This is a genomic window from Mesorhizobium sp. M0778 (genome assembly GCF_040320105.1).
Taxonomy (GTDB): domain Bacteria; phylum Pseudomonadota; class Alphaproteobacteria; order Rhizobiales; family Rhizobiaceae; genus Mesorhizobium.
In genome coordinates, this window is sequence record NZ_JAMYPA010000015.1 from 57,672 (window position 1) to 149,311 (window position 91,640).

Sequence of the window (91,640 nt, forward strand, 5' to 3'; positions counted from 1 at the left end):
CTTTTTGAAGCGTCATCCGTGGCTGCAGCTGAACCTGCTGACGGCCTTCATGGCCGCTTTCGTGGTCAGTTCGTTCACAGGCACGATCGAGAAGATCGTCGCCCTGGCGGCATTCCTACCGGTCTTGGCCGGGCAGAGCGGAAACACCGGCTGCCAGGCACTGGCTATGACGCTGCGTGGCCTTGCCCTGGGCGATGTAGACAAACGGCCGAAGCTGCACCTGGTGATGAGGGAGGGCGCGCTCGGGATCGCCAACGGCGTGCTCGTCGGTCTTGTGGCGGCTGCGGCGATGTGGTTCTACGCCTCGCGGCAACCGGAGTCGGCGGCCCAGGCGCCCATGCTGGCACTTGTGATCCTGCTCGCCATGTCCGGATCGTGCCTCATGTCCGGAATCTCCGGCGTGCTGATCCCGCTGGGCCTGCGCCGGGTCGGCGCCGATCCGGCGGTCGCTTCGGCGATCTTCCTCACCACCGTGACCGATATCGTAGGCATGGGTCTGATGCTGGGGCTGGCCACCATGCTCGTTCTGTAGCAAGGCGCGTCCGGTGACGCGTCCCTGGGGAGATGGGGTCCTATAAGCTGACCTCGTCGGCGGTCAACGAAATTGCGAAGGCCAGGCCGCAATCGCGCACACGTCGTGAGAAGCACCTTCCGGCAGCTCTCCGACCCCTTGCGCAACGCGACGGAAGACCTTTGGATGTGGGTGACCTTGAAACCTCATTCGGTGACCAGATACGCGCAGAATCGCGCAAACAATATTAATCTTGTCGGCTGTGCGATCCGCCATTGATGATGATTTGAGTTAGTTGCCGCTGGTGCCGAATACTTCAATTGTTACAGCAACGCTGAGAAGATATTTTGACAACCAGCGCAGCCGAAATACGAATAAACCCGATGGTTTGTTGCGCAGCTGCAACAGCTGCTGAGAGTCGCATGGTCTGGTGACCGTTCAGTCGCCTTTTTCTTGTAGTCGTGCTAAGTCCTTCGCACTAGTCGGGTTTGGGGTGGGTTCTCGGCATGCAATTCTCGTTTCGAACGATCGTCGGCTGCGCCGCAGCGCTGCTTTGTACCGGCGTATTGCCGGCCGGCGCGCAGGGTCTTTTTTCGGCCTATGACGATGCTTTTTCAGCCCGCATCGCCAGTCCGGCCGATAACGGAACGCTTGCCCAGTTCGTCACGGTTGCCGTCAACGCCGGGCAGTACGATCAGGCGATCTCGTCAATCGAGCAGTATCTGATCAAATATCCCCGCGATGCGCGCGCCCGGCTGGCGGCCAGCCGGTTGTACTATCATGTCGGCTCCTATGAATTGGCCCGGCGGCAGGTGCAGTACGGCATCGAAGTCGGCGGCCTGACCGCAAGTGAGCAGCAGGAAGCCGTTCGCCTGCTCGCCCGCATCGAGCGCGCGTTGCGTGGCGTCACCTGGGAACTCGCCCTGACCGGCGGCGTGTTCAGCGCATTTACCGATTTTGAGCCGGGCGGGGCACAGGACGACGACAGCTTCGTCTCGCCCTATGGGCGGGCGGAAGGCTTTGTCCGGTGGGACCTCGGCACGCCAAGTGCCGACGCTCTCGTCCTTTCGGGGTCCTTGACGGCGACACAGCGCTTTTTCACGCCAGACCTGTCGGTTCCGGGTGGCAAGGAGACCTTCATCCATGGCAACGCCGCGATCACCTGGGACAAGGGATTACCCAACAGTGGGATCGATTCGCTGCGCCTGCTGCTTTCCGCCTTCACAGTTACGGATCGCTTCGACCGCGATATCCAGGAAACCGGCATCGGCGTCAGTGGGCGCTTTCTTGTGCGCCCGACGGTCGAGACGACGCTCTTCGCCGGTGGCGGCTACATCGATCTAGGCGCCTCGCAAGGCATTTTCGCCGATAGCAGGGTTTTCTATGAGGCAGGCGGCAGCTACCGCTTCCGCAATGGCCAGGCGCTCGGACTGCGCTTTGTCGGCTCGAATGACTTCGCCTCCGGATCTGGCGAAATCGGCCGCAGCTACATGGGCGAGGTCCGCTATGGCGGCATGTTGATGAACGTACCGGATCTTTTCGCATGGTCGCACCAGATCGCCTTTTCGGCCGGCCACAGCAACGCTCCCGATCTGTCCGTCGGCATCGGCACAAATATCAAGAGCGACTTCTGGCGCATTGCCTCGGAAAGCGATTTTCAGCTGACGGAGGCGCAGAAGATCAGCGTCGATCTCGCCTATCGCGAAACCAACTTCGACATCGCCAGCCGCGACCGAAAATCGTTCGAAATGCTCATGAGCTACACGTTGACGCTCAATTGAAAGAGGCCGCGATGAGGACCCCGTACCGTCAGATCGCCATTTTTGTCGCCTGCCTTGCCTTCGCGGCACCATCCGCCGCTGAGACGGTCGGGTCGATGACGGCCTACCAGACCAACATCGTCCGCAACAACGGCGGGACTATGAACGTCGGCGCGGGCGTCGAACTCGGCGACCAGCTGCGCAGCAATCCCACTGGTCTTGGAATGCTGGTGTTCCGGGACGAATCGAGCGCCAAGATTGGTCCGAACACCAGCCTGACGATCGATGAATTCGTCTACAATCCGGGCTCCGGATCGGGAAAGATCGACATCGGGATGAACAGCGGCCTGGCCCGGTTCTATGGCGGCCAGGTTTCAAAAGGCGGCGTCATGCAGGTTGCGACGCCGCATATGGTGCTCGGAGCCAGAGGCGGCATCATCGAAGTGCTGGTGGCAGCCGGCCAGACCGTCGGCATTCTGCGCGCCGGCCGCATGACCTGCACGATCAATGGGAAACGGCTGGTCATCACAAACCCGGGCTACGCCTGCACATCGGAAGATGGCAAGCTGCTGACCGGCTACGGCGGAATCGACACCTTCCCGATATTGGACAGCATCGACCGGATAGCCGGCACCGGCCTGCCAGGCGCACCGGGTCCGGGATTGGACGTAAGCGCGATTTGTGCGTCGGCACTCGGCGGCTCGCTCAAAGTCTGCGACTCCACCGACGGCGCATTGCCAGGAGTGGTCATGGAGTTCCCCGACAGCCCAACGCCCCCTGTGGGCGGCGGCGTGGAGGATTATGGCGAGGGCGATGGCGAGGGCGACGGCTGCTCCTACTACTGCAATTAGGCCCGGCAGCGCGACATGAGCCTCTTGGCCGGTTGGCGCTGGGCTGATTGGCGGCAAGCTGCCAGGCGCAAAATATCCGGTCTTGCGGTCGTGCTCCTGCTGCTCGCTTGCCATTTGGCTTTTGACGGGCCGTTGTCGCGCCTGCGCGAACGCACGTACGACTTCTACCAGTTTCTCGCTCCGCGCCAGGCGACGAGCAATCCTGTCGTGATCGTCTCGATAGACGACGCCAGCCTCAAGGCACATGGGCGATGGCCCTGGAACCGTGGCCTCTTGGCCGATCTGGTCGATGGCATCACCAAGTCCGGCGCCGCGGTCATCGGGCTTGCGCTGGTACTGCCCGAGGCCGACACCTCGCCTGAGGGCATCGCCGGAGACAAGCGCCTGGCAGCGGCACTGGCGAAAAATCGAACGGCGCTTGCCGTCAGCCTGGGCAACGAGGCGACGGTTTCAGAAGCAGAGCCCAAAGCCGGCTGGTCGATCGTCGGGCAAGTACCCGACACACTTCCCGGCTTCACCGGCCTGACCGGCTCGCTTGCCGAATTCTCGAACGCCGCCGCGGGCCTCGGCGTAATTCGCACCTTGCCCGACCCCGACGGCGTACTGCGCCATGTGCCGCTGCTGTGGCTTCGCAACACCGCTCAAGGCGTGCAGCTGTGGCCGTCCTTCGCGCTCGAACTCCTGCGCCTTTATGCCGGACAGAACGGCTACATAGCCCGCCTGAATGCCGCGGGGTTTAATGCACTCAGGATGGCTGGCGCCATTGTGCCGCTCGAGCCCGAGGGGAGCATCCGGCTATGGGAAACCGCCACCGACACGCCGCGCCTATCTGCCGGCACTATCCTTTCGGGCCATGGCGATCCGCGGCTGCGGGACGCCATCGCCATTGTCGATTTGTCGGCCGTGGGACTGACGCAGTACCTGCCCACCCCGACGCGTCCAGCGCGACCAGGCGCGGACATCCACGCCGATGCAATCGGCCAGATGCTTGCCGGGCGCTATCTTGCAGAGCCAACGCACGCACGTACGCTCGAGCGGCTCTGGTTTGTCCTCAGTGCCGTCGTTTTCATCGGGCTTTCCGGAGTGCTCGCCGGGCGCGTCGTGCTTGGTGCCCTGGCTCTCGTGCTGCTGGCCGTCACGCCGTTCGTGTTCGGCGCTCTCGAATACAGCCTGCAGGGTGCACTCTATGACCCGCTGCAGCCGGCGCTTGCGACGATCCTGGTAGCCGGCTTCGAAGGCTATGTTCTCTACAGGCGCAGCGAGCAGCGCCGGTCCACCCTGGCACGGCAGTTCTCCCAGTATCTGTCGCCCTCCGTGGTGCAGCGCCTCGCAAGCTCGGACACCGAAGCGATCCTGTCCGGCGAGAAGCGCGAGATTACGATCCTGCTCAGCGACATACGCGGCTTCACGACGATGAGCGAACAACTCGATACCCAGGAAATCGCCAAGGTGGTCAATCACTTCCTCGGCATTGCGACCGATGAGATCCTCAAGCGCGACGGCACCATCGACAAGTTCATGGGCGATGCGGTGCTCGCCTTCTGGAACGCGCCGCTTGATCAGCCGGACCATCGCGAGCGCGCGCTCGACGCGGGCCTTGCCCTGATCGAACGGGTGAAGCGTGAAGACGCCGCCTTCACCGCGGACGGCCACCCCTCCATCGCAATCGGCGTCGCCATCGAGACCGGCATCTGCTCGGTAGGCAATTTCGGCTCCGAACGGCGCTTCGATTACACCGCGATCGGCTCCCCGGTGAACCGCACGGCACGGCTCGAGTCGACGACCAAGAAGCTGGGCATCCCCCTGGTGCTTGGTCCCGGCTTTGCGGCAGGAGCATCGATGCCGGTCGTCCAGGCAGGCGCCTTTGAGCTCCACGGTTTCAAGGGCGAGGTGCCGGTTTTCACCGTTCCGGAGATGCAAGCTGCTCACCAAGGTATGAGCCGCGAAGTAGAGAGCCAACGTGGTGAGCAATCTGGCGCCCCTGCCGTGGTGGTTGGTTCGCCGCCATCCGTGCAAATGGCACCGCCTGATCTTGCACCCCGAACCCGAAGCACACGCTGACCGGATCCAGCGGATGGCAGGGGTGCCGACCTGCTTTGTGAACTAATACTGCTGGGGAGGCCTAGGTGTCATCAAACGGCCCTTTAATTGCGGGTGGCTGTCAATCCGGATCAGCGCGACAGCCGATGAGACGCGGATAGACGGCGGATCCGTCGAGGTAACCCCGGCAATGATTGTCGAGGCCGCCGAATTTTCGAGCGAGAAGATAGGCCGTGTTATCCAGTTCACCACGAATGGCAGCACGGCTTCGTTGAGTTCGCCGGCGCCATCATGTGGAGGCAGCGCGTGGTTCAGATTGTTTATCCTCGCCGCCGGATCATGCGCTCGGGATGTTCCCAAGAGCATCCAGCCGTAGCACTCCCCGAGCTGCCCTAACGAGAGAGTTCGCTGGGCCGGGATTATGGCCGTTATGAACCTGACGCAATCGATGCAGCTGGCGCTGGCCTCGTCGGGCGCGTGGGCGGTCTATCGACATCAATCGGTCGCCGCGGATGTTGGGATGCGCAGGCGTCGGCGTACGTAGCGCCGATGCGCCTTGGGCATGTGGGCGTTGACAGTGACATGGCCGCAGCGACGTGTTTCAGACGCCGAGCAATTCCAAGGACTGAGCACCAGAACCGAACCTTCCGACGGATTTTCGCGAGCTGCATTCCTCCCTCCCCTCCTTATCAAAACCGCCGCTCGCGAATTCGCTGGCCAGTATATCTGCGATATGATATACATATATCACTCAGAGGATATACAAATGCCGCTCTTCATTCGCGATCCCGACGTCGATGCCATGGCCGTCGAGCTGCAGCAGATTACCAACGCGCGCAGCAAGACCGAGGCCGTCAGAACCGCCTTGCGCCATGAGATCGAGCGCAACCGCGGCAGCGTCCCGCTGCGCGAGAGACTTGCCAAAGTCAAGGAAATGGCGCGGCGGATCGGGCCGGCCAACCCTGATTTCGATATGAAGAAATTCACCGACCAAATGTGGAGCGACGACTGATGTTCGTCGATGCCTCGGTGATCGTTGCCATCCTGAACGAGGAACCTGGCGCGGAAGAACTGGAAAAGCGGCTCGCGGCCGCGACCAAGCCGCTGTATATCTCCCCGCTCGTCCGGTTCGAGGCAGTCCAGGGTCTCGCGCGAGCATCGGCCGAAGCCATCAAAAAGAACGCCAAGCCCACTGCCGACATGCTGGCGCAAGCCCGTGAGACCGTCGACGCCTTTTTGATCGAGATCGCCGGCAAGGAAATCATGATATCCGGCGACATCGGCGACCGGGCGATCGAAGCCAGCATGAAATACGGCAAAGCAGTCGGGCACAAAGCCGATCTCAATTTCGGCGATTGTTTTGCCTACGCTTGCGCGAAGGCTCACCGGCTTGCCCTGCTTTACAAGGGCAATGACTTTTCACAAACTGATCTGGCGTAAGGCTTTCCTGGCCTTGCATCGCGGCGCGAGAGCCGATGGGCCCTTTTGCATGCTTTGGGCGAATCGTCGTCTTTCATAGTTAAACGCAATATTACGAGGAACGTTCGCTGCAGCACTGGTTTTCTTCGGCACGATCACCGTCCAGGCACAGCGGGCAGACGGCATCTTCTGGGTGCTGCGATCGGGTGCGCCATGCCGCGATCTTCCAGGGGGCGATACGGCCCACGCACCACCTGCTACAATCGCTTCGTTCGATGGCGGAAAGCAGGTGTGTGGGACCGCCTCATGCATGGCATCACCAAAGCCCATGATGCAACGGTGCAGATGATCGATACCTCCATTGTTCGCGTCCATCAGCAAGGCGCGACAGCAAAAAGGGGGATCGAGATTATTGTCTCGGTCGTTCCCGATGCGGGCTGACGACCAAAATCCATGCTCTTGTCGACGCCGAAGGCAGGCCGATCAAGCTGACGCTCACGGCAGGTCAAATGAGTGACATTGCCTACGCAGCGGACTTGATCAAGGATTTGCCCGAGGGTGCCATGCTGCTCGCCGACAAGGGCTATGATGCCAACGCCTTGCGCAATGCCGTCACCGAGCAAAAGGCCTGGGCCAACATCCCGCCCAAGGCCAACCGCAAGGACCCGATCTGCTTCAGCCCCTTTCTCTACAAGGCCCGCAACCTCGTCGAACGTTCTTCAACAAGGCCAAGCAGTTCCGTCGCATCGCAACTCGATATGACAAGCTGGCAGAAAACTACCTTGCTGCCCTGAAACTCGTGTCAACTCGCATCTGGCTACGCGGTGATGAGTCTACGTCCTAGCGTTTTGCGTGCCCTGCCCGGTTGTCATTCGCCGCGCATGGTCGCCTGGAACGTCGGCAGGTGCTTCTTCTGCGCCTCGAGCATTTTCTCGCGATAGACGCCATAGATGACGTCGGTGTCGTGCAGTGTGACGCCGGCAATTGTCGGCGAGGCAAAAACCGGCAGTTCGATGCCGCGTTTCGAAAGCGCCTCGGCGGTGCGCGCGATCAGCTCATGCGCCAGGATCATGGCAAGCACGGTCGACGAACCGGAGACCGGCCGGCTCCAGCCCTCGACCGGCACGATGGCATCCTCGATGGGCGAGCAGGTGTCGATGACAAGGTCGGCGGCATCGGCAAGCCGTTTGCCGGAAGAGTGCGTCGCCGGCTTGTCGAGATTGTTCTTGCTAGTTATCGCAACGACAAAGATGCCGCGTTTTTTCGCATAAAGCGCGGTGTCGATGCCGGACGAATTGCGGCCGCTGTGGCCAAAGATGATGATCGAATCGCCTTTGTTCAGCGGCTGGTGGTCGAGGAATTTCTCGGCGTATTTCTCGGTCCGCTCCAGCCACAGAAGTTCGCGCACGCCGCCGGCGCCGAGCACGTTATGCCACATGACACGCGGGTCGGTCAGCGGATTGAAGCCGACATAGCTGCCGTAGCGCGGAAACACTTCCTGGACCGGCAACACCGAGTGGCCCGAGCCGTAAAGATGAACCAACCCGCCGCTCTCGAGCGTGTCGGCAAAGCGGCTGGCCGCTTCGCCAAAGGCTTCGGCATTGGCTTTCGAGGCCTGTTCGATGAGGGCGGCAAGGCGGGGTATGTAAAGATCGGACACGTCGGTACTCCTGTTATGGGTCGGCTTGGGTATGGCTCAGCTTCTTGCGGTTGGCGCGGCGCGACCGGCACGCAGCGTCGAGCGGATTTCGTAGCGGTCGCCACGCATCACCGAGACGGTGAATTCGAACGGGCCGCGCTCGTCGGTGGTGATGCGCTCGACCACGAAAGCGGGGCTCCCCGCAGGCAGATCGAGCAACTCGGCATCCGCCGCCCCGACGGCGCCGACACGGTAGTTTTCGCGCGCCGCGACCGGCACGATGCCGTAATGGCGTTCCAGCGCTTCGTAGAGCGAGCCTTGCAGCAGGCCGGCATCGAGAAAGCCCGGCACGCGCGCGGCCGAGAGTTGCGCAGTCTGAATACCGATCGGTTCGTTGTTGCCGAGCCTGAGCCGCCGGATGCGCACCACCGGGTCGCCCTCCTCGATCTCCAGCGCTCCGGCCGCGGCGGCATTGGCGGTGGTCAGGCTGCAGTCGAGCAAGCGCGAGCCGGCGACCACGCCCATATTGCCCATTTCCTGCGTGAAGCTGGTGAGTTCGCGGGTGCCGGCGACCAGCGTGGTGGAGCGCACGAAGGTGCCACGGCCATGTTCGCGCCTGAGCAGCCCGTGCTCCTCAAGATTGCGCAAGGCGTGTCGCAGCGTGATGCGGCTCACCCCGAACAAGGCGCACAGTCTGTCTTCGGCCGGAATCTGGTCGCCGGTCGCCCACTCGCCACTCTTGACGATGGCGCGGATGGCCTCTTCCACCTGATACCAGAGCGGCTCGGGCCTTCTGCGGTCGGGCAGATGGAAGCTCGCTTGACTCATCTTATCTGCCTCCACTGTGCTCCGGCGAGACCAGCCAGCGAGGCGCCGACGAGACCGGCGCGGGAGCCGAATTCGCCGGACCGCAGAACGACGTCGCGCAGATGCGGCGGCAACTGACGCCGCAATGCCGCAAGCAGCGGCGGCCCTACCACGTCCAGCGCATCGGCAAGCCCGCCGGAAATCAGGACCGCCTGCGGATCGAGCAGCGCGACCGCACCCGCAAGGACAGTGCCCAGCCGGCGCGCCGGCAGCTCCAAGGCGTCAAGTGCGGCCGTGTTGCCAGCCCGCGCGGCCTCGATCAGCCTGCCGCCATTGGCCAGCCCGATCTGGCGCGCCGCGGCGTCGAACGCCCGCCCGGAAGCGAAGCGCTCCAGCCAGCCGCTGCGGTCCTCGCCTTCATCCTCGATGTCGGCGCAGGCCCAGCCGAATGAGCAGGCGCCGCCACGTGCGCCTGCAACGATGCGGTTGTTGGCCAGAACGGCGGAGCCGATACCGGTGCCGATCGCCAGCAGGATGGCATCGGACAGGCCTTTTGCGGCACCTTCGACCGCTTCGGCCAGCATGGCGACCTGCGCGTCATTGCCAATGGCAACAGGCAGACGAGGAAACAAGGTCGCGATGTCGATGCCGTCGAGATAGGGCAGGTTCGGAATCCAGCGGCAGACCGAGCCCTCGACAAGTCCGGGCACCGCAAGCCCGAGGGCGTCGACCGGACCGGCCTCGGCGCGCAAGGCACCGATACGGGCGACGAAGGCATCCAGGCTTGTCGGCGCAGGCTCGCGGCTCAGCATCTCCAGCCAGCGAACATCGCCGCTATGGATTGCGGCGCGCAAATTGGTGCCGCCAAGATCGATAGCCAGAATGCGTGTCATCGAGAGCCGCTCCGATTGGCCGGCGCGAACAGGCCACTGCCGGCTTGCCAGGACTGCGAGGCCGCCGCAAAACCCTGCGCGTAGCGCGTGCCGCGCAGGCAGCCGCGAAGCCGATAAAGCGCACTGTAATAATCGACGTAGGGGAAACTGCTCAGGCCGCGTGCCAGTTCGTATTCCCGCACCGCCTCGCTCCAGGCCTCGAAGCCGTCGCTGACGTCGACGAGGTGTTCGGGGCGAAAGCCTTCGTCGTCCTCCCAGTTTTCGCCGAACAGCAGCAGTTGCGGTGTGTGTGCAGCATGGTCGCGCTTCAGCGTCGGCAATGCCGCAAAAAAAATACCGGTCTGTGTCAGTCGGGCCGCGGCGCGATGGTCCTTGTGCCAGCTGCCATGCCAGTGAGTGATGACGATTTGCGGCTTCAACTCGCGCACAACATCGCAAACCTTGAGCGCCGTCTCGTCGTCGCAGGGCAGGAAGGCGTCGTGCAGCCCGAGACTGCGCATGGCAACGCCGAGCCTGGCTGCGGCCTTTGCGGCCTCCTCCTGCTTCTGGACGCAATAGTACTCGGGGGCGAGGCTTGGATGGCCCTGCTCGCCCATGCTGAGATGCAGGAAGGTGACTTCGGCACCGCCTTGCACCGCCGCCGCCGCCAGTGGACCGGCAATCATCTCGGCATCGAAGGCATGCGCCCCGACGACCAGAATCGAGCGTGCGGCATAGACCTTGTCCTCGATCATTTCGCGCCTCCCCCGGAGCCGACGCCCTCGCGAATCTGGCGGGCAAGCAGACAGTACATGATCAGGATGGGCGCCATGGAGATGGCAAGCGAGGCGAACACGAGGCCCCAATCCGTGCGGAACTGGCCGACAAACACGCTGATCGCCAGCGGCACGGTCTTGTAGCGGTCGTCGAAGATGAAGATCAGCGGGAAGAAGAAGTCGTTCCACACGGCGATAGCGGTGAAGATGGCGACGATCGATACGGCTGGCTTCACCATTGGCAGCACGATCTGGAACAGAATGCGCGCCTCGCCGGCCCCATCCATGCGCGCAGCCTCGTCGAGCTCGGACGGCAGTACCCGCATGAAATTTGCGAAGATAAAGACGGCGAAGGGAATGCGGATGGCCGAATAGACGAGGATCAGGCCGATCAGCGAATCGAGCAAGCCAAGGTTGCGCATCAGCGTGAACAGCTCCACCGAGGCAAGCCGGATCGGCAGCATGATGCCGGACAGGAACAGGCCCAGCATGATACCGTTCCAGCCCAGCCGATAGCGGCTCAGCGGATAGGCGGCCATTGCCGACACGATAATCGTCAGGATCACCGCACCGCCGGTGACGATCAGGCTGTTGATGAAATTCTGGCCGAGATCGGCGCGCGTCCAGGCCGCAACGAAATTGTCGAAGGCAAAGCTTTGCGGCAGGCCGAGCCTGTTGTCGTAGATCTCCGCCGTGGTCTTGAAACAGGAGACGACGAGAATATAGAGCGGCAGCAGCACCGCTGCGGTCCACAGGACCAGCGCCGTCCAGCCGGGCAGCCGAACAAGCTGTCGAGGGATGGCGAGCATATTCACAGTTGCACCGTGCGGCGGTCGAAGAAGCGCAGCATCACAAGCGTGCCGATGCTGAGGATGAGAAACAGCAGCGTTCCCAGCGCAAGCGCCAGGCCTATATCGGTGATACCGACCGCGCCTTCGGCGCCGAAAGCGAGCCGGTAGAAATAGGTCACCAGCGTGTCTGTGGAATAGCTCGGATTGCCCTGCACGCCTTGCATGACATAGACGATGTCGAACTGGTTGAAGGTGTTGATGAACGACAGCGTCGTCAACGTGCCGACGGCCGGCATCAGCAAAGGCAGGGCAACCGAGACCAGCATGCGGCCGCTGCCGGCGCCATCCAGCCTGGCAGCCTCGAATATCTGGGACGAAATCTGCCTTAGGCCGGCGGTGTAGATCAGCACCGGCAGGCCCATCCAGTTCCAGGCGTCGACGGCGATCAGCATCACGAGTGCCGTGTGGCTGTTGCCGAGAACCGTCAGGCTGCCTTGATGCAGGCCAAGGCCGTTGAGCATCCATTCGATGGTGCCGCCGGGCGCCAGCAGCAGCCGCCACAGGGCGCCGACGATGACCGGGCTCAGCACTGCCGGGAAGAAGAAGACCGACTGGAAGAAGGCCGCCCCTTTGGCGCGCAGGAACAGCAGCCAGGCCAACAGCAGACCAAGGCCGTTCTGGAACAGCATGATGCCGAAGAACCAGGCGACGTTGTGCCAGAGCGCTCCGTAGAGCCGCCCACCGCTCGGGAAAACGAACAGGCGGGTAAAATTCGACAGGCCGGCGAACTCCAGCATGCGCAGGCCCCTCCAGACGAAGAAGCTGCCCCACAGCGACATCAGCAGCGGATAAAGGACAAACAGCGCATAAACGGCCAGTGCCGGCACGATGAACAGCACGGCCATGCGCTGCTGGGTGCGCTGAAGGCTGCTTTTGCGGCGACGGGCGATCATGTGCTGTTTCGCGCAGGGTGTGACGGCCTACTGCTTCGGCTTGAACCAGCTGCTGACGGCGGCCTGCATGTCCGCCGCCAGCTTCTGCGGCGTGATGTTGCCTTCGACCATGTCGATGATCTCGGACTGCAGGATCGAGGAGGCCGTAGGCGTCTGCCAGCGGAAGCCGACAAGCGTCAGATAGGGTGTGGAATTCTTCGACATCTCCATCATCGTGGCGAGTACCGGGTCCTTCACGGTGACGTCGGTACGGGCCGGCGGCCAACCCAACTCGTCGGCGAAGAGCTGCGCGAACTCGGCCGAAGCCATGAAGTTGAGCACCTTGATCGCTGCCTCCTTGTTGGTGCTTTCAGAGACCAGACCATAGGAGCCGTCTGAAAAGGCCGAGGTGTAGAGCTTGGTGGCAGGATCGTCGGCGGGGAACGGGAAGATCGAGAATTTCAGCTTCGGGTTCTGCGCCTTGAAGCTGCCGTTCTCGAACGAGCCGCCGAAGAACATGGCCGCCTTGCCGCCGATGAATTGCTGTGTCGAGGTGGTGTAATCGACCCCGGCAAAGCCGTCGGAGAAATATGGCTTCAAATCGGCATAGCGTTTCAGGGCAGCCACGTAGCGCGGATCCTCGAAGGTCGCCTTGCCGCTCATCATTTCGTCGTAGAAGCCCGGGCCATAGATGGTCGGCCCGACAACACCGACGCCGATCTCCAGCGCCCAGGCGGAGCCGTTGGCACCGCCGGCGGCTATTGGCGTCATCCCCGCCGCTTTCAGCTTCTCGCAGGCGGCGACGAAATCTTTGTAGGTCTTGGGAATGTCGATGCCCTGGGCGGCGAAGATATCTTGATTGTAGAAGACGCCCATCATCGGCACCGAATAGGGCACGCCATAGGTCTTGCCGTCGGCACGGCCACGAGCGCCGCCCAGCGCGCTATCGGGCATGTTCTTCAGCTCCGGCACGCTGTCGTCGAGCGCGTCGAGATACCCACCCTCGATGAATGGTTGCAGTTCGCCGTAAGCCTTGAGCTGAGCGATATCAGGCCCGCGGCCGCCACGCAGCGCCGTGCTCAGCCGGTTCTGGTAGTCGGCGTCGGGGGTGAACTGGATGTTGACCTTAATGCCGGGAGTCTTGGCCTCGAAGGCGTCGAAGATGCGGCGCATCGCAGCCTCGTCCTCGGTGCGCCAGCTCCACAGGGTCACGGTGTCGTCGGCCTTGGCCGGCAGTGCGGTGAAGACCCCAGTGCAGACTGCGGCAAAGCCGCCGATCAGGCCGAGTGCGGCGCGTCGATGAATTGAAAGCATGCTCAGTCTCCCATTCTTGTCGATATTGTCATCCCCCACGGCGGTTCAAAAGCCGCAAGGCAGTCATAGCTTTTCTCATGTCATTATAACGACATGACTTCGACCGCAAGTGCCTTGCAGTATGTTCGGGCATGGCCGGCAGCGGAGAATCATCTCGAACTGTATCAGATAATTTCTTGTTTTCACGATGTAATCTTGCATGCTTTGTTCACCGCAGTAAGAAAACGCCGCAACACCGGCAGGAGCTCTCCGACGAAGATAGCGCTTGCATCGTTGCTTCAACTTGTCATAACGTCATTGACATCGCTGTGCGGCTATGCGGAGGGTCCGGATGTTTTTGGCTTGGATTTCGAAACTGGCACTGGCTGCAGGGCTGCTGACGTCGCCCACTATTGGTTGGGCCCAATCGGTCAACATCTCCTATCTGACCCACTGGTCGCCCGAAACGGTCGCTTTGCTGGACGCCGCGGCCAAGGACTACGCCAAGATCAATCCGGATGTGACCGTCACCGTGCGCGCCGTCCCCTTCGGCGACCTCCTAACGACACTGCGTTCCCAGGGCGGCAGTTCCGATGGGCCGACGATCGGCGGCATCTACGATTTGTGGCTGCCCGAACTGGCGCGAGACAAACTGGTCGCGCCGGCCCCCGACACGGTTGCCGGCGAGGTCAGGAGTGCGTGGCCGGCCGGTGTCGTCAGCGCAGCCTCCGTTGGTGGCACGCTCTACGGCATTCCAAACGAGATCGACGTCTATGCGCTGAACTACAACAAGGAGCTGTTCAAGCAGGCAGGCATTACGGCCGCGCCGAAAACCTGGTCCGAATTGAAGGATGCGGCCCAGAAGCTGACCAGGAAAGATGCCGGCCAGCAAGGTTTCGGCATGATCAATTCCTGGGCGGCGGGCGTCGTCCATCCCTTCGCCTCGCTGCTGGCCTCCAATGGCGGCGAGCTGGTCAAGGACGGCAAACCGGTGCTCGACAGTCCTCAAGCCGGCGAGACTTTCCAGCTCTACGAGGACCTGATCAAGTCCGGTGCCAGCGATCCGGCGATGGCCACGGCCGACGCCAACACTACCGGCCCCTTCCTAGACAGTTTCGTCTCCGGCAAGACCGGCATGATCATCATGGCCAACTGGTGGGAAAGCGCATTGAAGAGCGGCATGGGCGACAAGTTCTCCAACATCGCCACCGCACCCATCCCGGTCGGTCCGAGCGGCGACAAGCCGCACTCGATCTCCTATTCGTGGATGGCCGTCGTCAACGCCAATGCCGGTGAGGCCGAGCAGAAAGCGGCATGGGATTTCCTGGTATGGCTGAACAGTCCGAAGTCCGGCAAGAACGGCGCATCGGCAATGTCGGATATTCTGATGTCGATGGGCATCCTGCCGACGCGGACCTCCGACATCGAAGCCCATAAGGACAAGCTCGGCTCCGAGTTCCTGTCCGGCTATGTCAGCGTCCTTGCCGACGCCAAGCCCTTCCCTGTCGTGCCGGGCGGCCAGGAGTTCAGCGAATCGCTGCAGCAGACGCTCGAGGCGTTGCAGTATGGTCAGCTCTCGGCCAAGGATGCGCAGGCGAACGCGCAGGCCGATGCCGTCTCGATCCTGGAGCGTGCCGCCAAATAGCGAAGGCGCTGTTTCGAGAGCCCGGCGCTTTGGAAGCAGAGCGATGATCAAGACCTATCGTGCCTCGGCGGGCATCATGCTGGCGCCTGCCGTGACATTGATCGGTGTTTTCATCCTGCTGCCGATGCTGCTCACCATCTGGCTGTCATTCCAGGACTGGTCGACGCAGACGCCTTTTTCCAATGCGAGCTTCATCGGCTTCGACAATTTTCGCGAAATATTCGGACCGACCTCGGTCGGGCGGGATTTCAAGCGAGCACTGCTCAACACCGCGATCTACACGGCATTGTCGGTGATGCTCATCCTGCCCCTTTCGGTCGCGTTCGGTTTGATGGTCTACCAGCGCGATGTCGCAGGCGGCACGGCGCTGCGGACCGTGTTGTTTTCCACCTACATGGTGCCGATGATCGCCGTGACGCTGGTCTGGTCGAAGCTCTATTCGCCGAGCGAAGGGCCGCTCAACCAGATGCTCGGCCTCGCCGGCATCGGCCCGCAACCCTGGCTGTCCTCGCCAAGATCGGCGTTGATCTCGATCGTCGTCCTCAATGTCTGGCAGCAGATCGGCTATTTTACCGTGCTGGCCGTTGCCGGGCTGACCCAGATCCCGGGCAGTCTTTACGAGGCGGCGACTCTGGACGGCGCCACCCGACGCGAACAGTTCCGCTTTATCACGTTGCCGCTGCTGCGGCGCACGCTTCTGTTCAGCGCCGTCATCGCCATCATAAACGCCGTGCAGGTGTTCGAGCCGGTGGCGCTGATCACCCAAGGCGGGCCGGTCGGCTCGACCAATGTGCTGACCTATCACATCCGCCGTGTCGGCATCGAGCGCGCGCAAGGCGGATTGGGCTCGGCCATGGCAGTGATGCTGATGTTGGCGCTGATCGTCGTTGTGTGCGCGCTGTTTGCATTTGCCAACCGGAAGGATGACGAATGAGCGCGCCGGGCCGATCAGCATCGAGCCGGTTGGCGCGCAAACGCCTGGCGGGCCGCAGAGCACTGCTCGCCACGCTGATGCTACTGGTTGCCGTGGCCTCCGCCTTTCCGCTGTTGTGGATGGTGCTCTCCAGCCTGAAGACGCCGGCCGAAACCATGCAGGTGCCGCCGGTGTGGATACCGCGCACGCCAAGCCTCGAAGCGTATGAGAAAGTGTCCGGCGTCATAAATGTCGGCCGCTCGATGTGGAATTCGCTCGTGATCGCCACGATCACCACCACCGGCATTCTGGTCACCAGCATGATGGCTGGCTACGCCTTCGCCAAGCATCACTTTCCCGGCCGCTCACTGCTGTTTTCGGTGCTGATCGCCACAATGTTCCTGCCGCCGATCGTGACTTTGGTCCCGCTGTACCGTCTCGTCGGATCGATCGGCCTGAATGCCAGCCTTGCCGGCATCATCGTGCCCAACCTCGCCAATGCCTTCGGCATCTTCCTGATGCGCCAGTTCATCGCCGGCGTGCCGGACGATTTGATCGACGCGGCACGGATGGATGGGGCGTCGGAACTTGTGATCCTGTTCAAGATCGTCGCGCCGAGCGTGGCGCCCGCGACCGCGGCATTGGCGCTGTTTGCCTTCGTCTATCATTGGAACAGCTATCTGTGGCCGCTTACCGTGCTGCAGGGCAATGCGGAAGATTATCCGATCGTCATTAGCCTCAGCCGCCTGCTCAGCTACAACAGAGGTGCGCTCAACACCGGACTGGTCATGGCGGGCGCCACTCTTGCCGTGCTGCCGCCACTGGTGCTGTTCGTTTTCCTGCAGCGCTTCTTCGTGGATTCGATCGTCGGCTCGGCGATCAAGGGATAGCGTCGGCGGCACTGCCGGCTTACGCCCGGCTGTCGTCGGAACGCGCCCTGAAAGCTACCAAGCCATCAGCGAACTTGGACGCCAAATGCAACAGCTTAGCTGCACCTGTGATACCGGTTGTTGTGCTACATATGTAACCATGCTCATCGCCCCAGGAGCGGGAGATCATGGCACTTACCCATGAGACTATTGAACTGTCGGGATTTGGCGTCCTCACCGGAAAGCCGAAGGAGGTTGGTGACCGACTTGATCGCCTAACTGCCGAGCTGGTCATAGCAGTAACGGTCGAGCATGGGAGTGAACCTGCTGTGCGCGGCCTCGCGGACACGCTCGTCAGCATTGCGCCTCTGGTGCGTACGATCCTGATGAGTCGCCAGCGCGAAGCCATAAGCACGATAATCGACGCCCTGGTCCCTGACGTGCCGCCTCCGCAACACATGCTCATAGAAGCGCGGATGGCGGCCGAGGCGAGAAGAGAAGTATTGGAAAGCGGCGATTGGCTGACCGCTCCTCAAGTCGCGACAATGGCAGGGTTCAGCACGAGCAACCCACGTGCGCAGCCAAACAAGTGGAAAAAACAAGGCCGCATCTTCGCAGTTCGGCATCGGGGCGTAGACTATTTTCCCGGCTACGCTCTGGATATTGCAGCTGGATATCGGCCCGCTAAACCGCTCGCTAAGGTTCTGAGTGTGTTTCGCGGGAAAAAGGATGCCTGGGGGCTCGCCTATTGGTTTGCATCGATCAATAGCTTCCTTGGCGGCAAACGTCCGCAAGATGTGCTCGCCTCGGACCCCGAACGCGTTCTTTCAGCTGCCGAGGATGAGTTAGCACGCGCACCACATGGCTAATCGACGCTGCTTGGCGCGCGAAGCTATGGTGAGCCGCATCCGATGGTGAGTCGCCCATGGCGCATGGTATCGGACGCATCCAGGCCGGCGCCTGTATGGCGGTCGAGACGAGTCTCTTTTTGTTACTCAGGGACAGTTGGCGCGACGCGATCTGAACGACATCGGCGGCCCGTGATGGCTCGAGATGCCGCAACGCCTGAACGACTGTTCCCGCACCACTCCCCGGTGCTATCAGGTGTTTGGGCGACGCATGGCGCAGGTCGATAACACGCCTTCCGAGCACCACGCGACGGGATGAGCCGTCCGTGAGATATGAGATTCGGGCGGGAACTTGGCTGGTCAGACCAAGCGCATTGGCCGCATGCGTCCCGGCGACCTGCACATGAGAGCCCGTCTCCCTGGCCAGACCTGGGCAACATCATCGGGCGACGGGGAAAGCGCCCAAGTTTTGGATGCAGTTTCGGGAAATCGTAAAGTCCGCGGGCGAGACGCCGCAACCTACCTCTTTGATGAGGCGCGAGAGCGCCTGATCGATCGCTGACCGTCCCGCCAGATCTTGCGGAAGGCTGCCCCGGAGGAGGACAGCGACTAAGCGACGGCACGATGCCGAGCTTCACGCAGCAAATCTCGGCTCCGGAACTCCCGTTACTCCGAGGCCGGTGATGGCAAAAAGGCTGCCGCGTAAAACTCCGTCGCCCGGAAAGCGCGGCAGCGGCGGCTTGGCCATCGACGTGACGTAGAGGGTGTCGAGCTTCGGCCCGCCGAACATGACGCTGGTGATCTTCTTGACGGGCATGTCAATGATGCGATCAACGCTGCCGTCGGGCGCGTAACGCACCAGCCTGCCGTCATAGACCAGCGCGTTCCAGAGGAATCCTTCCGAATCGACAGTTGAGCCGTCGGCCGCCCCTCCCCGGCTGGTATCGACGCGCGTGAAAGTGCGCCGGTTATTGGCGGCACCGGTTTCGATATCGTAGTCGTAGGCCCAGATCTCGCCGGTCCAGGTGTCGGCGAAATAGAAGGTGCGGTCGTCTGGACTCCAGCACGGGCCGTTCGAGCAGATGATGCCGGAATCTATCCTGGTCACGGAGAAATCGGGATCGAGCCGGTAGAGCCCTCCGGAGGGTCCCTCTTCCATCGTGTCCATTGAGCCCGCGAAGAAGCGGCCGCGCCGATCGACCTTGCCGTCATTGAGCCGGTTCATCGGCCGGTCCGGCTCCGGATCGTGGATCGGCGTCACCTCGCCGGTGGCGAAATCAAGCAGATGGAAGCCGCGCTGCAGCGACACCACCGCGCCACCGCCGTCCTTGCGCAACGCCATCGAGCCGATCTTCATCGGCACGTCCCAGCAACGGATCTCGCGGCCGTCGGCGGTCGCCCGAAACACGCGCCCATCGAAACTGTCGATCCAGTAGAGGCGCTCCTGTTCAACGTCCCACAGCGGTCCCTCGCCCAGCGTGGTTTTCACGTCCACCACGACCTCGATCTTCATGCCGTCCTCCTCTGTTCGAACCTTGCAGAAACCGGTCAGAACGCGACCTGGTCGCCGCCCTTCAATGACAGGATTTCGCGAGCCTCGTCGGGCGTCGCCACTTCCATGCCGAGGCCTTCGATAATCTTACGGGCAAGCACCACCTGCTCGGCGTTCGATTTGGCAAGCTTGCCCTTGCCGGCCCACAGACTGTCTTCGAGCCCAACGCGAATATTGCCGCCAAGCGCTGCCGATTGCGCGGCAATGCGCAGCTGGCTGGCGCCGGCACCCAGCACCGACCAGCGGTATTGATCGCCGAACAGGCGATCGGCGGTGCGCTTCATATGGGCGACGTCTTCCGGGTGCGTACCGATGCCGCCGAGCAGGCCGAACACGGACTGTACGAAGAACGGCGGTTTCACCAGCCCGCGATCGGCGAAATGCGAGAGGTTATAGAGATGGGCAATGTCGTAGCACTCGAACTCGAAGCGCGTGCCGTTGTCGTAACAGGTCTCCAGTATGTACTCGATGTCCTTGAACGAGTTGCGGAAGACCAGGTCACGCGTCGCTTCCAGGTGCGGCCTTTCCCAGTCGAACTTGAACGTTTCGTATTTGTCTACGAGGTGATAGAGCCCGAAATTGATCGACCCCATGTTGAGCGAGGCGACTTCCGGCTTGAACTGGGCGGCGGGCCGCACACGCTCCTCCACCTTCATGTAAGGACTGCCGCCGGTGGTGATGTTGATGGCGGCATTGGTGCCTTGCTTGACGCGCGGCAGGAAACGCGCGAACGCCTCCGGCGTCTGGTCGGGCTTGCCGGTCTCAGGGTCGCGGGCATGCAGATGCAGGATTGCCGCACCAGCCTCGGCCGCCGCAATCGCCTCCGAGGCGATCTGGTCTGGCGTGATCGGCAGATAAGGCGACATGGTCGGCGTATGGATTGCCCCCGTCACCGCACAGGTGATGATGACCTTGCCCTTGGCCTGCGGGGCGCCGGGCTTGCGGCTTGTTTCCATCATCGTCCAAACTCCTGATCCGATTTTTTCTTGTGCGCCGCCAGCGCCATCAGCCGACGGTCGCGCCAGACCTGCCGTTCGCCGAGTTCTTCCCGCGGCAGGCGCGTGCGGCGCTGGGCCTCGATCGTCTCCATGACCTCGCCGGCCCAGTCGACCCGACGCAGCATCTGCGGGAAGATGTTGGAATAGATCGTCTGGTAGCGCTCTACATAGTCGCGCACACCACCAGGCGCGTTGAGGTCGATCGTTTCGAAGGGACCCATGAACGACCAGCGCAGCGCCAGCCCCTCGCGCAGGCCCGTGTCGACGTCCTCGACACTGGCGTAGCCGTCGGCGACGAGCCGGAACGCCTCCTCCAACAGCGCGCCCTGCAAGCGATTCATGATGAAGCCGTCGAGTTCGCGCTTCATCACCAGCGGCGCGTGGCCCGCTTCGACAAGAAAGGCGCGGGTCCTTTCCACCGTTTCGGCGGAGGTCCATGGCGCCGGCACGACTTCCGCTGCCGGGATGAGATAGGGCGGATTGATTGGATGTACGACGAGGCAGCGATGCCGCCCCTCAAGATGATCGGTGAATTTCGACGGCAACAGCGCCGAGGTGGAACTGGCGATCACCGCCTGCGGACCGGCAAGGGCGTCGATCCGAGAGAATACGTCACGCTTCACCTCCAGGTTTTCCGGTGTGTTCTCCTGGACGTGGACGGCATCGGCCAAGGCTTCTCCAAGCTCCGCCACAATGGTGATGCGGCCAAGCACGGCATCCACCGCTTGTCCCCGCAGCAAATCGTTGGCGGCGAGGTCGCCGAGCACGCCGGCGATATAGTCGCGCGCGCCGCTGGTCGCGGCCGCCGCCTGGTCCCACATCCGCACATCATACCCCGCGCGAGCGAAGCTGATCGCCCACGCTCGCCCGATGAAACCGCTTCCGACAATTGCTACCTTCACCATGATCGCCCCTCAGAGTGTCTCGACATTGCCGTCGACGCCAAGCGATTGGCCGGAAATGTTGACGCCCGCATCGGAAAGCAGGAAGGCCACCATTGCCGCGACATCGTATGGGCTGGTCATGCGGCGCAGCGAGATGTTCTGCAGATAGCGTTGTGTCATCTCCTCGTTTGACACGCCGAGCTGCTTTGCCCGGTCGGCAATGACCTTGTCGATGCGCGGCCCTTCGATGAGACCGGGCAAGATGGCATTGACCCTGATCCCATGCGGTCCGAGTTCCTTGGCGAGGCTCTGGGTCAGGCCGACAACGCCGAACTTGGCAGCCGAATAGGGGGTGCGGAATGCGTAGCCATGGCGGCCGGCGGCCGAAGACATTGAGACGATCGAGCCGCCGCCCGCCGCCTTGATCAGCGGCACGGCACGCCGCGCGCACAGGAACTGGCCGGTCAGGCAGATATCTATGCAACGCCGCCAGTCTGCCGGATCGATCTCGTCGACGCCGCCGGTCGGCCCGGCAATGCCGGCATTGTTGATCAGGGCGTCGAGCCCGCCGAGCTTCTCCTTGACAGTCTCGAACAGCCGGTCGACATCATCGTCGCGTGAAACGTCGGCCTTGACTGCGGCGGCGAGCTTAATCCTCTCTGGAGCAGCGGCCAGCGCCTCGTTGGAAATATCGCAGATCGCGACGCGTGCGCCGAGCCGCGATAGCGTCTCTGCAATGGCAAAGCCAATGCCGCCAGCGCCCGCCGTGACCAGCACGCGCTGGCCTTTGAGCCCGGTCAGGAATTCGTCCGCCGATGCCGGTGCGCTTGAGCTCATTGTTCCATCCCTTTCACTGAATCCGCCTTTCGCGCAGCGCCATGACGGCACCGAGCACCACCAGCCCAAACAGGATTGCCCGCGTCGCGTAAGGCAGCGTCGTGCCGGCGAGCAGCATCTGCAACGCGGTCAGGAGCAGCACCCCACCCAGCATGCCGAGATAGTGGCCACGCCCGCCGGTAATCAGCGCACCGCCGACCACGACGACGGCGATGGAGGGCAGTAGATAATCGTCGCCCATGCCGAGGCTGGCCTGGCCGGAAAAGCCGGTCAGCATGATGCCGACGATCGCCGCGCAGACCGCCGACAGGACATAGACGAGGATGAGCGTGCGACCGACCGCGATGCCGGAGAGCTGGGCTGCGCGCAGGCTGTTGCCGATGCCATAGACGCGGCGGCCGAAAGCGGTGCGGCCGAGCAGCAGTACGGCAAATACGACGAAGGCGATCATGAACAGCACCACCGGCGTGATGGCGAATATTTTGCCGGTCATGAACCAGCGCAGCATCGGCGAGGAGAAGCCGGCCGGCGTGCCTTGCGAGTAGAGCAAAGCGAAACCTTGCAGAATGCCGTTGGTGGCCAGCGTCATTACAATTGGCGAAATGCCGAGGAAGACGATGCCGATGCCGTTGGCGAGACCGATCAGGCAAGCGATGAGCAGCACCGCCGGCAGCGCATAGGCAAGTGCAGCATCCGATCCGTTGACCATGCCAGCAAGCAGGATGCCCGAGAGGCCGATCGTCCACGGCAGCGACAGGTCGAGCCCACCGGTGAGGATTACGCTGCCCTGCCCAAGCGCCAGGATGGCAAGGAAGCTCGACAGCACGAACAGCGAGTTCCAGTAGGTGACGTTGACGATGGCGCGTCCAAGCCAGATCTGGGTGACGATCACGACGACGGCCAGGCAGACATAGGCCGGCAGCGCATAGCGCAGCGTCTCGGCATTACGGACATGGAAGGCAGGCCGCCGCGCCTGCTGCTCGCCGGCGCTGCCCCGCTTGATTCTCAGCCGCCGGTCGGTGCGATCGATCTGCGAGGGCAGCATTCCGGCGCGCCACGCGGCCAGGCGAGCACGCAGCGCACGCAGTTGGCGGGCAAGCACGGAGCCATGCGACAGCGAGCCGGCAAGCACGGCAAGGATCAGGATCGTGCCTTCGGCGATCGTCGAATAGTAGGCCGAGACGTTGAGCACGAGCAGGATGTTGACGACCATCATCAGGATGTAGGCGCCGAAGACGGTGCCGACTGGCCCGCCTTGACCGCCGCCCAGCCTTGTACCGCCGACCACGACCGCCGCGAACATCGACAGCAACAACGGGTTGCCGACCAGCGGATCGCCGCTGCCGGTCTGGGCGCTGATGAAAACGCCGGCAAGCCCATAGCAGCCGCCGGCAATGACATAGACCAGGAAGCGTACGAGAACGACGCGCACACCGACCGCGGCGGCGGCATCCGGGTCGCTGCCGACCGCATAAAGCGCCGTCCCGAAGCGTGTTCCTTTGAGCCAGAACCAGCCGAGCAGGACGACGCCGATGACCACCAGCGGCATCGGTATCCAGCCGGCAATGGCATCACCGAGATAGAAGGCGCCAAGATCGGGCGAGACGAAACCGCCCGGCTTGTCCATGACCAGCAGCGTTACCCCCTGCAGGATGAACATGGTCGACAGTGTGACGACGATTGGCTGCATGCGCAGGACGGCGATGAAGAAGCCGTTGAAGGCGCCGACCAGCATGCCGACACCAATTCCGGCCAAGGTCCACAGCGCGACACTCGTGCCGGTTGCCATCGGATCCATGCCTTTTGCCAGAACGACATTGACCAGCGAGATCACCGCGCCCGCGGACAGGTCGAAACCGCCGGACAGGATGACCAGGGTCTGGCCGATCGCCGCCAGTGCCGAGGTGGCGCCGCCGCTCGACAGGAACGAAATATCGAAATAAGTGAGCCGCCCGGCACTTACCAGATCAACGATTAGCAGGAGCACGGCAAAGACGATCGCCGCGATGATCGCGCCGCGATGCCGCGCGAGGAGCCGCGACACTGTTGCGGCCGGTACCGCGGGCGAACTCGTCACGCTCATTCCGCCGCCTCCCGGACCAACTCGCCATGGCCAAGCGCCGGCCGCATGATCGCGCCTTCCGTGATGTCGTTGCCGGCAAGCTCCGCCACCAGGTGACCGTCGTAGAGGACGAGCACCCGGTCGCATTGATGGACCAGCTCGGGAATTTCGGTTGAATGCAGAAGGATCGAGCCGCCGGCCGCCACATAGTCGCGCATCATCACATAGAGCTCGTGCTTGGTGCCGACGTCGATGCCGCGGGTCGGATCGAAAAGCAGCAGGATCCGGCTTTCGGCGACCAGCCATTTGGCAATCGCTATCTTCTGCTGGTTGCCGCCAGAGAACGCCCCTGCCCTCGTCCACAAGGCACTGCGGTCGACCTCCACGGTTGAGAAGGCGGACTGCACGGCCTTTGCCTCCTCGTCGTTTCTGATCAGGCCAAATCGGGTAAAGCGTTCGACCACAGGCAGCGATGCATTCTGCCGGCCCGAGAGCTTCAGGAACAGGCCTTCGGTCTTGCGGTCCTCCGGCACCAGCCCGATCGCCATGTTGGGCTTGAGCGCATCGGAGGGCGAGCCGAGCCAGACCTTGCGGCCGTCGACCAGGACATGGCCGCGCTCGATCTCGGCCATGCCGAAGCAGGCGAGGAACAAGTCGAGCTGCCCCATGCCCTGAAGCCCGGCAATGCCGAGAATCTCGCCCTTGCGCAGGTCGAAACCGACGCCGTCGAGCTTCCTCCCCGTCTTGAGATCGCGCACACCGAGCACCGGCGGACCGAAGGCGGCCTCACTTTGAGGTTTCGGCGGGAAGGTCTGGGCGATGCTGCGGCCGATGATCTTTTCGATCACCTCACCATCCGAAACATCGGCAACCGGCGCGGTCACGATGTGGTGGCCGTTCCTGAGAATGGTCAGCGTGTCGCAGAAAGCCCGCACCTCGCGCATGCGATGGGTGATGAACACGACCGTGGTACCGGCCGCTTTCAATTGCGCGATGATGGCGCCCAGCCACTCGACATCGCCACCTGACAGTGTCGAAGTCGGCTCGTCGAGCAGAAGGATGCGCGGCTTGCGATAGAGCGCGCGCGCGATTTCGATCTTCTGGCGGATGGCGAGATCGAGCGTCGCTACCTCGGCATCGAGATCGACCGTAAACCCCAGATCGGAGATGTGCTTGCGGACTGCCTTGCGCGCGCTCAACCGCCTGATCAGGCCGATCGAGCCAACGGGCGCGTAAGGCAGCAACATGTTATCGAGAACGCTGAGATCGCGTACCAGGGTCATTTCCTGGAAGGCTGTCTGCACGCCTTTGGCATGCGCGGCGCGCGGCGAACCGAGTGGCGCCGGTTCGCCTGACACGGTGATTTGCCCATCGTCGGGCCGTACCAGCCCCGACAGCAGCTTAACGAGCGTGGACTTGCCCGCACCGTTCTCGCCAAGCAAGGCATGCACGCTGCCGGAAGCGATCTCGAAGGAAACGCCATCGAGGGCAACTGTTGCGCCAAACGCCTTGCGGACGCCCTCTATGCCGACAGCTGTCGAATGCACTGACATCATGATCTCAGTCCCAGCCCGCATGAAAGCTGCGTGGAGCGCCTCGAAAGCACCCCACGCCCCACTTCGGAAGGCCTACTCCTCGGGCTGGCCTACAAGGGCGGCCGCGAGACCGATCTCAGGTGTCTGATCGGAGAAGATCGAGGCGAACCAGCCTGGGTTCGAGACCAGCGACGGTTTGAACGCATTGCAACCAGCCTTCATCTCCGCCCAGGTGCCCTCGTCGCAAAGCTTTATCGTCTCGTTGGTGACGACCGGCAGCGGCAGGATCGTCTTCTTGGCAACGTGCTTGCCTTCAAGCGCCTCGACGGCAAGCTTGAGAGCGAGCGCCCCGGAATAAGGCGGCGAGGCGTAGGAAATGCGCGGCGCGCCGAGCGGCGCATAGGGAGAGGTTGCGCCCTCGACCTCCGTGCCCTCCGGCAGCATCTGGATGCGCCCGCCATTGGAGCCCTCGCCGGCGCAAGGCAGGAGTTCGCTGACCTTCTTGCCGGCCTCGAGCTGCATGGAATTGGCAGTGAAGCAGCCTACCTGCATCCACAGCCCATTTATGTCATCCCAGCTGCGCGTCGCCAATATCTTGGACAGTTCGGTACGGGCCACCGCCTGGCTCCACATGCCGACAGCTTCGCCGACGATCTTGATGTCGGGATGCTTGGCAAACACCTCCTTCGCGGCCTTGGTGCGCAGGTCATCGACCGAGGTGCCGGGGACGCCGGTCACCGCGATGATGTTGCCCTTACCATTAAGTTTCTTGACCAGCCACTCCGCCGTCACGCGGCCAGCCTCCTCCTGGTCGATATGGACATTGTAGGCGCAGGGCTCGGTGATTTCGGCATCATAGGCAAACACCTTTACCCCCTTGTCGCAGGCGTTCTTCACCACCTGGTTGAGCGCTGTCGGCGAGATAGGGAAAATCACGATGGCTTCGGCGCCTGCCTGCACCATCGCGTTGATCTGCTGGATCTGGCGCTGTGCGTTCGGCCCCGCCACCTGAACCTGGAGGTCGACCTTGTCGGCCATGCTCTTGTGCGACGCCATCGCCTTGAGCATGTTGGCGGCCTCGGCCTGCCAATCATTGCCGATGAAGCTCATGCTGAGAAATATCTTGTGCTTTCCGGCCGCTTCGGCGGCGGACGTACCACAAACGCAAACAGCCATGCCGGCAAGCAGCGCAAGCCGCCGGGCTTTCGATCCGATACCCATTCGAAACTCCTCCCAGTTCAGACGACCGAATGCCTCCCAAGGGTACGAAACGTACTCCTTGTCATTCGATGCGGCTGACCGTATCATGATTTGATCAAAGATCAATGATGAAATGGCTAAGAGGGAAAAGTCGGAAACGCGGGCGCTTGACGCGGCAATCCGAACCTTGCATTCCGGACACAGGCGCCGGGTATGACAAGAGCGTCGCCCGAATGGGGGAAGGTTGACAGAAATGGCTGGGGCGGCATTCAGGAAGCCGGGCGTCGAGATCACCCCGCTGTCCAGGGAAACCCTGCAGGACAGGGTTTACCGGCACGTTACCGAGTTGATCCTCGACGGCAGCATCGTTCCAGGTGAAATGGTGACGGTGCAGAGCCTCGCAGACGCTTTCGGCGTCAGCCCGATGCCGGTTCGCGAGGCTCTGAGGCGTCTGAGCGCGGCCAACGCCTTGATGGTGGTTTCGGGCCGTTCGATCGGTATCCCGGCATTAAGTCGTGCGCGGCTTATCGATCTCAGGAACGTCAGGTTCGAAATCGAGGCGATCGCCGCCGCATGGGCCGCAGAACGCATTGACGATCACGGCGTGATGCTGCTGGGCCAGCATCTGGAGGCACTCGAGCAGGCCAATGCCGCTGGCGACGTCAAATCCTATCTCAGGGCCAATTACGCCTTTCACTTTTCCATCTACCGGGCCGCGGGCTCGGAAAACATGCTCAGCATCATCGAGAACCTGTGGCTGCAGATCAGCCCCTATTTCAACATGCTGCACGATTCCGGAAACTATTCGACCGCCAACCAGCACCATCAGGAGATGTTTGCAGCGCTGCGAAACCGCAACGCGGAGGCGGTCCGGGCTGCGGTTCGCGCTGACATCGACGCGGCTTTCACTGTCCTGATCAAACTGCTGAAATAGTCGCAGGTCGCCAAGCCCGACATGGCAGGACGGTGATGCTCACCACGAACCGAACCGCCGAGCATCAGCGGGCATTTCCGGCGCCTTGCTGCGGTGATTCATCCAGAGGGGACGATCCAGCGCTCACAGGGCCGAGTTGGTCAGGGGTAGCGCTTGCCAGAGCCTACAAGCTCATCCTTGAATGCTGGCGTTGCGGTGTGACCGTCGGCACGGGTGAAGGCATGCCCGAGCGGCTTGTCAACAAGAACGGGAGACGGCAGTGTTCTGACGTTATCAATGAGCCGCGTTTCGCCGAGCCAGGCCGCTGCAAACAGGCGTGCCGGCCGATCCAGGCTTGCTATCGGTTGCAGATCTGCCTCGCCACGGAGTTCCAGGTACTCGACCTCGCGATAGCCCGCGGACAGGATCGCTGCGCGCGCGTCGGCAAGCGTTGGCAGGACGGGAGAGCCGTTCGAGAGCCCCGCCGCCGTATCGAGTAGGACCGATGCTAGCCTTGGGGCGACGGCGCGCTCTGCCGGCGAGAGCCGGACATTGCGCGATGACAAAGCGAGACCATCGGCTTCCCGGACTGTCGGACAGGGGACGACGGTGATCGGAATATCCAGGTCCCGGACCATGCGCCTGATAAGTTGAAGCTGCTGGAAGTCCTTCTCTCCGAAAAAGGCGAAATCAGCGCCGGTCTGCAGGAAGAGTTTTGCAACGACGGTCGCCACCCCATCGAAATGGCCGGGCCGGAACGCACCGCAAAGGCTTTCACTGACGCCGGACACGGACACGGTCGTGGCGAAGCCGTCAGGATACATCTCAGTCGCATCCGGAACATAAAGCAGGTGGGCGCCCAGCCGCGTGAGCTTTGCAGCGTCTTCGTCTTCCGTGCGGGGATAGGCGGCAAGATCCGCCGCACTGTTGAACTGCTTGGGATTGACGAACAGCGTCACGATCACGCGATCGGCCTTTTGAAGCGCAGAACGCACGAGACTCAAATGCCCTTCATGCAAGGCTCCCATCGTAGGCACCACGGCGATATTGGCACCAGAACGGCGCCATCCCGCCACAACGGTACGAAGCCCGGCAATGGTGCGGACGATCGGCACGCTCACGCGGTTTCTCCGGCCTGCGGCGCGTCGGCGAAGAGATGTTCGGCCGCCGGAAAGCGCCCTCCCCGCACATCAGCCGCATAAGCCGCAATGGCAGCTTCGGCCTCTGAGCCCAGTTCGGCATAGCGCTTGACGAATTTCGGACGAAAACCGGTGAACATGCCCAGAATATCGTCGACGACCAGAACCTGGCCGTCGCAGGCGGCGGAGGCGCCGATCCCGATGGTTGGAATCGTAACCTCCTCGGTTATTCTTCGTGCGAGCGGCTCGGCCACCTTTTCCAGCACAACGGAGAATGAGCCGGATTCGGCAACAGCAACAGCGTCCCGCAAAATCCTGTCGCCGTCTCTGCCCCTGCCCTGGACCTTGTAGCCGCCAAGCACATTGATCGCTTGCGGTGTCAGCCCGACATGGCTCATGACGGGGATGCCGCGGGCAATGAGAAAGCGGATCGTGTCAGCCATGCTCTCGCCGCCCTCCAGCTTGACCGCAGCGCATCCGGTCTCCGCCATCAGCCGGGCGGCGTTGCGAAAGGCCTGTTCGCAGCCCTCCTCATAGGAGCCGAACGGCATGTCGACGACCATCAGCGCCCGTTCAAGACCGCGGCGCACGGCCTTGCCGTGCATGATCATCATCTCCAGCGTAACTCCGAGGGTTGACGTCAGGCCATGAAGCACCATGCCGACGCTGTCGCCGACCAGGACCACGTCGCAATGCCTATCGGCGAGGCGCGCAACGGGCGTTGTATACGCTGTTAAGCAGACAATCGGCATCTTGTGCTTTCGGGCCGCAATGTCCGGCGGCGTCAGCGCCTTTGTTTCGACCGCCACACTCATCAGCACATTCCCTTGGGTCAAGTTCCAGCGGTGACGGTTTTGCATAGTTCTGTGCAGGTGCGAAGGCCAAAACCGCACTGCATCAGAAAAGTTTGTGCGTCGCGAAGCAGGCTCTCCGCAAAGCAAAGACAGAGGGCCAGCGTTTCTCTGCTTCGGTGATCCTGCGCGACAACCGTGTTGCTGATCGGCTGAGCAATCGGGCTCCGGCCGTTTTCAACTCGAACAGTTTAACTGCCGCACGGCGGTTCACGCCAGAAGCGACCTTGGTTGCAAGCCTACCAGAAATGCGTTGTGACGGAAGCATGCGCCCGCACTCCAGACACTACGATTTGAATCAAAATCGCTGGTTCGAATCAGTTCCGAAACAAGGTGCACGCTGGCGGCGTTGGCATCTTCCGCATATTAGCAATCCCTTGACTACCGTCAAAGCCGCTCCAGAATCAGGGGCATGGCTTGGGAAATTGCGGACATCAATATCGGCGATGAGGTGGCGATCACCGTGACGGTGCTGAAGCTCCTGGACGACGGAAGAGCTAGCGTCAGCATCCCCTCCTATGGTTTTCCGCATTCGATCCCTGCTCCTAAAAAGTCCAAACCAGGTGACGAGCTCCAGCTCACTGGCGAGGTCACGCGGGTCGACGAGGAAAATCGAAAGGTGACCGTGAAAGCTGGCGGGCTAATCACCGTCGATGCTGATACGATCATCGACTGGACGCGTGTCCGCCGCAAAAAGATGTCGCTCAGAGATGAGGCGGATTAGCGAACGCAGATCAAACCATCGATGCCGAAGACAAGTCCGCAAGGCCTGGCCGCCCTTGCTCTGGTGCGCGTGGCATCGAGGAGACCTGCCCGGCCGGCGTGCTGCCGATCGAGGAGGCTGTCTTCCTGCTCTTATGGCCAAGAGCCCATGCATGAGGGTGAGGCGCTTGCCAAGGCTATCATTGAAACAGTTGAACGGCTAACTGCTTGCGGAAAGGCAATCGGCCCCAGGTGGCGCACTGTACGAAAATTACCAACTTCGTTAGCCGGGAACAAGCACTCTACATCAAACGTTTTTTTGCGCGAGAACTCTCCTCCGTTCTCCAGTCTGGCTGTAAAGGCCCGCTGCTCTGCACGGGCAGCGGGCCTGAGGGTTCGCACATGCCGCAGCGCCAGCGTACCAATCGCACCTGCCTTAGTCCTCATGATTTGGCTATTTGCCAGCGCGTTTTCGATCAGATTTGCGCAGACGAAGACCTCGACCCTTTAAGCCAACAGGGCAAAATCCTGGCGGAAACGGTAGTGGCGACTTTTCGAAATGCTCACACTGACGAGCGGGAACTGCTGAAGGCAGTCAGGTCTCATCGAGGAAATTGAGCGGCAAAATTTCACCCGACCGACAAGGTCGGGCTTGACCCATTCGGCCTTGTCCCCGGAGCAGGCCCGGGAGCTAACGAGGCCCTAACTGCCAACAAGATAGGCGTCACCGATTGCGGCGTCGCTGTGTTGACGGTCGTTTTGCGCCCTCATCATTCCGCTCTTGCATAGCAGTCCCAGTCTTCAGCCGCTGTTCCCGTAGTCTGGCCGTTTTTGCCTCCCGTGCCGTACGCTCAGTGCGGTCCTTGCTTTCCTGATGAGCAGCCATGCTTCACCTACGTTTTTTGCTGGTGCCCAAACCTTCGTCAAAACCCGCTGTTCCACTCCGGATCCTACCTCAGGGCTAACTACGCCTTTCATTTCTCCATCTATCGAGCCGCGGGCTCGGAAAACATGCTCAACATCATCGAGAACCTGTGGCTGCAGATCAGTCCCTATTTCAACATGCTGCACGATTCCGGAAACTATTCGACCGCCAACCAGCACCATCAGCAGATGTTTGCAGCGCTGCGAGACCGTAACGCGGAAGCGGTCCGCGCCGCGGTTCGCGCTGACATCGACGCGGCTTTCACAGTGCTGATCAAACTGCTGAAGTAACATTCAGGTCGCCGTAAGCGACATGCCGCCTCCATTGCTGATCAGACTTCCAGTTCTTTTTCCGCCCACTCCGCGAACTTTTCCAACTTGTCGAGCAAGCTCTCCGCTTCGGGTAATGATTTTGCCCTGATTCCGTATTGAGTTTCGTCCTTCTCATCGAGGATGCTCCGCAACCTGCTGGCCTGCGCTGCAGGAAGGCGATTTCCAAGCGCGTCGCGCATGGTTTTCACCACGGCCGCATGATCCGCGCGGTTGATCTTTCCTGCAAATCGGGCAGTGAGCGCATCGGCGTATGCTATTGCCGCATTCACGATCTGCGACATAGCCGGATTTCCGATGTCACCCGTTCCGGACATTGCCACCTCTAAACGGGCAGCCTTCAAATATGAGCGGGCGATGCGCAATCGCCCCTCGCCAAAGCCTGTCTCGACTGCTTTCGTCGCACCTCTTCTGGTCATGCCAACGCCTGCCGGCGAGTTTTTGTTGCGAGTTCGTCCGGGCGTGAACCCAAGACGAGCAGGGCATTGGCTTCGACCCCGCCCCACCACGGGTCTCGCGTGCTCGACAGCCTTGCCACATCCTCCGGAGTGAGTCCCACGACCGAGGGATTGAAGCCAAGCTTTTGACCTTGGGTCACCAGTGCCTCACGGATTTCTTGGAGCGCGCTATCTAGCTTTTCGGATGGCGTAACCACTGCGATGTCGAGATCGCTGTCTGGACGGTCCTCGCCCCTCGCTACGCTGCCGTAAATCCAGGCCGCGAGTACTTTCGGCCGAACTGCGGAGACCGCCTCAGTGATTACGGCGCGAATATTGGAATACCGAAGCGCCTCCTGCTCGAAGAGAGCTTCCAGTGATGTCGCCAGCGGATGGCGATCATTCAACCGGTAAAGACGAGCCCTGCCCGTTCCCTCCGAAGATACGATGCCAATCCCTTCCAAGGTTGCGAGAGCAGACCACACGCTTGCCCTTGCAAGCCCGCTACGAGTCGCAAGCAATGGAGAAGAAAGCAAGCCGCCGTGGCGCGACAATTCCCGGAGCAATCTTACGCTTGCTTCGGTGCCGAGCATAATGGTGAGTGGATAGCGCAAAGCGCTTTGAGCGGTCGAGCGTGCCATGCGCAAGTTCCTTCTGCTGTGGACTCATAGCACATCAAATCGTCGGATATCAAATCGGATGTTTTGTTTTCTATACGAACGTCCTGTTGTCTGAGTCCTGGGCGGTTGCTGCGCCACGTTTGCATCTGGACCTGATGCTGGCCGTCGGCCATCTGTTCAGAGGATATCGGCGGCTTGGGCAACCCGCTCCAAGTGTAGATAGTGTTCCGCGACCTGCACGGGCTCCTCAAAACGGTGGTCTTGCATGCGCACCTCCCGAGTCTCGAACACGACTCAATCCTCGGTCATGTGACAGGTTCCTGCCATGTCTGATCATATTCTGCCCGGTCAAAAGAAGCCCAAGCTAATCGTCGTAGTGGCGTTCGATCGTGGCGAGGACGGCGAACTGTTTCCCGCCTTTGGTCCCGCCGATCAGCAAAGCGAGGAACGCGCAATCCGCACCGGTCAGGCCCTCGCAGGGAAGCACGTTGGCGTAATCGCATGGAGCCGCGACGCCGACCCGGCTATTGGCGACTATGGCCCGCCGACCGTGCTATTCACCTGCGGTGACGTGCCGGATATGGAGTAAATTCAGCCCCGAGATTCCATTTCGCGGCGTTCGGAGAACTCCCCTTCACTGCCCTTCACTGGGTATTTTGTGAATCATTTATTGGGTAACGCCGCTCTTGGCGATGCGCTCTTCGAAACTCGGGGCCGGCCAGACGTGCTGAAGCACTGGCCAGCGTCCATCGCGGCGGCAGCTTCTGGGCTAAGCGGATGCCTTCTGTTACTTGCGGACGTTTGATGTGGCGCAAAGGATCAGCAGAAGCTAACATATCTTGTTCTTGGAGGCTGTCGTGCGTACGAAACGTTTCAGAAAGCCCGTCATCATTCAACCCGGCCGGATCGATCGCGACAGAGTTGTTGCGTCGGTATCCGACGCGGCCGAAGTTCTGCTGAAGGATTGGCCGAGGCCGCAGGGCAAGTCGCGGCGCGCCGCAATCGAAGCATGCCTTGCCGTAATCCGTGGAGAAAAACCACCAAGGATAGCACGCCAGGCGTTCATCGCTGCTGCCAAGGAGGCCAGGATATTGCTCGGGGAAGAAATTTAGGCTTACCCAGCACCCGTATGGCCATGCCCTTGAAGCACGGAGCGCTGCTGGATTCAGCGGCTTTGTTGCTTTGTGGCATCGAGCAGAGCTTGATGTAGCGATGTAGTGCGATTTTATCGACATGATTTGATTATCTGTCGAGGGCGACGATGTATCAGCTCGACTTGTCGATCGCACATTGATCGACCTCTCCTGCCCCCGCCAGGATACGAGGACGTGAAGACGCAAGCAGTGCTGAAGCTTGTGTTTGGCGTGAGCGGCGCTTACTGAACTGCGAAGCCAGGCAGCTCATTCCCAGCCACGCCACCTGGACCATCTAGACCTGATGGCATGGCCCGAATTCGTGCACTGTCAGGCTTTGGCCTTGCGCTTTGCTGGTGCTTTCTTTGGCGGCGTTTTGGCAACCGCCCTGCGGCCGAGACCGGCAGCTTTGGCCAGCGCAGACCGCTGAGCCGCATAGCTTGGCGCTACCATAGGATAGTCCCGCGCCAAACCCCACTTGGCTCTGTACTCATCAGGTGTCATGCCAAGCAAGCCCAGGTGGCGCTTCATCGACTTGAACTTGCGCCCGTTCTCAAGGCTTATAATGTATTCGGGAAAGATCGACTTCTTAGGATTTGCCGCGGGCGTAAGTATTGGCGATGGTGCAGCGACCGGCTCATCCAGGCCAGACAACGCAGAATTAACACTGGCGATCAAATTCGGCAGATCCGCCACGGGCGTTGCGTTGCTCTGGACATAGGCTGCGACGATATCTGCTGTCATCCCTAGCAGATCAGCCCTTCTCTGCCCAATTGCTTCATCCATCAAAATTGTTCCCTTGTTGATCTCCGGCGTTCCTATTTGGAAAATTCGGCCTGCGCAATTGCAAACAACGATTATTTGACGCTAGATTACTCCAAGGCCGACTTTGCTGGTCATCTTCTGCGACATGCGTGTTTGCGGCCGATTTCCCTTCAGGTGTAGCACCCTCATTCACCCGAATGCGATCAGCAGATCGTTGGCATTATCTGGTCGCCGGCCTTGATCTGGACTTCGGCGATGGTGCTGTCGCGCTCGGCATGCAGCGCCGTTCCATCTCACCGCTTCGATCGAAAGCAGCAGATCGCCGGCCTTCACCGCCTGGACGGCAGCGACCGAGAGCGCCGAGAGACGCCAGGCCTCGGCGCGCGGACACGCGAACACAGCCCAGGATGGCAACGTGCATTCGGGAGATGTCAGGCGTTCAAGATTTTCGCTTCCTTGGCGGCGCTGAGAAATGCCACGCGGGCAATCTCCGGGGCCCTATCCCAGCCGAGCATGCAGGCCATGGGTGCCTGGATGCGGCGCCCAGTTTCTCCAGTGGGCCAATCATAACGCATCAGGTCAGGCCGGCGTTTAAGCGTTCGACTCTACCTTCACCGCGAAAAAGTACCTGTCGATACAAGCGATCCAGCCGTCGTCTTGCGGTCATGGAGCAAAATTCAAAATGCACTGTTAGGTGTAAGATTAGGAGCGACCTATGCACCCCAGCTTCACCTGGAACGATATGGCTCGCGGCACTCCAACTACGCCGGGCGAGGAAGGGCTAGCTCCGGCGTTGGCCCGCAACATTGACGCTCTCGTCGAGCGTGGAAGGCGAGAGGCGAAAGCAGCTTCTCTTGAGGAAAGGCCGCCGCCGCAATGGCCGTAGGGGAGCGTCTGGGCATTTTAGGATCTGATGGGAAAGGTCATCGCAGCGGGTTGGAGCGTTGGAGCTCGCGAAGCGATAGAGCACCTCCCGGCTGATAAGCGGGCGAGGGACGAGAACGCCGCACTCGACGCATCTCTCGTGATTGCGCGAACTTTGGCCGCGAGGGCACCGCAATGAAGACTCCGAAGCCGCTGTTCGTCCTGACCGGGGTGGGTGCTGCCGCGGAGTTCTCGAAGGAAAATCGTCCCTCGATCGGCATTCTGACTTTGAATACCGACACGGAAGAGCTGAAGTTCGCTATGAACATCGAAGGAGCCGAGGCGATCATCAGATCATCAACGCTATGAACGCATTCCTTCAGGCAGCGGCCGAGCACGCCGTGAAACACTAGGAGGGCCACCGCCGGTCGGTGGCCACCACCCAGGGTGGTTTTGATCCCAACGAGACGAGGCGCTTTTTAAGACACTGCGGCTCTGTCTGGCGAGCGCCCACGAGGCTTTGAAGCGTGAGGTCGACCGACGGCATGGGGTGTATGAAGCACCCGACGCCTTCACCCCCTACCTCTGAAAATGCCCCAACTCGTTCTCATTCAGATAGTCCACCGTCATCACCCGCGCGCGAATGCCGCCGGGGGAACCGACGAACTTCACCGATGACAGCGAGCCGGTCGGCGCGTTCTCTCCGCGGGGCGTGAGGGCGTAGGTGTCGCCGTCCCAGTGCTCGAGCGTGAACTGCATGGGCTTGGGGCCGAGTTCGAGCATCAGCTTGTCGCCATCGGCCCGCACGGTGGCGGTGTCGAAATAGTTGCTCGTATATTGGCCCTCGTAGAAGGATGGACTGCGCGCCTTGGCGGGGTTCGTCGGCTTGACCTTGCCGGCGAGGTCGCCCACCGGCTTGTAGTAGCCCATGAACCGCGGCTTCATGTAGGGATACCAGTCGCGGGTGATCTGGCCATATTGCACGATGTCCATGAAGCTGGCGGCGACCGCCTCGGCGGCGCCGACGGGGGAGCCGTTGGTGAGCACGACGATGCCGACGTCGGCCGAGGGCAAGATCTGGAAGGTGGTGCCGGCGCCGAGCAGGAAGCCGCCGGAATGGCCCATGGTGGTGCGCCCATTGGCGTTCACCCCCACATTGAAGCCATAGCCATAGGAGCTGGCCCGCGTATCGGGCGTCTCGCCGCGGTAGGTCACGCTCTGCGGTGTGATGGCGGGCTGCAGGATCTTCGGGTCGATCATGGGCTGGCCGTTATAGGTGCCGTCGCCAAGCAGCAGGATCATCCACTTGGCAAGATCCTGGACGCTGGAGGAGACGCCGCCCGCCGGCGCCTGCTGGTCGGGATCGCGGTCATAGAGCGGCTCGAACACATTCTCCGCCACGCGCGCATGCAGCAGGGCGCGGTTCTTGCCGGCGGCCATGAAGTCCTCGTGCCGATAGCTGCTCGAGCGCATACCGAGCGGATCGAACAACAGGCTCTTGGCCAGCGGCTCCCAAGGCTGTTTCTCGGCGTGGGCCACTGCCTCGGCGCCGATCGTCGTGCCGAAATTGGCGTAGTGATAGGAGATGCGGAAGGGATCGAGCGGCACCATCCACAGGCCGCCGACGATCTGCTTGCGCTGGAAGCCGAGATCCTCGAGCTCATCGCCCGCCGCCATTGGCAGGCCCGAGCGATGGGCGAAGAAATCGCCGATGGTGGCGTTGCCCGAGACATAGTCGAGATTGAGGCGGAAGCCGTCCCAGACCTTGCCGACCGGGGTATCCCAATCGAAGCTGTGGTCCTTCGTCATGGCGATGGCGGCTACCGTGGCCGAGATCGACTTCGACACCGAGGCGACCTGGAAGATGGTGGTGCTGCTGACCCTAGAAGTGTCGTCCCGGTTGTCGCGAAGGCCATAGCCTTCGTCAAAGATCATTTTGCCGCCCTGCACCACCGCCACGGCGAAGCCGGGAACGTCGGATGCTTCCTTGACTTTCTTGACGATGTCCGACAGGGCGGCCACAGCCTTCTCGACACCGCCGGGATACAGCTGCACAGCATCCTGCGGCGGCGATGGCCCAAGCTCCGGCACGTAGGACTGCGCGGCTGCCATGGCGGGGAGCATGGTAACGAGGGAAAGCACCACGAGAGCAGCGGCCTTCTTCATTGCATGTCCTCAAACTTGCACGGCAGATGATCGGATCATACGCGGCAAGATGAAAGATGGTTACAGTTATTTCTACTGACATGTTTAAGTCCAAAGATCAGACAGCGACCGCGGCTGCACGCATGTGATTGCGGGACCTGGTGAAGTATCCGCGTTACCTACGCGGGCGGCAATTGGATGGGACTGCGCGGGAGAACGTCACGTTCCAAGGCCGGGCGGCAAATGGCATCTAATCAGGAGTTGTTCGCCAACGGGCTGGCGGCCAACCAGAAAGTCATGGAAGCCAATTATATGGCCCATCGCGAGGCCCTACGGCCTGCTGCATGGGGTCCGATGGCCGAGGGGCCGGGACGCTTCGTCTTCACCGATCTTGCCTGCGGCACGGGGCCCGTTTGCTGTCCGTCCGGTTATTGCCGCGGGACCAGTTAAAGCCGCCATTCGGCTCACGACCTCTTCTCGGAAATACGTGGCAAGTTCACATCCCGCGGAAGCCGACATTGAACTGCCTCTCCCGTTTACACGTTTGGCAAATGTTGCGAATGGAGGGAGTTGCATGTTTGAAGGTTTCTCGCTGGAGCAGATCAAACTTCTGGATGCGACGCTCAGAGTGCGGGTTGGTGGAAGGGGCCCACCGCTTCTGATGCTGCACGGTCATCCTCGCACCCATGCCACTTGGCATCGCGTGGCGCCGATTTTGGCTGAGGAATACACCGTAATTTGCCTGATCTTCGCGGTTTCGGCCAAGCCCTTTGACATGCCTGACCATTCGGGCTCGTCTAAAAGGTCCAATGCCCGCGATTGCTTAGCCCTTATGTACTATCTGGGCTTCGATCTCTTCGGACTTGCGGGTCAGGACCGTGGGGCGTACACCGCATTTCGGACAGCAATGGATCATCCGGCATCCGTCAGCCGGCAAGCCATTCCGATCGGCATGCGCTGGCGCGATGTGACGCTCGGTTCGCATCGGCTTGGTGGCATTGGTTCTTCTTCGCTCAGCCTGAAAAGCCGGAGCAGGCTATCCTTGCCAATCCAGACGCATGGTACGGCGGTGATCCCGCGGAGATGGGCGCGGAGGCTTACGCTGATTTCTCGCCTCGATCCACGATCCGGCGACGGTCCACGGCGTGATCGAGGACTACAGGGCCGGGTTAGGCATAGACCGACAACATGACGAGGACGACCGAGCCGCAGGCCACGAGCCGGTCTCGGAATCCACCTCGATATGGCAGATATGGGTGGCGAAGGAGACGCCGGCGCCGTGGGCGACGAGCTCACTGTGGCCGGCGATCGGTCCGCCGGTCTTCCCCGACGCGGCGTCCTCCAGCGACAGCGGCGAAAGGCCGTGCGTCGCGCCCCTGGCGATCGCGTGGCCCTTTTCCCAGGCCAGGTCGTCGACCGGGATGTCTGCGTGGCGCGGTCCCGCAGGATCTTGATGGCGCTGCGGGCGGCGGAGATCGCCGCCATCGAAGACGAGAAGGCGCCGCGGCTGCCGTCCGTCATATCGTTGTAGCCGAGGCTGGAGGTATCGGCGACCACCGCCTTGACCTGCTCATAGGGGATACCGAGTTCCTCCGCCGCCACCAGCGAAATCGAGGCGCGAGCCGCCGATGTTGCGGGCGACGTTGATCAGCGCTGACGCCTGATTGGTCTTTGCGCAGGGAGACCGACGTAAGCCGCGGTCGAAATAGGGATGATCAGGAACGCAGTCCGATCATCAGGAAGACGCGCCCAAAAGGCAAAAAGTAGTAGCTGGCGTCGGGGTGAGCGACGTCATATGCCATAGGGCGAACGTAGCCACCACATACCCGCAGCATGGCGATGCCGCCCGGCATTATCGAGAGGCCCGACAGCGTCGCTGTGTAGGCCAATGCCGTTTGTTGCAGCTGTGGCATGATCTGCGTTGTGCTGAACATGACGGCGCCGACTGCCATCATAACCAAGAAACATGCACCAAATTGGCGAGTGAACAGCAGGCGTATGTCGACGGTCGGATCGCCGCGGCCAATATCCCAGAAATGACTGCAAACGTCGTGATGAAGCTCGACACGAACCAGCCGTTGCGTTGGCCTTGGTAAGGAGGATTACCGCTCTGCAATCCCAGTCGTCTTACTATCACGGCGGCTCGCCCGAGCTCATCAACGACGCGGTCCGGTTTGGTTGGAGTCACGGGAACAAACATCGCACGTGGGAGTTGGGGCGGTCTGTTCGTATTGAGACTTTCATAATCTTGGGAGGGGATATGTCACGTGTCTTCAACCTTGGCTTGCCGGCGCTGCTTGGCGCCGCCGCGGTCACGCTTAGCGCTGCTTCCGATCCGCTGCCGCCAGATCTGACCTATCGTCCATTGCCAAGCCTGCCCTTTTCTGCGGTGAAGGAGAATGACGAAGCGCAAAAACCCGCCGTGATCGAGCGGCAGCGCAAGTTGCTCGAAAGCCGTTACAACCTGGCGGACCGGCCGATGCGGGGCGTCATGATGTCGGGCGGCCGGAAAGTGGTGCAGGAGGGCGTCAGGGTCAAACTCCCGGCAGGCGAGACCTGGGACAGCCTGGCCGCCAAGACTCCCCAAGAAATCCGCGACCGTGGTTTGTTGCCGAACGGCTTCCTGCCGCTGCCGCACGTCAAGCAGGCGACCGGAGGCCAGGTCTTTCCGGAAAACCAGATCAGAGAGATCGGCGCCGATGAAGGGCGCGATCTGCGGCGCTTCGACGTCGATTTCGACCTGCCCGACTATCTTACGCCGGAATTTCCACCTCCGATATTCCTCACCACGCATCCCGAACTGGGGGATGTATCGCGCGGTGATCTGCTGACGATCCGCAACTTCTACGAATATATGAACGGCATCATCACACCCGTACAAATGGAAGGGCTGCGTCTGCTGCTGACGCCCTTCCCGCAGGAGGAATTCAATCAGACCGAGGACAGAAAGGTCGCGATGCAAAGCATGGGTGTGGCATGCCTCGACTGCCATGCGAATTTCCATACCAACGCAGCCTTTCACCTGACGCCGGACGTCCGGCCACAAGCCGAGCGCTTTCGGCTCGACACAACCAGCCTACGCGGCCTGTTCAATCAGCAGATTCATGGCTCCAAGCGCTCGCTGCGCTCAGTCGAGGACTTCACGGAATTCGAGCAGCGCACCGCCTACTTCAACGGCGATCACGTGAGCGCCACCCGCAAAGGGGTGAATCTGCCCGACCGCACGAACCAGGTGGCGATGATGGCGCAGATGCAGAATATCATCGATTTTCCGCCGGCGCCGAAGCTCGACCCGTTCGGGCGGCTTGACCCGGCCACCGCAAGTGCGCAGGAGCTCAAGGGCGAGCAGGTGTTCATGGGCAAGGGCCGCTGCGCCGAGTGTCATGTTCCAGGGTTGTCATTCATGGACAACAACATGCACGACCTGAAGCTCGAGCGGTTCTACAAGATCGGCGAGACCTTCAACGACCAGGTCGCCATACCGGATGGGCCGATAAAGACCTTCACACTGCGCGGGATCAAGGATTCTCCGCCCTATCTGCATGACGGCCGCCTAATGACGCTTGGCGATACCGTTGAGTTCTTCAACTTGGTGCTCGGAACGAAGCTTGACCAGCCGGAAAAGGATTCACTCGTGGCTTACCTGCTCACTCTCTGAACGAGCGAAAGAGCCGCTGCCGGGGGCCCGCCTTCGGCGCGGAATGGAGGACACCCATGCGTGCTGCCGCAATCACCTTCGCCGTGGGGCTGTCGCCTTGTTGTGCGTTGGCGCAGATCGGCAATCCGGCCGGCCTTGCTCCCGACACGAGGATGGAGAAGCCCGGAGTTCCAGCGCCGAACCAGACGAATTATCAGGATCGGCTTTTCGCCCAGCTGGTCACGGCTGGCGGCAGGGCCGAGGTGGAACTGGGTCGGCTCGCGGCCGAAAAGACAAGCCATGATGGGGTGAGCGCATTTGCAAATCGAATGGTCGAAGATCACGACGAGGCAAATAAACAGCTGAAATCCGTCGCGGACAAGAGCGAGATTCCGCTTCCCGAAGAGCTCGACCCTGATCATAAGAAAATCCGCGCTGATCTCGAAAAGCAGGACGGCGTCGCGTTCGATCTTGCTTATCTGGCTGCGCAGATCCTCGACCACCAGAAAACAGCGCAGCTTCTGGCTTGGGAGATTGGCTCCGGCGAAGATCCAGAGCTCCAGCACTTCGCCTCAGACAACCTACCAAAGGTGCTCGAGCACCTCGATATGGCGCGCACGCTGCACGCGGAACTAGCGGGACAAGCCTTGCTCGCAGCGGAAGCGCAAAAGAGCAAATAAACTGCCGGCCACATCTGCAACGTGAACAGTGCTTACGATTGCACGCGAGCCGCCAAACGCGTCAATCTTAGCTGTTGTGGCCATTCGGCGAGCTCCGCCTGTCAAACGGCCCTTTAATTGCGGGTGGTTGTCAATCCGGATCTCGCACTGCCATCGCCGGGGTCATGGTCCTTTCCGAGGTCGAGTGCCTCATGATGATGTTCGGGTCGGGCGCCTCAACGTTTCCAACGAGATGCAGATGAACTGCTGTCAGCCGTTTGACCGAGGTCGCCGCAACCACCGTCCCGGCGGGGGACATCACGAGTTCCGCAAAGGGCCCGCGATTGGGATCGAGTGCGGATCTGTTACGCCATCTTTTCGCTGCCCCACTCGAAGCTGGTGCCGTCGACCCAAATGCAATGAAGCAGAACCGCGATCTTCCGTGCGACCGCCACCTTTGCCTTCTTCAAGCCGATCCGCCTCGACAGACGCATCCCCCAGGCTTTCAGCGTGGACCATTTCTTCGTCCGGTGCAGGAGGACACTGGCTGCTTCGTAGAGATAGGTTCGCAACAGTCGATCGCCCCAGCGTGAGACGCGGCCATTGATATCCGTTTCGCCGTCGTCTTCACGAGCGAGATGCCGGACTTGCCGATCGAGCTTCTCCTGTTCACAGCAGACCTGCTCGTGGACAGATAGAAGGGCCTGAACCAACGACCGAAGCGGATGCCCGTCAGCAACCAGCTCCCAAACCTTTCGCCGGAACTGTGACCCAATCGATCGACTGAACTGCAGCCCGTATTCCTTCAGCATGGACCGTGTCTGGTTTTCGAGATCGCGCCGGATCTCAACAAGTCTTGACCGTGCGACGAGCATGGATCTGGTGGCCTGACTCTCCGCGCTTTTGACCTTCACTTCCCGATACCAACCGACGTGAACCAGCTCGGCCAGGCCGCGGGCATCGTTCTCATCACTTTTGTTCATTCGAACTGAAAGTGCCGCCTTCGCATGCCGAGCATCAATGCAGACGACCGGCAATCCGACCCGCTTGAGCTCCTGCCAGAGCCAGCTGGACATGGCCCGTCTCGAATCGGATGCGCTCGGCGTGAGGTGCCCGTTTGCGGAGCAACTCGGTCAGTGCTCCCGGATCGGACTTCACCTTCCCTTGGAAGATAGGCCTTCCAGCATCATCGTCGACGCAAACGCTGGTCTCTCGCTGCGACACATCCAATCCGACATATTGCTTCAGCCTTAGGATGGCTGGCGTATATTAGAAGCCTCTTGAAGAAGACACTGCCCGCACCAGAATCCATGGCATGGCTCGGGGAATAGGCATTGGTGACCAAGTGGCGATTACTGCCACGGTTCGAAGGCGGATAACAGAGGACCGCGTAAGCGTCTCTATCCCAGGTTACGAGTTCCCACATTCCATCATCGACCACACCAAGGTGAACCGAGGCCAGCAAATTGACCTGAAAGGCGAGGTCACGCGCATCGACGAGGACACCGTGACGGACCTCGGGCCACTAGTCACGGTCGACCGTGACAAGCGAGAAATATCGGCCGCCAAAACGACCAAAGGCACTTGTCGATGCCCCGGATTAGAACCGACAACATCGCCACAGGCTATAAGGGCAGGCCGCATGACGGGCCGGTAGAGGACGAATCGAAGCACTTTATCTACTGCCCAGTCTGCGACCAAACGTTCGACGCGCGCGATCTTGGACAGGTGTTCCACCACGCTGAGCCGCAGCACGAGCCGCTTCCGGTCGAGCAATAGTCCACTAGTTGAGCTCCGGCGGCAAACCGACGTTGAGACCCTTCAGCGCCAGCGACGTACGTTGGATGAGAAAAGGGTGCTGCGTGCACCGCGCCTTCCCCGCGCGCCGATGTTCCACCTGGACCGCAAAAAGTCCCGCCGCACTGCCGGAACGGCGGGACCGATCAAACGCTTTGCACCAGGCGGGGGGATGCGGGGGGTTGGGCTTGCCAAGTGAGCGCGGACCGTAACCAACCCTAAGCGCAACAGCGGCAACGCGTCCACCAACCGCCGGTTGGGAGCGACAGGACGATTGAGCCGCCGGCAGGTCAGGTCATCCCGGGTCGCTATCGCTCGCAACCAGACGGTAGCGGAAATTGTTGCGGATGTGGTCGTTGAAATAGCGGCCCTTGGCGAACGCGGCCCGGAACGCGGCAAAGGTTTCCGGCGGTACGCCCTCAAACTCGTACCGTTTACCGCTGGCGACGAACCACACCGAGAGGGTCCTTCTATCCAGATCATATTCCATCTTGCGGATCGAAGTAGATGGCATGAGCACCACAGGCCGAGGCCCGCGCCCTTGCGGGGAGCGCGGGCCGATCGGGATACCGATCTGCAGCAATACCTGGAGGGGAGGGTTCGCTGCGTGCACCGAACTTTCGCGGCGGTCCCGTGTTCCCAATCGAGATACACAAAAAGGTAGCTGCACCTTTCGGCATCACGCGCACGTTGGATTTCTGAGAAAGCGCGAGCGTCAATACTAACAATGCGGCTGGTCTCGAAGAAGCCGCCCATGACATTGCCGCTCGGGCGTCAGCCAAATGGGATTAGTTGCGCAGCATACTCATCCGGCGTGGGAGGGACACATGCCGATCCACCGAAAAGCTGAAGAGGCAGGCGTCTTCAATCCATCCGAACTCGCGTTGCTGGGCCGCGTGTTCGATCGGCTCAAGTTCGAAGGTCAATCTGAACAGCGGCGCGAAGCGCTGGCGTCTCGTATCCTTGCAAACTACACCGCTGGAATTACACACGAGGAAGAACTTGTTTCAACGTCGAAACTACCGCTGGCGCGCTAGGGAGTTGGCTCCGCCATTGCGTGGCGGGCCAGATCCCGCCGCGAAGGTGCGCCTAGCTTTTTGGCGTTTGCGGGCGTGCGCTCGTCAATCTAGAAACGTTGAATGTACCGCCGTCGGGCCTTTGCCCGCACCAGGACAGACCGACGGGAAGACGTATCGGCTTGTAAGCCCAGCGGCCCGCCCTTTTCCACGGCGTCGGCGGCGTCATCGTCGAGACCCACCGCGCGAACGCAGCAAGTTCTGACAGGCCGCAGGATCGGCATTTCCAAGGCCGCCGAGGCCGAATGGCGGTTCGGCTGCGCGGCTCGGAATATTTAAGTCGAAGGTTTTCATCCTGCGCATCGCGCCGCTGAGAACAACTTTCGATAGCGACTGATTGCTGCTGTTCGCGCCGGTCTGGAACTCCCGGGCCGCCTTCAACGTTGTTGGGCATGGCTGACGATCGCGCAAATCATCTGCTGGGCGTTGCAACCACCGCAAAGATTGGCAGCCATCCGATTCACCCCATGCTGATCCCTTTCCCGATCGCATTGCTCGTGTCGGTATTCCTGTCGGATTTAGTGTTCTGGTCGACCGGCAATGCATTCTGGGCCGAAGCATCCTTCTGGCTGCTCGGCTTTGCCCTGTTGATGAGCGCTGCTGCGGCGCTGGCCGGCTTTGCCGATTTTCTTGGAAATTCAAGGGTGCGGTCCATCAATGCCGCGTGGCACCATATGGTCGGCAACGTCGTGGCCGTGGTGCTGGCGCTGGCCAGCTTCATCCTGCGCCTAAGCGCCGGTGCCGCCGAGGGCGCCTTGCCCTGGGGCCTGGCGCTGTCGACGATTGTCGTTCTGCTGCTCCTTTATACCGGCTGGAAAGGCGGGACGCTTGTCTACGAACACAGGGTAGGCGTCCATCCCGAAGAGGGTGAGGACGTCAACTCCCGCCCGGAACTATCCCGATAGGGTTGACGAATGGCCGACCTGCCGGGAGCCGTCGTCGTGGTCATCGGCGTTGTTTCGTGTCTTTGGGATTCGTCAAATACCAGGGAGACACCATGAGTTTTGAGTTGCAGAGCCAAGGGCTGGCGCAAGGCTCAACGCAAGCCAGTTCTAAACCGTAGCCTGTGGGAGGAACTGGAAGCCCTCGTTGCCGGCCGCGATATCACCTGGGAACGGGTGCGTGGCCACAATGGCGATCCATTGAACGAGGAGGTCGACCGGTTAGCCAATGAAGCTGCTCGGTCGGCTAGGTTCTCATAAAATGCTCATTGCTGTCGGATTGGCGTTCGCGTCCATTGTTGCTTTAGCCAGGCTGCCCAAGTAAACATCGCTCCCCGGGCCGCATCGTGTCCCACTCAGTAAGTGACTGTGACGACGACAGTGTCGGTGTAAACACCGGCCGACGGCATGGCCTGCGGATGCACCCGGCCATAAACGGTCAAGGCTGGGGTTTCCGGTGCCAGTTCCCGTCACCATGCTGCCAGCCATCGACGCATCACCCCAAGGCTGAGTTCGGGCAATGTCCTTGTAGAGCCCGTAAGTCACGGTTCCGCCCCCTTTGACATTTGCGGCTGCGGGGGTGAACCGGCGGTCGAGGCTGCCCAGTTCCGGCATTTCGGCGATCAGGCTGCGGGCGACGACAGGACCGACACCCGGCACGGAGGAAAGCAGCTTTTCGTTGACCCGCCAGACTGGGGACTTGCGGATATGATCGTCCATGCCCGCATCGAGGCTTGCCAGCTCACGCCGAAGCGCGACGAGCAGCCGGTGGATGCTCTTTTGCGCCTGTTTCGCGATGACCGTGCGAGCACGGTTGTCCTCCGCCACAATCATCTGCACGATCTGACGCCGGCGGGCGACGAGCTCGGCCAGGGCCTCGGTTTCGGCGTCGCGCAATGGCCGCAATTGCGGCCTGGTCGCAGCGATGAAAGCGGCAATGACGGCAGCATCGATCGGGTCGGTCTTGGCCCGCTTGCCGAGTGCATTGGCATAGGCGCGCACCTGCGCCGGATTGACCACAACAATCGCCAGGCCGGCGCCTGCCAAGGCGGCGACCGCCAGTCTCTCGAAGCTGCCTGTCGGCTCCAATCCGACAACGGCCGGCGAAAGGGCTGCCAGCCGCCGAACCAGATCCTCCACCCCGGCGTGGTCATTCTCCACCGAGAACGCCTCGCCGGACGGCAAAACATGCACGTCGAGCCGATCCTTGGAAACGTCGATGCCAACAATGATTTCCATCCTGTCCCATCCTTGCCTAATCGGGCTTCGCTTGCGGCCCAGGCGACTGTTCGGGTTCGATGGAACGGCGGACGAAGACCCTTGCTCTCCCACGGCCTCGATCACCCAAAGATGCTCCGGTCTCCGGTCCGCCACCGCACCTGCCTTCATAGCACAGTCGGCAAAAAACGATACACGTTGGCCTCCTTGGCAGCCGCCTCAAAGGCTGAAGACCTCTTGGGGGAAGACTCTGTCCTCGAACGCGTCCACGCAGGATTGGACCACCTTGGTCCACTTCGGGCCCTTAGTGTCCCACCCATGAGTTCCTCGGCGGCTCCCTCGACGTGGCTGACCCCATTGCGAATGCCCGGACGTTTCGTCTTCACGTAGACCGGTGGAGAGAACCACAGAGGACCCATAAGGCGGAACTTAGAGCGGCAAGAGCCCGCTGACCAACCCCGCTTTAGCCGCAGCTAAGGGAACGATGTAGGCCCTCGCAGGTTTAGAGGTTGCAGCGGGAGTCTTCGTGGATGTGCAGCCGCTGTGGCGGGGTCCGTCGCCTCCCCTTGCTGGCGGCGGGCTCCTTTCGCGAAGGCGGTGTTGGTCAGAGACACCTAGAACCTTATACCGCATCCAATTTAGCTAGTTGTCATTGGGGGGAGCAATGTCCCCTCCTCTTTTGCAGCAGCTAGGAATGCCTTGCGGGCCTCCTCAGGTCCATCTCGTCGAAAAATTACGGCCATGCAAACGCGCACCGCGAGGTCCCACCAAGGACCACGCTTGGTCCACTTCATCAGCTCCTCGCCGGCTGCCTCGGCGTTGTTGACATTGCGGATGATCCCGGGACGCTCGGTCTTGACGGGGACCGGAGGGTTGAACCAGTGGAGAGCCATGCGGTCACTCTTTGTCGACCTTATCAAGTTCCTCCAGCAAATACCTTTGCTCAGCCCGCAGTTCCCGTTCTACAGGCAGATATAGCAGGTTGCGAAGGTAATTACGGATTACCTCTGACTATTGAAATGCGCAGGACGGCGCGCTTCCGTTGCGATGCCACAGCGGCTGAAGTTGGCTGACAGCTACTCGCGACCGTCAAAAGCCACGCAGAGGCCCAAGGCAGTTGCTGCCTCGACGATCGCGTCGGTTAGTTCTTCGTCGGAGGGCACCAAATAAGGCGCAGTCTCCCGAGCTTCGCGTAGTGCCGCTTTGATCGAGACGGTGTCGCCACGGTCCGTCGCGGATGGTGCGAAGGCCGAGTTCGGCGCAGCCGCGGTAGGCGCCCAGGGCATGCAAATTATGCGAGGTCGCACGAATAAGATCGAGGCGAACCCCGTCCTTGCGCCGGTGCGAGGAGCACTCAAAGCCTGCCATGAAAAACTGGCGAAGCGCGAAGCTTGCGGAACCGGAGCCTCCAGAACCGGAGCCTCCACCTGGTGCTCGTCCCTGCGCCCCACTTCGCTCATTCGAAGTCTCCTTTCAGCAGTCGGCTTCGAACTCGGCCGCCTTGTTAGGACCGGGAACCGCGTTGGCGAAATACCGCATCCAATCGGGCGCGCGCCATCTTCGTTGCTCAGTCCAGCTCGTCCTTGCGTGGCCGGGTAATGCCGAACCGATTGGTCGAGCCTTGTTCCTGTGGTGGACTGTCCGGAGCTGGGGGCGAATGAGGAACAAGGGGGGCCGTGCCAAGTTCGGGGCGATGTACCACCGCCGATCGACTCGAGCGGCTGCTCAGCAACAAGAGAGGCACGGGATCACATGACCGTTCAGATTCGACTTTCCGAGATCGACCACGCCAGGCGCGAGGATCGTGGCGACGGCGCTTGGAGCATCGCACCGGACTTAGGCTATTTGCGGCTAGCAATCGTCAATGTCGTGTTCTTCGGCGCACCGGGCAGCGGAGATCGGAACTGGGTGCTGATCGATACCGGGTTGCCGACGTCCCGCAGCAGCATTCTTGCGGTCGCGGAAAGGCGGTTTGGCACGAACGCACGGCCGGCCGCGATCATCCTGACCCACGGCCATTTCGACCATGTGGGAACGGTTCTAGACCTCGCAAATAAATGGGACGTGCCTGTCTTCGCGCATCCACTCGAGCACTCCTATTTGGACGGAACCGCATCCTATCCGCCACCCGATCCCTGGGTCGGGGGTGGACTGATGGCGCTGCTGTCGCCGCTTTTTCCACGCGGGCCAATTGATCTTGGCAACCGTTTGGAACTCTTACCTGCCGACGGATCGATCCCCGGAATGCCCGGATGGCGATGGTTACACACACCCGGGCACGCACCTGGGCATATCTCGCTCTGGCGCGAGAAGGACCGTTCGCTGATCGTAGGGGACGCTTTCATCACCACCGGTCAGGAGTCAGTCTATGAGGTCGCCGTTCAGGATCTTGAGATGCACGGTCCGCCGCGCTACTTCACGCCGGACTGGGATGCGGCGGAAAGATCCGTGAAGCACCTGGCTGCCCTGAACCCGCAGATGGTCATCAGTGGACACGGTGCGGCTGCTGCGGGAGTGGGCATGCGTCACGCTCTTGACAGCCTGGCTGAGCGGTTCAGGGTGTTCGCCGTCCCGCCGAAATTGAAATTTGTGCGCGAGCCGGCGGCAGTCCAAGGTAGCTGAGGCTAACCGAGCCGCCGTCGTTCTGAAGTATGGTCAAGTTGGGCAGACTCTATTTCTCGAGCCGGTAGAGTTACCCGTCGGGTCGTGCCCCCTACCGTCGCCGACAAACTCTGACAAGCGGAACAAACCCGGAAGGCGCCGGGTTAGGGCGTTCGATCGGCGCAGGCGACAGCGGCCAAGCGCCCCGAAGTTCTGCGTCAGGAGAAGACGTCAGATGGAAAAGAGTACCCGAGGACGCGCCCTCTCCGCCGGCGAGCCGACCGGCAAGAAGTCGTTCGAGCCCACACGCGTCGGCATCCGCCGAGACTTGGCTTCGATTCGCTCAACCGTGGAGGAGACCAAATGGCAAATCTGGGAAGATTGGCGATCGCCATGCTTGGCGTTCTGGCATACCAAAATCGCGACAAGCTCTGTGAATTGATTCCGGGAGCGGGGTATCTTAACCCAAACGACCCGCAACGCAGAATTCTGGCTCAGATAACGAATGGCGTGTCGAGGGCTGACCTTGGTGAGATCCTCGACCGGTTCAGGGAGGTGGGGGCAGGATCGAAGGTCGACTCGTGGGTTGGCAGCGGGCCAAACCAACCGATCGAGCCAAGGGACGTCGAAGCGGCAATGGACGAAGGTACACTCACGTCCATTTTGATGCACACGGGTCTTTCGCGCGACGAGCTAATCAGAAGGATTGCGCGGGATCTACCCGAGACAGTCAACGAGATGACGCCGAATGGTGAATGGCCGCCTGAGCCGACACAAGGCTTGGATAAGTCGACCCTGCTCGACAATGTATCGTAGGGGACGCAGCCAGGAATGCAGCCGGCCAAGGCGAGATCCAGTACTCTACACCGGGGAATCCAATTGCTCGGACGCACCCAGTTGGACAGCCCGCCAGCCGCAAGTTACCGGCCTTGGGAAGGCTCGTCGGTCGTGTCCCATCAGGTGGTGTAGCTCGGCGGTTACGAAGCCGCTCGCGAGCGCGCCGTCAGTAGCGAGTGGGGCGGCCGAGGTCGCGGGGCAGCGGTGGTCCAAGCATCGGGGGCTTGGGCTTGATCCCGGAATAGTCCTTAGACAGCCTTTCAATTGCCTCCGTGGTTGGCTTCCGCTCAGTGTTGTAAAGCTCGTCAGCCTGCTCTTTGATGCGCAGCGCCGGTCCCTGCAGCGCCATCATGGTGACGCCTAGAACGGTGCCGGAAGCAACAGCTGCAATGGCGACAATAATGCTGCGCTTGAAGCGCACAGCGCGGCGAGGCGAGGCCCGCAGCTGCAGCTGTTCTGGATCGAGTTTCGGTGTAGCATCGGAGCGGGGAGTATCCGTCATGGACCGCATCCCGTTCATCGAGATCTCCAGCCCCACACGATCTGAGAAGGCGGCCGGGAGATGGGGCAGAAGTCGGGTGCTCCGCGTTAAGTGAAGCATGCGGCAACGGAGGCACGCCTTGCGAAGCTCGCCGGTCACTGTCGTGTCATGTTCCCGTAGACCTCCGGAGTGCGCCACCGTCCGCCCATCACTTGGTTTGTCTTGGCGGGGCGGTTGCGGCAAGCGCGTCGGCCGACAAAGCGTCTGTTGAACTGCTACGCCCAGAATACATCGCCATCGCAGCGGCAGCGCAGGGCGGCAAGCGGCACCGCGACAAGGAAGCGGTCTGCCCACCATCAGGTTTCCTCCAAGCCCAGCTCCAGGGCTCGGCCGGACTTTGTCTCCCCACCTACCTTGCTATTGTGCAATGCGGCAGCGATATTGCTGCGTATGCGTTGCGCGGATCGAGGTCCATTCGGGCATCACAACCGGAGGCGGCGCGATTGCGAAAAAAATCCGATACGTCGCAAGTATCGCCGCGTTGTAAGCGCGATATGCGTCACATACTCCCAAACGTAGCGGGTCGAACCATCTGCAGACGCTGGCCGAGTTCGGTACCAAACCCGGCGCGTTGGGGGCCACGTTTTATCTTCCCGATGAACTGCCCAAAGGCGCTCCGCTCGTCGTCATGCTGCATGGCTGCACCCAGACTGCGGCAGCGTACAACCGTCACTCCGGATGGTCGCGACTTTCGGACGAAACCGGGTTCGCCCTGCTCTTTCACGAGCAGCAACGCGGCAACAATCCAAACCTCTGTTTCAAATGGTTCCAGCCTGACGACGCCAAGCGCGGTTCGGGCGAGGCGCTTTCGATCCGCCAGATGATCAAGACGATGGTCGTCACCCACGGTCTCGACCACGGGCTTTTCGGCTGGAGGCGCAATGGCAGCGGCCATGCTGGCGACATATCCGGAAGTATTTGGAAGGCTGTGCGATATTGCCGGCCTGCCCTACGGCAGCGCAACGACAATCCCGGACGCGTTCGATAGAATGCGTGGACATGGCGGCCCGTCGGAACAGGATCTGCAACGAACTCCGCGGCGCGTCGCATCATCGAGGACCGTGGCCGAAGATCTCAATTTGCCACGGCACCGCCGACCAGACGGTTTCGCCTTCCAACGCCGAAGCGCTCGCGAGCCACTGGCGGGAGGTCCATCGGGCAAAAGCGCTAACGCATCTTTAGGCTGCCGGCCAGCACGCAAAGCAAGTTTGGCGTGATGGCGCGGGAGAAGTCTTGATCGAGGTCAACATGATCGCTGGGATGGGCCACGGTACACCGCTCGGCAACGGCCTCGGCGCTCCGGGACCCTTTATGCTTGATGTCGGCATCTCTTCCACTCAGGAGATCGCGCGGTTCTGGGGCATCTTGGTAACGGAGAAGGGTGTCTCCACGACATCGAGGCCAGAGTTGCCTGCTCGCCAGCACGTGCCATCCCGTTTGGAGATACCAGCTATGGAAAAGGCGAAGACGGCGTCCTCGGAGTCAACCGCCACCCTCCAGTCCCCGCGTACTAACGCATCGGGCCAGCCGGGCGTGAAGAACCTCATCGAGCACGCCCTTCGGACAGCGGGCCTTATGCGCTAACCCAAGCGAGCGCACCGCCCCCACACGTCGTCCCTGCTTCCCCGCCAATAATAATGCGGCCCTTCGACCGGGAAATTTGGACCGCGTGATGGAAGCCGTCTCGAAGACCTCCGGGCCTATTTGCAAGCACACTGTTCAAGGCCGCGATATGAACGCAACTGCCAGTGCAGTATGTTCGACGGCAATTTTTCAGCTTGCTGCCGCCGATCGTTTGAAGATGATGGTCACCTTCGTCCCTTTGCTAGCGCTAGAGTCGACTGCGAACTGCGCCTTGGCGTTCTCGGTCAGCGAGCGCGCGATCAGCGCTCCGAGCTTGCCTGGCTTGGGCCACGTCTCGCCTTCCGGCAGGCCGATTCCGTCGTCCGCCACTATAACCCGGCAGCCGTCGCCATTGACGATGCTGTGCAGCGTTATCGTGCCGCCGTCGCGTCCCCGGAACGCATGCTTTAGTGAATTGGTCAGCAATTCGTTCACGACCAGTCCCGCCGGCATGGCGACGTTTATTGACACGGGATATGTATCGACCTTCATATCCAGGCGGATCCCCTCGACTGCATGCGAACTCATCACCGCGGACGCGATCTGGCTGAGATAGACGCCAAGATCGACCTCCTCCTTCGGCTCGTCGGCCGTTAGCGTCTGGTAGAGGATCGCCAGAGCGTCGACGCGACCGGCGAGCCGCTCAAACCGTCTCCGGTCGGCCTCGGTTGCGTTGCGGCTTTCCAGCCGGATCAGTGCAGTGATCATCTGCAGGTTGTTCTTTACCCGGTGCTGCAGTTCGCGTAGCAGCGTGTCTTTCTCGCTGACACGCTCCTCCACCGAGCGCTCATCTCCCGCCTCGCCATGGGCCGATACGTCGACCAGCGCCACCAGCCGGAAGCACATCTTGCCGTTGTCGTCCTCGATCACGTTGGAATAAACGTCGACGATCGCCGGCTTGTCCTCGTTGCGCTCCAGCCTGTAGGTGCCGACTAAATCGGTTCCCTCGACCACGGCCTCGGCAAGCGGCCGGTCCTTCTGCTCGTGGAGGCCTTTGCCCAAAAGGGCTGCCCAGTTTTCCCGGGTGAGCCTGGCGGCCATCAGGCCTGAGAGCTTCTCGAATTCGGGATTGGCGTAGACCACACGCTCCTCAGCGGCAAGGTCGGAAACGGCTATGGCGATCGGCACCTGGTCAAGGAATTTTTTGAACTGTTCGCTTTCCAGTGCGGTTGCAAGCTCAGGTGTATCCAGCAACTGCTCGACCGCCGCGGGCTTCTCTGAATCAGATGTCATTTGCGCGCCTGTTCCGTGCGTACAATATCAACAATCCAGCGCCCCCGCCATCGCCAAAGCTGGACACTGCATTTTCATGCGCCGCGTATAGGCCTCGAGGAACAAGTCGCCAGTCAGCTGGACTTCATGCGGGCCGAGAACGATAGCGTGAATGCGCTCACGCAGATGACCACCGGCCAACTGAACCAGCTACCTGAGCATCACGATAGCTTATCTATCTTGGCCCGGCCCTGCCCGGCCTTTACAGACGTGCGCTGACGCGATGGTCGAGCCATATCGACTCGCCTACATCGTATGTTCACGACAGCGGAAATCGCCTGTGGGCAATGCAACCAGGCAGATCATCGAAGATTGCCCGGGACATCACGTCGCCGAGGGAAACCGGGCATCGTATTCGCATGCTGATGCGCGAGGTCAACCATCGCGTCAAATCAGTATTCGATCATCATTTCGATCCGCGAGACCAACAAGCGGGCCGAAAGCCCGGCCGCATTGGAAGCGCATTGTGTCACACATTTATGCCACTCCTTGTCAGGCTGACTTGGCCGCTGGCAGTGCCGAAGATATTTGGGCCGGCTGCAGTGTCGACCGTCTCCGCTTCGGCTATGAAGGAACTTGCAAGCCGTCCCTCGCAATTGCGGTCCACCTCAGCGGAATCGGGCTTACTTGTTCCGTCGGCGCTGCTTCGCTCCAGCTATAAAGAAGTATCGGTGCCTGCCGGAATCCTAGCCGGCGATGGTGACCGCCTGCTCGATGCGAAGGGGCAGGCCCACCGCCTTCATGCTGATGTGCCAGGTTCGCTGATTCATATCGTGCAGAATTCCGGTCACATGGTGCACCACAGCGCGTCCCAAGCCGTCCTTGCCATGATCCATACAGTGGTCGCCACGGCGGGAGCGAACGATGAAGCATTGCGGCGCACCCATGACTAGCCCCCCGCAACGCTACCGGTGCGACTCGCGGCTTGCTGCAATCGATGCGTGCCTTGCCGAGCTGCGCGGCAAACAATTTAGACCTGAGCCAAACATCCTTGTTGCGGTGTGGCTTCAAATGCGTACCGAACGTGGAGCCGCTTGCATGTAACCAAATTGCCGGCTCGGCGTTTCCTTCGACGCCGTTGCAACGGTCCCGCCCACCAACGCAAGCTTACAGAACACGAATTAGCGAGGCGATAGCTTCTTCCACAAGTATAGACTGGAAATTCATGGGTCGTAATTTTCTGGTGATTGAACCTGAGGAAGGCATTGCCGTGCTCAAGGGGCTTGCCTCCTCGGCGCGTATCTCGATGCTGAAACTGCTGCATGAGAAGGGGCCGATGAATGTCAACGAAATCGCCGCCGTGCTGTCGCTGCCGCAGTCGACCGTCTCGACCAACATCCAGGTGCTGGAGGATGCGGGGCTGATCCGCACCGAGCACCTGAAAGCGAAGAAGGGCAGTCAGAAAATCTGTTATCCGACGGCCGAAGAAGTGCTCGTCGTGTTCAAGGGCGAATATCGTGCGGTCAAGAACGACGCGATCGAAGTGTCGATGCCGATCGGGCTTTACACCGGCTTCGAGGTTACCGCGCCCTGCGGCCTTTGTTCGCCGGACGGCATCATCGGCTTGCTCGATGTACCGAACACTTTCCTCGATCCGGATCGTATGAAAGCCGGGCTGTTGTGGTTCACCCGCGGTTTTGTCGAATACCAGTTTCCCAATAATGCCAAGCTCGCCAATGCCGAGATCACCGAGCTCGAAGTGGCGATAGAGCTGTCTTCGGAAGTGCCGGGCACCAGCGCCGATTGGCCCTCGGACATCACGCTGACGATCAATGGCGTCGATGTCGGCACCTGGACGTCGCCGGGGGATTTCGGTGACAAACGCGGCGTCTTCACGCCGTCCTGGTGGAAACTCAAGGGTTCGCAATACGGCAAGCTCAAGAACTGGCGAATTGCCAATGACGGCACCTATGTCGACGGCCTCAGGATTTCCGAAACCGGCCTCGCCGCACTCGATCTGAAGAGCCATCATTCAATCCGCGTCCGTATCGGCGTCAAGGACGACGCCAAGCGCCCTGGCGGGATCAACATTTTCGGCAAGGGCTTTGGAAATTACGATCAGGACATCCTGCTCAGGATCAAAACCGGTTGATATCATCGATCCCGGTTTGAAAAATAGTGAACCCAATTTCAGCTGCTTCCTTTCATCTAGCCAACTCGCATCCAATGGTCAGACTTGCGGCTATCTTGTCACCGGCGCTGAGAAACCGATTGGCACGACTGGTCTCACCGAGGAGTTCGAAGAGAGAATTTAAATGTATTATCTGACGACCAGCTTACCTTGATCCATTTTATACTCTCAACCTGCCTCGTCGCAGGCTTCGCCGACTGCCTACGTCATCCGCCTGGGACATCTAGCCCATCCGTTATCGCTTGACGACCATTGATCCGAAACGGCGACTGGCAGCACCATTGTGATGAGCGAGCTTAATCTGTGCCTTTCTTGGGTTTTGTCGGCGTCCGTCGGCAATGCGACCTGGACGAGGTGGGTAGCCCAGCGGCTACGATTGGATCACGTTCTCTAGGCTACTCTGGAAAGTATGTGCCGATCCAAGTCGCACTTGGCCAAGCCATATCGCCAGCGGTGGTTCGTCGTCTCGCGTCTGCTCTGGTAGAACAAAGTCAATTGCCGGCCTTCGATCATTACGGTCGAATGGCCATTCTCGCCGGGCTCACCAGGGTCGAGAACGGGGCCAACGGAAACGTAGGGACCCTTGACGTCATCGGCGATGGCGAAGAAGACGCGCTGCCGGCTGCCGCGCGGACCTTCGGGGAGGAAGCAGGTGGCGTTAAGAAGCACACGACCGTCCGGGAGCTCGACGAGCTGCGCGCCTTCGATCCCCCATTCGTAATCCGGGTGTTCGCGCGCATTGTGATGCGGCACGTCGAGATGATCGAGTATTTTGCCGAGACGTTTCCATGGCCCGAACCAGGAATCGGATTGGCTGCGCGCCAGATAGACATCAGGCTGGGGCACCCTGGTGAATTTTGGCATGCCTGAATAGACGATATAGCGCTTGCCTCCGATGATTGCGGGGTGGGGATCGTAGATGCCGTCCTCATCGGTGTCGGGCAGCGACAATATCGCCGGATTGAGCACGACCCAATGAAAGCCGTCATTGGAGACCGCGTGCTCGCAACGTCCGCCGGACTTCATGAATTCGGTCTGGATAAACATGTGGAAGACGCCGCACTCATGAATGACGCCGGGCGCCGCAATGCCCGATCCGGTTACCGGCAAAACGATCGCCTCGTGCTCTGTCCAGGGTCCATAAAGATCCGGCGCTGTGGCGTGGAGGATTTTCCAGCTCTCGGTTGTGACGGTGCCGCTGGAGCCGAAGACGTGCCAGAGCGTGCCATCGAACACCGGACAAGGGTCCTTCAGATCATCCACCGCCTGCGGGTGAAACAGTGGAAAGACGTTGGTTTCAAAGTCGATCTTCATTCGCAAGCATTCCCGCGATTGTTTCGCGGACCCCTTTCATTTGGACCGTCTGCGTGACTCAGCCGAATCGATTCGCAGCCCTCATTTATAACTCCGCCCATGAACGGTTGTTGAACGATTGAACGATTTCAACCGTTCTGTGGCAATGCGCCACATTTTGGGTGAGGTCACGCACGGCGCGGGGCTTCAGCTTCTGGAGCGGCCATCATGTCAGCCGGATGCAGGGTCGTTCGGCTTGACCTTCTCTGTTGAGCCATGGCCGGAATGGAGCGGACCGCTGGCCTCGCCCGAGACAGTTTGGAACTATGGAACAACTTACTGGGATGAAAGTTATATAGATGGCTGCGAATTTCATTCGAAGCTGCCTCGATTAACGTATGTTAGCCGAGGCAATTTCTAATTGTAACGAAGGATTTCTATATGGAAATGGCGGTGGGCACCTCCCTAAAACCAAACACCACCGTACAGTCGTCAATTTTACTTTGCTTTTCCCACCTCCGATGGAATTTTGTATTCCAAAGACCGCAACAGATTCTGACGCTCGCCTCAAAACAGCAGCAGCTAATTTATTTCGAGGAGCCGATCTTCGACGAAAGGCGCCACGCTTCGACGCGGGTGAACGATGTTTCACCTACGATCAAAATTGTGACGCCGCTGATCCCAGTTGGTACTTCCGCGACCAGGGCGAACGCGATCCAGCGCAGGTTCGTCGATCAGATCCTCGCCTCCACGCCGCATGACCGATTGACGACCTGGTATTACACGCCCATGGCGCTACGCTTCAGCGATCATCTCGCCTGTGACGTCTGCGTCTACGACTGCATGGATGAACTCTCCGCGTTCAAAGACGCTCCCGCAGAGTTGACGCAGTTGGAAAAGGCGCTGTTGCAACGTGCCGATGTCGTCTTCACGGGCGGGCAGAGCCTTTACGAGGCCAAGCGAAGCCTGCATCGTTCGATCTTTGCTTTTCCAAGCAGCATCGACGTTGCACATTTCCATCAGGCGAGAGAGCCGGGTGAGGACCCACTCGACCAGGCCAACATACCTCACCCGAGAGTGGGGTATTTCGGGGTCATTGACGAGCGGCTCGACGTCGAATTGGTAGCGGAGACGGCTGCAGCAATGCCGGACGTGCAATTCGTCATGCTCGGCCCTGTGGTCAAGATCGATCCGGCGAGGCTGCCCACGGCAAGCAACCTGCATTGGCTGGGCGGCAAGTCCTATGCCGACCTGCCACGCTACCTCCGGCATTGGAGTGCCGGCTGGATGCCTTTCAAGCTCAACGAGGCGACACGCTACATCAGTCCGACAAAGACTCCTGAATTCCTGGCGGCAGGACTGCCGGTGGTTTCGACAGCGATCGTCGACGTCGTGCGCACCTACGGCGCCGAAGGCCTTGTCGACATTGTCGACGCTGAGGATGTCGAAGCCAAGCTTCGATCCATCCTGGCGCGTCCTCGCGATTTCCTGGTGGAGAAAGCCGACGCCTACCTCGCCGATATGTCCTGGGAGAAGACCTGGAATGCGATGGCGGCCCACATCCAGCGCGCCCACGCGATGAAGAGCGTCGTGCCGTTGCTGAGGGGAGCGTGAGCATGTTCGACTGGCTGATCGTCGGCGCCGGCTTCGCCGGCAGCGTGCTGGCGGAACGCATCGCATCGCAGCGACAAGAAAGCGTCCTGATCGTCGACAGACGAAATCACATCGGCGGCAATGCGTATGACTGTTATGACGAGGCAGGGATCCTGATCCACCGCTATGGGCCGCACATATTCCACACCAACGCCCAATCGATCGTCGACTACCTGTCGCAGTTCACCGAATGGCGGTCTTACGAACACCGCGTGCTGTCGCTGGTCGACGGAAAGCTGCTGCCGATACCGATCAACCTAGATACCATAAATCGCCTTTACGGCCTTAAGCTGACATCCGAGCAGCTGCAGGAGTTCTTCGCTTCCCGGCGAGAGACGGTGGAAGAAGTCCGCACAGCCGAAGACGTCGTCGTGAGCACCGTGGGCAGGGAGCTCTACGAGAAATTCTTCCGCGGCTACACGAGGAAGCAGTGGGGTGTTGACCCTTCCCAGCTGAGCAAGTCGGTGACGGCGCGAGTCCCAACCCGGACCGATCGGGATGATCGCTACTTTGGCGACACTTTCCAGAAAATGCCGGCAGGCGGGTATACGCGCATGTTCCAGCGCATGCTGGATAATCCCAAGATCAAGATCATGCTGCAGACCGACTACCGCGAAATTCGCGACAAGATCCCCTTCCAGCGGATGATCTATACCGGTCCGATCGACGAGTATTTCGACTGGAAGCTTGGTCGCTTGCCCTACCGTTCGCTGCGCTTTGAGCACACGACGCTTGATTGCGAGGAGTTTCAGCCGGTCGCCGTCGTCAACTATCCGCAGACGGAAAACTACACCCGCATCACCGAGTACAAGCATCTGACCGGACAGAAGAGTCCGAAGACCAGCCTGACCTACGAATACCCCTCGGACATCGGAGATCCCTATTACCCGGTGCCGCGGCCCGAAAACGAGGCGTTGTACAAGAGCTACGAAGCGTTGGCAGCGGCGTGCCCACAGGTCTGGTTCGTCGGACGTCTGGCGACATATCGCTATTACAATATGGATCAGGTCGTCGGGCAGGCTTTGGCGACGTTCGCGCGCCTTCAAAACAGCATGCCGGTAAACGGCATCGGGCAGATGCCGAGGCAGCGCGAGGCGGCGGAGTGAACGATGCGCCGGGATTAAGCTGCATTCGCGGTGACCATTAACATTTGAGATGGCGCAAAGATCAGCCGAAGCTAATATGCCGTTGGAGGGGTCGTGCGTACGAGACGTTTCACAAAGCCGATAGTCGTTCAACCGGCCGGATCGATCGCGACAGGGTTGTTGTCTCGGTAACGGACGCGGCCGAGGTTCTGCTGAAGGATTGGCCGGAGCCGGCTTGCAAGCGTCGAGACTCGCAACAATCGAGGCGTGCCTTGCCGTCATGCGCGGTGAAAAGTCGCCAAGAGTCGCACGCGAGGCGATCATCGCTGCGGCCAAGGACCCCAGGATCTTTCTCGGTGGACAGATTTAGGCTTACCGCGTTGCCGATGCAGTTAAAGCGCGGCGCACTATCGGCGGGGCTATACCGCGCCTGCTGCCTCGTTGTCGAAGGCCTCGAACAATCGGCGTTGGCGCTCCAACTCGTCGGCAAGCGGCTTGTGAAGAGTGCGCGAGCCGTTCGCATGAATGGTGGAGAACAAGCCTACTTCGGCGTGGCGCGAATTGTCCCAACCGGGGTAGGCCGTCACCGGGTACAGGCATATGCCCTGAATAGGTGCGCCGAGGCTCATCGCATCGCGCACTTCGTCGCAAACATAATGGAGCCAAGCCGGCCGTCCCGACCCCTCGGCGCCGGTCTCGGCAATAATCATCGGCTTCTTGTAGCGCTCGTCGACCTCGACCAGCATTTCCGAAAGCGCCCGGTATTCGTGGTGTCCCATCGGTATCGTTGGCCCATTCAAGTACCATTGGTTGTGCGGATAGAAGTTGAGGCCTATGACGTCGACAAGGTCCTCGCTGCCACCCAACTCCGGCTCAGCGCGCCCGACCAGCATGTCGTAAGCCTCGAACTGGCCCTGACGAGCATTTTCGGCGCGCCGCCGCTCGGCGCGACTGCGGTCACGAGGAGCAATATGGATGAGCGGTTCAGCCCAGATGAACCTGCAACTGGGTTCGGCCTCCCGCATTGCTCTGATCCCGGCGATCGCTGCCCTGACAAGGTGGCGTTTGAACCATCCGCGCTTATTCTGCCCGGCGCGCGGGAAATAGCCGACCTCCACCGCCCACGCAAAGAAAGAAATTTCGTTGATCGGACACACCAGGGGAGCCACTCCGGTGGCTAAGCGATGAACCCGAACAGCTTCCGCGGCGAAACGGACATAGGCCTCGACAAAGCCGGGGCCACCTTGGTCGACGTGGTCTGGCGAACCATAGTGGAAGATATCCCAGATGACCTGCACCCCGGCCGCCTGGGCTGCTTCGATCACCAACATCCAGCTCGACCAGTCAAAGACTCCCGGCGCTGTTTCGATCAAGTGCCAGCGCAAGCCGTCGCGGATCGTGCGAAGCCCAAGCTCGGCACAGTGGCGATAGTCGCCGGATGCATGGGTGTCATGTGAGGTCGCACGGATCAGATCAAGGCGCACCCCGTCGGCACGTCGATGCGAGGAACACTCGAAACCAGCCATGAAAAAGCTCTCGATGCCAGAAGGATCTGCCGCGGGCCGACGAGCCGGTTCCTCGTTCATACCGGCATCCTGTCGGCCAGGGATGGCGCAAGTACTTGCGTTCGGCGACCGCCCTTTGCCAGGTTCGGTCGCCTCTTCGATTTCGATGAGGCTGCCGTCACGTCGAGGTGTTGGCCTTGCCTGGCGTTCACAGCCATGATTTCCTCGCGCAACACGGAGACGAGATCGGGCTGGTTGCGGTTGCGGCGCTCGTAAGCCAACAGCAGTTGCAAGCGCTCGCGCGCCACGGACGCGCTGCCGCGGCGCTTGAATATATCGAGCAGGTTCATGCTGCCCTCCTTCCCAACAGCCGGTCGAGGAGGCCCCTCCGCTCGAAAGGCAGAATGACCGGGCCTCGCCCTCGAGTCTTCTTGCTGCGTCGATACAGGCGCGTGCGGCGGGGTTGGTGTTTTTGCATAACCGGCGCGCCCACATTGGTGCGCGTAGTAGTACAATGCGGTTAGAGCCAAAACACGTGTGCTCGACGGGCAAGCGACAGAGGAAATGGCCAAATCCGAATTCGCCCATTGCGCTGCTCACGAAGATGCAAATTTCGGATTGGCCACCCCAGCAATGCGCGACCTCACGCGGCCTGCTGCATTGCCCGTTCGTTGACGCCAGTTTCGCCGAGTTGGGTGAGCGCCTCATCGGTGGCTTTTTCTTCTTCGAGAGTCTGTTCCAGAAGTGGGACTGCGTCTCGTAGGCCGAGCAAGCCCGCCCACGTCACAAGAGTGCCGTAGCGCGCGATTTCATAATGCTCGACCGCCTGGGCTGCAGCCACGAGCCCTGCGTCCAATGCTGGAGCGTCTCCGAATTCTTCCAAAATCTCCTGCCCCTCCTCGATCATGCCATCGATCGCTGGGCACGTCTTACCCTGAGCCCTCTTGCCAAACGCGTCGAAAACCTGCTGCAGGCGCTCGATTTGACCTTCTGTCTCGTCTCGATGCTTTTCGAACGCGGCCTTCAGCTCTTCGGACTCTGCGCCCTTTGCCATTTTCTTTAAGGCGGTCAGAATCTTCCGTTCGACGTAGTAGATGTCCTTCAGACCATCGTAGAAAAGGTCTTCCAAGCCCTTGGAACTGCCCTGTGATCTTCGCGTCGTCGCCATTCTCATCTCCTGTTGAAAGCTATCGATGGATGTACGGCTCTAACGAGGCCAGTGCCTTGTTGTTCCTTCACGATGGCCCCACTGACGCCGACTCATGGTGGCGAGCGGCGTCGCTTGCAGGTCATCAAGATGCGTGGGGCATAAATACGCGGCGGCTACCACGACTTCGTCATCCAGCCGGACGTCGTTACCGTCTTTGCGCGGCTGGTAGCCGCCGAGCACCCTAAAGCCGAACACGGCTCGCCGGCCTTAAGCGGAAATTCCGTGGACACTCTGATCGGCGGCCGCCTCGATCGGGGCACAAGCTCGCTCTTGATCGGCCCTCTCAGGTGTCGGGAAGTCCACCATCGCTTGCTGCTACTCTCACGCGGCGCTCTCAAGGCCGCCTCAAGGTGCGATGGTGGATCCGCGGTTCCGCGGCTGAGCAGGTTGTTTACCTCGACCGGCAGGAGCGAAACGGCCCCGCCGTGGAGCCCCTGAAGCGGCGAGGCTTTGGAACGACATTGCTGGGAAAGGTAGTTGCCGTGCATTGCAATGCAAAGATCGAATTACACTGCAACCCCGAGGGACAATCCCGAGGGCCTGCATTTCACCATGGCGTTGCCATTGCGCGAGCCAGGCTCGTGCCAGCATACTCCTGAGCGCCGGGTCGAACGCAACGTGGGAAGCATGCAGCTATGCCCCAGCAACCAATACTTGGTAACCAAATTGGCGGTTCGGCGTTTCCTTTCAACGTGGTCCACGGTGCACTCACGGTGCGGTTTTGCAGTGTCAGGATTTCTGAATGGTCGACAGAGACAAAGCGCGCCGCGATCGGATGTTTGACTCCCTGGTTGTGGGCGGCGGGCCAGCAGGCCTCGTGGCCGCGACCTACCTTGGACGTTTTCGGCGTCGGGTAGTTGTCGTCGATGCAGGTCAAAGCCGGGCAAACTGGATTCCCTTGACGCGCAACTGCCCGGGCTTCCCGCGCGGAATCACCGGCCCTGACCTGCTTCACCGCCTCAAACTGCAGGCCACCCGGCACGGCGCAGATTGGGTGTGCGATACGGTCGTGGGCATTCGCATCGCGGAGAATGGATTTTTAGCGCAGGCTTCATCTCCCATTCATGCCCGCTCACTGCTTATTGCCACTGGTGTCGTCGACAGCCTCCCCGACGTTCCGGGCACCGCCGACATGATTAAAGCCGGAGCCTTGCGATTGTGCCCTATCTGCGACGGCTATGAGGTCATTGACAAACGGGTGGCCGTCATCGGACCGGCCGAACACGCAATGAAAAAGGCGCTGTTCATGCGGACCTTCACTCGAGACGTAACTTTGCTGATTGCTGATGCAGCCCAGCCCAGCCCGGATGACGTTCTTAGGCTAAAAAGGGCTGGAATCGAGTTCGGCGCATGCGCCCGAGACGCAATTTCAGCTGAGGGCCGTCGGGCAGTTGTCGAACTCGTCGACGGCAGGACGCTCTCGTTTGACACCATCTACCCTGCGATGGGGTCGATCATCCGCTCGAGGCTAGCGAGCGACCTTGGTGCAGAATGTGACCGAGCCGGCAATCTTGTCGTGGATTCGCACCAGCGCACCGCCGTGCCGGGACTCTATGCAGCTGGAGATGTCGTCGACGAGATCAACCAGCTTGCCGTCGCGTTCGGGCACGCAGCGGTCGCGGCAAGTGACATGCATAACTATCTTGCGAAGGGCGAAGGGGAGCACTGATTGCAGGCTGAAAACACCGCGTAGTGACAGTCCTACGCGAACGGCGTGCCCGGCGCTGACGTTAAGATACCGACAATCACAAACCATTGGGCTGCTGCCATATGTGTCTCTTTCCGATCCTGCTGCCTCGCGCGAACAATTCCGGCAGACCGTTCCCCAAGCAGGAATTCGACCCGACAAGGCCGAGCTGGCTAGCCGTTTGTCGGCGTCATGGCTTTTCTGCAGTCACTGGCCGAAGGGGTGTGGCGGCAAGGCGGCCATTCCAACACTGACGACCTCGTCATGTTGGAGATGATGACGGACGAGATCGACTTGCCGCGCGGAACTCGAGCGGCGATTTCGCCAGGACGAAAATGACCATCCGTTCCCTATCGATCTGCGTCGTGTAGCGCACGCAGCGCTTCGGTTCGACCACGCGTGCTTGCCGTTCCGGCTCCTCTTCGGTGTCGGTTGCACAGGGGTGCCCCCTTGCAGCCTCCAAGCGCACTCCCCGATCCGAGCGGTCTTTGCATCTCGTGCTGCGCGCTCAACCTCGATCAGTGCTCGTACAGCATCGATGTTCGGTTCTCTCTCACTTGTCTCTTTTCTCAGCCGCGCTCCCCGCCTAGTTAACCGAACCATCGTCGCAAACGGGTGTTCCACCACGACAACAAAAAGCCCGCCGGCCGGAACCGGCGGGCTAAGTGACCCAACAGCGGAACACAATTGCTAGGGGTCGGTGGAGTACGAGATTCCAACCGACGAATGCGCAGAAGGTTCCGCAACTGCTAATGTAACGTAGGAGGAGTTGGGGGAACTGGAATTCCGGTCGTAGACCTGTTCGTATCCGAGCTGCTACACCCGGCCAACGAAGCCCGTCAATGAACGATGGCGGAGCGTGCTGCCCTGCTCCGGCGCACGGCGGCAACAATCAAGACTATCAGCCTGACCGACTATTCCGGATCTCAGCCAATGACAGCGCCTCAGGCGTGTAGCTTTCGACTTTGAGTCGATGGCGGTTGTAGTGGCGATTTTCCGGCCACCAACACGCGAGCTGGAGGGTGGTGAGTGCATCAAGGCCGGCAGAGCGCTGTTGGGCCGAAAGCTGAAACTCCGCCGCCGGCTCAGTACGGCCCACCGCCGAGAGGTATTTATAGCCGCCGGTGGTCGTCTAGCAAGCGCGTGCGAGATGCACTTCCCAAACACGAACGCCCGCTCGGAAACGACGGCTGGATGCTCTGCATAGCCAACGAGATCACAATCTGCGGGCTTCGGGAGCGGGGCTAGTCTCCATGACGTCAGGGCACGCCGCCGCTTCCGGTCTGTCAGCTTGGTGCATGTGTCAACAGTTCGGAGCCGAAGCAGTGCGCCGCCCTCCCAGCCAAAGAAAGTTGGCTCGCCCGACTGGCAGAAGAAGGCCCCGATGCTTCGCGCCTTCGCGGGGCCGTCAGCCAGACCATCGTCGGTGAGCCGCCGAAGGAACATGGCATCGTTGCCGCGCTGCGCCGATCCCGGCTGCCGGAGCCGATCTCCAGGTCAAGATCTGATGCGACATCTGCTCGATACAAACCGACTCGGAGCCCCTGCTCTAAAGGACAGCCGAACGAAACGACCATAACCTTTTCATCTCCTCCCTCACAGTCGCCGAATTCGTCGCGGTGTACTTGAGAAGCTGTCGGGCAAGCGGCGTGACGAACTCGAAAATGGTTCGCGGCGTCGGACGGTGCGCAGATGCTTTTTGCCGGTCGGGTCCTGTTGTTCGACGAGAAGGATGGTCCGGCGAGGCAAAGAGCCGGGCCCAAGGAGAGCCTGCTCAGCCTCAATCGCATCGGCCAGCGGTTCTTTGAATTCGCCGTGATCCACATTCATGCAACCACTGCCCTTGTCTTCGCGTTTAGCCGCGTTCAATCGTGGGGAGCGACAAGAATGCGGGCCTTCAGTCCAATTACAATTTGCCTCAATCGCAACCTGACGGTGGTCGCGTCCATAGCCGACGCAATGAAGGTGCTTCAGCAGCCATGGCCTAGAATGGGAAAGCCGGGGCGGCTCAAGGCGATCCGAATGGTCGAGGAATCGCTCGCCGGGCATTGCAGCCAGCAAGCTGCGTTCGAAGCGTTCAAGGCGGCCGCGGCTGAACAGGGACTCCTTAGAACAAGAGGGACCAGCACAGGTCTGGGGAAATGTGCGCGGATGGTTGAAGACCTGATGTGAGGTCATGCCGGCCTCGCTAACACTGAAGAGCCACCCCACCTGAAGCCCGAAATACTGCCTTCTCCCGCGAGAGCCGAAACGCCTCAAAACGGGCTATTAGCCCGGACGCGAGAAGCGTCCGGGACAGCCACTTATCCGACGGTGAATTCTGCGCTGGCCAAGCAGTGCGCTGCACCCCATTTGCGATCGCGTTTGGGATCCACATTGAGGTTACTCTGACGGTCTGCCCCATCTTGTCAGAAGAAGACATTTCGCTTGACCTTGCGACTAAAGGAAAGCAATCAGCCTTGACAAAAATCGCGATCAGGATTGCGCGAAGAGCCGAGCTTGACGAGCAGGTGGTTCTCCGTAGTCTCTTCGACCGCGAGGATTTCGGCTCGACGGGCATCGGTCGTGGTGTCGCGATCCCTCACGCTCTACTGGGTATGATCTCTTCGCCTGTCGCGTCTTTGACACGCTTGGCCCAGCCTATCGATTTCGACGGCCCCGACGACGACCCAGTCGATCTCATTTACACTGTACTCTGGCCGCGCTCTGCTACTTCCGCCTTCCTCCCTGCCCTTTCGCAAATATGCCGGGTGCTTCGGACATCTCAAGTTCGGGAGCGACTCCGACAGGCACAGTCATCCGATGAGGCCTTGGCGATTCTCGAAACTGAGCCGCTTCCGAGAATTTCACCAAATTTGCATACTTGCCGCGTCGGGCCTGGCGCTGTGATACCTAAGCAGTTCAGCAATGCCTTAGAATCCAGAGGCGCGGCGCATACCGCAGTCAACTACGGGGCTCGCTACCAGCCGATGAGGCGGTCTTCGCGGGGGATTGACGCATCTTCGGGTTCCTTTTCTGCGCGGTAACCCAAACAGAATGTCTGCGTCGTCATTACTCCGAGGCCGCGCCGCGCTCCGGCAACGCGCGGTCTGGTCCCCGCGGGTACTGCGATCGATCAGCCCCGCATCGTTGAGCGTAGGATGGCCTGCATGTGCTCTTTCAAGTCGAGTTCGCCTCGTGCCTCAACAGTCAACAGGTACTCGGCCTTGACCCGGCGGTCGCCTCGGCTGGTCGCAGGATAGGAACAGATGGCCAGCAAGGCTTGCTCTTCAATTCGGTCTGCCGTCTTGCGGTCGTGCCAGTTGCTGCCCGCTCGATGAACAACCCTGTGGAGCGCGGCATAGGCGGTTTCATGCCTTGCGATCAGCGCCTGCAGTTCGCGCGAGATACCTTCGCCTTCAGCAAACGTCGGTTCAATGACAGACGCAACGGCGGTGAACGCAAGAAGTGTACGGCGGGTGACTGCGGGCATGCCTCATATCCTTGCCGTCTGATGAGTGCGGGCACACCATAGCACCGGCGCAGCGTTCGGAGAGATGCTTTGCAACATGACCCTATTTTCTGCTGACAAAACGTTTCCGATCCCGCGGCTGCTCCTCCTGCAATGGCTGGCAGCTCCAGTCTCCTGAAGGTCCCAGGTGGACGCTAGTATGCCATTGAACGCCACCCACAACTCAGATGCTGTGTGAGCGCCTGCCCCCAGCCGGCACATTTGCCTGTGTCTTATTCCAGACTGTTCCCGCGTGCACAGTGCCCCTGTGCGATCGGGAATCGACGCTGGCCTTTTAAAGGCCGCTTCCAGATCTCGCCTCCCGAAGTCAGTTTCGGCGAGCGTTGAGAGCACGTGCGAGGAGCCGGGTGTCAGTTAGCTGGATCACGCACGTCTCGAACGCTTTGGTCGGGCCGCGCCAGCGCAGCTCTTCGACGTCATCGAACAGCCGAGCGTCCGTGCGAAGCGTCGCGAGATTTTTGAATAAAAGCGCGAGCTCTCTACGCTTGCCGAGGGCTTCAGGCGGAAAGCTTTCAAGAGGGCCGTAGCGGCCAAGCAGCCGGGCGGCCGAGACCAGGCCGATGCCTTCGAGACCCGGATAGCCATCGGCGGCATCACCGACGAGCGCGAGGAAATCTGGAATGAGGGCCGGCTCAACTCCGAACTTCTCGCGTACACCCGCGGCATCGCGAATTTTCTGGGTCCTGCGGTCTACCTGGACCACATGGTCACCGCGCACACACTGCGCGAGATCCTTGTCCGGCGTCCAGATGCACACCTTCTGCACGCGCCCATCGGCAGCCGCGCTGTGCGCCGCGGAGGCCAGCGCGTCGTCGGCTTCCAGCTCGATCATCGGCCAGACCGCCACTCCCATCGCCGCCAAGGCTTTCTCGAGGGGGTGAAACTGCGCGAGCAATGCCGGCTCGATGCCATCCCCGGTCTTGTAGCCCGGCCAGAGCTGATTTCTGAACGATTCTACTACATGATCGGTAGCCACCCCAATGTGTGTGGCGCCATTCTCGCTCATCTCCAGCACTGTGTTCAGCACGCCGACGACGGCGCCAAACGGCTTGTCTTGGCCGTTGTTGAACCGGCGTTGGCCGTAGAAGTGGCGAAACAGTTCGTATGTGCCGTCTACTAAATGTACGATCATCGCAATCCTCGAGAAACAGCATCCGGCCCCGTCTGCAAAGCTAGACCGACAGTTGGCCTTCTCCAAACCTTCAAGTAGGTGCGCTCGGCCGTGCCCGTACGCCCACCGCAAGCCATGCCTCTCACCGGCACTTAGCAACAGCTTACCTTCAAGGGCAGGCGATATTTCTCGCCCCGCCGCCTCGCTTTTGCGCCAGGCGGCCATTTGGTTCGCGAGAGTATCCCTTCTTCCAAACGCAGCGAAAAACGACTTGGCGATGCTGTCGCGACTAGCGCCGGCCGCGCAGGAGGCAGCCTGGGCCGATATTGCGACCAGCTTGCGATGTGGGGAAGCCCGGACGGGTGGGTTGGCCCGAACACACTGCTCCTGACGACAGAATGGAAATGACGACGTTCAGACGCTCCGATCTGCGGCGGCAGTTCCGTCATGACGATGATATGGAATGCATGCCCCCGGTTTGGGGTTCTCATTCCTGTGACGGCCGGCGAGGCGCACCCCGCCTCTTGAAACCTTCAAACATTTTGCAGTTGTTAGGACTCACCTCGTTGACGCACTTCGACACAAAACCCGATGTCGGTAAATTGCGCAGCTTCGGAGGTGGCACAGGCGCAGCCTCTAGCACCTGGTCTGTGATCGGTCGGGTCCCAAGCCAATTTCCGCCTGCCGCGCTTCACGCTATTGCAAGACGTTCAAATTTCAAATTTGAGCTTCCGCACTCATGCTTTGTCGAGAGTATCTCTTAAAGTCACTTAAACCTTCTGCGCAGTAAGTTTTAGCCGTTCTGAATCGCCGTCGGCGACGATGACGATGAAATAGGAGGACGCAATGGCTCGCAGTCACGTTGAACGTCTTGGTGAGTTCAGGGAAATCCTGGTCGCGACTCGACGCGAAGGAGTCCGTAACGTGCACCATACTCGCGACGCAATGCGGGCAAGTGGCTTTCAGATCGGGGACAGCGACGGCTCCAGCTACGGAGCCGAGATGAAGGTGCTTCAAGAGGAAATTGAGGCAGTCGATCGCGCCATCGAAGACGAGAAGCGGCTGGCTTTGGCCATCGAGGGCGCGGCTCAACCCCGCCGACCGACTAAACCGAGAATCGTGAAGGGAACATAGAGTCAGGTACGGCCCTTGGCGCCGTCGCGTCGATCGCCTGCGGTATGGTGTCGGGCTCGTCGCCGCCGTGGTGCAGCACCCTGACGTCATCCATTGCCATCAAACGTCAGGAAGGGACGGCCGAAGCCGCCTCTGCCGGCGTCGCTGACTGCTCAGCTTTCATCTTCCCCGTCGATTTCGCCGTCTCCATCGTGACGATGCTTCGCTAATCTCGTGAAGGCGTTCTTCAGGTGTCCGAGTACGGCCTGAAACGCGACATTTGGACACGAAATCACGGAGGTCAGCTTCGAGGCGCGAAGCGGGGCGTGGCGGTGGAATATTGCGGCGAGCAGTTCGATAACGATGGCAGCATGGTCTCTGCAATCCTCAAAAATATGAAACGGGTGATGGCAAGCGAGTACAGCCGCGAGCTGTCCCCAAAGGTCTCCAGAGCGCAGCTGCAGCAGGCTCGTCTCGGATTCAGCCAAAGGGGGACCCGTGCCCTACGGCGTCCGGCGAATGTTGCTGGATAAGGATGGGAGCCCCGTTACGTTCTCGGCTCTGGAGAACAGAAAGGGCTCGCTGGCGAACGTGTTCTCCTTGTCCCTGGCCCGCCAAACGAAATCAGGCTTGTGAGGGGCATCTTCAACATGTTTGTTGCTGAAGGGCAGAGCATGGCTGGTATATCAGTTCGTCTGAACAAAGAGGGAGAGCCGTCCACATACGGCGATGTGTGAACGCCTGCCCGAACAGCCCGCCGCCGACGATGAAGTTGTTGGGGCTATGAAGCTTGAAGAGAAACAGTTCGCCCGGTTGGAGCGCTCGGAACTGCGACCGCCCCCCCGGGCTGCCAGATGTTCACCTCGTCAACGTCCTGGCGGCGCGACAGAAATTCGAACCAATCTAGATCGGTGACGCCGACATAGATCTTGATCCCATGGGTGCTCATGAAAACGCCTCAGCGCGGTCGCGCACGATCGCCTTCACTCGCTCCGCCGCTGTTTGAGCGGGATCAGCCCGTTCGGCAAAGGACGGCAGAGCGAGCATGCGCGCTGCTTCGCGCAGGGCAGCGGCGATCGAACCTATCGCTTCTTCCGCGCGAGTGACCGGCAACTCGATCGTGCGCGCGAGAGTTAGGAAGTCCTGCCGTGTAAGCCGGTCGTCCTTACCGTTGAGCTTCAGCGCCATACGATCGCCACCAAGCCCCGGAAAGACGCGGGTCGTCACGGCGTCGTAAAGGGATGCGAACCGGACGGTCTCGAACCGCTTGGAGCCAGGGCCTGCAATCTTGAGGAGCGCCAGGTTCTTGAGATGCATGTCCCCGTCGGCGATCAGCCACGCGAAAAACGCCCGGCGGAACAAGGTCTCGATATCGGCGGCAGGGTCGGTCGAAAGCGGCCGCAAACCGCGCGCCATGCGTTCGATTGTGCCGTCGTATTTGGCTGAGGTCGGCAGATCGAGAACCGAACAGAAGTCCTCGAGCGCTAGGAAGCGTCGATCATCGGGCCCGCGTCGCACGTCGAATCGCTCGACGACCAATGCAGGTGACATCCCATCCGGCATGTCGATGAGCGCGGCGGCCGGAACCTCGAAGCCCGCTGCGCGACCAAGTTCAAGACAAAGCCATTCGACGACCGGCAGCATTTCGAAGCCCGCGGTTCCGGCCGGCTTAAGGATGTGAGTGAATGGCAGATCGATCGCGGGTAGCAGCGCGCCGTCCGATGCCAAATTCATCGGCGCCTTAATCTGGACACCCGATAATCTCGGCATTTCCGCGCGCGCAAACAGCTGAGCCAAGTTGTGCTCGAACGTCTCCTGGATCTCGCCTCGCGACGGGCCGACGTATCGACCAGTGAAGCGCCCATCGTCGGTGAACGCGACAAGTTTGGTGTCGAGTTCGTCTCGCGGCAGGACGTTAAGCTCGGCTTGGCTCTCGACGACCGCGATATTTGACATGTAGCGCTTGCCGCTTCGCAGCGCTTCGCGTTCATCCCGCTGACGGAGCACTTGCGCGAGCCATCCTTCTGGGAGGAGCGACTCGATGAAAGCCGGCAGCTTGCCTGGTGCAGTCTGTCGAACGAGTGGCGGGCCGCTGCGCCTCACAGGCTTCCAGCGCCACTCGAATCCATCGTGGATTAGACGACCGAGAGGATCCCCATGCCATGCCACAAGGAAATCCAGGGCCGCCTTGTTAACGGGGCCCTTGGCCGCCGCCGGGCGCGCAATCAGATAACGCTCAGCGCCCTCCCCTTCGCGGTACCATCCGTTCTCGCGGGCCAACGCCCAGACCGCGTCAGCGGCCACCTGTGGCGAGCCGTGTTCTTCTATGAGTCTTGCCGCCATGTCGGCCCGCATCAGTTCGGTGATGGCGCTAGCATGCTCGCTCCGCAAGCGGAATGCTTCCAGGAAGCGTTGGCGCGGCGAGGAAACGTCAACTCGCAGCTCGCCAAGATCGTCCCCTACCACCGCAGAGGCAGTCGAAGGATGGGGAGGCGCCTCGTTTTGGATTATTTCGAGCGTCCGTAGCCGGGTTCGTTGATTACGCCGACCGCTAACGAACAGGCGGCCGTCAGGTGTGGGAGCAAGAAGTTGAGCAGAGGCCGATGATAGATAGGCAGTAGGATAGAGGTAGCGCGCGATGCGTACGGCGTGGCCTAAAACTGCTTGCTCAACGTCGTCGCCTGATCGTGCATAAACACCGCGGACGAGCGGGACGAGTTCCCCTACCACCGCTAGCGCATGCGCACGTCTCTTGTCTATTGTCTCTCCAACCAGCAGTATGGACACGGACTTTCTCGCATTTCAGATGCGCAAAAGTCCGCTAATAGGCGTCAAGAGTCAAGGACTTTCTCGAATCTGAAATGCGAGAAAGTCATGCCTGTCTACGGGCGTCGCCAGTCTGCTCGGCCGCATTCTCGATCTGCTTTTGCCGAATGCACTGGTATTACGGTCGAGCAATGGAGCCCCGTCGAATGAGGGCTCGCGCCGAGCGGAAGCGACCAGTCCAGTACGGGTCATGCCCCTGCCCTGCGCACTTTTCCGCAGATCAACGTTCGTTGTTGTCATCCTCATAGCCTTCATAGTTGTCCTGCGGCGCATAATATTCCGCTGCGTCATAGACTTGGGTCTTCTTGTAGCGCTCTCCAGGCCAACCGCAGCGAGGCGCGAAAAGCCGTTGATCTTCAAGCCGCAGGCGATGCACTCGAAACGATTGGGCAGATATCTGCGTCTCGGTGATCTCGCCGTCCTCGAGTTTCTGTGTCGGCGCAGTGACGGGCTCACCCACGACCAAAGCTTGGGAAGCGCACGATGGACAGTTCACCCGATGGCCGGCCGGGCGGATTGCCCAACCGGCCGCCGACTGGCTGAGCGTGGTGCGCTCCTCGTTGCTCTTGGCGGCCCAGGCGTTCTTGTGAGCGTCGACATCTCCCAGGACCGCCTTAGCGCCGTCATCGGCAGCGGCGGCGATGAGTTTGGCGGCGACTTTCGCCTCGGCATCCCCGATGAAGTCAGGCAGTGACATGCCCATCGAACCAAGGAGAACCTCGCATAACCGCCAGGCGATCGATGGATTGCGGTGCAATCTCGCAATTGATGAGCCCGTCGGCGACGACGATGCCGATATCGGACGACTTCACCTTCCTGAGCTTGGCAAGCGAGCGGTCGACGATCGGGTGCGGCGACGCAGCTTGGTCATCGCCACCAACGCCGCAAATCGGTAACACCTGGTAGTCGCCTTCGAAGGGCTTCCTGCTTTTCACCGGGACGTTAGATCGCCAGCGCTGCTGTTTTTCCCCGGTGTACAAACCCCTCTTTTGAGCGGCCAGTTGACTGCCGTCCAAAATGATTATTAAGTTCGGTGACAGAACGAATTAATCGGAGCTGCTGTTGAACGACGTGCCACGCATTTCTCGTCAGTTCTCGCAGCGCTCCGTCATGGAGGCGATCGTGCAAGGTGGGCCGATCTCGCGCGCTTCAATCGCAAAGCAGACCGGCTTGTCTAAGCAGACAATCTCCGAGATCGTCAGGACACTCGAGCAGGAAGGCTGGGTGCAGGAAACGGGGCGCACGAGCGGACATGTCGGACGCACGGCTGTCACTTACGAACTCGTATTTAACGCGGCCTACATCGCGGCGGTCGACCTCGGCGGCGCCAAAGTCCGGGTCGCCCTCACCGATCTTGCCTGCCAGATATTCGCGGAGGAAACGGCGCCGACCGATCCTCGGGGCGGACAGTTCGTCGTCGACCAGATCGTGGATCTAGCGCTTCAGGCGGCCCAGAGGCACCGCATCTCGCGCACAAAGATAAGGCTGGCGGTGATTGGTGTTCCCGGTGCACCCGACAAGAAGACCGGCCGCGTCCTGCTTGCCCCGAATATTGCCGGCTTTGGCACAATGAATGTCGTTCGCGCTTTCGAGCACGCATTCGGGTTTCATGTGGTGATCGAGAACGATGTCAATCTGGCGGTGCTCGGCGAGAACTGGCAGGGGTGCGGCCGCGGTATCGACAATCTCGCCTTCATAGCGCTGGGTACCGGCATCGGCAGCGGCCTCATGGTTGGAGGCAATCTGGTGCGGGGCGCCAGCAATGCAGCCGGCGAGATGGGCTTTTTGCCGATTGGCGCCGATCCTTTCGCGCCGACATCGTTGCGCGCCGGCGCTTTCGAGCGCGTGGTCGCAACCAACGCCATGGTTGAACGCTACGCGGCGCTGACGGGCAACATCGTCAACGTGCCGACGATTTTCCACAGTGCATTGGCCGGAGACAGGCATGCCGCGACGGTGCTCGACGAAACCGCGCGCTACCTGGCGCAAGGCATTGTGGCCATAGCGGCAATTGCCAATCCGCAAAAGGTCGTCCTGGGCGGCTCGATCGGGCTGCGGCCGGAAATCCTGTTGCGCGTTAGGGACCTGCTGCCGCGCTGCTTCCCCTATCCTATCGCCGTTGAGGCCAGCGAACTCGGGTCGCGGGCAGCGCTCATCGGCGCCGCCGCCATCGGGCTCGGCCAGTTGCACAACAAACTGTTCGGCGTCGACGCGCCCGACGGACGCATTTCGCTTCCCCCAGCCAGTTCGGCGGTGCTGCGCGAGGCCACGCTATGACCGCTTCAAAGGACATCACCGCCCGCTTGCGCGCCGCCCTCGATTGCGACGCAGCGGTGGAGCTTCTGCAGGGGGCAATCGGCCGCGAAAGCATAACCGGTCACGAAGAAAACTTTGTCGCCTTCCTTGAACACCGCATGCGCATGCTTGGCTTGAGCGAAATTCGGCGTGCGGAATTCGCGCCCGGCCGGCCCAATGTCTGGGGTGAGCGCAAAGGTGCCGGCGCCGGCAAGCGGCTGCTCTTCATCGGCCACACCGATACGGTTCATGTCGAGGGCTGGCGCGAGCACTGGGCTGGCACCGCCAGGCAGGATCCGTTTGCCGCGCCAATGATCGACGGGCAGATCTGGGGCCGCGGCGCCGGCGACCTCAAGGCCGGCATCTGCTCCGCGCTGTCGGCACTCTCTCTGCTCGACACGGCCGACATCGAACTGGCCGGCGACGTTGCCTTTGCCTTCGTCGGCGACGAGGAGAGCGGCCAGCCTGGAATCGGCGTCTCCGCCGGCATCAAGGACTTCGTCGGCCGCATCGAGAGAGGCGAAGTCGTGGCGCCCGATTTCATCGTCTATGTGGAGCCTACCCGCCTTTCGGTTTATCCGGCCCAAATCGGCTTCTTCATTACCGACATCACCGTCACCGGACGATCGGCCTATTTCGGCGTACCCGAACTCGGCAAGGATGCCTTGCGTGCAAGCCACGCCGTCATGAGCGCGCTGTGGAAGCATTCGGAAGATGTTGCAACCAGAGCCGAGCACCCGCTGATTGGGCGTGGCTTCCTGCTGATCACCGGGCTTGCGGGCGGAGGCTACATCGCGGTGCCCGAACGCTGCACGTTGTCGCTGATCCGCAAGCTGTTGCCCGGCGAGTCACTGGACGAGGCCGCCGCCGAAATCGAGGCAGTGGTGCGCGGCGCCATCACCGATCCTGAAATCATGTTGGCGTTCGCCTATCCGGCAGGCCGCGATCATCCGCTCGGGGGTAACGCCGCCGAGATTGCACCTGACAGGCCGGAGGTCGGCGCCCTTGCTGCCGCCATGGCCCGATCGATGGCTGGTCGCGGCGCCATCGAAGGCGCGCCATTCTGGTCAGAGTCATCATTTTTCACCAACCGGCTCGGCATCCCCGCCGTGTACTGCGCGCCAGGCGACATTCGCAACTGCCACACCTTCGACGAACACGTCGATGTCGAGGAATATCTGGCGGGCATCGTAGGCTTCGCCCGGTTCATGGCGGAGTATTGCGGCGTTACGGAATAAAGGACAACTGAGAGCGAAAATGGGAGAACTACCATGCTGATAGACAGACTTGTTGCTACAGCACTTGCAGGCAGTCTGATGCTGTTGGCCGGCGGAGCCGGCGCACAGACAGTGGGACCGAGCGGCGAGACGGCGACGCCCAGCGCCGAGGTTACTCTGTCGGACACAGATCTGGCCGCAGTGAAGGAGAAGGGCTACAAGGCCGCGCTGCTGTGGCACACCTCGTCCGACTTCACCAATGCGGTCAGCGCCGGCGCCAAGGATGAATTTGCCCGTGCTGGCATTCAGATCGTCGTGACCACCGACGCCGGCTTTGACGCGGCGCGCCAGCGCAGCGACATCGAAACCGCGCTCGCAGCCAAGCCAAACGTCATCCTGTCGCTGCCCCTCGATCCGGTCACTTCGGCCGAGGCTTTCCGTCAGGCGCTCACCGACGGGACCAAGCTGGTATTCCTTTCGAATCTGCCGAAAGGCTACAAGCACGGAACCGACTATGCCGCCATCGTCACTGACGACCTGTTCCAGATGGGCAAGCAGGCGGCCGATGCACTGGCCAAGGCGCTCGATGGCAAAGGCAAGGTCGGCTACATCTTCCACGACGCCAGTTACTATGTGACGAACCAGCGCGACCAGGCTTTCAAGACAACGATCGGGAAGGATTATCCCGGTATCAAGATCGTCGCCGAGCAGGGGATCTCCGATCCGGCGCGGGCAGAAGAGCTGGCCAGCGCCATGCTCGTGCAGCATCCCGATCTTGACGGCATCTACGTCACCTGGGCCGAACCGGCCGACGGCGTGCTGTCGGCCTTGCGGGCAAGCGGAAACACCGAGACCAAGATCGTCACGCTCGACCTCGCCGAACCGGTGGCGCTCGATATGGTCAAGGGCGGCAATGTGACCGCACTGGTGGCCGACAAGGCGTATGAGCTCGGTCGCGCCATGGCCGCTGTCGGCGTCAAGGCGCTGCTCGGCCAGGAAACGCCGGCCTTCGTCGTTGCCCCGGCGCTTACCGTGACCAAGCAGAACGTTGCGCAGGGCTGGAAGGATTCGTTGAACCGCGACGCACCGCAATCGGTGCTCGACGCGGCCAAGTGACAGGCGAATGCCGGCGGCCAATGAGGGCCGCCGACACCATAAAAACAAGGGGAACTGACATGCGCACAGCAATTGGAATGTTGTCGGCACTGGTAGCGCTCGTCGCCGCCAACGCCTTCGCAGCCGACGGCACCACCACGGGACCGAACGGGGAAAAGCCGACGCCGGCAAAGAGCGTCGTGCTCACACCAGCTGAGGAGCAGCAGATCAAGGACGGCAAATACACCGCCGCGCTGGTCTGGCATGAGATGAGCGAATACACCAACGCGGTGAACAGCGGCGCCCAGGACGAGTTGAAGCGGCTCGGCATCACGGTGGTCGCTCAGACCGACGCCGGCTTTGATGCAGCCCGGCAGAAATCCGACGTCGAGACAGTACTCGCCAAAAAGCCCTCGATTATACTGTCCCTACCGGTCGATCCCGCAAGTGCGGCCACCGTCTATGATCCTGCGCGCCAGGCCGGCGTGAAATTGGGATTCGTCGACAATTCGCCAGCAGGCTACGTTCACGACAAGGACTATGTGACCATCGTTTCGGACGACCTTTTCCAGATGGGCAATAAGGCCGGGATCGCAATGGCCGACGCGCTCGGCAAGCAGGGCAAGGTCGGCTACATCTTTCACGATGCCGATTTCTACGTCACCAACCAGCGCGATGGAGCATTCAAGCACACAATCGAGCAGGACTATCCGGACATGAAGATCGTAGCCGAGGCCGGAATGGCCGACCCCGCGCGCAGCGAGGAAATCGCGCAGGCGATGATCACACAGCACCCAGACCTCGATGGTATCTACGTCACCTGGGCTGAGCCGGCGCTTAGCGTGCTGTCCACATTGCGGGCGGCCGGCAACAGCCACACCAAGATCGTCACGCTCGACCTGAACGAACCGGCGGCACTGGACATGGTGAAAGGCGGCAACGTTGCGGCACTCATCGCAGACGAAGCCTATGACATCGGCGTGACGCTGGCACGCGCCACGGCCGCCTCGTTGATCGGCAAGAAGGCCGCGCCGTTCATGGTGGTCGATTCCCTCGCCGTCACCAAGGACACTGTCAAGGACGGGTGGAAGCGGTCCCTCAACAAGGACGTGCCCGCGACCATCGCGGCCGCCATGAAGTAGCGGCAGACAATGGCGCCCCGCCGGAGGAAGTGAGAATGTCGAGTATCAACACCAGCCCCGGCCGGGCAGCGAGCTTGGTCAGCCGCTTCAACCTGCAGCAATATGTCGTCTATCTCGGATTTCTGGCGATCTTTCTGTTCTTCGCGATCGTACTGAAGGACAGCGGTTTTCTGACGGTTCGCAACCTGTCGAACATCGTGCTGCAGACGGCACCCGTGACGATCATGGCGATCGGCCTTGTCTTTGTCATGTCGGCGGGCGAGATTGATCTTTCGATAGGTTCGATCGTTGCCGTGGCAGCTCTTGCTGCCGCGGTGGCGATAAACGCCTGCGGCTTGGTGGCCGGGGTGCTGGCTGGCCTCGGCGCCGGCCTGCTGATCGGCCTGCTCAACGGCGCCCTCGTGGCTTACGTCAAGTTGCCTTCATTCCTGGTAACGCTGGCGACGCTCGGGCTGTTTGCCGGCGTATCTCGCTCGATGACCGATTTGCGGTCGATCCCGGTCACCAACGACGCCTTCACCGGCTTCTTCGGCTCGGGTTCTTTGCTGGGTGTTCCGTCCTTGATCTGGTGGACGGTCATTGTCGTTGCGATCGCGCATCTCGTCTTTCGCGAGACGCGCTTCGGCGCCCATGTGCTGGCCACCGGCGACAACAGCCGTGCCGCCAGTGTTTCCGGCATCAGCGTGGCGCAGATAAGGCTGGCCGTTCTGACCATAAGCGGCGGGCTCGCCGGCCTTGCCGGGCTGCTCTATGCCGGCCGGCTGCAGGCCGCGAAATATACGCTCGGCGAAACCGACCTTATGACGGTGATAGCGGCCGTCATTGTCGGCGGAACCCTGCTCAACGGCGGCAAGGGATCGATTGTCGGCGCGCTGGTCGGCTCGCTGATGATGGGCATGCTGAACAACGGCCTCATTCTGATGGGCCTGTCCGTCTCCGATCAGATGATCGTGCGCGGATTGATCATTCTTGCGGCGGTCGCCGTATCGCTGCGCGAAAAGTCGCGTTGAAGGAGTTTTGTCATGTTCCTCGCTGTTCTGCGGCGCCGCAATCCGAGCTTTATAGAAAGCGCCATGCGCCTGCACCAGGAAGGAAAGCTGCCGGCTAATTCGTATGTGCTCGACCTCGATGCCGTCGAAAGCAACGCCCGGGTCCTGAAGCGCGAGGCCGACCGGTTTGGACTGAAGATTTTCGCCATGACCAAGCAGGTCGGCCGCGCCAGTTCGTTCTGCCATGCGCTCAAGCGCGGCGGCATCGATCAGGCCGTTGCCGTCGACATGGCCTGCGCGCGGGCAACGCACAGAGCCGGCCTGAGGCTCGGTCATCTTGGCCACCTGCAGCAGATCGCAAGGCACGAGGCCAATGCGGCGGCCAAAACGTTCAGGCCGGACTATTGGACCGTCTTCAACGACACCAAGGCTGAAGAAGCCGCTGCCAGCGCAAGGCTCGCCGGGTACACGCAAAACCTGCTTGCCCGCATCCGCGCCGATGGTGACGTTTTCTACCGCGGCCACGAAGGTGGTTTTGAGGCGGCCGATATCGCCGCGGTCGCCGAAAAACTGGATGGTCTCGACGGCGCACGATTCGCTGGCATCACCACCTTCCCGGCGCTGCTGTTCGACCAGACCACGCGAAAGGTCCTGCCGACACACAATCTGGCGACACTGGGCGGAGCTGCCGAAGCGCTCGCCAAGTCCGGCCGCAGCAACATAGAGGTGAACGCGCCCGGCACGACGTCGAGTGTCCTGCTTGGCGCGCTGGCCGAAGCCGGCGCCACGCAATGTGAACCGGGCAATGGCTTGGCCGGCACCACCGCGCTGCACGTCATGGAGGATCTGCCGGAGCTCCCTGCCGTTCTGTATTTGACCGAGGTGTCGCATTTGTCTGGCGGCAAAGCCTACTGCCTTGGTGGCGGCTTCTATATCGATCCGATCTTTCCGGACTATGAGGTGAAGGCAATCGTGTCCGCAGATCCCACCACGGCCGCCGCCGCGCTCAGAAGCGTCGAGGTGCCGCCGCCTGCGGCAATCGACTATTACGCAATGATTGACGCTAGCGGCGCCAATGCTCCACGCCCCGGCGACACGGCGGTGTTCGGCTTTCGCGGCCAGGCGTTCGTGACCCGCGCCTACGTGGTCGGCATCTCCGGTGTCTCAAAGGGGGCCCCCCAAGTCGAAACGATCGAAAACGGTTTTGGCGAAACCGCTGCCTGGCCCGTCTAGGAGCAAGCGATGAACGCGACCATGACCGGCACGGCCCCTGTTTTGCAGCTGCGCGACATCCGCAAGAATTTCGGCGGCCTGACCGCCATCGAAAATTTCTCGCTCGAGCTCTATCCCGGCGAAATAGTGGCGTTGGTCGGCGATAACGGTGCCGGCAAGTCGACGCTGGTCAAGATCGTGACGGGGGTGCATGCTCCGACATCCGGGACGATCATCATCGAGGGGCAGGCGGTGGCAATGTCAAGCGCCACCATGGCGCGCGCCCACGGCATTGAGGTGGTCTATCAGGACCTGGCGCTCGCCGATCAGCAGACCGTCTACATGAACATGTTTCTTGGCCGCGAGCCGGTGAACCGCTTCGGCCTGCTCGACCGACGCCGGATGATTGACGACACCGAAAAGCTGGTGAAGGATCTCGACGTTCGCATCCCATCGGCTCACGCCACCATCCGCGATCTCTCGGGCGGCCAGCGCCAGGGCGTGGCGATCGCGCGCGCCACGCACTGGGCAAGCAAGCTGATCCTGCTCGACGAGCCAACCGCGGCGCTCGGCGTTGCCGAAACCGCCAAGGTCGAGACGATCGTTCTGTCGCTGAAGCAGCGCAATATTGGCGTGCTGATCATCAGCCACAGTCTCGACCAGGTGTTCAGGCTCTCAGATCGGATCTGTGTTCTGCGACGTGGCAAACAGATCGGCGTGCGCAAGACCAGCGAGACCGACAAGAACGAGATCGTCGCCATGATCACCGGGCTTCAGCACTAGCCTGGTCGATAGAGGCGCGCCGTTCCAGATACTGCGTTACCCGAGCAGTGAGTGGCATCACTTCAGATCCACGATCAGGCCTCGGCCAGAGAATGTTGCCAGCATCAATCTAGAGCACGCAGGTAGCGAATGGGGCGACCGCCGGCAATCCGGTCGGCCGCTGTGGCTATGGAGTTGGCGTCGATGCCGAAATGCCCGTAAAGGTCGCCGATCGTGCCCGACTGGCCAAAATGCTCGACGCCGAGACTACGCGTGCGATGGCCGTAGACCGAGCCCAACCAGCCGAGCGCGGCCGGATGGCCGTCGGTGACGGCGACGATGGCGCAATGCGCCGGAAGGTCGGCAAATAACCTTTCGACATGGCTCCTGGCATGAACAACGCCGCGTTCGCGTGCCCGGCTCGCGGCAGTCCAGCCTGCGTTCAGCCGATCGGCCGAGGTCACCGCCAGGAGACCGACATCGCGACGGTCCTCCGCCATAATGCCGATAGCCTCGATGGCTTCCGGCGCAACCGCGCCGGTATAGGCAACAATTACTTCGGCATTAGGACCCGGATGCCGCAGCCAGTAGCCGCCGTCGATGATCTCCTGCTCGAGTACGGGCGTCACGCTACGCGTGATCTGCTCGACCGGGCGCGTCGAGAGCCGCAGATAGACCGAGCCGCCGGTCTCGTCGCGCAGCCAGGTGCGCTCCGACTGCACGGCGTCGCCGTCGCGCTGCATATAATCCAGGGCAAAGCGCATGATCACGCCCAACTCGTCGACGAAGGCCGGCTCGTAGGCGGCAAGCCCGTCTTGCGCTATGCCGATCAACGGTGTGGCGATCGACTGATGCGCCCCGCCTTCCGGCGCCAATGTGACCCCCGAAGGCGTCGCGACAAGGAGGAAGCGCGCGTCCTGGTAGCAGGCATAGTTGAGCGCATCGAGACCGCGCTGGATGAACGGATCGTAGAGTGTGCCGATCGGCAGCAGCCGTTTGCCGAAAACCGAATGCGACAGCCCAAGTGCCGACAGCAGGATGAACAGATTATTCTCGGCGATGCCGAGTTCGATGTGCTGGCCGGAGGTGCCGAATTCCCATTTCTGCGCCGAGGCGATGCGTTCGCTGCGGAAAGTGTCCGCGAGTGACTGACGCGCGAACAGGCCGCGCCGGTTGACCCAGGGGCCGAGATTGGTCGAAACCGTGACATCGGGTGATGCCGTGACGATCGCGTCGGCGAGCGGCCCGCCAGCCCGCGCAATCTCGTCCAGAATTCTGCCGAAGCCGACCTGCGTGGAGACGCTGCCTTTGGCTTCCGCGACGAGACGACCAGGGATCACGATGCGCTGGGCGTGCCGGCGCCGCTGGCCCTTTGCCGCGAACGGAACGGCATCGAGGAACCCTTGCAGCTCCAAATCCCCAACAGCCAATCCCTCGAAGGCGTCCCACTCCCGCCCGTCGCCGACCGACATCGAGGCGCGAAGGACCGCCATCTGATCCTTGGTCATCAGGCCGGCGTGGTTGTCCTTGTGGCCGGCGAGCGGCAGGCCGTCCTCTCGTCATTCGTGGCGAAGCTCACCCGCACATGACAATTGTCGAGGATGGAATTGTTCGGTCCGTAGGCCTTCTCGATCTGATTGAGCGATTGTGCAATCAGGAACGACTTGATGCCATACCCGGCCATGAAGGCCAGCGCGCTTTCGAAGAAATCGAGCCTGCCGAGCGCGGGAAACTCGTCCAGCAGCATCAAAAGACGCTGCCGGTGATCCTTCGCGTGAAGATTTTCGGCGAGCCTGCGGCCGATCTGGTTAAGCACGAGTCGCATCAGCGGCTTTGTGCGACTGATGTCCGATGGCGGCACGACCAGATAGAGCGTCGTCGGCCGTGCCTCCTCGACAAGGTCTGCGATCCGCCAGTCACAGTATGACGTCACCTTGGCCACAACTGGATCGCGGTAGAGGCCCAGAAAACTCATGGCCGTCGAGAGCACGCCGGAACGCTCGTTCTCGGACTTGTTAAGCAGTTCCCGAGCAGCCGACGCCACGACGGGATGCGGGCCTGCATCACCCAAATGCCGCGTCAGCATCATGGCGCGCAGCGTTGCCTCGATTGGCCGCTCTGGATCAGAAAGGAAGTTCGCCACGCCTGCGAGGGTCTTGTCTTTCTCCGCATAGAGCACGTGCAGTATTGCGCCGACCAGCAACGCATGGCTGGTCTTCTCCCAGTGGTTGCGGCGTTCCAATGTGCCTTCTGGGTCGACCAGGACATCCGCCACGTTCTGCACATCTCGAACTTCCCACTCGCCCCGTCGCACCTCCAGCAGAGGATTGTAGGCTGCGGATCCAGCATTGGTCGGGTCGAACAGAAGCACCTGGCCGAAACGGGCCCGCCATCCGGCCGTCAGTTCCCAGTTTTCACCTTTGATGTCGTGGACGATTGCCGAACCCGGCCAGGTCAGTAGTGACGGCACGACCAGGCCGACGCCTTTGCCGCTTCGGGTCGGTGCGAAACATAGCACGTGTTCCGGACCGTCGTGGCGTAGATAGTGTCGGCCCAACATACCCAGGATCACCCCATCCTGACCGATCATCCCAGCGGCCTTGATTTCGTCTCGCGTCGCCCAGCGCGCCGAGCCGTAAGTCGTGGTATCCTTTCCCTCGCGCGCCCGCCACAGCGACGTCCCGATCGCTGCGACGATAGCCATGAGGCTTCCGCTCGCCGCAATCGCCGCGCCCTCCAGGAAGACGTTCGGCGCGTAGGCGTCGTAGAAAAACCACCACCAGAAAAAGGCTGGCGGCGGATAAACGGGGTGTCCAGCCAATTCGAACCACGGCGGACCGAGTTGGCTTTGAAAGTCGAGCCGCCCTGCCGTCCACTGTGTTGCTCCCCATGTTGTCGCGACGACGATCAGAAAGGCGGTGAGTATCTGGCCCCATAAAACCTTGCTTGCCGGCATCGGTCGTTTCCCAAATGGATGATCGGAACAACCGAAAAGCTCGAATTCCTAAATCCGCAAGAAAAAAGGGGCGGTCGAAGCAGCATGGCGTACCCGCACGTGGAAAGACTTGCCCGATGCGATCTCGAATGTTGAACGAGCATAGGGGGGCTGCTTTCTTCTGGAGCCGTTGAGCCGCTACTTGCCCAATGATAGTTAGTTGTCTCGGCTCAGATGGCATTTGACGAGATGGACGGGTTCTTGGAGAACCACGGATTGCGCATGACCAAATGAACAAGAGTCCTCAGCGGCGCGCCGAGCCGGAGAACACTCTAGTCCCGGCAAGTGGTGGTCAGCCGTTCTGCTGAGCTCGAATCTTACCGCCTCCCTGATCGGTAGCGCGATAGATCCAGAGCCGACTCGATGAGCAGACCCATCAAGTCTGTTCAATTTTGTTAATCAATTCAGTCACATCAACTATTGCCATGGACTTTCGTTGGAACTGTTGCAAGCCGCGCCGGCCTCACGGATCGCGGAATCTATTGGGCCGCACCTAAGTTCCAGATGTCCCGATGCAGGCGACTTCAGGTCACACACACACACACACGACGCCACCGAGATCCTGCATCAGTTTTCTACTCCGACGCCGCCACGTCACCAAGATCAGTCGCGAGCGTGATCGCGGCTATCAAATCGGGATCGCGCGCCGGAGCGCTCTATGAGTGAGCCCCGAACGGCGCGGTTCTCCTCGAGCAATCCGCTCGACGTAAGGCGGGCCATCCGTGCCGGCCTCGTCACTAAGAGACGGGCGAATGGCGGTTCCTGGACTCACCTTTTTGTCATGAAGTCGCTTCCTTGAGCCGGTGGCGGAGTTCTTGCTTGATGACTCCAGCACCGTTTAGAATCGGTTTTCGGAAAATTTGTCTTGTGGCATCAATTTTCATGGAATAGGATCATTTTTCACAGGTGTTGGCCCAGCTGAACCAAAATTCGATGAAAGGATTCGCTTTTCATGCCTCCGGTGCAAGAGCACCAATTTTCAGGTCCTGTTACCGTTTTTCAGGAAATCCGCCTTCCTGAAACGGCGACCCCGGCCGGGTACAGCGCCCTCGTCGGAGCCTACAGGCTCGCCGTGCCCTTGCCCCGTAGGTTGTTCGCCACGGGCGAGCATCATCGCATTACCGAACGGAATGGCTGGCGGATCATGACCCCCCGCCACGCCCCAAATCCTACCCTCGAAGGCCACCTGACCTTTGCGCTCAAGTACGAGGGACTGGACCTTGCCGTCCTCAAGCGGCTGTTCCAAGTGACCGGTCCCACGCCGATCGAGGCGCTGGTCCGTGAAAGCCCGACCGGCAGTTATGCCCGCCGCATCTGGTTTTTATATGAATGGCTGAGGGGCGCCCGTATCGATCTGCCGGACGCGGCGGCCGGACGATACATTCCGGTTGTCGATCCCGAGCTGCAGTGGCCCGGACCCGACAAGACCGCTTCGCGCTACCGCGTAAGGGACAATCTCCCCGGCACGCGTGAGTTCTGCCCTCTGGTGTTCCGCACCAAGATTCTCGAAAAATTCATCGGCCTTGAACTACCGCGGCGCGCGGAGGCAATCGTAGCGGACGTGCCGCGCGACCTTCTTGCTCGGACCGCCGCCTTTCTTTTGCTCAAAGACTCGCGATCAAGCTATGCGATCGAGGGCGAGCGCCCGCCGCAAGATCGCATCCAGCGCTGGGGCCGCGCCATCGGCGAAGCCGGCCGCTGGCCGATCGATCGCGATGAGCTGCTGCGTCTGCAAAGAATTGTACTTGGCGACGCCCGTTTCGCAAGACTTGGCTTCCGAAAAGAAGGAGGTTTCGTCGGTGAGCATGACCGAGACAACGGCACGCCCTTGCCCGATCACATCAGCGCTCGGCCCGAGGACCTGCCGCGGCTAATCGATGGAATGGCGGCGTTCGATCAGGGCCCCGCGCAAAACCTTGATGCAGTCGTAGCCGCCGCAATCCTCGCCTTCGGCTTTGTCTACATTCACCCGTTCGAGGACGGAAACGGCCGCATTCACCGCTACCTAATCCACCACGTCCTTGCCATGCGCGGCTTCAATCCGCCGGGAGTGGTCTTTCCCGTCTCGGCCGCGATCCTGGACCAGATCAACGAGTACAGGGGCGTGCTCGAGAGCTATTCGCAGCGCCTTCTGCCATTGGTGGAATGGGAACCGACGCCGCAATTCAACGTCCGGGTGCTGAATGACACCGGTGATTTCTACCGGTTCTTCGATGCAACCCCGCACGCCGAATTCCTCTATGCCTGCGTTCAGCGGACGATCGAACGGGACCTTCCCGAGGAAACCGCATTTCTGCAGCGCTACGATCAGTTCCGGCAGCAGGTGGACGCCTTTATTGACATGCCCGAGCGGTTGACCGATCTGCTCTTCCGTTTTCTTCACCAGAATGATGGACATCTATCGAACCGCGCGCGCGAAAAGGAATTCGCCACGCTGACCAGTGACGAGGCAGGAAGAATCGAGGCGATCTACGCGCAAACCTTTGGTGCCCATTGAAGGTGTGATCATCAGGATCGATTTTTAGTCCGACGGTTTGTAATTCCCTTGTCCCTGCCTTCATCTCCGAGGCTTGACTTGTCGCCGAGACATGCACGATTTTTTCCGCACGGTCTGACCGGCCGCCGATCAGCCGCGGCCAGAACGCGCTTGACAAACCGGAGCCGTCCCGTCCAACCTCACGCATTCACCAGGGGAGTCCCGGCAAGGGGCTGAGATACTGCTGGCATTCGCGGCGCAGTGACCCGTTGAACCTGATCCAGTTCATACTGGCGTAGGGACGGTGCAAGCGCTTGCGGGAGTTTACGCCCGAGGTCCTGTTTCGGCAGGTCGACAGAAGCGTCTTTTCATCCTCCCGGCACAGAACTGGGTCTCCAATGCAACGAGCAAAGGAGCCTCAAGATGAATGCCCTCACCCCCGCCGTCTCGACGGGACCGCTGCCCGCCTCACGAAAAATCCACAAGCCCGGTGCCATCCACCCGCAGATCAGGGTGCCGATGCGCGAAATCTCCGTCCATCCGACGGCCGGCGAACCGCCCGTCACCGTCTACGATCCGTCCGGCCCCTATACAGACCCGACTGTCGAAACCAGCATCGAAAATGGCCTTGCACGGCTTCGCCACGAATGGATTACGGCGCGCGGCGATGTCGAGGCCTATGACGGCCGCCATGTCCGGCCGGAGGACAACGGATTCGCGACGGGCGAACGCCTGACGCCGGAATTTCCCATTCGCCATCAACCGCTCAGAGCCAAAGCAGGCAAGGCGGTGACGCAGCTTGCCTATGCGCGCGCCGGCATCATCACACCCGAAATGGAGTTCGCCGCCATCCGCGAGAACCTTGGTCGCGAGATCCTGCACGGCAAGCTTGAGCGCGACGGCGAGGCTTTCGGCGCGACACTGCCCGATTTCGTCACGCCGGATTTCGTGCGTGATGAGGTGGCGCGCGGACGCGCAATCATTCCCGCCAACATCAACCATCCCGAGAGCGAGCCGATGATCATCGGTCGCAATTTCCTGGTCAAGATCAACGCCAACATCGGCAACTCCGCCGTCACATCGTCGATGGCTGAAGAGGTCGAAAAAATGGTGTGGGCGATCCGCTGGGGCGCAGACACGGTGATGGACCTGTCGACCGGCCGCAACATCCACAACATCCGCGACTGGATCGTCCGCAACGCGCCGGTTCCGATCGGCACGGTGCCGCTCTATCAGGCGCTCGAAAAGGTCGGCGGCATCGCCGAGGACCTGACCTGGGAGGTCTACCGCGACATGCTGATCGAACAGGCCGAACAGGGCGTCGACTATTTCACCATCCATGCGGGCGTGCGGCTGCACTACATCCCGCTGACCGTTGACCGGGTCACTGGCATCGTCTCGCGCGGTGGCTCGATCATGGCCAAATGGTGCCTGCATCATCACCGGGAAAGCTTCCTCTACGAACATTTCGCCGAGATCTGCGACATTTGCCGCGCCTATGACGTGTCCTTTTCGCTGGGCGACGGCCTTCGTCCTGGCTCGATCGCCGACGCCAATGACGCAGCACAATTCGCCGAGCTGGAGACGCTCGGCGAGCTGACACAGATCGCCTGGGCGAAGGATTGCCAGGTAATGATCGAAGGCCCCGGCCACGTGCCGATGCACAAGGTCAAGGAGAACATGGACAAGCAGCTCGCCGTCTGCGGCGAGGCGCCGTTCTATACGCTTGGGCCGCTGACGACCGACATCGCGCCGGGCTACGACCACATCACCTCCGGCATCGGCGCGGCGATGATCGGTTGGTTCGGCACCGCCATGCTCTGCTACGTCACGCCCAAGGAGCATCTCGGCCTTCCCGATCGCAACGACGTCAAGATCGGCGTGATCACCTACAAGATAGCCGCCCATGCCGCCGACCTGGCAAAAGGTCATCCGGCGGCGAAAGTCAGGGATGATGCCCTTTCCCGCGCGCGCTTCGAATTCCGCTGGGAGGACCAGTTCAACCTGTCGCTCGATCCCGAAACCGCGCGGTCCTTCCACGATCAGACCTTGCCCAAGGAGGCGCACAAGCTGGCGCATTTCTGCTCGATGTGCGGGCCGAAATTCTGCTCGATGCGAATTTCCCACGACATCCGCACCGAAGCGCAGAAGGAGGGCATGGCGGCGATGGCGGCGAAATACCGCGAGGGCGGCGATCTCTACCTGCCGGCGGACGAGACCGGCGCACCGCTCATACCTCAGCCACGTGAGCCATCATGAAGGTGCTGGTCAAAGGGGCCGGCGTTGCCGGCCTCACCGCCGCCTTCGAGCTCGCCGCACGCGGCGCGGCGGTTTCCGTTGCCGAGACAAGGCCTGGCCTTGGGGGCAATGCGTCGTGGTTCGCCGGCGGCATGTTGGCGCCATGGTGCGAGCGCGAAAGCGCCGAGCAGCCGGTGCTGGATCTCGGGCGCGGTGCCGCCGACTGGTGGGATGCCGCAACCCCCGGCCAGGTGACGCGGGCCGGAACGCTGGTCGTGGCCGCGCCGCGCGATGCGGGCGAGATCGACCGCTTCGCCAGCCGCACCTCGGGCCATCGGCGTGTCGATGAAGACGAAATTGCGCTCCTGGAGCCCGACCTCGCCGGCCGCTTCCGGCGCGGATTGCTCTTCTCCGACGAGGCGCATCTCGACCCGCGTCAGGCGATGGCAGCGCTTCATGACAAGCTCGCAGCCATGGGTGTCGAGTTTCACTTCGGCACCGAGGTCTGGCATGTTTTTGGTTTCGATCATCAGATCGACTGCACGGGAATGGCAGCCATCGATGACCGGCTACGTGGCGTTCGCGGCGAAATGCTGATCCTGCGCACGCCCGACATCTCGCTGTCGCGCCCGGTCCGGCTGCTTCATCCGCGCTTTCCGCTCTATGTGGTGCCGCGCACCGGCCAGTGTTTCATGGTCGGTGCGACCATGATCGAGAGCGGGTCCGCCGAGCCGGCCACGGTGCGTTCGATGATGGAGCTTCTGGGTGCCGCCTATGCCCTCCATCCGGCATTCGGCGAGGCCGGGATCGTTGAAACCGGTGTCGGCGTCCGTCCTGCTTTTCCCGACAATCTGCCGCGTGTCGAGGCACATGGAAGCACCGTCGCAGTCAACGGGCTTTATCGCCATGGCTTTCTTCTCGCCCCTGCCATGGCGCGCCAGGCGGCCGACCTGGTCTTCCATCAAGACGGAACGAAGGAGCTTGCTCATGAAACTGACGGTCAACGGCAAAGTGCATGAGGTTGCAGCCACCACGCTGGCCGAGCTGCTTGCGGCGCTCGACTATGAAGGCGATTGGCTGGCAACGGCCGTCAACAGCGAACTCGTGCACAAAGCCAACCGGGCGGAATTCCGGTTGAGCGACGGCGACCGGATCGAAATCCTCTCACCGATGCAGGGAGGCTAGGCCATGTTCGATCTTCTCGGAACGTCGCTTGCCTCCCGCCTGCTTCTCGGCACCGCTCAATATCCATCGCCGGCCATCCTTGCCGAGGCCGTCAAGGCGTCGGGCGCTTCGGCGGTAACCGTCTCGTTACGCCGTGAGATGGCAGGCGGCAGGGCCGGCGAACAATTCTGGTCGTTGATCCGCTCGCTCGGCGTCAGAATCCTGCCCAACACTGCCGGCTGCCACTCCGTCAAGGAAGCGGTCACGACCGCGAAGATGGCGCGCGAAGTTTTCGGCACCAACTGGATCAAGCTCGAAGTGATCGGCAACCACGACACGCTGCAGCCGGACGTGTTCGGGCTGGTCGAGGCCGCCCGCATCCTGTGCGAGGACGGTTTTGATGTATTCCCCTATACCACCGACGATCTTGTCGTCGCCGAGCGACTGCTGGAGGCGGGCTGCCAGGTTCTGATGCCGTGGTGTGCACCGATCGGTTCCGCCCTCGGGCCGATCAACATTCCGGCGCTGCGCTCGATGCGCGCACATTTCCCAGGCGTTCCGCTGATCGTGGATGCGGGGCTCGGACGGCCGTCGCACGCGGCAACCGTCATGGAGCTCGGCTTTGACGCCGTACTCCTGAACACCGCAGTCGCCAAGGCGGCCGATCCGGTCGGCATGGCGCGTGCGTTCGGCAAGGCGGTCGAGGCCGGTCGTGAAGCTTTCAACTCGGGAATGCTCGAACCGCAGGACGTCGCCGTGCCGTCGACGCCGACAATTGGCAGGGCAGTTTTTTCATGAAGCTCGACCCCTTCTACCTGATCGTCGACAGCGCCGCCTGGATCGAACGGCTGGTGCCGCTTGGCGTCAAGCT

At 61.1% G+C, this 91,640-nt stretch carries 83 protein-coding genes, 11 pseudogenes and 1 riboswitch (1 of these 95 only partly in view); of the genes and pseudogenes, 49 read left to right on the plus strand and 45 right to left on the minus strand.

Going from position 1 to position 91,640, the window contains the following annotated elements:
- From NKI22_RS20685 to NKI22_RS20715, 7 genes and pseudogenes are all read left to right on the plus strand, one after another.
- Positions 1 to 532 carry the end of a magnesium transporter gene (locus tag NKI22_RS20685; protein WP_352915543.1) on the plus strand. 656 nt of this gene lie to the left of the window's left edge, so the window shows 532 of its 1,188 coding nt (coding positions 657-1,188); the start codon falls outside the window, past its left edge; the stop codon is at positions 530 to 532.
- Between the two features lie 485 nt (positions 533 to 1,017).
- Positions 1,018 to 2,292 (plus strand): tetratricopeptide repeat protein, encoded by a 1,275-nt coding sequence (locus tag NKI22_RS20690; RefSeq protein ID WP_352958785.1) that lies wholly within the window; start codon positions 1,018 to 1,020, stop codon positions 2,290 to 2,292.
- Between the two features lie 11 nt (positions 2,293 to 2,303).
- Positions 2,304 to 3,122 carry a FecR family protein gene (locus tag NKI22_RS20695; protein ID WP_352915548.1) on the plus strand — a complete coding sequence of 273 codons (819 nt, stop codon included), beginning with the start codon at positions 2,304 to 2,306 and terminating at the stop codon, positions 3,120 to 3,122.
- A 15-nt stretch (positions 3,123 to 3,137) separates the two neighbouring features.
- Complete coding sequence (locus NKI22_RS20700) at positions 3,138 to 5,183, plus strand: CHASE2 domain-containing protein (protein WP_352958787.1); 2,046 nt, start codon at positions 3,138 to 3,140, stop codon at positions 5,181 to 5,183.
- Between the two features lie 745 nt (positions 5,184 to 5,928).
- Complete coding sequence (locus NKI22_RS20705; RefSeq protein WP_023722247.1) at positions 5,929 to 6,174, plus strand: type II toxin-antitoxin system VapB family antitoxin; 246 nt, start codon at positions 5,929 to 5,931, stop codon at positions 6,172 to 6,174.
- Positions 6,174 to 6,602: a type II toxin-antitoxin system VapC family toxin gene (locus NKI22_RS20710; RefSeq protein ID WP_023722248.1), complete on the plus strand. Its 429-nt coding sequence runs from the start codon at positions 6,174 to 6,176 to the stop codon at positions 6,600 to 6,602. Before NKI22_RS20705 ends, NKI22_RS20710 begins: the two co-directional genes overlap by 1 nt.
- 157 nt (positions 6,603 to 6,759) lie before the next feature.
- Positions 6,760 to 7,425: pseudogene (locus tag NKI22_RS20715) on the plus strand (IS5 family transposase); the annotation flags it as partial.
- Between the two features lie 24 nt (positions 7,426 to 7,449).
- Here the strand turns inward: NKI22_RS20715 and NKI22_RS20720 are convergent.
- From NKI22_RS20720 to NKI22_RS20750, 7 genes are read right to left on the minus strand one after another with little or no spacing between them, the layout of a single operon-like run.
- Positions 7,450 to 8,241 carry a sugar isomerase domain-containing protein gene (locus NKI22_RS20720; RefSeq protein WP_023722251.1) on the minus strand — a complete coding sequence of 264 codons (792 nt, stop codon included), beginning with the start codon at positions 8,239 to 8,241 and terminating at the stop codon, positions 7,450 to 7,452.
- 36 nt (positions 8,242 to 8,277) lie between these two features.
- Positions 8,278 to 9,048 (minus strand): GntR family transcriptional regulator, encoded by a 771-nt coding sequence (locus NKI22_RS20725; protein WP_031195039.1) that lies wholly within the window; start codon positions 9,046 to 9,048, stop codon positions 8,278 to 8,280.
- Positions 9,045 to 9,920 (minus strand): ROK family protein, encoded by an 876-nt coding sequence (locus NKI22_RS20730; RefSeq protein WP_352908420.1) that lies wholly within the window; start codon positions 9,918 to 9,920, stop codon positions 9,045 to 9,047. Before NKI22_RS20730 ends, NKI22_RS20725 begins: the two co-directional genes overlap by 4 nt.
- Positions 9,917 to 10,654: a PIG-L deacetylase family protein gene (locus tag NKI22_RS20735; RefSeq protein ID WP_352908421.1), complete on the minus strand. Its 738-nt coding sequence runs from the start codon at positions 10,652 to 10,654 to the stop codon at positions 9,917 to 9,919. The genes NKI22_RS20730 and NKI22_RS20735 overlap by 4 nt, the downstream gene beginning before the upstream one ends.
- A complete protein-coding gene (locus NKI22_RS20740) occupies positions 10,651 to 11,484 on the minus strand; it encodes a carbohydrate ABC transporter permease (protein ID WP_352593153.1) in 834 nt (277 codons plus the stop codon). The genes NKI22_RS20735 and NKI22_RS20740 overlap by 4 nt, the downstream gene beginning before the upstream one ends.
- A gap of 2 nt (positions 11,485 to 11,486) precedes the next feature.
- Complete coding sequence (locus NKI22_RS20745; protein ID WP_031195041.1) at positions 11,487 to 12,419, minus strand: carbohydrate ABC transporter permease; 933 nt, start codon at positions 12,417 to 12,419, stop codon at positions 11,487 to 11,489.
- A gap of 27 nt (positions 12,420 to 12,446) precedes the next feature.
- Positions 12,447 to 13,712 carry an extracellular solute-binding protein gene (locus tag NKI22_RS20750; protein WP_352857323.1) on the minus strand — a complete coding sequence of 422 codons (1,266 nt, stop codon included), beginning with the start codon at positions 13,710 to 13,712 and terminating at the stop codon, positions 12,447 to 12,449.
- A 331-nt stretch (positions 13,713 to 14,043) separates the two neighbouring features.
- Between NKI22_RS20750 and NKI22_RS20755 the strand changes: the two genes are divergently transcribed.
- The 4 genes from NKI22_RS20755 to NKI22_RS20770 all read left to right on the plus strand — a co-directional run bounded on the left by NKI22_RS20755 (position 14,044) and on the right by NKI22_RS20770 (position 17,987).
- Complete coding sequence (locus NKI22_RS20755; RefSeq protein ID WP_352915553.1) at positions 14,044 to 15,336, plus strand: ABC transporter substrate-binding protein; 1,293 nt, start codon at positions 14,044 to 14,046, stop codon at positions 15,334 to 15,336.
- A gap of 43 nt (positions 15,337 to 15,379) precedes the next feature.
- Positions 15,380 to 16,270: a carbohydrate ABC transporter permease gene (locus tag NKI22_RS20760; RefSeq protein WP_352484393.1), complete on the plus strand. Its 891-nt coding sequence runs from the start codon at positions 15,380 to 15,382 to the stop codon at positions 16,268 to 16,270.
- The gene (locus NKI22_RS20765; protein ID WP_352484392.1) at positions 16,267 to 17,139 is read left to right on the plus strand and encodes a carbohydrate ABC transporter permease; all 873 of its coding nucleotides are present in this window, start codon (positions 16,267 to 16,269) and stop codon (positions 17,137 to 17,139) included. The genes NKI22_RS20760 and NKI22_RS20765 overlap by 4 nt, the downstream gene beginning before the upstream one ends.
- A gap of 167 nt (positions 17,140 to 17,306) precedes the next feature.
- Positions 17,307 to 17,987 (plus strand): hypothetical protein, encoded by a 681-nt coding sequence (locus tag NKI22_RS20770; protein WP_352494300.1) that lies wholly within the window; start codon positions 17,307 to 17,309, stop codon positions 17,985 to 17,987.
- A 40-nt stretch (positions 17,988 to 18,027) separates the two neighbouring features.
- On the opposite strand, the pseudogene NKI22_RS20775 reads toward NKI22_RS20770, so the two are convergent.
- From NKI22_RS20775 to NKI22_RS20810, 8 genes and pseudogenes are all read right to left on the minus strand, one after another.
- Positions 18,028 to 18,540 (minus strand): annotated as a pseudogene (locus NKI22_RS20775) (DUF6088 family protein); the annotation flags it as partial.
- 60 nt (positions 18,541 to 18,600) lie between these two features.
- The gene (locus tag NKI22_RS20780; RefSeq protein WP_352549452.1) at positions 18,601 to 19,479 is read right to left on the minus strand and encodes an SMP-30/gluconolactonase/LRE family protein; all 879 of its coding nucleotides are present in this window, start codon (positions 19,477 to 19,479) and stop codon (positions 18,601 to 18,603) included.
- A gap of 35 nt (positions 19,480 to 19,514) precedes the next feature.
- Complete coding sequence (gene kce / locus NKI22_RS20785; RefSeq protein WP_352494302.1) at positions 19,515 to 20,477, minus strand: 3,5-dioxohexanoate:acetyl-CoA acetone transferase; 963 nt, start codon at positions 20,475 to 20,477, stop codon at positions 19,515 to 19,517.
- Positions 20,474 to 21,421 (minus strand): 3-hydroxyacyl-CoA dehydrogenase, encoded by a 948-nt coding sequence (locus NKI22_RS20790; protein ID WP_352958789.1) that lies wholly within the window; start codon positions 21,419 to 21,421, stop codon positions 20,474 to 20,476. Before NKI22_RS20790 ends, kce begins: the two co-directional genes overlap by 4 nt.
- A gap of 9 nt (positions 21,422 to 21,430) precedes the next feature.
- Complete coding sequence (locus tag NKI22_RS20795; protein ID WP_352914192.1) at positions 21,431 to 22,237, minus strand: SDR family oxidoreductase; 807 nt, start codon at positions 22,235 to 22,237, stop codon at positions 21,431 to 21,433.
- A 13-nt stretch (positions 22,238 to 22,250) separates the two neighbouring features.
- Positions 22,251 to 24,320, minus strand: coding sequence for an ABC transporter permease (locus NKI22_RS20800; protein ID WP_352958792.1), 2,070 nt, complete (start codon positions 24,318 to 24,320; stop codon positions 22,251 to 22,253).
- Positions 24,317 to 25,855 (minus strand): sugar ABC transporter ATP-binding protein, encoded by a 1,539-nt coding sequence (locus tag NKI22_RS20805; protein WP_502897707.1) that lies wholly within the window; start codon positions 25,853 to 25,855, stop codon positions 24,317 to 24,319. The genes NKI22_RS20800 and NKI22_RS20805 overlap by 4 nt, the downstream gene beginning before the upstream one ends.
- 72 nt (positions 25,856 to 25,927) lie before the next feature.
- Positions 25,928 to 27,055: a sugar ABC transporter substrate-binding protein gene (locus NKI22_RS20810; protein WP_023722272.1), complete on the minus strand. Its 1,128-nt coding sequence runs from the start codon at positions 27,053 to 27,055 to the stop codon at positions 25,928 to 25,930.
- A gap of 232 nt (positions 27,056 to 27,287) precedes the next feature.
- Here NKI22_RS20810 and NKI22_RS20815 point away from each other — a divergent pair, with 232 nt between their 5' ends.
- A complete protein-coding gene (locus tag NKI22_RS20815) occupies positions 27,288 to 27,968 on the plus strand; it encodes a GntR family transcriptional regulator (protein WP_352484666.1) in 681 nt (226 codons plus the stop codon).
- A 140-nt stretch (positions 27,969 to 28,108) separates the two neighbouring features.
- Here NKI22_RS20815 and panC read toward each other — a convergent pair whose 3' ends face one another.
- On the minus strand, positions 28,109 to 29,068 hold the full coding sequence (gene panC / locus NKI22_RS20820; RefSeq protein WP_352549442.1) for a pantoate--beta-alanine ligase: 960 nt from the start codon (positions 29,066 to 29,068) through the stop codon (positions 28,109 to 28,111).
- A complete protein-coding gene (panB, locus tag NKI22_RS20825; protein WP_023722275.1) occupies positions 29,065 to 29,901 on the minus strand; it encodes a 3-methyl-2-oxobutanoate hydroxymethyltransferase in 837 nt (278 codons plus the stop codon). The genes panC and panB overlap by 4 nt, the downstream gene beginning before the upstream one ends.
- Positions 29,902 to 30,349: 448 nt before the next feature.
- Here panB and NKI22_RS20830 point away from each other — a divergent pair, with 448 nt between their 5' ends.
- On the plus strand, positions 30,350 to 30,661 hold the full coding sequence (locus tag NKI22_RS20830) for a hypothetical protein (RefSeq protein WP_352958794.1): 312 nt from the start codon (positions 30,350 to 30,352) through the stop codon (positions 30,659 to 30,661).
- Between the two features lie 818 nt (positions 30,662 to 31,479).
- Positions 31,480 to 31,854, plus strand: a complete 375-nt coding sequence (locus NKI22_RS20835) for an FCD domain-containing protein (RefSeq protein ID WP_352593159.1) — start codon at positions 31,480 to 31,482, stop codon at positions 31,852 to 31,854.
- A 41-nt stretch (positions 31,855 to 31,895) separates the two neighbouring features.
- Here the strand turns inward: NKI22_RS20835 and NKI22_RS20840 are convergent, their stop codons facing one another.
- Together NKI22_RS20840 and NKI22_RS20845 are read right to left on the minus strand one after the other, a co-directional pair.
- Positions 31,896 to 32,312, minus strand: a complete 417-nt coding sequence (locus NKI22_RS20840) for a hypothetical protein (RefSeq protein ID WP_023722279.1) — start codon at positions 32,310 to 32,312, stop codon at positions 31,896 to 31,898.
- On the minus strand, positions 32,309 to 32,971 hold the full coding sequence (locus tag NKI22_RS20845; protein WP_352484673.1) for a nucleotidyltransferase domain-containing protein: 663 nt from the start codon (positions 32,969 to 32,971) through the stop codon (positions 32,309 to 32,311). Before NKI22_RS20845 ends, NKI22_RS20840 begins: the two co-directional genes overlap by 4 nt.
- Before the next feature lie 304 nt (positions 32,972 to 33,275).
- On the opposite strand from NKI22_RS20845, the gene NKI22_RS20850 reads away from it, so the two are divergent.
- Positions 33,276 to 33,539 (plus strand): hypothetical protein, encoded by a 264-nt coding sequence (locus NKI22_RS20850; protein WP_023722282.1) that lies wholly within the window; start codon positions 33,276 to 33,278, stop codon positions 33,537 to 33,539.
- Between the two features lie 55 nt (positions 33,540 to 33,594).
- Here NKI22_RS20850 and NKI22_RS31500 read toward each other — a convergent pair whose 3' ends face one another.
- The 4 genes and pseudogenes from NKI22_RS31500 to NKI22_RS20865 form a co-directional block, all read right to left on the minus strand.
- Positions 33,595 to 34,185 (minus strand): hypothetical protein, encoded by a 591-nt coding sequence (locus tag NKI22_RS31500; RefSeq protein ID WP_502897708.1) that lies wholly within the window; start codon positions 34,183 to 34,185, stop codon positions 33,595 to 33,597.
- Between the two features lie 228 nt (positions 34,186 to 34,413).
- Entirely contained in the window at positions 34,414 to 34,869 is a 456-nt protein-coding gene (locus NKI22_RS20860) for a Ros/MucR family transcriptional regulator (RefSeq protein ID WP_352549438.1), read from the minus strand.
- Positions 34,870 to 35,037: 168 nt separating this feature from the next.
- Positions 35,038 to 35,237 (minus strand): annotated as a pseudogene (locus NKI22_RS31505) (biotin/lipoyl-containing protein); the annotation flags it as partial.
- Positions 35,238 to 35,279: 42 nt separating this feature from the next.
- Positions 35,280 to 35,423: a DUF982 domain-containing protein gene (locus tag NKI22_RS20865; protein WP_352958797.1), complete on the minus strand. Its 144-nt coding sequence runs from the start codon at positions 35,421 to 35,423 to the stop codon at positions 35,280 to 35,282.
- Between the two features lie 484 nt (positions 35,424 to 35,907).
- On the opposite strand from NKI22_RS20865, the gene NKI22_RS20870 reads away from it, so the two are divergent.
- A complete protein-coding gene (locus NKI22_RS20870; protein WP_352549434.1) occupies positions 35,908 to 36,081 on the plus strand; it encodes a hypothetical protein in 174 nt (57 codons plus the stop codon).
- Between the two features lie 210 nt (positions 36,082 to 36,291).
- Here the strand turns inward: NKI22_RS20870 and NKI22_RS20875 are convergent, their stop codons facing one another.
- The gene (locus tag NKI22_RS20875; RefSeq protein ID WP_352958799.1) at positions 36,292 to 37,878 is read right to left on the minus strand and encodes a serine hydrolase; all 1,587 of its coding nucleotides are present in this window, start codon (positions 37,876 to 37,878) and stop codon (positions 36,292 to 36,294) included.
- A 553-nt stretch (positions 37,879 to 38,431) separates the two neighbouring features.
- Here NKI22_RS20875 and NKI22_RS20880 point away from each other — a divergent pair.
- Positions 38,432 to 39,049, plus strand: coding sequence for an alpha/beta fold hydrolase (locus NKI22_RS20880; protein WP_352958801.1), 618 nt, complete (start codon positions 38,432 to 38,434; stop codon positions 39,047 to 39,049).
- A gap of 24 nt (positions 39,050 to 39,073) precedes the next feature.
- Here the strand turns inward: NKI22_RS20880 and NKI22_RS20885 are convergent.
- Positions 39,074 to 39,480: pseudogene (locus NKI22_RS20885) on the minus strand (molybdopterin cofactor-binding domain-containing protein); the annotation flags it as partial.
- Positions 39,476 to 39,890: pseudogene (locus NKI22_RS31510) on the minus strand (DHA2 family efflux MFS transporter permease subunit); the annotation flags it as partial. The pseudogenes NKI22_RS31510 and NKI22_RS20885, both read right to left, overlap by 5 nt.
- A 227-nt stretch (positions 39,891 to 40,117) precedes the next feature.
- On the opposite strand from NKI22_RS31510, the gene NKI22_RS20895 reads away from it, so the two are divergent.
- Together NKI22_RS20895 and NKI22_RS20900 are read left to right on the plus strand one after the other, a co-directional pair.
- Positions 40,118 to 41,515 carry a cytochrome B6 gene (locus NKI22_RS20895; RefSeq protein WP_352958826.1) on the plus strand — a complete coding sequence of 466 codons (1,398 nt, stop codon included), beginning with the start codon at positions 40,118 to 40,120 and terminating at the stop codon, positions 41,513 to 41,515.
- A 56-nt stretch (positions 41,516 to 41,571) separates the two neighbouring features.
- Entirely contained in the window at positions 41,572 to 42,174 is a 603-nt protein-coding gene (locus NKI22_RS20900) for a DUF4142 domain-containing protein (RefSeq protein ID WP_352885128.1), read from the plus strand.
- 344 nt (positions 42,175 to 42,518) lie between these two features.
- On the opposite strand, the pseudogene NKI22_RS20905 reads toward NKI22_RS20900, so the two are convergent.
- Positions 42,519 to 43,401, minus strand: a pseudogene (locus NKI22_RS20905) (IS110 family transposase).
- A gap of 342 nt (positions 43,402 to 43,743) precedes the next feature.
- On the opposite strand from NKI22_RS20905, the gene NKI22_RS20910 reads away from it, so the two are divergent.
- Complete coding sequence (locus NKI22_RS20910; RefSeq protein ID WP_352958805.1) at positions 43,744 to 43,932, plus strand: hypothetical protein; 189 nt, start codon at positions 43,744 to 43,746, stop codon at positions 43,930 to 43,932.
- A gap of 313 nt (positions 43,933 to 44,245) precedes the next feature.
- Here the strand turns inward: NKI22_RS20910 and NKI22_RS20915 are convergent, their stop codons facing one another.
- Entirely contained in the window at positions 44,246 to 44,464 is a 219-nt protein-coding gene (locus tag NKI22_RS20915; RefSeq protein ID WP_023722567.1) for a KTSC domain-containing protein, read from the minus strand.
- A gap of 313 nt (positions 44,465 to 44,777) precedes the next feature.
- Here NKI22_RS20915 and NKI22_RS20920 point away from each other — a divergent pair, with 313 nt between their 5' ends.
- From NKI22_RS20920 to NKI22_RS20930, 3 genes are all read left to right on the plus strand, one after another.
- Entirely contained in the window at positions 44,778 to 44,987 is a 210-nt protein-coding gene (locus NKI22_RS20920) for a hypothetical protein (RefSeq protein ID WP_023722566.1), read from the plus strand.
- A 431-nt stretch (positions 44,988 to 45,418) separates the two neighbouring features.
- Positions 45,419 to 45,931, plus strand: a complete 513-nt coding sequence (locus NKI22_RS20925) for a DUF2231 domain-containing protein (RefSeq protein WP_023722565.1) — start codon at positions 45,419 to 45,421, stop codon at positions 45,929 to 45,931.
- Between the two features lie 99 nt (positions 45,932 to 46,030).
- On the plus strand, positions 46,031 to 46,228 hold the full coding sequence (locus NKI22_RS20930; RefSeq protein ID WP_084643096.1) for an RNase H family protein: 198 nt from the start codon (positions 46,031 to 46,033) through the stop codon (positions 46,226 to 46,228).
- A 95-nt stretch (positions 46,229 to 46,323) separates the two neighbouring features.
- Here NKI22_RS20930 and NKI22_RS31515 read toward each other — a convergent pair.
- The 3 genes and pseudogenes from NKI22_RS31515 to NKI22_RS20945 all read right to left on the minus strand — a co-directional run.
- Positions 46,324 to 46,528 (minus strand): annotated as a pseudogene (locus NKI22_RS31515) (spore coat protein U domain-containing protein); the annotation flags it as partial.
- 24 nt (positions 46,529 to 46,552) lie between these two features.
- Positions 46,553 to 47,206, minus strand: a pseudogene (locus tag NKI22_RS20940) (IS110 family RNA-guided transposase); the annotation flags it as partial.
- Between the two features lie 617 nt (positions 47,207 to 47,823).
- Positions 47,824 to 48,078, minus strand: a complete 255-nt coding sequence (locus NKI22_RS20945) for a DUF982 domain-containing protein (protein ID WP_352958807.1) — start codon at positions 48,076 to 48,078, stop codon at positions 47,824 to 47,826.
- Between the two features lie 859 nt (positions 48,079 to 48,937).
- Here NKI22_RS20945 and NKI22_RS20950 point away from each other — a divergent pair.
- A complete protein-coding gene (locus NKI22_RS20950; RefSeq protein WP_352846253.1) occupies positions 48,938 to 49,807 on the plus strand; it encodes an MBL fold metallo-hydrolase in 870 nt (289 codons plus the stop codon).
- Positions 49,808 to 50,149: 342 nt separating this feature from the next.
- On the plus strand, positions 50,150 to 50,602 hold the full coding sequence (locus NKI22_RS20955) for a YidB family protein (protein WP_023722560.1): 453 nt from the start codon (positions 50,150 to 50,152) through the stop codon (positions 50,600 to 50,602).
- A 187-nt stretch (positions 50,603 to 50,789) separates the two neighbouring features.
- Here NKI22_RS20955 and NKI22_RS20960 read toward each other — a convergent pair whose 3' ends face one another.
- A complete protein-coding gene (locus NKI22_RS20960) occupies positions 50,790 to 51,143 on the minus strand; it encodes a hypothetical protein (protein ID WP_245278762.1) in 354 nt (117 codons plus the stop codon).
- Positions 51,144 to 51,792: 649 nt separating this feature from the next.
- Here NKI22_RS20960 and NKI22_RS31520 point away from each other — a divergent pair.
- Both NKI22_RS31520 and NKI22_RS20970 read left to right on the plus strand, forming a co-directional pair.
- Positions 51,793 to 52,152, plus strand: coding sequence for a PHB depolymerase family esterase (locus NKI22_RS31520; RefSeq protein ID WP_502896865.1), 360 nt, complete (start codon positions 51,793 to 51,795; stop codon positions 52,150 to 52,152).
- A gap of 245 nt (positions 52,153 to 52,397) precedes the next feature.
- Complete coding sequence (locus NKI22_RS20970) at positions 52,398 to 52,748, plus strand: hypothetical protein (protein WP_023722557.1); 351 nt, start codon at positions 52,398 to 52,400, stop codon at positions 52,746 to 52,748.
- 189 nt (positions 52,749 to 52,937) lie between these two features.
- Here the strand turns inward: NKI22_RS20970 and NKI22_RS20975 are convergent, their stop codons facing one another.
- On the minus strand, positions 52,938 to 54,020 hold the full coding sequence (locus NKI22_RS20975; protein ID WP_352484681.1) for a sensor histidine kinase: 1,083 nt from the start codon (positions 54,018 to 54,020) through the stop codon (positions 52,938 to 52,940).
- A gap of 398 nt (positions 54,021 to 54,418) precedes the next feature.
- On the opposite strand from NKI22_RS20975, the gene NKI22_RS20980 reads away from it, so the two are divergent.
- Together NKI22_RS20980 and NKI22_RS20985 are read left to right on the plus strand one after the other, a co-directional pair.
- The gene (locus tag NKI22_RS20980) at positions 54,419 to 54,952 is read left to right on the plus strand and encodes an alpha/beta fold hydrolase (RefSeq protein ID WP_023723255.1); all 534 of its coding nucleotides are present in this window, start codon (positions 54,419 to 54,421) and stop codon (positions 54,950 to 54,952) included.
- Between the two features lie 272 nt (positions 54,953 to 55,224).
- Positions 55,225 to 56,151, plus strand: coding sequence for an ArsR/SmtB family transcription factor (locus tag NKI22_RS20985; RefSeq protein ID WP_352589216.1), 927 nt, complete (start codon positions 55,225 to 55,227; stop codon positions 56,149 to 56,151).
- 429 nt (positions 56,152 to 56,580) lie between these two features.
- Here NKI22_RS20985 and NKI22_RS20990 read toward each other — a convergent pair whose 3' ends face one another.
- Entirely contained in the window at positions 56,581 to 57,504 is a 924-nt protein-coding gene (locus NKI22_RS20990; protein WP_352716365.1) for a glycoside hydrolase family protein, read from the minus strand.
- 420 nt (positions 57,505 to 57,924) lie between these two features.
- Between NKI22_RS20990 and NKI22_RS20995 the strand changes: the two genes are divergently transcribed.
- The 3 genes from NKI22_RS20995 to NKI22_RS21005 all read left to right on the plus strand — a co-directional run bounded on the left by NKI22_RS20995 (position 57,925) and on the right by NKI22_RS21005 (position 60,591).
- Complete coding sequence (locus NKI22_RS20995) at positions 57,925 to 59,097, plus strand: glycosyltransferase family protein (RefSeq protein ID WP_352958810.1); 1,173 nt, start codon at positions 57,925 to 57,927, stop codon at positions 59,095 to 59,097.
- Positions 59,098 to 59,099: 2 nt separating this feature from the next.
- Positions 59,100 to 60,242 (plus strand): UDP-galactopyranose mutase, encoded by a 1,143-nt coding sequence (gene glf / locus NKI22_RS21000; RefSeq protein ID WP_023717096.1) that lies wholly within the window; start codon positions 59,100 to 59,102, stop codon positions 60,240 to 60,242.
- A gap of 259 nt (positions 60,243 to 60,501) precedes the next feature.
- Complete coding sequence (locus tag NKI22_RS21005) at positions 60,502 to 60,591, plus strand: hypothetical protein (protein WP_352494395.1); 90 nt, start codon at positions 60,502 to 60,504, stop codon at positions 60,589 to 60,591.
- A 49-nt stretch (positions 60,592 to 60,640) separates the two neighbouring features.
- Here NKI22_RS21005 and NKI22_RS21010 read toward each other — a convergent pair whose 3' ends face one another.
- The 3 genes from NKI22_RS21010 to NKI22_RS21020 form a co-directional block, all read right to left on the minus strand.
- Positions 60,641 to 61,807: a beta-glucosidase gene (locus tag NKI22_RS21010; RefSeq protein WP_352958812.1), complete on the minus strand. Its 1,167-nt coding sequence runs from the start codon at positions 61,805 to 61,807 to the stop codon at positions 60,641 to 60,643.
- Positions 61,804 to 62,076 carry a cell division topological specificity factor MinE gene (locus NKI22_RS21015; RefSeq protein WP_023717093.1) on the minus strand — a complete coding sequence of 91 codons (273 nt, stop codon included), beginning with the start codon at positions 62,074 to 62,076 and terminating at the stop codon, positions 61,804 to 61,806. Before NKI22_RS21015 ends, NKI22_RS21010 begins: the two co-directional genes overlap by 4 nt.
- A 293-nt stretch (positions 62,077 to 62,369) precedes the next feature.
- Positions 62,370 to 62,894 (minus strand): YciE/YciF ferroxidase family protein, encoded by a 525-nt coding sequence (locus NKI22_RS21020; protein ID WP_352494317.1) that lies wholly within the window; start codon positions 62,892 to 62,894, stop codon positions 62,370 to 62,372.
- Between the two features lie 784 nt (positions 62,895 to 63,678).
- On the opposite strand from NKI22_RS21020, the gene NKI22_RS21025 reads away from it, so the two are divergent.
- The 3 genes from NKI22_RS21025 (at position 63,679) to NKI22_RS21035 (ending at position 67,649) form a co-directional block, all read left to right on the plus strand.
- Entirely contained in the window at positions 63,679 to 64,605 is a 927-nt protein-coding gene (locus NKI22_RS21025) for an NAD(P)/FAD-dependent oxidoreductase (RefSeq protein ID WP_352958814.1), read from the plus strand.
- 1,710 nt (positions 64,606 to 66,315) lie between these two features.
- Entirely contained in the window at positions 66,316 to 66,795 is a 480-nt protein-coding gene (locus NKI22_RS21030) for a DUF982 domain-containing protein (protein ID WP_051409573.1), read from the plus strand.
- A 164-nt stretch (positions 66,796 to 66,959) separates the two neighbouring features.
- Entirely contained in the window at positions 66,960 to 67,649 is a 690-nt protein-coding gene (locus NKI22_RS21035) for a PTS sugar transporter subunit IIA (RefSeq protein WP_352958816.1), read from the plus strand.
- Positions 67,650 to 67,738: 89 nt separating this feature from the next.
- On the opposite strand, the gene NKI22_RS21040 is transcribed toward NKI22_RS21035, so the two are convergent.
- Together NKI22_RS21040 and NKI22_RS21045 are read right to left on the minus strand one after the other, a co-directional pair.
- A complete protein-coding gene (locus NKI22_RS21040; RefSeq protein ID WP_023717087.1) occupies positions 67,739 to 68,095 on the minus strand; it encodes a hypothetical protein in 357 nt (118 codons plus the stop codon).
- Positions 68,096 to 68,441: 346 nt separating this feature from the next.
- Positions 68,442 to 69,266 (minus strand): 5'-3' exonuclease, encoded by an 825-nt coding sequence (locus tag NKI22_RS21045; RefSeq protein WP_352483876.1) that lies wholly within the window; start codon positions 69,264 to 69,266, stop codon positions 68,442 to 68,444.
- 825 nt (positions 69,267 to 70,091) lie between these two features.
- Between NKI22_RS21045 and NKI22_RS21050 the strand changes: the two genes are divergently transcribed.
- Entirely contained in the window at positions 70,092 to 70,379 is a 288-nt protein-coding gene (locus NKI22_RS21050; RefSeq protein WP_352483875.1) for a hypothetical protein, read from the plus strand.
- 152 nt (positions 70,380 to 70,531) lie between these two features.
- Here NKI22_RS21050 and NKI22_RS21055 read toward each other — a convergent pair whose 3' ends face one another.
- The 4 genes from NKI22_RS21055 to NKI22_RS21070 all read right to left on the minus strand — a co-directional run bounded on the left by NKI22_RS21055 (position 70,532) and on the right by NKI22_RS21070 (position 74,164).
- Positions 70,532 to 70,846 (minus strand): hypothetical protein, encoded by a 315-nt coding sequence (locus tag NKI22_RS21055; RefSeq protein WP_023717084.1) that lies wholly within the window; start codon positions 70,844 to 70,846, stop codon positions 70,532 to 70,534.
- Positions 70,847 to 71,303: 457 nt separating this feature from the next.
- A complete protein-coding gene (locus tag NKI22_RS21060) occupies positions 71,304 to 73,145 on the minus strand; it encodes a HipA domain-containing protein (RefSeq protein WP_352589196.1) in 1,842 nt (613 codons plus the stop codon).
- Between the two features lie 259 nt (positions 73,146 to 73,404).
- Positions 73,405 to 73,881, minus strand: coding sequence for a hypothetical protein (locus NKI22_RS21065; protein WP_352937117.1), 477 nt, complete (start codon positions 73,879 to 73,881; stop codon positions 73,405 to 73,407).
- A complete protein-coding gene (locus NKI22_RS21070; protein WP_352483872.1) occupies positions 73,868 to 74,164 on the minus strand; it encodes a hypothetical protein in 297 nt (98 codons plus the stop codon). The genes NKI22_RS21065 and NKI22_RS21070 overlap by 14 nt, the downstream gene beginning before the upstream one ends.
- A 91-nt stretch (positions 74,165 to 74,255) precedes the next feature.
- On the opposite strand from NKI22_RS21070, the gene NKI22_RS21075 reads away from it, so the two are divergent.
- From NKI22_RS21075 to NKI22_RS21105, 7 genes are read left to right on the plus strand one after another with little or no spacing between them, the layout of a single operon-like run.
- Positions 74,256 to 75,461, plus strand: a complete 1,206-nt coding sequence (locus NKI22_RS21075) for an ROK family transcriptional regulator (RefSeq protein WP_245278510.1) — start codon at positions 74,256 to 74,258, stop codon at positions 75,459 to 75,461.
- Entirely contained in the window at positions 75,458 to 76,717 is a 1,260-nt protein-coding gene (locus NKI22_RS21080) for a M20 family metallopeptidase (protein ID WP_023717077.1), read from the plus strand. The genes NKI22_RS21075 and NKI22_RS21080 overlap by 4 nt, the downstream gene beginning before the upstream one ends.
- A gap of 33 nt (positions 76,718 to 76,750) precedes the next feature.
- On the plus strand, positions 76,751 to 77,812 hold the full coding sequence (locus NKI22_RS21085; RefSeq protein ID WP_352958819.1) for a substrate-binding domain-containing protein: 1,062 nt from the start codon (positions 76,751 to 76,753) through the stop codon (positions 77,810 to 77,812).
- Positions 77,813 to 77,871: 59 nt separating this feature from the next.
- The gene (locus NKI22_RS21090) at positions 77,872 to 78,933 is read left to right on the plus strand and encodes a substrate-binding domain-containing protein (protein WP_031193416.1); all 1,062 of its coding nucleotides are present in this window, start codon (positions 77,872 to 77,874) and stop codon (positions 78,931 to 78,933) included.
- A gap of 35 nt (positions 78,934 to 78,968) precedes the next feature.
- Entirely contained in the window at positions 78,969 to 79,943 is a 975-nt protein-coding gene (locus tag NKI22_RS21095) for an ABC transporter permease (RefSeq protein ID WP_023717074.1), read from the plus strand.
- 12 nt (positions 79,944 to 79,955) lie between these two features.
- Entirely contained in the window at positions 79,956 to 81,155 is a 1,200-nt protein-coding gene (locus tag NKI22_RS21100; RefSeq protein ID WP_352494326.1) for an alanine racemase, read from the plus strand.
- A gap of 9 nt (positions 81,156 to 81,164) precedes the next feature.
- A complete protein-coding gene (locus tag NKI22_RS21105; protein WP_036244138.1) occupies positions 81,165 to 81,917 on the plus strand; it encodes an ATP-binding cassette domain-containing protein in 753 nt (250 codons plus the stop codon).
- A gap of 104 nt (positions 81,918 to 82,021) precedes the next feature.
- Here NKI22_RS21105 and NKI22_RS21110 read toward each other — a convergent pair.
- Both NKI22_RS21110 and traG read right to left on the minus strand, forming a co-directional pair.
- Positions 82,022 to 83,446, minus strand: a pseudogene (locus tag NKI22_RS21110) (transketolase-like TK C-terminal-containing protein); the annotation flags it as partial.
- Positions 83,413 to 84,852 (minus strand): annotated as a pseudogene (gene traG, locus NKI22_RS21115) (IncP-type conjugal transfer protein TraG); the annotation flags it as partial. The pseudogenes traG and NKI22_RS21110, both read right to left, overlap by 34 nt.
- Positions 84,853 to 85,843: 991 nt before the next feature.
- Between traG and NKI22_RS21120 the strand changes: the two are divergent.
- From NKI22_RS21120 to NKI22_RS21145, 6 genes and pseudogenes are all read left to right on the plus strand, one after another.
- Positions 85,844 to 87,388 (plus strand): Fic family protein, encoded by a 1,545-nt coding sequence (locus NKI22_RS21120; RefSeq protein ID WP_352937119.1) that lies wholly within the window; start codon positions 85,844 to 85,846, stop codon positions 87,386 to 87,388.
- Between the two features lie 182 nt (positions 87,389 to 87,570).
- Positions 87,571 to 87,687, plus strand: a riboswitch (TPP riboswitch).
- Positions 87,688 to 87,790: 103 nt separating this feature from the next.
- Positions 87,791 to 89,626, plus strand: coding sequence for a phosphomethylpyrimidine synthase ThiC (gene thiC, locus NKI22_RS21125; RefSeq protein ID WP_023717067.1), 1,836 nt, complete (start codon positions 87,791 to 87,793; stop codon positions 89,624 to 89,626).
- Positions 89,623 to 90,624: a glycine oxidase ThiO gene (gene thiO / locus NKI22_RS21130; protein WP_023717066.1), complete on the plus strand. Its 1,002-nt coding sequence runs from the start codon at positions 89,623 to 89,625 to the stop codon at positions 90,622 to 90,624. Before thiC ends, thiO begins: the two co-directional genes overlap by 4 nt.
- Complete coding sequence (gene thiS / locus NKI22_RS21135; protein ID WP_023717065.1) at positions 90,593 to 90,790, plus strand: sulfur carrier protein ThiS; 198 nt, start codon at positions 90,593 to 90,595, stop codon at positions 90,788 to 90,790. The genes thiO and thiS overlap by 32 nt, the downstream gene beginning before the upstream one ends.
- 3 nt (positions 90,791 to 90,793) lie before the next feature.
- The gene (locus NKI22_RS21140) at positions 90,794 to 91,567 is read left to right on the plus strand and encodes a thiazole synthase (protein WP_352494344.1); all 774 of its coding nucleotides are present in this window, start codon (positions 90,794 to 90,796) and stop codon (positions 91,565 to 91,567) included.
- A pseudogene (locus NKI22_RS21145) lies at positions 91,564 to 91,640 on the plus strand (thiamine phosphate synthase); the annotation flags it as partial. The gene NKI22_RS21140 and the pseudogene NKI22_RS21145, both read left to right, overlap by 4 nt.

What these genes read in the sequence shown, in the direction of transcription:
- NKI22_RS20815 (WP_352484666.1), top strand. Translation starts at nt 27,288, where the DNA reads ATGGCTGGGGCGGCATTCAGGAAGCCGGGCGTCGAGATCACCCCGCTG.
- NKI22_RS21140 (WP_352494344.1), top strand. Translation starts at nt 90,794, where the DNA reads ATGTTCGATCTTCTCGGAACGTCGCTTGCCTCCCGCCTGCTTCTCGGC.
- NKI22_RS20705 (WP_023722247.1), top strand. Translation starts at nt 5,929, where the DNA reads ATGCCGCTCTTCATTCGCGATCCCGACGTCGATGCCATGGCCGTCGAG.
- NKI22_RS20875 (WP_352958799.1), bottom strand. Translation starts at nt 37,878, where the DNA reads ATGAAGAAGGCCGCTGCTCTCGTGGTGCTTTCCCTCGTTACCATGCTC.
- NKI22_RS21090 (WP_031193416.1), top strand. Translation starts at nt 77,872, where the DNA reads ATGCGCACAGCAATTGGAATGTTGTCGGCACTGGTAGCGCTCGTCGCC.
- NKI22_RS20995 (WP_352958810.1), top strand. Translation starts at nt 57,925, where the DNA reads ATGGAAATGGCGGTGGGCACCTCCCTAAAACCAAACACCACCGTACAG.
- NKI22_RS20690 (WP_352958785.1), top strand. Translation starts at nt 1,018, where the DNA reads ATGCAATTCTCGTTTCGAACGATCGTCGGCTGCGCCGCAGCGCTGCTT.
- NKI22_RS21020 (WP_352494317.1), bottom strand. Translation starts at nt 62,894, where the DNA reads ATGGCGACGACGCGAAGATCACAGGGCAGTTCCAAGGGCTTGGAAGAC.
- NKI22_RS21120 (WP_352937119.1), top strand. Translation starts at nt 85,844, where the DNA reads ATGCCTCCGGTGCAAGAGCACCAATTTTCAGGTCCTGTTACCGTTTTT.
- panB (WP_023722275.1), bottom strand. Translation starts at nt 29,901, where the DNA reads ATGAGTGTGGCGGTCGAAACAAAGGCGCTGACGCCGCCGGACATTGCG.
- NKI22_RS21025 (WP_352958814.1), top strand. Translation starts at nt 63,679, where the DNA reads ATGGTCGACAGAGACAAAGCGCGCCGCGATCGGATGTTTGACTCCCTG.
- NKI22_RS20895 (WP_352958826.1), top strand. Translation starts at nt 40,118, where the DNA reads ATGTCACGTGTCTTCAACCTTGGCTTGCCGGCGCTGCTTGGCGCCGCC.
- NKI22_RS20860 (WP_352549438.1), bottom strand. Translation starts at nt 34,869, where the DNA reads ATGGATGAAGCAATTGGGCAGAGAAGGGCTGATCTGCTAGGGATGACA.
- NKI22_RS21045 (WP_352483876.1), bottom strand. Translation starts at nt 69,266, where the DNA reads ATGATCGTACATTTAGTAGACGGCACATACGAACTGTTTCGCCACTTC.
- NKI22_RS31520 (WP_502896865.1), top strand. Translation starts at nt 51,793, where the DNA reads ATGCTGCATGGCTGCACCCAGACTGCGGCAGCGTACAACCGTCACTCC.
- NKI22_RS20810 (WP_023722272.1), bottom strand. Translation starts at nt 27,055, where the DNA reads ATGGGTATCGGATCGAAAGCCCGGCGGCTTGCGCTGCTTGCCGGCATG.
- NKI22_RS21050 (WP_352483875.1), top strand. Translation starts at nt 70,092, where the DNA reads ATGGCTCGCAGTCACGTTGAACGTCTTGGTGAGTTCAGGGAAATCCTG.
- NKI22_RS20900 (WP_352885128.1), top strand. Translation starts at nt 41,572, where the DNA reads ATGCGTGCTGCCGCAATCACCTTCGCCGTGGGGCTGTCGCCTTGTTGT.
- NKI22_RS21105 (WP_036244138.1), top strand. Translation starts at nt 81,165, where the DNA reads ATGAACGCGACCATGACCGGCACGGCCCCTGTTTTGCAGCTGCGCGAC.
- NKI22_RS20925 (WP_023722565.1), top strand. Translation starts at nt 45,419, where the DNA reads ATGGCTGACGATCGCGCAAATCATCTGCTGGGCGTTGCAACCACCGCA.
- NKI22_RS20985 (WP_352589216.1), top strand. Translation starts at nt 55,225, where the DNA reads ATGGGTCGTAATTTTCTGGTGATTGAACCTGAGGAAGGCATTGCCGTG.
- kce (WP_352494302.1), bottom strand. Translation starts at nt 20,477, where the DNA reads ATGATGGAAACAAGCCGCAAGCCCGGCGCCCCGCAGGCCAAGGGCAAG.
- NKI22_RS20735 (WP_352908421.1), bottom strand. Translation starts at nt 10,654, where the DNA reads ATGATCGAGGACAAGGTCTATGCCGCACGCTCGATTCTGGTCGTCGGG.
- NKI22_RS20865 (WP_352958797.1), bottom strand. Translation starts at nt 35,423, where the DNA reads ATGCGTTATGATTGGCCCACTGGAGAAACTGGGCGCCGCATCCAGGCA.
- NKI22_RS20830 (WP_352958794.1), top strand. Translation starts at nt 30,350, where the DNA reads ATGGCTTGGGAAATTGCGGACATCAATATCGGCGATGAGGTGGCGATC.
- NKI22_RS20760 (WP_352484393.1), top strand. Translation starts at nt 15,380, where the DNA reads ATGATCAAGACCTATCGTGCCTCGGCGGGCATCATGCTGGCGCCTGCC.
- NKI22_RS20945 (WP_352958807.1), bottom strand. Translation starts at nt 48,078, where the DNA reads ATGGCTCTCCACTGGTTCAACCCTCCGGTCCCCGTCAAGACCGAGCGT.
- NKI22_RS20790 (WP_352958789.1), bottom strand. Translation starts at nt 21,421, where the DNA reads ATGGTGAAGGTAGCAATTGTCGGAAGCGGTTTCATCGGGCGAGCGTGG.
- NKI22_RS21095 (WP_023717074.1), top strand. Translation starts at nt 78,969, where the DNA reads ATGTCGAGTATCAACACCAGCCCCGGCCGGGCAGCGAGCTTGGTCAGC.
- NKI22_RS20915 (WP_023722567.1), bottom strand. Translation starts at nt 44,464, where the DNA reads ATGCCATCTACTTCGATCCGCAAGATGGAATATGATCTGGATAGAAGG.
- glf (WP_023717096.1), top strand. Translation starts at nt 59,100, where the DNA reads ATGTTCGACTGGCTGATCGTCGGCGCCGGCTTCGCCGGCAGCGTGCTG.
- NKI22_RS20755 (WP_352915553.1), top strand. Translation starts at nt 14,044, where the DNA reads ATGTTTTTGGCTTGGATTTCGAAACTGGCACTGGCTGCAGGGCTGCTG.
- NKI22_RS20920 (WP_023722566.1), top strand. Translation starts at nt 44,778, where the DNA reads ATGCCGATCCACCGAAAAGCTGAAGAGGCAGGCGTCTTCAATCCATCC.
- NKI22_RS20765 (WP_352484392.1), top strand. Translation starts at nt 16,267, where the DNA reads ATGAGCGCGCCGGGCCGATCAGCATCGAGCCGGTTGGCGCGCAAACGC.
- NKI22_RS20950 (WP_352846253.1), top strand. Translation starts at nt 48,938, where the DNA reads ATGACCGTTCAGATTCGACTTTCCGAGATCGACCACGCCAGGCGCGAG.
- thiS (WP_023717065.1), top strand. Translation starts at nt 90,593, where the DNA reads ATGAAACTGACGGTCAACGGCAAAGTGCATGAGGTTGCAGCCACCACG.
- NKI22_RS21010 (WP_352958812.1), bottom strand. Translation starts at nt 61,807, where the DNA reads ATGAACGAGGAACCGGCTCGTCGGCCCGCGGCAGATCCTTCTGGCATC.
- NKI22_RS20850 (WP_023722282.1), top strand. Translation starts at nt 33,276, where the DNA reads ATGTCTGATCATATTCTGCCCGGTCAAAAGAAGCCCAAGCTAATCGTC.
- NKI22_RS20800 (WP_352958792.1), bottom strand. Translation starts at nt 24,320, where the DNA reads ATGAGCGTGACGAGTTCGCCCGCGGTACCGGCCGCAACAGTGTCGCGG.
- NKI22_RS20740 (WP_352593153.1), bottom strand. Translation starts at nt 11,484, where the DNA reads ATGCTCGCCATCCCTCGACAGCTTGTTCGGCTGCCCGGCTGGACGGCG.
- NKI22_RS20910 (WP_352958805.1), top strand. Translation starts at nt 43,744, where the DNA reads ATGCCCCGGATTAGAACCGACAACATCGCCACAGGCTATAAGGGCAGG.
- NKI22_RS21080 (WP_023717077.1), top strand. Translation starts at nt 75,458, where the DNA reads ATGACCGCTTCAAAGGACATCACCGCCCGCTTGCGCGCCGCCCTCGAT.
- NKI22_RS20805 (WP_502897707.1), bottom strand. Translation starts at nt 25,855, where the DNA reads ATGATGTCAGTGCATTCGACAGCTGTCGGCATAGAGGGCGTCCGCAAG.
- NKI22_RS21065 (WP_352937117.1), bottom strand. Translation starts at nt 73,881, where the DNA reads ATGTCACTGCCTGACTTCATCGGGGATGCCGAGGCGAAAGTCGCCGCC.
- NKI22_RS31500 (WP_502897708.1), bottom strand. Translation starts at nt 34,185, where the DNA reads ATGTCGATAAAATCGCACTACATCGCTACATCAAGCTCTGCTCGATGC.
- NKI22_RS21030 (WP_051409573.1), top strand. Translation starts at nt 66,316, where the DNA reads ATGCTTTTTGCCGGTCGGGTCCTGTTGTTCGACGAGAAGGATGGTCCG.
- NKI22_RS20750 (WP_352857323.1), bottom strand. Translation starts at nt 13,712, where the DNA reads ATGCTTTCAATTCATCGACGCGCCGCACTCGGCCTGATCGGCGGCTTT.
- NKI22_RS20770 (WP_352494300.1), top strand. Translation starts at nt 17,307, where the DNA reads ATGGCACTTACCCATGAGACTATTGAACTGTCGGGATTTGGCGTCCTC.
- NKI22_RS20745 (WP_031195041.1), bottom strand. Translation starts at nt 12,419, where the DNA reads ATGATCGCCCGTCGCCGCAAAAGCAGCCTTCAGCGCACCCAGCAGCGC.
- NKI22_RS20975 (WP_352484681.1), bottom strand. Translation starts at nt 54,020, where the DNA reads ATGACATCTGATTCAGAGAAGCCCGCGGCGGTCGAGCAGTTGCTGGAT.
- NKI22_RS21085 (WP_352958819.1), top strand. Translation starts at nt 76,751, where the DNA reads ATGCTGATAGACAGACTTGTTGCTACAGCACTTGCAGGCAGTCTGATG.
- NKI22_RS20960 (WP_245278762.1), bottom strand. Translation starts at nt 51,143, where the DNA reads ATGAACGGGATGCGGTCCATGACGGATACTCCCCGCTCCGATGCTACA.
- NKI22_RS20980 (WP_023723255.1), top strand. Translation starts at nt 54,419, where the DNA reads ATGCTGATGCGCGAGGTCAACCATCGCGTCAAATCAGTATTCGATCAT.
- NKI22_RS20710 (WP_023722248.1), top strand. Translation starts at nt 6,174, where the DNA reads ATGTTCGTCGATGCCTCGGTGATCGTTGCCATCCTGAACGAGGAACCT.
- NKI22_RS20780 (WP_352549452.1), bottom strand. Translation starts at nt 19,479, where the DNA reads ATGAAGATCGAGGTCGTGGTGGACGTGAAAACCACGCTGGGCGAGGGA.
- NKI22_RS21005 (WP_352494395.1), top strand. Translation starts at nt 60,502, where the DNA reads ATGCGCGGTGAAAAGTCGCCAAGAGTCGCACGCGAGGCGATCATCGCT.
- NKI22_RS21015 (WP_023717093.1), bottom strand. Translation starts at nt 62,076, where the DNA reads ATGAACCTGCTCGATATATTCAAGCGCCGCGGCAGCGCGTCCGTGGCG.
- NKI22_RS20700 (WP_352958787.1), top strand. Translation starts at nt 3,138, where the DNA reads ATGAGCCTCTTGGCCGGTTGGCGCTGGGCTGATTGGCGGCAAGCTGCC.
- NKI22_RS20955 (WP_023722560.1), top strand. Translation starts at nt 50,150, where the DNA reads ATGGCAAATCTGGGAAGATTGGCGATCGCCATGCTTGGCGTTCTGGCA.
- NKI22_RS20840 (WP_023722279.1), bottom strand. Translation starts at nt 32,312, where the DNA reads ATGACCAGAAGAGGTGCGACGAAAGCAGTCGAGACAGGCTTTGGCGAG.
- NKI22_RS20845 (WP_352484673.1), bottom strand. Translation starts at nt 32,971, where the DNA reads ATGGCACGCTCGACCGCTCAAAGCGCTTTGCGCTATCCACTCACCATT.
- thiC (WP_023717067.1), top strand. Translation starts at nt 87,791, where the DNA reads ATGAATGCCCTCACCCCCGCCGTCTCGACGGGACCGCTGCCCGCCTCA.
- thiO (WP_023717066.1), top strand. Translation starts at nt 89,623, where the DNA reads ATGAAGGTGCTGGTCAAAGGGGCCGGCGTTGCCGGCCTCACCGCCGCC.
- NKI22_RS20725 (WP_031195039.1), bottom strand. Translation starts at nt 9,048, where the DNA reads ATGAGTCAAGCGAGCTTCCATCTGCCCGACCGCAGAAGGCCCGAGCCG.
- NKI22_RS20795 (WP_352914192.1), bottom strand. Translation starts at nt 22,237, where the DNA reads ATGAGCTCAAGCGCACCGGCATCGGCGGACGAATTCCTGACCGGGCTC.
- NKI22_RS20730 (WP_352908420.1), bottom strand. Translation starts at nt 9,920, where the DNA reads ATGACACGCATTCTGGCTATCGATCTTGGCGGCACCAATTTGCGCGCC.
- NKI22_RS20880 (WP_352958801.1), top strand. Translation starts at nt 38,432, where the DNA reads ATGTTTGAAGGTTTCTCGCTGGAGCAGATCAAACTTCTGGATGCGACG.
- NKI22_RS20990 (WP_352716365.1), bottom strand. Translation starts at nt 57,504, where the DNA reads ATGAAGATCGACTTTGAAACCAACGTCTTTCCACTGTTTCACCCGCAG.
- NKI22_RS21040 (WP_023717087.1), bottom strand. Translation starts at nt 68,095, where the DNA reads ATGCCCGCAGTCACCCGCCGTACACTTCTTGCGTTCACCGCCGTTGCG.
- NKI22_RS20695 (WP_352915548.1), top strand. Translation starts at nt 2,304, where the DNA reads ATGAGGACCCCGTACCGTCAGATCGCCATTTTTGTCGCCTGCCTTGCC.
- NKI22_RS21100 (WP_352494326.1), top strand. Translation starts at nt 79,956, where the DNA reads ATGTTCCTCGCTGTTCTGCGGCGCCGCAATCCGAGCTTTATAGAAAGC.
- NKI22_RS20870 (WP_352549434.1), top strand. Translation starts at nt 35,908, where the DNA reads ATGAAGACTCCGAAGCCGCTGTTCGTCCTGACCGGGGTGGGTGCTGCC.